Consider the following 115343-nt stretch of genomic DNA (forward strand, 5'->3'; position numbering starts at 1 on the left):
ATGGTTCACGTCCTCGTCGACCTCACCCGGCATGTGGGCCAGATCGACATTGTCCGGGAAGGCATCGACGGCGCCGCCGGACTCTCCGAGGCAGCTCCGAACCTGCCGGAGGACTTCGACCACGACACGTATCTCGAACGTCTGCGAACCATCGCCGACCGTTTCTGAGGCGCGGCGGGACGGGGCCGACCGTCGCGAGGGATGGTGACCGATGACACGACAGCGCCGTTGTCACCTATCATGACTGTGGACATGCTGAGACCGCTGCGCCGCCGAAATGCGGGAGAACCCGATGGAGGATCCCCGACCGCTCGGTGAGTCTGTGCGCGGCCGAAGATGAAAGCGAAAAACTCCATGAGTGAGCAGTCGAACGGTTCCGGCCCCGGCTACGGGGGCGACGCAGAGACCGTTTCCGGAATCGAAGAGGCCTCCGGCCCGGCCAAATGGAAGGTCATCGGTCCCGGCCTCGTCGTCGCGGCCACCGGCGTCGGTGCCGCGGATATGGTGGCGACCCTGGTGGCCGGCAGCCAGTTCGGCTACGGATTGCTGTGGGCAGTGATCGTCGGCGTCATCCTCAAGATCGTCCTCGTCGAAGGAGCCGGCAGGTTCAGCCTCGCGACCGGAAAGACGATCTTCGAGGGGTGGCGATCGCTCGGCCGCTGGACTACGTGGTACTTCGGGCCGTACATCATCATCTGGGGCTTCGTCTACGGAGCCACGGCGATGAGCTCGGCGGCGCTGCCGCTGGCCGCGCTCTTCCCCGGCCTCAACCTCACAGTGTGGTCGGTGCTCATGGGCCTGGCCGGCTTCGTCATGGTGTGGTTCGGCCGCTACGGCGTGTTCGAGAAGATCACCGCCGTTCTCGTCGGGATCATGTTCATCACCGTCGTGGGGCTGGCGATCATCGCCGCGCCGAACATTCCCGATATGCTCACCGGGCTGATCCCCATCATCCCCGAGGGCGGAGTGATCTACACGCTCGCGCTCGCCGGAGGAGTCGGCGGCACCATCACCCTGGCCGCCTACGGCTACTGGCTGCGCGAGAAGGGCTGGCACACTCCGAAGTGGATGCGGGTGATGCGCATCGACAACTCGATGGCGTACGTGATGACCGGCATCTTCGTCATCGCTATGCTCATCGTCGGCGCCGAGGTCGTCCGTGCCGCGGGAGTCTCGATCTCTGCCGAGGACAAGGGACTGCTCGACCTCGCCGACGTCCTCAAAGCCCGCTACGGCGAGGTCGTGGGCATCGGCTTCCTCGTCGGATTCTGGGCCGCTTCCTTCTCCTCGATCATCGGAGTCTGGAACGGAGTGTCCCTGATGTTCGCCGACTTCTGGGGTCATATGCGCAAGAAGCCGGGCGGACATCCCGACACCCTGACCGGCGGCAAGTACTTCAAGTTCTATGTGCTGTGGCTGACGTTCCCGCCGATGCTGCTGTTCATCCTCGGCAAACCGATCGGACTCATCCTCGCCTACGGCGTCCTCGGCTCGCTGTTCATGCCGTTCCTCGCAGTCACTCTGCTCGGCCTACTCAACGGCAAGAAGATCCCCAAGGAATGGGCCAACAAGCTGCACACGAACATCGCTCTGGCGATCACAGCACTGCTGTTCATCATCCTCGGCATCCAGCAGCTCTACTCGGCGCTCGCCCCACTCTGGGGCGGCGGGGAGTAACCCGCCTGGGCGGGGCCGAGTCTGGGCATTGCCGCTAAGCTGGGAGACGCAATGGCAGAAGAGAACCCGACCCCGTCGACCACCCCAGCGAACACGAATCCAGGACGGCCGCCTCGGCGCGGGAAGAACGGACGTGGGCGTTCGCAGCAGCGACGCAGAACCACGGCAGCGCACCATCAGCAGCGCCGAGCCCGGCTCAAGGACGCCCGCGCTGCCCATCCGGTCACCGTCACCTACCCCGAGGATCTGCCGGTCACCGCGGCGAAGGACGAGATCGCCGAGGCGATCCGGGACAACCAGGTCGTCATCATCGCCGGCGAGACGGGATCGGGAAAGACCACCCAGCTGCCGAAGATCTGCCTCGACCTCGGCCTCGGGGTCGACGGACTCATCGGCCACACCCAGCCTCGGCGCATCGCCGCCCGGACCGTGGCCGAGCGCATCGCCGACGAACTCGGCGAAGAACTCGGCATCACCATCGGCTACCAGGTGCGGTTCACCGCGCAGGTCGCCGATTCCACCCGGGTGAAGGTGATGACCGACGGCATTCTGCTGTCCGAACTCTCACGCGACAAACTGCTGCGCGACTATGAAGTCATCATCATCGACGAGGCGCACGAACGCAGCCTCAACATCGACTTCCTCCTCGGCTATCTCAAGGAAGTGCTCGACCGACGTCCCGACCTCAAGGTCATCATCACTTCGGCGACGATCGACCCCGAATCATTCTCCGCTCACTTCGCCGACGCTCCGATCATCTCCGTCGAAGGCCGCACCTTCCCCGTCGAGGTCCGGTACCGGCCACTCGGGGACGATCCTGCCGATGACGACGTCGACGGACCCGGCGAATCCGGGAACTACGAAACCGGAGTCGAGGAGCAGACCGACGGAATCATCGCCGCCGTCGATGAACTCGCAGCCGAGGCACCCGGCGACATCCTCGTCTTCCTCTCCGGCGAACGGGAGATCCGCGACACCGCCGACGCCTTGAGTGACCACCTGCGCAGACGTCCGCGGATGAGCAGCTGGGAGGTCGTGCCGCTGTTCGCCCGACTCTCGGCGGGGGAGCAGCAGAAGGTCTTCCAACCCCATTCACGACCTCGCATCGTCCTGGCCACGAACGTCGCCGAGACCTCGCTGACGGTGCCCGGAATCAAATACGTCATCGACGTCGGCACCGCCCGCATCTCCCGCTACTCCAACCGCACACGGGTGCAGCGACTGCCGATCGAGCGGATCTCCCAAGCCAGTGCGAACCAGCGCAAAGGCCGCTCCGGACGCACCAGTGACGGCATCTGCATCCGCCTGTACTCGGAAGACGACTTCGACTCGCGTCCCGAATTCACCGATCCGGAGATCCTGCGCACGAACCTCGCCAGCGTCATCCTGCAGATGGCCTCACTGGGATTCGCCGCAAGCGATCAGGAGATCCTCGACTTCCCGTTCCTCACCCCGCCAGAGGCCAGGGCCGTCCGTGACGGACGGACGATGCTCACCGAACTCGGGGCGCTGACCAGCGACTCGGCAGGGAAGATCCACGTCACCGAGATCGGTCGTAAACTCACCGTGCTGCCGATCGACCCACGCCTGGCTCGGATGGTCATCGCCGGGGCGGAGGCCGGCTGCGGGGGAGAGGTCACCGTCATCGTCGCCGCGCTGTCCATCCAGGACCCCCGGGAACGTCCGGCCGAGGTCCGAGCCGCCGCCGATGAGAAGCACGCCCGATTCACCCACCGAGGCAGTGACTTCCTGTCCTACCTCAACCTCTGGAACTACCTGCAGAGTCTGCAGGCGGACATGGGATCCTCGAAGTTCCGGCGCCGCTGCAAGGACGAGTTCCTCAACTTCGTGCGCATCCGCGAATGGCAGGACCTCGTCGGTCAGCTGCGTTCTCTGCTCGGCTCGGCCGGCATTCGCATCGAGAAATCCGTCTGGCAGCCGGGCGACGATGCCGACACGGCCGGATCCGCGCTCGATAGCGAGGGCGGCAAGACGAATGCTGCCGGGTCCGGTGACGGTTCCGACCGTGGTCAAGGCGGTCGCAACGGTCGAGGTCGTGAGGGGCAGAATGCTCCTGGCGGTCAGGGCACCCGCGGCGGTCGGGGCGAAGGAAGCGCTCAGGGCGGACGGGGTGCGAACGGCAAGATCGGATTCGCCGAACTCAGCGCCGCCAAACGCAGCGCGAAGAAGCAGGGCGCGACCGGTCCGGCCGGGGACACAGGAAAGCAGGTGGCGGCTGCCAAACTCGACCCGCATGCCGCCGCCATCCACCGGTCCCTGCTCACCGGTCTGCTGACGATGATCGGCTCACGGTCGGAGCGGCACAAGGACTATCAGGGAGCTCGCGGCACCCGATTCGCGATCTTCCCCGGATCCGGACTCTTCAAGGTCAACCCCGACTTCGTCATGGCCGCCGAACTCGTCGAGACCTCCCGCCTGTGGGCCCGCACCGTCGCCGCGATCGACCCGGACTGGGTCGTCGAAGCAGCCGGTGACCTGGTCACCCGCCAACATTCGGATCCGCACTGGTCGACGAAGGCCGGCGCATCGATGGTGTACGAGAAGATCTCCCTCTACGGGGTCACTCTGGTCAGCGACCGCCGCGTCGGCTACGGCACCATCGACGCCGAGGCCGCCCGGGACGCGTTCATCCGCAAGGGTCTCATCGAAGGCGACTGGCACGAACGCTTCGGCTTCCTCGAACACAATGCGGCCGTCATCGACGAGGCCGAGGAACTGGCTTCGCGGACACGGAACCGTCGCGTGCTCGACCAGGACGATGCCCTCTACGAATTCTTCGACGAACGGATTCCGGAGGGGATCACCTCGGCGGCGGATTTCCGGGGGTGGTGGAATAAGCAGAAGCGACGGGACGCGCACCTGCTCGACCTCACCACCTCGGTGCTGCTCAGCGACGACAGTGAGGAGCTGACCGCCTCGGTGGCCTCGGATTTCCCGATGGAATGGGAACTGGCCGATGGCACGCGGGCGAAGCTGCGCTACTCCTTCGACCCCGGCAGCACCGAGGACGGGGTGACCGTGGAGATCCCCGCCGAGGCGGTGCCCGCGGTCGACGCGGACGAATTCAGCTGGCAGGTCCCCGGCCTGCGCGAAGAACTCGTCGCCGCCTATATCCGGTCATTGCCGAAGAGCAAACGCCGCTACTTCGTTCCCGCTCCCGACGTCGCCCGCGAGATTCTGTCGGCGCTCACCCCATACCAGGGAAGCCTGCCGGAGGTGCTCGCCGCGTACTTGAGTGAACGCGCCGGCGGGGGAGGGCTGAACGACCTCGTGCCGATCACGGTCACCGCCGACGATTTCGACCGATCGCGGATCCCCGCCCATCTGCGGCTGACCTTTCGGGTCGTCGATGGGAAGAAGACCGTCGGTCTCGGCGAGGATCTGTCTGCTCTGAGAACGAAAGCCACACCCCAGGTGCGCAAGGCCCGCCAGAAGCAGAGCGCGTTCACCCCGAAGACCGGCCTGACGGACTGGTCGTTCGGTGAGCTGGCCGATCCCGATCAGGCCGCAGTCGGTGTCGTTCCGGGGCTCGCGGACCGTGCGAGCTCGGTCGACCTCGTCGCCTTCGACACAGCAGCGCAGGCACGCTTGGCCACGCGAGAAGCGATCATCACTCTGCTGGGCCAGCACACGTCTGATGCGCTGAAGTACCTGCAGGACGGGCTGACCACTCAGGAGAAGCTCATCCTCGCCGGTCATCAGAAGACCGCCGACGAGCTCCTGGGCGGGCTGATTCGAGTCGGGATCCGCGGTCTCGTCGTCGACCGGTTGGGGCCGGCCGAGACGTCGTGGGTGGCCAACGCCGATGAGTTCGCGCAGCTGCGCAAGGACGTCGACGCCGAGCTGCCGCTGACCTGTTCATCGCTGCTGCCGTCGCTGATGAAGGCTCTGCAGGCGGCGACCGAGCTCGACAAACTCGTGTCGAAGGCATCCTCGTTGGCGATCCTGTCCAACCTCGCCGATGTGCAGGCGTGGCGAGCCTCCCGGACGACCGCAGCCGCCATTGCGGCGATGACTCCGCAGATGCTGCGCGAGCTGCCCCGCTGGGTGCAGGCCGAAGTGGTGCGCATCGGCGGAATGCAGGACTCGCCGATCCGTGACAAGCAGCTCATGGATCGAGTCACCGGCTGCAGCAGCGATGTGGTCAAGAAGATCGGCAATCGATTCCCGGCACTGGCGAAGGCCGAGTGGCCGCAGCTGATCGTGTCGCTGCCTGCCGAATGGGTCGAAGTCGTTGTGATGCTCGAAGAGCTGCGGGTGTCGCTGTTCGCGAATTCGCTGGGCACGGCACATCCGGTGTCGGAGAAGCGCATCGCGAAGGCTCTCGCCCAGCTCTGACCCGAGCATCCCTCACCGGCAGCGGCACAACACCTCGTTGCAGAGGGGCGTTGTGTCACGAGGAGTGACCGACGCGCGAGTACCTGTAGGAGAAGTCGCCAGCGGGAGGTGTTGCCGCCAAACGTAGGAATTGCGAGGACCTGTGTGGGTCAGCGGCCGTCTCGGCAGCGGGTGAGGGTCAGACGTCGGCGAAGAAGCCGCTGCAGAGCCACCACAACGGCAGAGCTCCGGCGGCAAGAAGGGTGGCGACACTCCACCAGATGCGCCACTTCCACGTGCGACGGCGAGTGCCGATGAAGAGGAACGCGAGATAGAAGATGAGGCAGAAGGCCCCCGACAGGCTGAGCAGCACCATCCCGGCCGCCTCGGTGCCGGAGGTGCCGAGATCGAAGAGGTACTTCGTCGTCTGCGCTATCTGCCAGGAGAACCAGATCGCCGCGCACAGCAGCGGTACTCCCAGGACTCCCGCGACGATGAGCGGCAAGGCTTTGAGCCAGCGTTCCTTCGGCTCCGAACGGCCGGCGTATTCGACGAATTCCTCAGACATCGCACCCCAGCATATGGGCCGATTCCGACAGGACGCTGGATGCAACGCCCACGGGCCTCCTCGCGCATACGGTTCCGGCCGCCGGACGCCCGGCACAAGCCGGCCCCACACTGTGACTGAGCGGACACGCCGGATGGGCGCGAAGAACGATAGGATATTGCGGTGACTTCTGGCCAGTATTCCGTCAAGGACATCCGACACGAGGCGTCCCGCCGCCGCACGTTCGCTGTCATCTCCCACCCCGACGCGGGCAAATCGACGACCACCGAGGCGCTCGCCCTCCACGCCCGCGCCATCGGCCAGGCCGGAGCCACCCACGGCAAGGCCGGTCGCCGCGCCACCGTCTCCGACTGGATGCAGATGGAGCAGGATCGCGGAATCTCGATCTCTTCCGCTGCTCTGCAGTTCGAGTACCGCGACGCCGTGTTCAACCTCGTCGACACCCCGGGCCACGCTGACTTCTCCGAGGACACGTACCGTGTGCTCTCCGCCGTCGACTGCGCCGTCATGCTCATCGATGCCGCCAAAGGCCTCGAGGCGCAGACGATGAAGCTCTTCGAAGTCTGTGCCCATCGCAACATCCCGATCATCACGGTCGTCAACAAATGGGACCGTCCCGGCCTCGACGCGCTCGAACTCATGGACGAGGTTCAGCAGCGCACCGGCCTCCTGCCCACCCCGATCACCTGGCCAGTCGGGCAGTCCGGAGACTTCCGCGGAGTCCTCGACCGCATCAGCGGAGAGTACACGAAATACACCCGCACCGACGGAGGCGCCACGATCGCCGGTGAGGACACCTACACGTCCGAGGCGGCCGCCGACCTCGAAGGCGATGCGTGGACGACCGCTGTCGATGAGTCCGATCTGCTGGAGATGGAAGATCAGAACCACGACCAGGAGACCTTCCTCGCCGGCAAGTCGACCCCGGTGATGTTCGCCTCGGCCGTGCTCAACTTCGGCATCCACAAACTCCTCGACCTCCTCGTCGACCTCGCCCCGCCCGCCGAGGCCCGCCTGGACAAGGACGACCAGCCCCGCCCCGTCGACGATCCCTTCTCCGGATTCGTCTTCAAGGTGCAGGCCGGAATGGACTCCCACCATCGCGACCGACTCGCCTACATCCGAGTCTGTTCGGGAGTCTTCGAACGCGGAACCGTGCTTACCCATGCCAGCACCGGCAAACCCTTCGCCACGAAATACGCTCAGCAGGTCTTCGGCCGCGACCGCGATGTCGTCGACGAAGCGTTCCCGGGAGATGTCGTCGGATTGGTCAACGCCTCTGCCCTGCGCGTCGGTGACTCCCTCTACCTCGACAAGAAGGTCGAGTTCCCCGGCATCCCGACGTTCTCACCCGAACACTTCATGGTCATCCGCGCCAAGGACTCCTCGAAGTACAAACAGTTCCGACGCGGCATCGAACAGCTCGACCACGAAGGCGTCATCCAGGTGCTGCGCTCGGACCTGCGCGGCGATCAGGCACCCGTGCTCGGCGCCGTCGGCCCCATGCAGTTCGAAGTCGCCGAAGACCGGATGACCAACGAATTCAACGCTCCCTGCACCCTGGAGCGTCTCAACTTCTCCCTCGCTCGACGCACCACTCCCGAATGCGTGCCGACTCTGGCACGGGAACGCTCGGTCGAGGTCCTCCACCGTTCCGACGGAGAGCTGCTGGCGCTGTTCTCCGACCGGTGGCGGCTGCAGGGCGTGCAGAAGAACCACCCCGACCTGGTGCTCGAACCTCTGGTCGTCAGCTGAGACGACCACTGCCGCGTTCGAAGGCCGGTGTCCGGCATTTTGACGCGGAGATTATTATGGATAGCTGGGGCCGAAGCGAAGCCCTGCAGGGCCAACCGCCCGCGTGGGACATTCCCGCCGCTCGGTGAAACCCAAACAGACAAAGGAGAATTGTGGGAACGAAATCGATTCGAGTCGCGATTGCCGGACTGGGCAACTGCGCCTCGTCCCTGATCCAAGGCGTGGAGTACTACCGGAACGCGTCGCCCGGGACGAAGGTTCCCGGCCTTATGCACGTGGAGTTCGGGGACTATCACGTCGGTGACATCGATTTCGTTGCCGCCTTCGACGTCGACGGCAAGAAGGTCGGCGTCGACATCGCCGAGGCGATCACTGCCAGCGAGAACAACACCATCAAGCTCGCCGATGTGGAGCCGACCGGCATCGAGGTCCTGCGCGGACCCACCCTCGACGGACTCGGCGAGTACTACCGCGACACGATCGTCGAATCCGATCGCGAGGCCGTCGACGTGGTCAAGGCCCTCAAGGACGCCGAGGCGGATGTGCTCGTGTGCTATCTGCCCGTCGGTTCGCAGAAGGCCGTCGAGTTCTATGCTCAGGCTGCGATCGACGCGAAGGTCGCCTTCGTCAACGCCCTGCCCGTGTTCATCGCCGGCACCAAGGAATGGGACGAGAAGTTCCGTGCCGCCGGTGTCCCGATCGTCGGCGACGACATCAAGTCCCAGATCGGTGCGACCATCACCCACCGTGTGATGGCGAAGCTGTTCGAAGACCGCGGCGTCGTCCTCGACCGGACCTACCAGCTCAACGTCGGCGGCAACATGGACTTCAAGAACATGCTCGAGCGTCAGCGCCTCGAGTCGAAGAAGATCTCGAAGACTCAGGCCGTGACCTCGAACACCTCCGCCCAGCTGTCCGACCGCGACGTCCACATCGGACCCAGCGACTACGTCGAATGGCTCGACGACCGCAAGTGGGCCTTCGTCCGCCTCGAAGGCCGCAACTTCGGCGACGCTCCCGTATCCCTGGAGTACAAGCTCGAGGTGTGGGACTCGCCGAACTCCGCCGGCGTCATCATCGACGCGGTGCGTGCGGCGAAGATCGGCCTCGACCGCGGAATCGGCGGAGCCCTCATCTCCGCCTCCTCGTACTTCATGAAGTCGCCCCCGGAGCAGCAGGACGACGACGCCGCCCACGAAGCCGTCGAAGCGTTCATCCGCGGCGACCTCGAACGCTGATATCGCCGAGGCGGCCCACCCTGTTCTGAGGTGCTGAGTCGCCTGCCGGTCGAGAGGGCGCCGATCGCAGATACCTGCGGTCGGCGCCCCGGTCTATTCATCGACGTCGATGTGAACGGAACCGCACGACCGCCTCGGCGAGGTGCGGAGCGAATGTGCATCCGGTATTTGAGATTCCCGTGACACAACGCCGATTGTCCATGAGACTTGCACCTTGAGGTGATCGCTCTCACATGAGCTGCACCTGGCTCAACGCATTCGACTGCGCCGCCCTGACCGAGGAGAACCGATGTCGAGCACCACACCTGCGACCGCAGAGACGAGGAAAGACAGCTCCGAGCTGAGCTGGCTGATGCGGGTCCTCGTCATCATCGAGAAGGCCGGCAACAAGCTGCCTCACCCGTTCTGGCTGTTCCTCTCGCTGGCAGTCATCGTCATGATCCTCTCGGCGATCTTCGCGTCCACCGGGCTCAACGCCGTCAACCCGGCAACGGACGAGAAGGTGACGGTGACGAATCTCTTCTCCACCGAGTCGCTGCGTGAGATCGTCGCGGGAGCCACGAACAACTTCGTCACCTTCCCGCCTTTGGGACTCGTCCTCATCGTGCTCATCGGCGTAGCCGTGGCCGAGCAGTCCGGACTCATCCCGGCGATGCTGCGCGGAACCATCGCCGGAGCCTCGCCGAAGTGGATCACGTTCATCGTGGCCCTGGCCGGAACCGCCTCATCGATCGCCTCGGACGCGTCCTACATGATCATGATTCCTCTTGGCGGACTCGCGTTCAAAGCCGTCGGCCGCAATCCGCTGCTCGGCTGCCTCGTCGCCTATGCCGCGACCTCGGGAGGCTATTCGGCGGCTCCGATGGTCAACTCGCTCGACACGATCCTCGGCGGCCTGTCCACCTCGGCCGCCCAGATCATCGACGCCGACTACTCCGTCAGCCCGGTCGCGAACTTCTACTTCAACTTCATCTCCATGTTCGTCGTCGCTGCCGCGGTGACCCTGGTGACCGAGCTGGTTCTGTCCAAGCGAGCCGACCAGATCGAACTCGACGAGGAGACCGACGACGATCCTGACAACTTCGACGTCAAGATGGCCCTCGACGCCAACGAGAAGCGCGGAATCATCATCGCCGTTGTCGCCATCGTCATCTGCGCGGCGGTGCTGTTCGCCCTCGCCTGGCCCGCCGGGTCATTCCTCCGCGATGAAGCCGGAGGCTTCGGTCCCGATTCGGGTCTGATGGCCGGAATCGCCGCGATCATCGGCTTCGGCTTCTTCATCGTCGGCATCGTCTACGGCTACGCCACCGGATCGATCAAGCACACCGCCGATATCCCGGAGATGATGGGCAAGGGGCTGCTGCCGTTCGTACCGGTCATCGTCCTGTTCTTCGCCGCCAGCCAGTTCCTCGCGCTGTTCAAGATGTCCAACCTCGGCGAGATCATGGCGATCAAGGGTGCCGAGGTCTTCGGGGCGCTCAACACCGGACCGTTCGTCATCCTCCTCGGTGGATGGCTGCTCGTCGCAGTGGGTGCACTGTTCCTCACCTCCGGCTCGGGACTGTGGACGCTCATGGCACCGGTGCTCGTCCCGATGTTCATGCTGCTGTCGATCTCCCCGGAGACCACCCAGGCTCTCTACCGCATCGGTGACTCGACGACGAACATCATCTCCCCGATGAGCCCGTACTTCGTCGTCGTCCTCGGCTTCATCCAGCGATACAAGAAGGACGCCGGCATCGGCACGGTGCTCTCCTTCACGATCCCGCTGTCCTTCGCTATGTTCATCCTCTGGGGACTGCTGTTCTTCATCTGGTGGGCCACCGGAATTCCGTGGGGACCGGGCGCGGCCACTCACTATCAGATGGGCTGAGTCGGTCACCCGATGGGCCGATCCGGGAATTCTCGCGCACGATCGGGTGTTGTCCACCACAGCATCACGATCGTGCAACGTCGGACGCTGCAGGCGGGAATCCTCAGTTCCCGTCCAGACCGTCCGGTTAGACTGTGACCGTGAACGATCATCTGTGCGGCCTCCCGGCTGCGCATATTCTACTCAGATCGAAAGGATCTCGACCGTGAGTAACCCCATGATGAACCGGGCGATCAACCAGGGCGCCCAGGCCGGACGCAACCAGCCGGTCATGTCCGATCAGGAGCTCAACAACCTCTTCAACCAGCCTGCCGCGGAGAACCGCAATGCCGGGCCCCAGGTCGCCGACCGTGCGATGACCTATGACGATGTGATGATGAAGACCGGTGTGCTCTTCGCCATCCTCCTCGCCGGTGCCGTCGTCGGCTGGTTCGTGCCTGTCCTCGCCCTCCCGGCGATGCTCATCGGCCTCGTCCTCGGCCTCGTCAACGCCTTCAAGAAGGAACCGAACAAGGCCCTGATCATCAGCTATGCCGTGTTCGAGGGTGTGTTCCTCGGCGGCATCTCCGCGATCTTCGAGTCCTTGTACTCCGGCATCGTCGTCCAGGCCGTGCTCGCCACTCTCAGCGTCTTCGCGATCATGCTCGCCCTCTTCAAGTTCAAGGGCGTGCGCTACGGCTCGAAGATGATGAAGTTCATGGTGATCGCCGTCGGCGGCTACGCGATCTTCTCGATCGTCAACCTCGTCTTCGGGTTGGCCTTCGGAACCGGAGGGGTCCGCAGCATGGAGATCTTCGGCATCCCTCTGGGCATCGTCATCGGTCTTGTGGCCACCGTGCTCGCCGCGATGACCTTGATCATGGACTTCCAGATGATCGAAGAGGGCGTCAAGCACAAGATCCCGGAGAAGTACTCCTGGATGTGCGCGTTCTCCCTCATGGTCACCCTCATCTGGCTCTACATTGAGATTCTGCGCCTGATCTCCTACTTCAGAGACTGAGAGACGTGCTCGCCCCACGCAAGTGGGTCGCGGCCGAACGCTGAACGAAGGGCGGATCCCCGAGAAGGGGATCCGCCCTTCGTCGTGCTTTGCGAGCTGCCCATTGCTTGTGATCACTTTTCTGCCTATCGTCAGAGATACCGACGAGAAGCGTCGGCGGACCGTCTTCATCGATGAAGCGCGGACCAGAGACCTCATGGCCTGAGAGGACGATTCGATGACGAATCCGATGCGCGGTGTGTTCGCCGTTCCGACGACCCCCTACTCCGACGACGGAGACCAGAACCTCGACGCCCTGGGCAGTCGCGTCGAGGAGGTGCTCGCCTCAGGAGTGACCGGGCTTCTCGGCCTCGGCGCCACGGGGGAGGCGCTGGCACTCAGCGCCGCTGAGCGGGAAGCACAGATCAAGACCATCGTCTCCGCCGTCGACGGTCGGGCGCACGTGGTCATCGGCTGTATGGCCTACACCCCGGCAGAGATGTCGGCCCAGATCTCGGATGCCGCCAGCTGGGGCGCCGACGCCGTCATGGTCACCCCTCCCTTCTACGGCGGACTCGAACCAGACGCCGTCATCGCCGCCTTGCACCCGGTGCTGACCGCGTCCGAACTGCCGGTCATGGTCTACAACAATCCCCACTCCACCGGCACCGACCTGCTCCCGGACCACCTCGCCGCGCTCCAGCAAACCGGCCGACTCTGGAGCGTCAAAGAGACCTCCGGCGAAGCCACAAGGATCCGGGAGCTGCGCGACCGCCTCGGCGAGGACACCGAGATCTTTGTCGGGGCCGACGGAATCGCCCTCGTGGGCTTCGCCCAGGGCGCCAGCGGCTGGGTGGCAGCCTCGGCGTGGCTGCTGCCCGAGCACTGCCAGAGACTGTGGGAGCTCGCCGACAGAGGTGACTGGGCCGGGGCCGTCGACCTGTGGAGAAGCCTCGGGCATGCCCTCGGACTCATCGAGGGCGACTCCGCCTTCATCTCACTCATCAAACAGGCGCTCGGCCGAACCGGCCGCGAACAGGGACCGGTGCGTCCACCCCTGCCGACAGCCAGCCCTGACTCATTGGCGTCGCTGCTCGACGCGATCGCCGAACTGGAGAGGAAACACGCAGCATGAGCACCACGACTTCAGCAGACAACACCCTCATGGACCGCGGTCGAACCGCGCTTCGGGCCATCATCGACGGCAATTTCGGACAGTGGATCGGCGGCCGCGCCGTCACCGGCACCGGCGACGAGATCGGTCTCATCTCACCGAGCGACGGAACAGTGATCGGAAGCCTGTCCGCGGCCAGCGTTCAGCAGCTCGATGACACCGTCGCCACAGCGCGCACCGCCTTCAACGAGGCCGACTGGGCAGGAGACGCGAAGCTGCGGGCGCGGGTGCTGCGTCGCCTCGCCGACCTCGTCGAAGCCGATGCCGCAGAGATCGCCTACCTCGACGGCATCGAAGCCGGAAAGGTCGCCCTCGGCAGCGTCGAGGAAGACGTCCCCGATGTCGCCGCGAACCTCAGACTGAGCGCCGACCTCATCTCGCGCGACGACGGACGCTACCTGCAGAATCCTGACGGTTGGGGCTGGGTGACGAAGGTGCCCAGCGGGGTCGTCGGAGCGATCCTGCCGTGGAACTATCCCGTGGCCATGCTCGGCTGGAAGATCGCCCCGGCGCTGGCCGCCGGCAACGCGATGGTCGTCAAGACCTCTGAGGATTCGACGCTCAGCGCCCTCCACCTCGCCAGGCTCGCCACCGAGGCAGGGGTGCCCGACGGCATTCTCAACGTCCTCACCGGCACCGGCTCAGCGATCGGCGCCGCGATGGGTCTGCACAACGACATCGACGTGCTCACCTTCACCGGTTCGGGACCCGTCGGCAGGTCCTTCCTCGAGTCCTCGGCCCGTTCGAACCTCAAGAAGGTGTCCCTCGAACTCGGCGGACGGGCCGGTTATATCGTCGACTCCGCACACGCCACGGATTTCGAGGCGATCGCCGCCGACATCGCCGGTGCGTCCTTCGGCACCAGCGGCCAGAACTGCACCGCCGCCTCTCGGGTGATCTACGTCGGCGACGATGACGAGAGGTTCGCCGAGTTCCGCACCGCACTCATCACCGCGACCGAGGCACTCACCGTCGGCGATCCGTTCGACGCCGATACGGACGTCGGCCCGGTGATCAATGCTCGCGCCCGCGATCGCATCACCGCCTGGGTCGACGAAGCCGTGGAGAAGGGAGCGCGGATCCTCAACACCCGTGCCGACGTCCCCGACATCGGCACCTGGTATCCGCCGACCGTCATCGAAGGCGTGCCCGATGCCAGCGAACTCGGCCGTGGGGAGATCTTCGGCCCCGTGACCCAGCTGCTGCGACGCACCAATCGCGACGACGCTGTGGACCTCATCAACGGCGAACCCTATGGGCTGGCGTCGAGCGTGTGGTGCGAGGATATCGCCCAAGTGCGGTGGTGGGCGAGCCGGATCCGCGTGGGCACCCTCGCGATCAACGGCTACAGCGAAGGCAGCGAAGCCACGCCGTTCGGCGGACTGCGACAGTCCGGATTCTGGGGCCGCGACAACGGCCCGGAAGCCCTGGACACCTATCAGGAAACCATGACCGTCTGGGTGGCCGACACCTGATCATCGTCTGGGGTTCCGCCGCTGTTCCCATCGACGAGGACTATCATGAGTCCATGACCACGGCAGCGGCGGAACTCGAGACCGAGGTGCGCCGCCTGCGCATCCGGATCATCTCCCTGACCACTGCCCAACTCGACGAGGCGGCCCCACCGGCACCGAGCAGACGTGCTGTCATCCGTGAGGCCCTGGCCGAGTTCTCATGGATCGGATCCGATGCCCGGCCGGTCCCCGAACTCGGCGATCAGAACCTCGCGGACCAGGTCGTCGTGCTCCTCGAACACGGACTGCGTTCGGCTCGGACACTGCCCGAACCCGATCGCGAGAACCGCATCAGCGCCCTCACCGAGGCGGCCGTGCGCCTGCGTCGAAACCTGGCCTGAACATGAGGGAGAGGGAGGGCCTGGTGGGGAGCACTCAGCGCACGTGGCCGTCCGTACTCGCCGGGGTCGTCGCGACGCTCATCTATTTCGGCACGGCCGAACTCATCGCCCGCAGCCTGGACGTGGCGTCGGCTCCTGCTCTGCTCATCGGCCAGGCACTCATCCCGCTGATGCCGACCGTGCTCATCAAGTCCGCGATCGCGGTCTTCGGCACTCACGACAAACTCGCCCTCGTCATCACCATCGTGGCAGGCGGTGCCGGGTGCGGTGCGATCATCGGGTGGATCGGCGCTCGCCGTCGCGCTCTGGCGCTCGTCCTGCTCATCGGTTTCGGCCTGCTGCCTGCCGTCGTCGGCTTCAGCTCCGGTGCCGGGCTTGTGGCCACCCTGCCGAGTCTCGGCGGAATCGCCGCCGGGGCCGCAGCCTTCCTCGTCCTCCTCCACCTCGCGACTGTCCCGGCTCGCACCGGTGGAGGCACTGAGGCTCGCTCCGACACCGAGGAAGCCGGAGCCGACACGCAGCATCGAACTCCGGCCAGGCCGGGTCGACGGGCCTTCTTCGGGCTGGCCGCGGGACTGAGCGCGGTCGGCATCGCCGCCATCGCGGCCGGGCAGTCCGCGGCCACACTGACCCGCAGTGCGGCAGGCACGGTGACGAAGCTCGTCCTCCCACAACCGGCCGCCTCGGCGCCGGAGATTCCCACCGGAGCGGAACTCGACGTTCCCGGACTGACCCCGCTGGTCACCGAGACCCAGGATTTCTACCGCATCGACACAGCGCTCTTCCCGCCGTCGATCGACGCGGGAACATGGATGCTGCGCGTCCACGGCATGGTCGAGCACGAGTACACGATCACGATGGCCGAACTCCTCGACCTCCCGCTCCAGGAGCACTATGTGACCCTGGCCTGCGTCTCGAACGAGGTCGGCGGCGACCTGGTGGGCAATGCGAAATGGCTGGGCTATCCGATCCGGGACCTGCTGGCACGAGCGAAACCGCACTCCGGCGCGGACATGGTGCTCTCGGGCTCCGATGACGGATTCACCGCCTCCACCCCACTCGAAGTGCTCACCGACGATCGCGCGGCCCTGCTGGCCGTAGCCATGAACGGTCATGCTCTGCCACGCGACCACGGATACCCGGCACGCCTGGTCGTCCCCGGACTCTACGGCTACGTCTCGGCAACGAAATGGGTGACCGATCTCGAAATCACCCGGTTCGCGGACAAAGAGGCCTATTGGACGACGCGCGGCTGGGCCACGCACGGACCCGTGCTGGTGGCCTCGCGCATCGACGTGCCCCGCCCCGGTGCCACTGTCACGCCCAAGAGCGGCGACCGGGTCGTCACCGCAGGCATGGCCTGGGCGCAGCACACCGGCATCGAGAAGGTGCAGGTGCGCATCGACAACGGCGACTGGGCGGAAGCGGAACTCAGCGAAGAACTCACCGCCGACACCTGGCGCCAGTGGCGATGCGAGCACACGGGACTGAGCACCGGCACGCACACGGTCAGCGTGCGCGCGGTCGACCAGGACGGAAACGTGCAGACCTCGGAACGCCGGCCCGCCATTCCGGGTGCCGCGACGGGACTCCACGAGCGCCAGTTCACCGTTGAGTGAGCCCGCGCTGCGGAACGGACATGCGCATCGAACCGACAGGTCGGTCAGACAGTCGTGCCCCGCGTTCCCACCATGCGAACTCGGCGCTGCAGACTCAGGCTTCTCGCGATAACTTGTAATCTCACTCACATCATCTGTATTCCCGCATCACAACGAGGTGGTCAACGTGTTCGGTCTTCCGACGGCGACGGTCGTCATCATCGTCGGCATCCCCGCGATCTGGGTGATCTACACCCTCGTCTTCGTCTTCCTCTCCCGAGGTTGGAAGGCCGAGGACATGGCTGAGGATCAGGCCCTGGCGAGAACCGCGAACGGAGCCGACGGACGAGACGGCGGGGCCGCCTCGGCGAAAGGAAACGGGGGAGCGGCATGAACATCGAAACCTGGTTCCTCGTCATCTACTTCGTCGCCATGGCCGGGATCGGCGTGTGGACGCTCAAGATCGGGTCGAAGGGCAGCGAGGGATATCTGCTCGGCGGTCGCAGCCTGGGCGCTGCGGTCACGGCTCTGCGCCTGCAGTCGTCGTCGATGTCGGGGTACATGTTCCTCGGTGCGGGATCGCTGGCGTATACGAAGGGCTACTTCTCTCTGTGGTACGCGATGGGCGACATCGGCGGCGGTGTCCTCAACCTCTCGATCCTGGGCCGGCGGATGCGCAAGCTCTCCCAGATCCTCGGGTCACTCACCTCGATCGAATACCTCGAACATCGGTATCCGTCGAAGTGGATCCGCGCGATCGCCGCGCCGGTCGCCCTGTTCTGCATCTTCTTCTATGTGATGAGTCAGTTCATCGCCGGCGGGCGCGGACTCGAGATGGTCACCGGCATTCCATATGCCTGGGCGCTGCTCATCGCCGTCGGCGTAATCGTCTTCTACACCTTCCTCGGCGGCTACCTCGCCGTGGCCTACACCGACTTCGTGCAGGCGATCATCATGCTCATCGGCATGGTGTGGATCCTCATCGGATGTCTGCAGGCCGTGGGCGGGTGGACAGCCGGCAACGAGGCGGTCGGACAGATCAATCCGAACCTGCTGACCATGTGGGGACCGGACGGGATCGAATCCGTCCAATGGGGAGTCATCGTCGGCGCCGTCCTCGTCTTCTCCATCGGCTATATGGGCTGGCCGCATGTCAACGTCAGCCATATGGCGATGAAGCGGCCCTCGGTGGCCAGGCGCGCCAGCCTCTACGCCACCGGCTTCAACCTGCTGTTCATCCCCGCTCCCTACATCGTCGGCATCATGGCGCTCATCCTGCTGCCGACTCTGGACAATCCGGAGCTCGCGGTCTTCGAAGTCGCAGACACTGTGCTGCCGAACTTCGCCGTGGGCATCGTCATGGCCGGAATCATGGCTGCGATCATGTCCACAGCCGACGCTCTGCTGCTGCAGTCGGGCACGATCGCCAGCCAGGATCTGTTCCAACGCTTCTTCAAGAAGGACATGTCCGACCAGCAGTCCGTCTGGGTCTCCCGGTTCACCGTTCTTGTGCTGGCGATCATCGGTTACTTCGTCGCCGTGAACGATCCGCCGGCCGTCGCCGAGGTGGTCATCTTCTCGACCACGGTGCTCGGTGCCGCGTTCGTCCCCGTCTACATCGCCGCCGCCTGGTGGAAGAAGGCGAACGTGCCCGGAGCGATCTGGTCGATGATCGCCGGCACCGTGTCGTCCGTCGTCTGGCAGCTGACGGGACTCGTCGACGTCACAGGAGTCGACCCGATGGGAGTCGGTATCGTGTGCTCGACCCTGGCCCTCATCCTCGTCTCCCTGGCCACTCAACGTTCGCATCCGGTGCCTGCCCACGTCCTCGAGGCGATGAAGGAGACCGACAAGATCGGCGCGATCCCAGCACACATGCTCACCGGTCAGAACGATTCCCTGGCCGGTCAGGTTCCGAAGGACGTCTGAGATGAGTGCCGAGATCGGAACCGGGCGCCCGGTCGGCCCGGATCTGCAGACTGAGGGTCCGGTGCGGATGGACCCGCACGTCACCGCCGCCGAGGCGCTCGCCGTCTTCCAGCGCAAACTCCCTGACGCGCTCGCCGAGGTCCAAGCGGTGCATCATCCGTTCTGGTGGGCTGCCCTCGACGTGCGTACTCGCGGACTCCTCCGGCGGAGCGCAGCCGGGCCGGAGCAGCGCATGGATGTGCTCGTCAATGCAGTGTCGGGTAGGGGCATGATCGCCGACTTCACCCCTCGTGGCACCACGGTGGGATCATCGGAGTGGCCCCGTCTGATCGGCGAGCAGTCGGGACCGCTGCCGACTCGGGACGAGGCGGAGCGGACCGCGCGATCATTGGCGCGTGCGAAAGTCGTCAAGACGGTGAAGCTCGGAATGGGCATCGAGATCGCTCCGGCGGGCGGTCTGCGCGGAGTGCTCAAACCCAACTGGATCGTCTCCGGAGGGAATGCGAAGCATGTGGCCACGATCCTCGTCGATGGTCTCGATGGGTCTCACTACATTGTGCGGGTGGACAAGGTCGGGCGGAGCTGAGGGCTCGGCTGTCAGGTCTGCGGGGATGCTCAGCCCCAGTTCTCTGCGTCCGAGATGCAGAACGGATGACCGGCGGGATCGAGGAGCACGACCCAGGTCTCACCGGGCTGCGGTTCGGCCCGGGTGGCTCCGAGTTCGACGCAGCGATCGGCTGCCGCATGGATGTCGTCGGCGGCGAGGTCGAGGTGGAACTGCTTGTGTCCGTCGTCGGGCCAGCTCGGTCGCTGATAGTCCGGGATCGTGCCGATGCCCAGTGCATGGCTGGGACCAGTGAGCATGGCATAGTTCTCGTCCGAATAGGCGATGGGCCAGCCGAGGACGGAAGAGTAGAACTCTCCGAGAACGGCAGCGTTCGGGGCGTCAAGAGTGACCATCGCCAGTGTGGCGACGGGTGATGGGGCGGAGTTGTCGGCGGTGGTCGCGGCGGTGTCGGTCTTCTGTGTTTCGATCATGTCTGACATTCTTGTGCCATGGACGACGACGTCACTAGGAAAAATGCGTCACCGGGTGAAGAGATGCCGCAGCACTTCTTCGGACGTGTGCTCAAGCCGGGGGAGATGCTCGAGCATGCGCGTTATTCGTCCGTTCGTGTCGTCGCCGAGCGCCTGCGCCCCTTCGTCAAACGATATTGGGCCGTCGAATGGGATCTGCCGGAGGGCGAGAGCTATCAGACGGCTACCTTGTCCGAACCGACCATCCATCTGACCTTCGAGTTCGGCGACAGCCGGCGGGCGCACGTGGACGGGCCTGGGGCATGGGTGACCGGTCCGGTCACCAAACGGCGCTTCGATGTGGGAATCTTCGGACGCGGCGGAGTCTTCGGCGTGAACTTTCAGCCGGGTGCGACACTGGCGTTCTCCGAGGAGCAGCCGGCGAGCATCCGTGATTCGACCGTCCCTGCCGAACTGTGGTTTCCGAGGTTGGATGCCGACCTCGGACTCTCTGAGATGTTTGCGCAGTCGCAGAGTGCCGGGGCGCCCGACTTCAGCGAATTGGCCGCATCGGTGGAAAGCTGGCTGCTGTCCTGGCGGCCGCAGATGACTCCGTCGTTCGAACGGTTGAAGCGGGTGCTCGACATCCTGTCCGACCCCGAAGTCGTGAGCCTGAAGGTCCTCTCGGAGAGAGCCGATATCGGTGAGCGTACGCTGCAGCGGATATTCAGCAGCTTCTGCGGAGTCGGGGTGAAGAAGGTCTTGGCCAGGGCACGGATCATCGACGCGGTCGCAGCGATCGACCGCGGGTGGGACGGAACTCTGGCCGACCTCGGCGCGCACTTCGGATGGTTCGATCAATCGCACTTCAGCACGGATTTCGTTCGCGTCACCGGTTTCAGCCCTGCCGAGTACGCGCAGCGGAAGTCCGCGCGGGTCACGCGAGGCTGACCGGGTTCAGCGTGGCCTCTGATCGAATGTGCTTCTGACCAGCAGCTCGCCCCTGCTGATGGTCGGCCGGCCCAGTGCGAATCCGTGCTCGATTGAGTGCTCTGCGTCGACGAGCAGCAGATCGGCGTCACCGCCCGGACGGATTCGTCCCTTGCGGGGGAGCTTCAGGGCGTCTGCAGTGTTGGCGGTGACGAACGAAAGAACCTGCGACAGGGGCAGGCCGCTGGAATCAGCGCACGCCCACACCTGGTCGTACAGCGTCGTCTGGTTTGCCACCTGGAGTTCCGTCAGACGTCCGTGAGCATCGAACTTCGGCAGGCTGCCGTTGGCGTCCGAGGACAGGGTGAGTCGGTCGAGATGGCCGCCGAATTCAACGAACTTCTTCACCGCTTCGACGGTGGACGCTCCGGCGGTCATGTCGACGAAGGCGCCTTTGGCCGCGAGGTCGACCGCCTCGGCGATGAGCTCGTCATCACGGGTGATGTGGGTGGCATACACGGCGGGCGGGGCAATCGGATAATCGTCGAGGAGACGATGCAGGGGTGCGAGCCGAGTCGAATGCGATCCGACGTGGAAGTGGGTGACACCGGCCTTTCCGCTGAGCAGCCCGCCGACATGGCATTGGCTGACGATGTCGGCGAGTTCTTCGATCGTCGGTTGGAACGACCGCCTTTCGGAGATGGCGATCTCGCCGGCCCCGATCACTTTGTCGATGAGGACGATGTCGTCGGCGACGGAACCGGTGACAGTTCGTGCCGGAAGCTGGTAGCTGCCGGTGTAGACGAATGTCGTGATGCCCTCTTCCTCGAGGCCTCGTGCTTTGGCAAGGAGGCCGCGGTGAGAGCGGGTGATGGAGTCGGTGCCGAGACAGCCGACGACAGTGGTCACTCCTGCGCGGATGATGTCGCCGATGTCGATCTCGGGAGTGCGGGTCGCGTATCCGCCTTCGCCTCCGCCTCCGATGATGTGCACATGGGGGTCGATGAAACCGGGCACAGCAGTCAGGCCGTCGGCATCGATGACTGCCGAATCCGGCAACTGCGCGACTATGTCGCGATCCACCTGGCCGAGGTGGGCGATACGTGAGCCCTCCACGAGGATGTCGCGCACTCCGAGCGGCTCGGGGGCACAGATCTCCGCCCCGCGAATCAGGATGACCATGACTCTCGTGTCCTTTCGATGTCGCTCGGGACCGCCGGCTGCTTGGCAGATCAGTCGCCGCCGGGGATGATTCCCTTGCCGTCGACCTGGGGAATCGCGGCCAGGAGCTTCTTCGTATACGGGTGCTGCGGATCGTTCCAGATCTGGTCGGTCGGGGCGACTTCGACGATGCGTCCGGCTTCCATCACTGCGACCCTGTCTGCGATATCGCGAACGACTGAGAGATCGTGGCTGATGAAGATCATCGAGGCACCGGAGTCGATGGCGAGGTCGCGCATCATCCGAGCGATCCGCGCTTGGAGGAACGCATCGAGAGAGGCGATGGGTTCATCACCGACGAGCACTTTCGGACCCGCCGCCAGGGCACGAGCGATGGCGATGCGCTGCCTCTGTCCGCCGGAGAACGAATGCGAATAGCGCTGTGCGGAGTCGGCAGGCAGGTCGACGGCGTCCAACAGCGATTCCACGGTCCAACCGCCGTCAGGATTGAGGGCCAGCGCATCGTCGAGCTGGTCGCGGATCCGCCTGCGCGGATTGAGCGACGCGTAGGGGTTCTGGAAGACCATCTGAATGCCGAGCAGTTCCTTCGCTCTCTTCTTCAGCCCGAGCGCTCTGACCGGATGACCGTCGAAGGTGACGGTGCCGTCTGCCGGCTTCTCTAACCCGCAGATGAGTTTGGCCAGCGTCGATTTGCCGCAGCCGGATTCGCCGACGAGCCCGAGCACCTCCGAACGACCCAGTTGCAGAGACACTCCGTTGACGGCTCGGAAGCGGCCGCCGCCGTCGAGTTTGTATTCGCATGCCACGGAATCGAGTTCCAGGAGCGGAGCCCCTGCTGCGGGGGAGTGAGCGGTGGCGGCGGCCGGGGCCTGGTCGATCGATGTCATGGGGAGACCTCCGCTCCTGGCAGCGATTCGATGAGCGAACGCGTGTATTCGTGTTGAGGAGCAGTGATGACCGCCTCCCGTTCACCGGTTTCGACGACGACGCCGTTCTTCATGACCACGATGGTGTCCGCGACCGAGGAGAGCACTCCGAAGTCGTGGGTGACCAGCAGCACGGCGAGGTCGAGATCGTCGCAGAGTTCACGCAGCAGCCGAAGGATGCCTGCCTGCACTGTGACATCGAGTGCTGTGGTCGGTTCGTCGGCGATGAGCACCTTCGGATCGCAGATGATCGCCGAGGCGAAAGCGATTCGCTGCAGCTGTCCGCCGGAGAACTGGTGCGGGTACTTCTTCACCGCCTCCTTCGGGTGCGGCACCCTGGTTCGGCCGAGGATCTCGACGGCTTTGGCCAGGGCGTCTTTCTTCGACACTTTCTGGTGGTGTCGAAGGTGGTCGGTGATCTGGTCGCCGACCGTGAGCATGGGATGGAACGCCGAGGCCGGATCCTGAAAGACCATCGACAGCTGCACTCCGCGCAGGCGGTTGTGCTGCTTGGCGGGCATTCCCACCAGTTCGACTCCGTCGAAATCGATGCTTCCGCTCAGTTCCGCGCCCGCGGGCGAGAGCCCCATGACGGCCAGACCGGTCTGGGTCTTGCCGGATCCAGACGCACCTGCGACACCGGTGATGCGACCTGCTTCGAGGTCGAACGAGACGTCTTTGAGGATATGAGTGGTCTTCTTGCCTGCAGTGACCGACAGGTTGAGGTCTCTGATGCTGATCATGCTCATGAGGTCGTCTCACCGACTTCCTGGGCGGTATGGGGATCGAGGGTGTCGCGCAGACTGTCGCCGATGAAGTTGAACGCCATGACGATGGTGAGGATGCAGAGGCCGGGGAAGAAGGCGATCCACCAGGCAGCGAACTGAGAGACGCCTTCGCTGATCATTGCGCCCCAATCGGGGGTCGGCGGAACGGCACCGAGAGACAGAAACGACAGTCCTGCCATGGTGAGGATCGCCGAACCGACATCGAGGGTGGCGAGCACGACGACGGGAGAGATGACGTTCGGTGCGATTTCGCGGGCCAGTGATCTGCCCGCGCTGAATCCGAGCAGGCGTCCGGCGATGACGTACTCACTGCCCCGCGCTGTCATCACCAGCGATCTGGTGACACGCGCGTAGGACGGCCAGGAGACGAGCAGGATCGCGATTATCGCGTTCTTCAAGCCCGGACCGAGGGCGGCTGCGATGACCATGGCGAGGATGATCGTGGGGAAGGCGAACACCAGATCGGCGATGCGCATGATGATCTCGTCGACGGCTCGACCGAAGTATCCGGCAATGGCCCCGAGGACCGAGCCGAGCAGCGCAGAGCAGATGACGACGAACACCGCGGCGGGCAAGGTGGTGCGGGCAGCAACGAGGATGCGGGAGAGCACGTCTCGGCCCAGTGTGTCGGTACCGAGCAAATTCTCCCCGTTGGGAGCCGAGAGCCTCGGAAAGTTCTGCGCCAGAGCATCGAACGGCGCCAGCAGCGGTGCGAAGATCGCTGCGATCAGCCAGAGCACGAGGATTCCACCGCCCACGATCCCCAGCGGAGTGCGCAGGGCTTTCGGGAAGCGGATCTGCCACCTTTTGAGTCCGGGGTCGACGGGATCGCGGCGGGCCGCCTCGGTGATGGGGGCATTGGCGGGCTGTTTCGGGGTGCCGATGCTCATCTCACCCTCACTCTCGGATCCACGAAGCCGTAGATCAGGTCGACGATGAAGTTCACGAGGATATAGACGATGCCGATGACGAGGCCGACGCCCATGATGACGGGCAGGTCGAGCGTTGTCGCTCCCCGGTAGGCATATTGGCCGAGTCCGTTCCAGGCGAAGACGGTCTCAGTCAGCACAGCTCCGGAGAGCAGGGAGCCGAAGGCCAGACCGACGACGGTGATGATCGGGACCAGCGCGCCGCGGAAGATGTATTTGAAGACCACTGTCCGAGCCGGCAGCCCTTTCGCCTTGGCGGCGGTGACGTAGTCGAGCCTGATGATGTCGAGGACGCTCGAACGGCTGAAACGTGTGAGCAGGCCGATGGTGAAGAGGGCGAGAACGCACGACGGCAGAATGAGGTGGCCCAGCGCATTGGCGAAAGTCGCCATCTGACCCGCCAAGAGCGAGTCGAGCGTGTAGAGGCCGGTCACTTTCGGCGGTGGGGTGATCCAGGGGTCGAGCCGACCGGCGCCGGGGACGACTCGAAGTCTGAAGAAGAAGACGAAGTAGGCGACGGTGGCGATCCAGAAAGTCGGTGCCGAGATGCCGATGAGGCTGAGGGTGCGGATGGCGTGGTCGACGAGACTGTTCTGTTTGAGAGCACTGAGCAGACCGAGCAGCAGTCCGAGGATCACTGAGATGAGAATCGCTCCGATGCCAAGCTCGATCGATGCGGGGAAGACCTGTCCGACCGAGGCGAGCACGGGTGTGCGGGTCTGATTGGAGACACCCAGATCTCCCTGCAGCAGATTTCCCAGATACGTGAAGTACTGGACGAGGAGCGGTTGGTCGAGTCCGAGCTTCTCCCGTGTCTGCGCGACGATCTCGGGATCTGCCGCGGCCCGGTCACCGAGGATGGCGGCGACCGGATCGGTGGGCACGAGGTTGGTGAGCAGGAACGTCACCACGGTCACGCCCCAGATCAGAATGAGCGAAATCCCGATCCGAATGAGGATGAACCGGAGCAGTGGGTGGAGCTTCGGTGGTCTGACTCGTTGCGCCGCGTCCGCCTCACCAGAAGCGGACGCGACATCAGTATCGTGCGGCGCTGTGGTGGCTTCCGCCATCCTCACTCTGCCTTTGCGAAGTCGAACGAGATGTCGGCGTTGGAGACGAACTTCTCAATGCTCGAACCGACGGCGACGGTGCTGACCGGCTGGACGAGCGGGATCCACACCGCGGTGTCGGTGGTCGCCTTGAACAGCTTCGCGTAGGCGGCATCGCGCGCGTCACCCTTCGCCTTGGCAGCTTCGTCCGCAAGCTTCTTCAGCTTCGGGTCCTCGCTCCAGTTCACGCGATCGGCAACGTCGCCGCCGGGAATGAAGACGTTGTAGTTCGTCGGATCGGGGAAGTCCGCGCCCCAGGTTCCGATGCCCATCGGCTGTTTGGCAGAGCGGAAGCCGTCGAGCTGAGTCGAGCTCGGAGCAGGTTTGAGATCGAGGTTGATGCCGGCCTCCTTCAGCTGCGCCTGCAGGGTTTCGGCGAGCTGTGCGAGGTCGACTCCATTGACGGCCTGATCACTCGAATAGTGGAAGGGGACCTTCTCTCCGTCGTAGCCAGCCTCCTTCAGCAGCTTCTTCGCCTTCTCGAGGTCGCGTTCAGGAGCCTCGTCCTTCGGGACGGCACCGACGAACTCGTTCGGCACGAGACTGGCCATGCGCTGGGATCCCTTCCCTGCGAGGTCGATGAGTTTGTCGTAGTCGATCGCCGCCATGACGGCCTTGCGGAAGTTCGGGTCCGCTGCGGGGCCGCCGATCTTCTCATCGGCGTTGTTGAAGATGTAGAGGCTGCGAGTCGAGGGCAGGCTGGAGATCTTGCCCATCGACTCATCGATCTGCTTCGCCTGATCGGCGTTGAGGTCGTAGGCGACCTGCGCCTGACCCGACTGGATGTCGGTCAGCTGCGTCTCTGCGGAGACATTGCGCAGGACCACTCGCTTGTACTTCGGTTCCGGACCGTTGTAATGCTCGTTCGCGGTCAGCACGACCTGGCTGTCGGCGTCGTACTTCTCCACCTTGTACGGTCCCGAGCCCTGTGAGTTCTCATTGAGGAACTGTTCGGCGCCGTCCTTCTCATCTGTGGTTCCCTCGTTCTCCTTGACCACCTTCGAATTGACGATGCCGATCGAGGAGTTGGGGAGGATGTAGGGCAGTGCAGGGTTGGGCTCTGCGCTGGTGAGCGTGACCGTCTTGTCGTCGACCTTCTTCACCTTGACCCCGTCGAGGAAGAACGAGGGGTTGCCCTTGATGCCCTGAAGGCGTTCGAAGGAGAAGACGATGTCGTCGGCGGTGACGGGATCGCCGTTGGAGAATTTCGCATCCTCGTCTTTGAGGGTCAGCGTCATCTCCTTGCTGTCCTCGGACATTTCGAATGAGCAGAGGCCATCGGTGGGCTTGGTGAGGTCACCGTCCTCGAATTCGAGCGCCGTCTGGTAGATGGCGCTGTCGATCGTCGAACCGGTGAACTCGAATTGTCGATGCGGGTCGATCGTCTTGAGATTGAAGGCGGTCTCGGCCACGATCGTGTCGCCGGCGCCGCCGGCTTCGTCGGAGCCGCTGCCGCAGGCGGCGAGTCCGGCGGTCAGTGCGAGAGTGGAGCAGATTGCGACGAAATTGCGGGTCAGACGCCTCATGTGTGATCTCCCTAACAGTAAGTGTTGTGAGTCACATTAGAGTCGAAAGCCCTCCCATGCAATTCAACCTGCCACAAAGCTGTCGGATTTCCACTGTGCACTTCCGCCAACGGCACAAGCAGTGGAATGAGGTCTCTGATCTGCGGCTTATGTCGACAGGCGATTGCCTCGCCGTCCGCTGGCCGAGTACGCGCAGCGGAAGTCCGCGCGGGTCACGCGAAGTTGACCGGGGACAGGCCGAGCGCTCCATCGGTCGTGGCGTGGGAACGAGCGACCGCCTCGGCGGTCCAGTCGGTGCGATCGAGGTCGGGGACCGCCTCGGCGATCTGGGACCCCCAGCTGTCGTGCCATTGGGCGGGGAAGGCCTGCTTGAGCAGATCGACCATGATCGGCACCGCCGTCGATGCTCCGGGGGAGGCCCCGAGCAGACCCGCGATCGAGCCGTCGGCGGAGACGACGAGTTCGGTGCCCTGCTGCAGGACGCCGATCTTCTGCCGTTCCGGTTTGACCAGCTGGGCCCTCTGCCCGGCCGGCAACAGGGTCCACTCATTGCGTCGGGCCAGGGGCAGATAGCGTCGCAGCTGTGCGAATTTCCGGGACGGGCTGGCGGCGAGCTCCTTGACGAGGAACGACACGAGACTGAGGTTCTGCAGACCGGCGGCCGCGATGACATGCAGGTTGTCGGGCCGCACCGTCGTGAAGAAGTCGGAGAGGCGGCCGTGCTTGAGCAGCTTCGTGCTGAAGGTCGCGTAGGGGCCGAACAGCAGATGCTCCTTGCCGTCGACAACTCTGCGGTCCAGATGCGGGACCGACATCGGCGGGGCGCCCACATCGGCCTGACCGTAAACCTTCGCATCATGGCGGGAGACGACCGACGGAGTCGAGCACCGGTAGAAAGCGGCCCCGACCGGCAGGACGGCGCAGCCGCGGACTTCGGGGATCCTGGCTTTCTGCAGGAGTCGCAGCGCGAAGCCGCCGGCACCGACGAACACGGTTTTCGCGTGCACGGCGAACGGTCCCGCCGGTGTCGATCCGCTGACCGTCCAGCCCGATGTGCGCGATTCGAGCCCGGTCACTGTGTGCCCCGTGCGCACCTCGGTGGACCCGATGCTCAGCAGTGCCGAAGTCAGAGCGCCGAAATCGACATCGGTGCCGCGAGGGTGACGGGCCGCCGCCATGGGCTCGTCGCTGTCGGCTCGTCCCTCCATCGGCAGGGGAGCCCACCGGGCGATAGTGTCCGGATCCTCTGTGTACTCCATTGCGGAGAACAGCGGGTCAGCTTTCAGGGTGTCAACGCGTCGACGCAGGTAGGTGACGTCCGTGTCCCCGAAGACGAGGTTCATGTGTGGGGCCGAGTGGATGAATTCCGCTGGGTCGAGGAGCCCGAGTCGGACGAGATGGGCCCACCATTGGCGGGTGAGGTGGAATTGTCCGGCGATCTCTGCCGGTTTCGCGCCATCGGCGGGGTCAGGCATGTAGTTGAGTTCGCAGTACCCCGAATGCCCGGTGCCGGCATTGTTCCACGGGTCGCTGCTCTCTCCGGCGATGTCTTCGGCCTTCTCCAGAACGAGGATCCGCAGATCGGGATCGAGCAGAGTCAGCATCGAACCGAGAGTCGCGGACATGATGCCCGCGCCGATGAGGACGACATCGGCATCGGGCAGCTGGTCGGTGTGCTTGGGGTTCGCAGTCATATTCTCACCATGCGCCCCCATGAATCATCCGTCCAATGCGCGATCGGAACTGTATGATCCGAATATGGAACGATCATCCGAGTCCCGCGCGGCGCCGCTGACGGCGCTGCGGGAACTCGTCGAGCTTGCCGATCAGGACGGGCATCTGACCGAGGCCGCCGCCGCCCTCGGCATACCCCAATCCACGATGAGCCGACGTATCCGCGCCCTCGAAAGCCACCTCGGGGTGCCATTGACCGTTCCGCGCGGACGCGCCATCGGTCTGACGACGGCAGCGCTGGATCTCGTGGCTGCGGTGCGTGCCCCGCTGACGGAGATCGATGCGGCGCTGGCCGATCTCGCCGAGGTGGCCGATCCCGAGCACGGCACGATTCGGTTCGGATTTCCGCTGACGATGGGCGCCGGTGAGGTGCCCGACCTGCTCGCGGCTTTCAACCGGGCTCATCCTGGCATCCGCCTCGATCTCAAACAAGCCCACGGTGCCGAGCTCGTCGCTGATCTGCAGCGGGGCACTCTCGATCTGGCGATCATCATTCCGCCGCCGCCCGAGGTCAGCCACGAGGTGCTCGCACGACAGACGATCATCGCGGCGCTGCCCGATGTGCACCCGCTGGCAGGTGTCCGCAGCATCACCCTGGATCGGTTGGCGTCCGAGGAATTCATCGCCACCCCTGCGAGTTACAACCTCCGGGTGCTGACCGACCGCTGGTGTCAGGCCAGCGGATTCGATCCGGAGGTGAAGATCGAGGTCACCGAGTTCTCGACGATCCGCGAATTCGTCGGCCGTGGAATGGGTGTGGCATTGATCCCGCCGGCGGTGCGTCCGGTCGACGGAATCACCGAGGTGGCTCTGGACGGATCCGATTATGTGCGTGAGATCGCGCTGTGTTCGGCCGTGCGCCGGCCCGGCCGCGTCGTCGAGCGCCTCCGCGACTTCATCCGCGAGCACGCGGCCGCGTGGGCAATCGGGGGCTGAAGCGAAAGTGCGTACATCGTTGAGGCCGTCGCTTGTGAGGAAGCTCGGTCCTGGAGTCGGAGGGAGCTGCTAGGTCCGCCATTCCTTCGCGCTGGCGATCTTGCGGAATGCGCGAACCAGAGACAGCACGGCCGGTGATGGCACTCGTTCGGGCAGTTGGGAAAGGACGATGCGTCTCGGCGCTGGATTTCCTCTGATGGAGACGACCTTCACGTCGGGGCTATGAAAATGGACTGCAAGGCGAGGGGCGATGGCCACCCCCAGTCCGGCGGCGACCATGCCCAGAAGCTCTTGGTAGTCATTGGCCTCGAAGACGATGCGCGGCGCGAACCCGGCATCACTGCATATCCGTCCGAGCACCGAGGCCACGGGGTGGGAAGAGCGAGTGATCCATGGATTGTCCGCCACCTCTTTGAGCTCCACGACTCTGCGTCGTGCCAAGGCGTGAGTTGATGGCAGAAGCAGCATCGTGGGCTCTTTGAGCAGCGTCGTCACGGGGATCTGGTCGTCGATCGGTGCCCAGGGGTAGTCCCACACTGTCGCGAGATCGACTTCGCGGCGTTCGAGCGCCTCTTGGATGCGGTCGAGACGGTAACTCTTGACCGTCACATCGAGGTCTGGATGCAGTTCATGGAAATGCTGAAGGATCTTCGGCATCACCGACGCGGCGAAGGTCGGAAATGTGGCAATCCGAACTTCGCCTCGGTCGAGCTGAGCAAACGCGGACATGTCGTTCCTTGCGGCCGTGAGCGCATTGTCGATGGTCGCCGCATAAGACGAGAGCTTGACTCCGGCATCTGTCAGGCGCATGCCCTTCGGGTGACGGACGACAAGCGGAAGGCCTACTTCGCGTTCCAGTTTGCTGATCTGCTGCGACACAGCCGAGGTCGATAACGCGAGTTCATCGGCGGCGGCGGAGAGGCTGCCTGTCCGAAAGACGAGAAGCAGCAGGAGGAGGCGGTCGACGTTGTAGGGCGCTGAACTCATAGTTTAAGCGTAGCTTATAGAGAGGTTACCAAGTGTTGATTGAACTTAACTAGACGATGTGAAAACTTGATGTTCGTCGTCGCAGACAGCGGCGATGGACCAAGGAGAAGCGAGTGGAAAGTCAGCTCCACGGACAGTGGTACAGAGGCGGAACGTCCAAGTGCTGGTTGTTCGCCAATGACGAGATGCCGGCGGACAGAGCTGGGATCGCGCAAGCCTTGTCTGCGGCCTTCGGGTCGGGAGATGACCGTCAGCTCAACGGAGTCGGTGGGGCTTCCTCGACGACCTCCAAGGCTGCCGTCATTTCGCCGTCGGCGATCCCCGGCATCGACGTCAGCTACCTGTTCGCGCAGGTCGGAATCGGCCGGTCGGCGGTCGAGTTCACGTCGAACTGCGGCAATTGCGCTTCGGCTGTCGCGCTCTACGCGGTCCAAAACGGATTGGTCCGACCTGGCGGCGAAGTCACTCCGGTGAGGATGGTGAATGAGAATACTCGTTCCGTCGTGGTCGCTCATGTAGCTACACCCGGAAAGAAGATTCCATCGAACGGCTCCGAAACGATACCGGGAAGCTCGATGCCGGGCATTCCGGTCAACGTCTTCTTCGAAAACGTCGACGGTGCTTCAACCGGCGAGCTGCTGCCGACCGGAGAGGCAGCCACCGAGGTGAGTTGCGACGGAGTTTCGATCACCGTCAGCTGCATCGACGCCGGTGCTCCGGCTTGCTTCGTCAGTGCCGCTGAGCTCGGACTGTCCGGGGCCGAGCCGACCGCGGAGATCCGTCTGAGACTCAATGAGCTCGTCGAGATTCGATCGGCCGCATCGAGGTCAATGGGACTGAGCGCCGAAGGCGAGGAGCCGAGCCCCGCCGTACCCAAGGTGGGCCTCATCGCGCCGCCGTCCGACTACACCAGCATCTCCGGAGAGAGGATCTCCGCCGGAGATTACGACATCTCTGCGCGGATGGTTTCGATGTTCGATCTGCATCCCGCAATCGGAATCACTTCGGCGATCGCCCTGGCACGGGCTTCATTCGTGGAAGGAAGTCTTGTCAATGACGTCATCGACAAGCGGGCTCTTCAGCACACCGACGCCGACGACGAGGTGGCTATCCGAATCGGCACCCCCGTCGGAGTCATCGTCTGTCGAGTTCAGCTCACCGGGTCGGGGCAAGTCGCTCGTCTCGGAGTCAGACGGGTGGCGCGGCGGATTGCCCACGCAGACATAGATCTGCCCCTGGCCTCATGAACGACCGTCCCTAGGAATACCTGAATCTTTTCAAGGAAGATCAGCTGACAATGAAGTTGGAGGAACACCCATGTCCCTAGTTCAGATACTCATGCTCGTGGTGCTGGTGGTGATGTTCATCGCCGCCACCAAATGGCCCATCAATATCGGGATCATGGGCCTCGTCGGGGCTTTCGTCTTCGGCACCTTCGTCTTCGGCATGGATGACAAGGAGATCCTTGAGGAGTTTCCCGCGAGCATCGTGCTGACGATCGTCGGCGTGACTTTCTTCTTCAGCATCGCCCAGAAGAACGGGACCATCAGGGTCCTCGTGGATCTGGCTATCCGCGCAGTCCGGGGTCGTATCAATATCGTGCCGTGGATCTTCTTCGTCGTCTCCTCGCTGCTGACGGCGATGGGCACATTCTCTCCCGCCGCAGTTGCTCTGCTGGCACCGGCAGCCATGGGCTTCTGTGCCTCGACCGGCTACAGCGGAGTAGTCATGGGAGCGATGGTCATCAACGGCGCACACGCCGGTGGGTTCTCACCGATCTCCGTGTCCGGAAACATTGTTCGTGACATTGCCGAGGCCAATGGCTTCGAGATCAACGGCGGGGCTCTCTTCCTCGCAGCCTATGTCATCAACTTGTTGGTCACTATTCTCACTGTCGTCGTGATGAAGGCCCTCGGGCGACTGCGTACAGTGCCCGACCCGGACAACCTTGAGAGTTGGGGAGCTTATGGAGACTCCGGTGTGGGAAGCAAAGGGCCCGACTCTGACGGTAGGTTGCCTCGGCAGGGAAGCGGTTCTGGAACGGCAGTCGCAGTAGAGACCGAGGTGCGCACAGCGACATCGCCGATGACTCGTCAGGTGTGGCTGACCATAGGCCTCATCGTCGTCATGGTTGTCGGCGCGGTCGGATTCGAGCTGCCGATCGGCTTCCTCGGACTGGCGTGCGGACTCGTGCTGGCGTTCACCTCCTTGAAGAGCTCCGAGAACCTCGTCTCAGGAATCTCGTGGTCGACCGTCCTTCTGGTGTCGGGCATGATCGTCTATGTCAGCCTGCTCACCCACGCCGGCGTCATCGATTCGCTCTCGAAGATGGCGGTGGCAATTGGTGCTCCACTCATCGTCGCGATCGTCCTCTGCTACGTCATCGGAGTGAGTTCTGCCTTCGCATCCTCGACTGCGCTGCTCACCGCCCTGATTCCGATGTCCATCCCTCTGCTCGAGCAGAGTGCCCTCAGCGCGACAGCCGTCATGTCGGCGCTCGCGGTATCGGCGACGATCGTCGATGTCTCTCCGTTCTCGACAGACGGTGCGCTCATCATTGCCAACACACAGGGCGGCGAAGCCAAAACAATCTGGCGCGACCTCATGATCTACGCCGGGTTCGTCGTCCTCATCGCCCCGCTTCTTGCGTGGGCTCTGCTGGTGCCGACGGGAATCATCTGACAACCGAACGATACACAGGTCGCCGCCGAATGCCATCGTGACTCGGCGGCGACCTTTCATCTGCTGATCGTTACTCGGATCGGCTGGAGAGTGCACATCGAATTGCAAGGCGACCGGGCAGGCGAGGAGCAGCGCGGGACCTTGCGAGTCTCACGCAATGTCAGGCGCGGGTGCGTGCCAGCAGGTAGACGAAGTACGGGGCGCCGATGAGGGCGACGATGAGACCGGCCGGTATCTGCGCCGGAGCGATGACCGTGCGCCCCACGGCGTCGGCGACGACGAGACCCACGGCTCCGAGCAGCATCGCCGTGGGCACGACCCGGATATGACGGGCGCCGACCAGAGCGCGCGCAGCGTGCGGGGCGACGAGGCCGATGAATCCGACGACGCCGACAGCCGATACGCTCACCGCAGCGAGCACGGCGGCAGTGATGAGCACCGCCAGACGCACCGGTTCACGCGGAACCCCGACCAGTCGTGGGGTGTCATCATCAAGGGCGAGCAGGTCGAGCTCGCGCGTCCACACGAACGCCAGCGGTACGGCGACGAGCAGGGCGAGGGCGACCGGTGCGATATCCGCCCACGCCCTTCCGTACGTCGATCCGGACAGCCACGTGAAGAGGGCAGGCGTGTCCCAGGGATTCGCGCGGACGAGGAACAGCGTGGTCAGCGCGGTGAACCCGAACCACAGCCCGATGCCGATGAGGACGAGACGATCGGTATTCATTCCGCCGCGCCACGAGAGCCCGTAGACGATGGCGAAGGCGACCAGGGCGCCCACGATGCCGACCGCAGAGACGAGCCCGACCCCGGCGCCGGGGATGAGGGTGACGACGATGACGGCACCCAGCCCGGCTCCACCCGTGATGCCGAGCAGGCCGGGTTCGGCCAGAGGGTTGCGCGCACTGGCCTGGACGAGAGTGCCGGAGAGCCCGAGCGCGGCACCGGCAGCCAGGGCAGCGGCGACGCGGGGCGCCCGAGAATCGAAGGCGAAGTCGATGACGGGTGCCGCCCGGTCCTGGAACCACAGCAGCACATCGCCGAGGAGGTAGAACCGTTCCCCGGTGAGCAGACCGGTCACGGCGACGAGGATGAGGACCATGACGCCGATGCCGATGACGAGCCCGGCACGTCGCGGACCGACCACAGCCGAGTTCGCCGCCGAGGTGGCCGCGGCCGGTGATGCCGTGCGCATCGATCGCGCCAGAAGAACGAGCACGATCGCCCCGATCACAGTCGTCGTCACTCCCGAAGGGAGGGTGATCGCCTCGGTGGCGCCGACGATCGCGCGCAGGAGGGCATCGGCGACGATGACGATGATCGCACCGATGAGACCGGCGGCGGGAAAGAGCACGGCATGACGGCCGAGGCTCGGTACGACGCGGGCGAGGAGCCGGGCGATGACCGGGGCACAGAGGCCGACGAAGCCGATCGGACCGGCCAGGGTCACCGCAGTGGCGGTGAGCATGACGGCGAGGAGGATCCCGATGGCCCGCGTCGACCTGACCGGAACCCCGAGCACCGAGGCGGCGTCGTCGCCGAGACCGAGCAGGTCCAGACGCCTCGACAGCAGGATCGCACCGCCGGCGATGACAGCGATGACGGGAATGCTGCGCAGGGCCGCGGTCCCGTCGAGCTGATTGAGAGTGCCCGAACCCCAGGAGAAGAGACTCGTCGTCTCTTCGGCGAAGAGGATGAGCAGAGTCGATGTCGCCGCCTGCAGCGCCATCGCCGTGGCCGTGCCCGCCAGCACGAGCCGAGTCGTCGAGGCTCCTGCGCCTCCGGCCAGGCCGAGGACCAGGGCTGCGGCAAGCAGGCCGCCGAGGAAGGCGACCCCTCCCGAGGCCCAGATCGGAATCGCAATGCCGAAGGCAGTGACCACGGTGACGGCGAAGTACGCACCGCCGGTGACCGCCAGCGTGTCCGGCGATGCCAAGGGGTTGCGCGCCAGCGATTGGAACAGGGCGCCGGCCACACCCAAGGCGAGGCCGACGAGGATGCCCGCCCCCACGCGCGGCAGCCGGGATCCGAGGAGGATGTCACGGGCACTGGGGCCATCCTCGGCGGGGGAGAGCGTGCCGGTCACGGCCGTGAACAGTTCCCTGATGCCGATGCCCGAGGTGCCCTGCGTGATATGCCAGGCGGAGGCGATGACGAGGACGGCAATGAGGCCGAGCAGTGCGGCGGCGGTCGACAGGGCACCGACGATTCCGCGGCCGCGGACCGGAACCATGGTCGGTTCCGGTGCCGCAGCCGTCTGCTGGGAGGTGTTCGGACGGGTCAGGGGAGAGGCCACGGTCTACTTGGTCAGTGCGTCGACGTAGGCGTCGAGGGCCTGCTCGGACGACTTGGGTCCGCCGAAGGTCCAAATGCCTGCCGGGAAGGCCGTGGTGCGGTCGTCCTTCACTGCGGGGATGTTCGCCCAGATGTCGTTCTTCTTCAGCAGCTCCACATAGTCCTCGGACTCAGGGTCCTCGGTCCCGGTGTAGAAGAAGTTCGCGTCACCGACCTTCGAGATGCCTTCGATATCGGTCTGGCCGAGTCCGTACGCGGGGTCGACCTCACCGGTCCACGCGTTCTTCAGGCCCAGTTCCTCGCCGAGTTCGCCGATGAGTGAACCCTGGCCGAAGGGACGCAGCGCCACATTCGAACCGTTGACCCAGCCGTCGAAGTAGACGAATTCGGTGGTGGCCGGGTCCGCCTCGGCGATGGCCTTCTTCGATTCTTCGAGCTTCGCATCGAAATCGCCGAGCACGGTGTCGGCGCGCTCGGTGCGACCGGTCGCCTCGGCGACGGTGGTGAACGTGTCCTTCATGTACTTGACGGGATCCTTGCCGTCGGCGCCGGCCATCGCCATCACAGGGATTCCCTGCTTCTCGAGCTGACCGACGATCTTGTCCTTGCGGTTCGTCGTTTCGATGATGACGAGATCCGGATCGGCCGACAGGATCGATTCGACGTTGGGTTCCTGGCGAGTGCCGACGTCGGTGGTGGAGTCGGGCAGCTTCTCTGCCGTGTCCCAGGTGGTGAAGCCCTTCGCATCGGCGACGGCGGCGGGATCGACGCAGAGCGAGAGAAGATCCTCGGTGTACTGCCATTCGAGAGAGACGACCTTCGCTGCCGGCTTGTCCAGTTCGATCTCGTGGCCGGTGTCGTCGGTGACAGTGACCGGATCCGCCGAGGTGGTGCTCGAGTCGTCCGCGCACGATGCGGAGGTCTGTCCCTTCGCATCAGCAGGGGCGTCGGTATCGGTGGTGCCGCACCCGGTCAGGGCCAGTGCGCAGACCGCCGTTGCCGAGGCGAAGGCGGCGAACGAGGTGCGTGACAGAGGTGTTCTGGTCATGGTGTTCTTTCTGTGAACCGATCGGCGATCGGAGATGAGGTGGTGCGATTTCTGGGTGTGACTGTCAGAAGGTGCGGTGGGGTGCTCAGAGAGCTGCGGCCGGGCGACGAGTCCGTCGGTGGAGGGCTTCGACCCGGACCAGGCCGGTGTCGGCATCGATCCGGGTCGAGATGGGCAGCCCGTAGACCTCGCTCAGCGTCTCGGCGGTGAAGACGTCTTCGCAGGTGCCGACCGAGCGGATGCGGCCCTGTTCGAGCAGGACCACGTGATCGGCGACGGTGGCGGCATGTTCGAGGTCATGGAGGACGACGCCGACGGCGATGGAGTGGTCGTCGGCGAGTTCGCGCATGAGGTCGAGGATCTCCGACTGGTAGCGCAGGTCGAGATGGTTCGTCGGTTCGTCGAGCAGGAGGACTCCGGTGTCCTGGGCCAGACAGGTCGCCAACCAGACGCGTTGGAGCTCGCCGCCGGAGAGCTGGTCGACCGGACGGTCGGCCATCGCCATGGTGCCGGTGAGGGAGAGGCCGCGATCGATGGCAGCGCGATCGACGTCGGTGAGCCCGGCGAAGCGCTTACGGTGCGGGTGGCGGCCGAAGGTGACGATCTCACGGACACTGAGGCCCGACGGGTGCGGGCGCGACTGGGACAGCAGGGTGACGAACCGGGCGAACTCTCTGGCCGTCAGAGTGCTTGATGGAGTGTCTGCGTCGGCCTCGGTGATGACGACGTCGCCCGAGGTGATCGGGTGCAGCCGGGCCAGTGAGCGCAGGACGGTGGACTTGCCCGACCCATTGGGTCCGAGCAGGGCGGTGACCCGTCCGGGGACGATCGTCAGGCTCACGTCATGGACGACCTCGGTGCGGTCGTAGCCCAGATTGAGGCCGGTGGCAGTCAGTGCAATCGCATTCACAAATGTTTAGCCTAACCTAAGTCAGCGGTTGAGGGTATCTGTGTGGTGCAGAACACCCGCGTCAGTGCCTGCCGATAGTGTGGGCCTGCGACCGTAGGATGGGACCGATTGAGGAGGAGCAGATGAGATTCATCGCCACGGGGGACTGGCAGCTCGGCATGACCGCGCACTACCTCAGCGACGAGGCCCGGCCCAGGTTCCACCGCGCCCGCCTCGACGCCGTTGCCCGCATCGGAGCGCTCGCCGCCGAGACGGGCGCGGAGTTCGTCCTCGTCTGCGGGGACGTGTTCGAAACCAACCAGCTCGACCGCGCGATCATCGCCCGGACTTTCGAAGTCCTCAACGCTTTCACCGTGCCGGTCGTGCTGCTTCCCGGCAACCATGACCCCTTGGACGCCGCATCGATCTATGACTCCCCGGCCTTCTCCTCACGGGTGCCCTCGCATGTGCATGTCCTGCGCGGCAGCGACCCGTTCACCGTCGTTTCCGGGGTCGAGATCATCGGCGCCCCCTGGTCTTCCAAACATCCTCAAGGGGATCTCGTCGCCACAGCGACGAAAGACCTCGCCGAGGTGGCTGCCGGTGATATCCGGATCATCGCCGGCCACGGAGCCGTGAGCGTCCTCGACCCGGATCGGGAATCGCTGGCCACCATCGACACCGACCATCTGCAGGCACTGCTGCGCGACGACCGGGCCCAGTTCGTCGCGCTCGGCGACCGGCACGCGACCTTCGAGGTCGCCGACCGCATCTGGTATCCGGGAGCACCGGAAGTGACCTCTCGGCGGGAGACCGATCCGGGCAACGTGCTCCTCGTCGACATCGATGCCGACACCCACCGGGCCGAGGTCGAGAAGGTCCACGTCGGCACATGGGCCTTTACCGTCATCGAAGCCGACCTCAACTCCGCCGAGGATGTCGCCGATTTCGAAGAGCGGATGAATGCCGTTCCCGACAAGGACCGCACGGCGGTGTGGCTGATCCTGCGCGGCACTCTGCCGACGGCGGCGAAGGCCCGACTCGACGAACAGCTCGACCACTTCTCCGACCTGTTCGCGCTCGTCTCACTCTGGGAGCGTCACATGGACCTGGCCGTCGTCGCTGCGGACGACGACTTCGCCGATCTCGGACTGAGCGGATACCTGCAGGAGACTCTTGACGAACTCTCCGCACGTGCCACCGCAGACGACGACTCAGCAGTCACGGCCCAAGACGCACTCGGTCTGCTCTACCGATTCGCCAGGAGCGGCTCATGAGACTCCATTCCATCCGCCTCATCGACTACCGCGCGATCAGCGACGCCACCGTCGACTTCAGCTCCGGGGTGACGATCGTCGAAGGCCCGAACGAGGTCGGGAAGTCCTCGATCCATCAGGCCATCACGCAGCTGCGCGAGGACAAGGACAGCTCCCGCAAGGCCAGCGTCAAAGACACCCAACCGGTCGGTTCCGACGTCGGTCCGCAAGTCGAACTGCACCTGAGCACCGGGGACTACGAACTCCGATACAGCAAACGCTGGATCAAACAGCCCTTCACCGAGCTGAGCATTCTCAACCCCGTCCCCCAACAGCTCAGCGGCAGCGAAGCGCATGAGCGGTTCTTGGCGATCCTCGACGAAACCGTCGATGTCGACCTGCTCGACGCTCTCGACGTCGCTCAGGGCCGGAGCCTCGACCAGGCTTCCCTGGCCGAGATCAAGGCACTGCACGGTGCTCTGGGCGAGGCCGGGGAGGAACCGGCTGACCACGATGCCTTCCTCGACAGAGTCGAAACCGAATACCTGAGGTTCTTCACGGCAAAGGGCAAGGAGACGGGTGAGCTGCGAAGGCTCACCGAAGAACTCCCCGGCGCCGAAGAGCAGCATCGTGAACTGAAGGCTCGCAGCGCCGATATGGACGGGCTCGTCGACCGGCATGCTCGAGCAGCCGAGCGGCTGACGAATGGGCGTACTCAGCTGGCATCGGCCGTGACCGAACGCGAAGAGGCTGAACAGGCTGTGCAGTCCGTGTCCGGGCTCAAGACCGAACTCGATCGAGCTCTCGAACGCGCGGGCGTCGCACAGAGAGAACGTCAGCGTGCCGAGGAGGCGCGAGACCGACGTCAGGCACTCATCACCGAGGTCACCGCGGCCGAAGAGTCGGTGAAGACTGCCGACGATGCACTCAAGACGGTCACGACCGCACAGCAGGAAGAGGACTCGTCTCTCGCCGAGGCGCAGAAGGGCCTCGAGGCCAAACAGGCCGCACTCCTCACCGCTCAGGTTGAAGCGAAGACCGCAGCCGCCGATCTCGCTCGGGCCCGCGCACGCAGAGAGGTCGAGACTCTGCGGAAGAGGCTGGCCGACATCCGCGACCAGGAACGCAGAGCAGCCGAGGCGAAAGCGACGATCGGGTCGATCACCGTGACCGCGAAAGACGTGGAGAAACTCGGAGGACTGTTCACCGAGCTGCGCATTGCGCAGAACGCGAAGACCGCGGCCGCCGCACAGATCGTCGCCCGCCGCCTCGGCGATACCGCCGTGAGCATCGACGGAACCGATGTGCCCAAGGGGTCCGCCGAGGAATTCGCCGTCACCTCGGACCTGCAGATCCTCGTCGACTCCGTCGTCGACATCACTGTGCGACCGGGACAGTCACCAGCCGAACTCGACCGGGCCCTCGACTCCGCGCAGACCTTTCTCGACGCGGAACTCGACCGGCTCGGCGTGACCTCCCTAGAACAGGCACGCGAACGCAGCGAGGTGCGCACCGATGCCGAGTCCGTGCTGGCCGAAGCCTCATCGACTCTGCGGGTGCTCATCGGCGACGACGACCGCGACGGACTCGATGCCGCGCTCACCCGAGCCGAACACGTGGCGGGGGACCCCGCTGATACGAGCGGAACCGCCGCATCGATCGACGACCTCGAAGCACTGGTCGAATCGACGTCAGCAGCCGTCGACGATGCGACCGCGCAGGTCGAGACGGCCAGAACCACGCTCGAACGCATTCGCACCGACCGGGATGAGGCACGTGTGGCAGCCGTGCGTGCACAGTCGACGCGCGAACAGGCGGCGACGACGCTGCAGAACCTCAGCACCCGCCTGAGCATGGACAGGGAAGCGAACTCCGATGAGTCCCTCGACGAAGCACTGACCGCTGCCACGGCGACACTGACACAGGCTGAGGACGAAGCCGCTGCCGCACGCTCCGCATACGAGGCCGCCGACCCCGAGACTCTTGAGATGCGACTGCAGAACGCTCTCCAGCTCGTCGACAGCAAACAGAAGCAGCAGGAGAAGGACCGGCAGGAGGTCGATCAGCTCGCGGCTCTCATCGATGACCGTGCGGCCGAGGGCATCTACGACAAGCTCAAAGCTGCAGAGCAGAACGTGGAATCCATTCGGTCGAAGCAGGCTCGCATGCAGCGGCAGGCAAATGCGATCCGACTGCTGCGCGACACCGTGCTCGCACACAAGGAAGCGGCTCAGCGGAGGTACGTCGCCCCATTCAAGGAGGCGATCGAGAAGCTGGGTCGGGTGATCTTCGGCCAGGGACTGTCGGTGGAGATCTCCGAGAACCTCGAAATCGTCTCTCGCACGCTCGACGGACGCACCGTGGCCTTCGACGCGCTCTCGGGTGGGACGAAGGAACAGCTGGCGCTCATCGGCAGACTCGCCGTCGCCACCCTCGTCGATGCGGAAGCCGGAGCACCGGTCATCCTCGACGATGCCTTCGGCTTCTCCGATGAGCAGCGCCTGGCCGCCCTCAACGTCATCCTCGGCAATGTCGGCCGCACGGCCCAGGTCATTCTGCTCACCTGTCAGCCCAACCGCTTCGCCTCCATCGGCGGCGCCGAAACCGTCAGCCTGGGCTGAATCTCGGCGTCCAGTCTCGACGTCGTTAAGGGGCCTTGCGTTAACCTGGGGGTCATGAGCGAGAAGACATATGCCGATGAAGTCATCGTCCGCTGCTCCGGCGGCGGGTACTACCGCACTCGCTGGATTCCGCTGATGTCATTCAAATCCATCCGCTTCGGCGCGTATCGCTTTCAGCGTTGCCCGGTCCATGGCCGATGGGAGATGGCAGGCATCGTCGAGGACGACGAGCAGACTCCGGAGATCATCAGCGAAGCAGACAAGTATCCGGCATCCCGCGTCCCCTGAACGACGCCGACGCCGCGGAAGCCGGAATCGCGCAAGACACCCCCGACCTCAGCCTCAGTCGGCAGACCCCGCTGCCGCTTTGGCTGCCTGGGCGGCTTCGACGGCATCGGCGCGGATGGTCCGCCGCAGGATCTTGCCCGAACTCGTCTTCGGCAGCTGATCGATGAACGTCACCTGGTGCGGAGCCTTATAGGAAGCGAGCTTCTGCCGGCAGAATGACATGATCTCGTCAGCGGTCGCCTCGGCGCCGGGCTGCAGGGTGACGAAGGCCGACACATCCTCGCCGCGGTAGTCATCGGGGATGCCCACGACAGCTGCCTCCTGGATGGCCGGGTGCATGTAGAGCACATCCTCGACTTCCCGCGGCCAGACCTTGAAGCCGGAGGCATTGATCATGTCCTTCTTCCGGTCGACGATGAACAGCCACCCGTCTTCATTCATGAACCCGACATCGCCGGTGTGCAGCTCGCCGTTGGGGATCTGCTCCGCGGTGGCCTGCGGGTTGTTGAGGTAACTGGAGACCACCTGCGGTCCGGAGATCGCAACCTCTCCGACCTCCCCGGGGCCCACGGGCTGACCGTCGTCATCGAGGATGCGGATCATCACATCCGGCTGCGGCAGACCGCAGGCGAGGTTCCCGCTGTCCGGGTCGACCGGGGCTTGGAATCCATGCGGCACGGTGGCGACCTGGGCGCAGGTCTCCGACAGGCCGTAGCCCTGACCGACATAGATCTCGGCACGCTCTTCGAACTTGTTGACCAGTCCTTCGGGCAGCGGTGCACCGCCGGACATGAGGGATTTGAAGGATGCGAACTTCTCGGCGCTGAAGTCGGGGTGCGCCATCATCGCCGTATATATCGTGGCCGGGCCGGCCATGTACGCAGGCCTCTGCCGATCACATAGAGCGATGAGCGAACCGGGTTCGAAACGATAGTTCAGGATGAGCCGGGCACCGCCGGCCACGGCCGCAAGGAACTGGCAGATGAATCCGGTGATGTGGAACAAGGGAGCCAGTGAGACGTAGCCGTCGCCGGGACCCAGGATCGGGTTGCGCAGGCAGTAGCGCGAGTTGCTCGAGATATTCGCATGAGTCGCTGCCGCTCCCTTCGACCGTCCCGAGGTGCCGGACGTGTAGGCGATGAGACCGAGGTCCGACGGAGCAGGGGCGTACGGGGTGAAGTCGGTATCGAGGTTGTCCTCCACCGCCTCTGCGAACGCAAAACGTCCTTCGGCCGGCGGCAGGTCCTCGAAGCGCGGCAGCTTGTCGAACATCGCATAGATCGCATCAGGGCCATCCGTCTGGAAGCTCCGGTCATCACTGAGCACAACCAGCGGCAGGTCCGAGGTATAGTCCTTGACGCGGTCGAGATAGGCAGCCTGAGAGACGATGAGTCCCTTGACCTCGGAGTCGGCGAAGATGTGCTCGAGCTCGCCGCGGTACATGGGGTTGAGGGGGACGACGGTGCCTCCGGCTTTCCAGACCCCATAGGTGGAGATTACGAACGCGGGGGTGTTCTGATCATAGATGCCGACACGGTCGCCGGGCTTGATCCCGTGGGCCGAGAGGAAGGCAGCGAAAGCTGTCGACCACCGGTCGAACTCCGCCCAGGTCAGGGTGAATCCGTAGTAGTTGATGCCTTCCTCGTCGCCACGGGCGTCGACTGTTGCAGCCAGGTCGGCCAAGGGCGTGGAATCCGGCAGCACATAGGGCTCCTGAGCGAGATCGCCCAAAGTGGTGATCCATGGGCGATCCTCAAACCAATTGTTCGTCATTGAACATCCTTTCGCAGGCGGTGCCGGGCCCGTGCACAATGCTGCGGGCCCGGTGGGGTCTCACTGTATCGCGGAAGAGCCGACCTCAGCCGCGGTATTTCCTGATCTCATTGCGGGCGATGGAGCGCTTGTGCACTTCATCCGGTCCATCGGCCAGACGCAGGGTGCGCATATGCGCCCACATCCGGGCCAGTGGGAAGTCCTCGGTGACTCCGCCGCCGCCGTGGACCTGAACCGCCCGATCGATGACCTTCAGCGCCATCGTCGGTGCGACGACCTTGATCTCAGCGATCTCGTTCTTCGCCACCTTGTTGCCGTACTTGTCCATCATGTCCGCGGCGTGCAGGGTCAGCAACCGAGCCTGATCGATCTCGATCCGGGACTCGGCGATCCAGTCTTGGATGTTCGCCCGGTTCGACAGCTTCTCACCGAAAGTCACGCGAGATTCTGCGCGCTTGACCATGAGTTCGAGCGCCCGCTCGGCGGCCCCGATGGCACGCATGCAGTGGTGGATCCGGCCCGGACCCAGGCGCGCCTGACTGATGGCGAAGCCTTCGCCCTCACCCTTGAGAATGTCCTTGAACGGCACGAGCACGTTCTCGAAGATGATCTCGGCATGGCCCTCCCGGTCGGCGTAGCCGTATACGGGCAGGTTGCGCACCACGGTGACTCCGGCGGCATCGATCGGCACGACGAGCATCGACTGCTGACGGTGCACCTCGGCGGTGGGATCGGTCTTGCCCATGACGATGAGCACCCGGCAGTTCGGGTGCATCGCGTTCGACGCAAACCACTTGCGGCCGTTGAGCACGAATCCGTCGTCGGTGCGCTCCATGCTCATCTCGACGTTCGTCGCATCGGAGCTGGCCACGGCCGGCTCGGTCATGGCGAAGGCCGAAGCGATCTCACCCTCGAGCAGGGGCCCCAGGTACTTCTCCTTGTGCTCATCCGTGCCGAAGACCGTGAAGACCTCCATATTGCCGGTGTCCGGTGCATTGCAGTTGATCGCTTCGGGGGCGATCTCCAGGCTGCGCCCGGTGATCTCGGCCAATGGAGCGTATTCGAGGTTCGTCAGCCCGGGTCCCCATTCCGGGTGCGGGTGGAAGAGGTTCCACAGGCCCTGCTTCTTCGCTTCGGCTTTGAGGTCTTCGAGGATCTGCGGCTGTGTGTGGGGGCTGGCCGCCGCGGCCATCTGCTCGGCGTAGACCGGCTCGGCCGGGTAGACGAATTCGTCCATGAAGGCGTTCAGACGCTCCTGATACTCGCGTCCGCGTTCGCTGATTTCCAACACGTGGGCTCCTTGCTTCTCGGTGGGTCTCACACTGCTGTGAGGTCTGGTCTCGGGTGAGTCTCACTCGGTGGTGGGCTCGGTGTCACTGTTCGCTGAGTCGGGCTTGGTATCGGGACATTCCGCGCAGCCAGCGGTCGTAGTCGCTGCCTTTCATCCGGTACATCTCGAGGACTTCGGGGTGCGGCAGGATGAGGAACTGCTCGTTCTCGACGGCGTCGAGGACGATGGCGGCCACCTCGGCGGGTTCCAGGACGGTTCCGGCTGAAGTCACGGCCTTCTGGGCGGCGCCGCCGGCGGATCCGGCGTCGTCGAGCAGATTCGTGTTCACTCCCATCGGGCAGACCACCGAGGCGCGGATTCCGTCGTCGCGATAGGTCATGGCCAACCATTCCGCGAATCCGACTGACGCATGCTTGGTCACCGAATACGCGGCCGAGCCGATCTGCGTGAGCAGTCCTGCCGCCGAGGCGGTGGCGACGAAATACCCGGAACCGGCCTCCTGCCAGCGGGGGACGAGTGCCTGCGCGGCGCGGACATGGGCGCGCATGTTGACGTCGATGATCGCGTCCCAGTCGGCGTCGGAGTCTCCGAGCATCGCCGGACCGATGATTCCGGCATTGGCGAAGTACAGATCGATCCCGCCGATGCGGTCGTCGGCAGAATCGATGAGCGCACCGATTCCTTCGACCGATGACACGTCCCCCGTCCACGCGAATGCCGAGGTGCCGAGTTCGGCGGCGGTGTCGACGACCGTGGGGGAGAGGTCCGCGAGAACGACTGACGCACCGCGTTCGATGAGCTCGGTGGCCAAGGCGGCGCCGATTCCACCGGCGGCCCCGGTGACCACTGCACGTTTGCCAGCCAGGGATGAGGTCATGATCTCTCCAACAGGTCGAGGGCTTGGCGAGCGAGGTCTTCGACCCCGGCTCCGGCCTCTTCCGGGTCGAGATCGAGGTCGCCCATCTTGCCAGTCGCCAGTCGTGCGTAGACGCCTTCACGGATACAGGCCAGTTTCCACATCGCGAACGCCGAGTAGTAGCTGACATCGTGGACTTCGTGCCCGCTGACTTCCTGATAGCGGTCGATGAGTTCGTCTGTGGTGGGGAAACCGTCGTCGGCTCGGGGCACCCAGATGCTGGTGTACTGTTCGGGCACCGTGAGCATGGCGACGAAATAGCCGAGGTCGGTGAGCACCTCGCCGATGGCTGTCAGCTCCCAGTCGACGACGGCGTTGACCGACCCCGAAGGGGCGAAGATCATATTGTTCGGTTTGAAGTCCCCGTGTGCGATTCCCACGGGCGAGCCCGCAGGGTCGGGCATGGCCCCGCGGAGGACATCGTGGACCTCGTGGATTGTCGGAGTCTCGCGCATCGCGATCTTCTCGACCTGCCCGATCCAACGACGCAGCTGCCGGTCGATGAGTCCGCCGGGTCTACGCAGATCGGACAATCCGACAGCATCGACGTCGACGGAATGGATCGCCGCCAGCGCGTCGACCATGCCGAATGCACAGTCGCGGCGGTTCTCAGGTGGGATGGACTCCCACTCGGTGGGAGTGTTGATCGGGAATCCCGGGCAGTGGTCCATGAACACGAAGGGCACGTCGAGGACCTCGGGGTCGTCGACGATGTCGAGGACGGTCGGCACCGGAACGTCACTGTCATTGAGCGCTGCCATGATCCGGCCCTCGCGGGCGACATTGTGAGCGCTGCCGCCCTCGTGGCCCAGGGGAGGGCGGCGCAGGACCCAGCGTGGGTTGCCGTCGACGAGGATGGTGAACGTCAGATTCGACCGACCGACTGACATCACTTCGACGTCGAAATCGCTGATCCCGAATCTCCGCTCGATCCATCTGCCGATGCTGTCCGCATCGAACCCTGCCGGTGATTGTGTCATCCTTGACCTTCCCGAGTGAACAGTCGTTCAGTAGAGTTCACAGTATTCATCCCGAGCGGGGGAGTCAAGCCGTGAAAGTGATCACGGTCATAGCCGCTCGGTGTGATAGAGGTGAGAAGACCGCCGACACCGGAGCTCGAGTGTTCCGTGTGCGTCACAACGATAGCGAGGAAACAATGAAAGCCATTCGCGTCACCGCTCTGACCGGCCCCGATGATGTGGAGCATCTCGATGTGGAGCGCCCGTCGCCGGGGCCGGGCCAGGTGCTCATCAAGGTCGCATATGCCGGCGTGACGTTCCCCGAAGTCCTGCAGACTCGCGGAATGTACCAGGTCAAGCACGACCTGCCCTTCACTCTGGGTTCCGAGGCCTCCGGCGTCGTCGCCGAGGTGGGTCCGGACTCCCGCTACTCCGTCGGGGACCGCGTTGCTGCGATCACCGGAAAGGGTACCTTCGCCGAATACCTCGTCGCCGGTGACGAGGCCACCGTGAAGGTTCCGGATTCGGTTTCCTTGGCCGATGCCGCAGGCATGCCGATGAACGTGCTCACCGCTGACTTCGCACTGCGGGTGCGCGCGAATGCCCAGCCTGGCCAGAGCCTCCTCGTCCACGGAGCCGCAGGCGGTCTCGGTTCGGCCGCAGTGCAGCTGGGTCTGGCGATGGGCCTCGAAGTCATCGCCGTCGTCTCGACCCAGGCGAAGGCTGAAGCGGTTCGCGAGATCGGCGCCACGCATGTCGTCCTCGCCGACGGCTTCAAGGACGCGGCGAAGGAGATCTGTCCGGGCGGCGTCGATTTCGTCTTCGACCCCGTCGGCGGCGACCGATTCACCGATTCGACACGAGTGCTCGCTCCGTTCGGTCGGCTTCTCGTTCTCGGCTTCACTGCCGGTGAAATCCCCTCGATCAAGGTCAATCGCCTGTTGCTGAAGAACATCTCTGTCGACGGCGTCGCTTGGGGCGCGGCGGCCTGGGGTCACCCGAACTTCATCCACGAGCAGTGGGACGTCGTCCTCGGGCACGTTGCCGCAGGTGACCTCAACCCGCGCATCCACGCGAACTACCCGCTGACCGAGGCTGCCTCGGCGATCAAGGAGCTCGACGGCCGTTCCGTGATGGGAAAGGTCGTTCTCGAAGTCGCGGGAGAGTAGCCGCGGGCGTTATCACCTCTTGCGGTTGCGCTTGGCGATATCGCGTCCGATGAGTTCCTTCATCACCTCGTTCGCTCCGCCGAAGATTGCCTGGATGCGGTTGTCCTTGTAGGCGCGAGCGATGGGGAACTCGAGCATATAGCCGTAGCCGCCGAAGAGCTGCAGGCAGCGATTGACGACCTCGATCTCGAGGTCCGAGCCCAAGTACTTCGCCTTGGCGGCGTCGACCGCGGTGAGTTCGCCTTCGTTGAGAGCCAGGGCACAGCGGTCGACGAACGCCTCCAGGGCGTCTACGCGGGTTTCGAGCTCGGCGAGTTCGAAACGAGTGTTCTGGAAGTCGCCGATGGTCTGACCGAAAGCGGGGCGGTCGAAGACGTATTCGGCCGTCCATGCCAGCGCTGCCCGCGCCGATGCCAGGGTTCCCGATCCGATGAGGAGGCGTTCGGTGGGGAGGTTGACCATGAGGTGGATGAACCCCTGATCGAGTTCGCCGAGGAGGGCATCGGCCGGCACCCGGACATCGGTGAACGAGAGTTCGGCGGTGTCCTGGGCGTCCAGGCCGAGCTTTTTCAGTTTGCGGCCCTTGTCGAACCCAGGTGTGCCTGCCTCGACGATGAACAGCGAAGTGCCTTGAGACGCCTTCGCCTCCGGGTTCGTGCGGGCGACGACGATGACGAAATCACAGTGGATGCCGTTGGTGATGAAGGTCTTGGCACCGTTGATGATCCAATCGTCGCCGTCGCGTACAGCCTTCGTGGTGATGCCCTGCAGATCCGAACCGGCATCCGGTTCGGTCATGGCGATCGCCCCGATCATCGCGCCCGAGGTCAGTCCAGTCAGATACTTCTGTTTCTGCGCCCGAGTGCCCAACTCCATGAGATAGCCGGGGACGATTCCGTCTGAGACGCCCCAGCCGCTCGTGGCCGCACCGACGCCACGGCGGGCGATCTCTTCGGCTCGCACCATCTCGAACCGGAAGTCGGAGACGCCGCCACCGCCGAACTCCTCGGGGATGGCCAGGCCGATGATGCCCGACTGCGCTGCCTTGCGCCACATCTCCCGATCGACGAGGTGGTTCTCCTCCCAATCCTCGAAGTGGGGGACGACTTCGCGGTCGAGGAACGCAGCGACCGATCCTCGGAATGCCTCGTGATCCTCGTTGTACAGATTCCTCTTCATCGATTGCGTCCTCTTCTCAAGCAGTGGTTGTCGCTGGGCGGGCAGACAGGCCGGTCTTCGGGCCGAGGCGATGATGTGTGCCCGGTCACTGAGCGTGCGTTCAGTCTGGCATCCGCCTGAAAAACAGTCAATACAGACTGGATCTGTGAGATAGTCGGAAGCAGCCCGTTTCGACCGCAGTTCTGCGGTGTCGAACAGCTCCAGAACGGAACACGGCAGAAGGGGATGCGATGGATGCCGGCAACCAGGCCGAACGCACTGCGCGCTCACGCGACCTCATCCTCGATGCCACGATCGAATGCCTGCTGCGCGAAGGATATGCGGCGACGACGACGGTGAGAGTCCAATCGATCGCGGGGGTGACTAGGGGGCGTCTGCTCCACCACTTTCCCTCAAAGCAGGATCTGCTCACGGCCGCAGTCAGCCGCCTCGGCGAACAGAGACTCAGCCGACGGCTGGAGGACCAGGACGACGAATTCGGTCGGATACTGGAAACGGAACGACCCGACGCCGCCGACGCCGAGGCCAGAAGCGATTGGGCGATTCGGACCCTGTGGACGGGGCTGATGCACGGCAGCTTCTTCTCTGCCCTCGAACTGTGGACGGCTTCGCGCACCGACGACGAACTGGCCGGGAACGTCCGTGAGCACGAGAGGATCGTCCTCGACCGCGTCAGGGACAATGCCCGCGAGCTCTTCGGACCGGCGGTCACGCGGAACCCGGAGTTCGATGAGGTCTTCACGATGATCTTCGCGAGCATGCGCGGAATGGCCGTGACCTACATGTTTTCCCGACGTGACCCGCATCGGGAGCCGATGCTCACCACCTGGCAGCGGACCGCGCGAACCCTGCTCTTGGGTGCGGCGCCGGACTGACATCGCAGACCCACCGACGAAACCCGGTGAGAACCTGAGCGATCAGTTCCCGTAGATCTCGTCGAAGATGGTCAGGTCACCGACGACGATGAGCTTCGTCGTCGCTCTCGACATACCGACGTAGAGCATGTCGATGGCTCGCTGGGGGTCTCTGAACCCGTTGAGGCAGAGCACCACGGCGGGCCTTTCGAGTCCTTTGAAACCGAGCACATGCCCGTAGAAGACGTCCTCTTCAGCGAAGAACTGATCCCAGTAGGCTGCGATCCCTTCGCTCTCCACGATGTTCTTCTGCTCCGGATGCCTGGATCCGGTGGTCAGCAGCGCGACCTGGCCGGCGTTCCACCCGGCATCCATGAGTGCTTCGACCTGCCCATCCGCTTCGGCTACGGCATCCTCGAGGCCGACGTCGATCCACTCGATTTCGTCGCCGGGTCCGTTGCGTGCGATCGGCGGTTCCAACGCGAGGTCGGCGATTCCGGCGACGATCTGGGATGAGTTGCGCAGATTCTCGTCGAGCTGGATGGGGTTCATCGTGATCGGTGATGCGCCGTGACGGTCGAAGATCCGTTGGCGCTCATCGGTGAAGACGTAGAGGGTGTCGGCAAGCTGATTGCGCAGGCAGGATTGGACGGCTTCCCACCACAGCAGGCTGAAGTCCTGGCCTTCGTCGATGACGATGGCGTCGAAGAGGCTCTTGCGCGGACGCTCGTCGGCGAGTTCCTTGAGCATCGTGGGCAGTCGCTGTTCCCAGTACTCCGAGTCGTCGTCGCTGCCGGTGGGCGCACCCCAGCTGATGGGCAGGTCGTGGAAGAGCCCAACGAACGCGGGCCGGTCGACTTCGGGCCATTGTGCGGTGAAGAGCTGGAGGAAGCGGCCGAGCCCGCGGGAATAGCACATGAGGGCGACCTTCTTCCCCTCCTGCGTCAACGCTCTGGCCTTGAGCAGGGCCAGATAGGTCTTGCCCGATCCTGCACCGCCGCTGATCTCGGCACGATTCTGGTGGCGGAGGATGCGGATGAGCTTCGCCTGCTCACGGCTGAGGGCATCGGCTCGGTCAGAGATTTCGGAGGCTCTGAGCTTGAGATTCTCCACCGCCTGGTTTGTCCTGCGGAGGTTCTTCAGCACGAACTCGTGGCCGGCCGTGAGGTCGTGGCGTTCGGGGTCGAAGTCGAAGCGCAGCTGAGTGGCGATCTTCGATGCCAGGGAACCGATCTCGGTGCCGTCGACGAGCTGACGCCTCGGCGCGTCCGGCTGGTCCCAGTCGCTCGGCAGTTCCGTGTAGGGGAGGACCGCAAGGTGGCTGATCGGTCCGGGGAGGCGGGAGAGCCGCGGGCGCAGATAGTCCACGAGGGTGTGCTTGGCGATCATCGCCTGCTCGAGGGGAGAGGTGGGCAGTCGGTTTCGCTTTCCCTGGGCGCCGGAGGTGAACCAAGCGCCGTCGACGACGTCGACGCGTCCGCCTTTGACCTCGACGACGGCGATGCCGGCGCCCGGCCACAGGATGAGGAAATCGATCTCGACATCCTTGTCATCGCCGGTCAGTCGTTGACCATGGATGATAGCCGCTGCATCGGGCAGCTGCCGGCACAGAGCATTCCACACGAGCTCCTCGGCCGTGGACCCATTGAAATCTGGCTGTTCGGGAATCAACGTGACCATGATCCGAGACTAACCCAGACTCGGTCGCAGAAGACCGGCGACACTGCAACGGAAGTTCCGTTGCGGTGCCGCCGGTCTGCTCCGTCGGAGGTGACGCGTCACTCAGCCCCGGTCACGAGAGGCCGGGACGATCATTTCGCGTCGTTGACGAGCTCCGATTCGTCGAGGATGACGTCCGCGCCGGTCTCAGGGAGGCCGCAGCCGCGCAACGAGGCACCGTTCGTCTCCTTCATGAAGATCGTGGCAATCAGACCGATCGCGCATGCAGCCATGACGAGGTAGGCGGGAATGATGGTGTTTCCCGTTGCGCCGATGAGTCCATCGCTGATCGAGGGCGCGGTGCCGCCGAACAGTGCGGTGGAGACGTTGTAGGCGATCGCGAAGCCTGCGAAGCGCACAGGTCCGGGGAACATCGCTGGGAAGGTCGCCGAGATGGTCGAGATCTGCGGGATGTAGAGGACACCGAGGACGGCCAGTCCGATGAGTGCCCACACGAAGCCGTTGGCCATGAGCATGAACATCGGAATCGCCGCGACGAAGAGTCCGATGAGAGAGAAGTACCAGACCGGCTTGCGCCCGACCTTGTCCGAAAGCATTCCTCCGAACGGGATGAGGATCATCATGAACGCCTGCGCAAGGAACATCACGGTCAGCGAGGCGTTCGCGCTCATGCCGACGGGATCCTGCAGGTACGTGGGCATGTAGGACAGCAGCGTGTAATTGACCACGTTGACCGCGACGACCATGCCACCGAGGACGAGCAGCTGCTTCTTGTAATTCGCGAACAGGGTCGCGAAGACTTCCTTGACCGTCTTGTCGTTGTCGCCACTATCAAGTTCCTCATAGACGGGCGACTCGTCGAGCTGCGAGCGCAGGTACAGGCCGACGACGCCTAGAACACCGGCGAAGACGAACGGAATCCGCCATGCCCAGTCCGTCATCGTCTGTTCGCCGAGTCCGAGCTGCAGAAGGAGGACGAACAGCGAACCGGCCGCCATTCCGGCCAGAGTGCCGAATTCGAGGAAGCTGCCGAAGAATCCGCGCCGGTTGTCCGGGGCGTATTCGGCCATGAAAGTGGCGGCACCACCATACTCACCGCCTGAGGAGAAGCCCTGGATGACGCGGAGCAGAACGAGGATGATGGGTGCGGCGACGCCGATCGTGGCGTAGGACGGCAGCAGCGCGATGCAGAAGGTGGAACCGGCCATGAGCAGAATCGTCAGCGCCAGTACGCGTTTGCGGCCGAGGCGATCACCCATCGGGCCCCAGATGATTCCGCCGAGAGGGCGGAAGATGAAGGACACGGCGAATGTCAGCAGCGCCATCAGCTGAGCATGCTCGCCGGGGAAGAAGTGCTGAGCGAGATAGGTGACTGAGACGGCGTAAAGACCGTAGTCGAACCACTCCGTCGCATTGCCCAGGGCGGAGGCGGCGACGGCCTTGCGGACCGTCTTGAGATCGGGTTCGGGCGGGGAAGCAGGTGATGCGGATCCTGAGGTATCGGGGATGCTCATGAATTCCTCCAGTCATTCGGATCACAGTCGAAGTGATCCTTCTTTCGAACCGAAGCCACGTTACGAGCCTGTGCTCAGCTTCTCAATCGAAGAATCCTGTCAAATCATCGGCGTGTCATTAGGAGAATATTCGGTTTTGGTGCACCTGACCTGGAGGAACGTTCTGCGTCGCCAATATCGGCGCGGCAAGTCGTCTTCACAGGGAACAGTGAAGTTATCGTTATGGCAATCGGGTTGACAGAAAACTCAATCAATGACCGAATTTGTCTGTGCAAGCGAAAAGAGTAGTCTTCTCTTTCGAGCTATCCGAACCATTTCTTCTCGGCCCCGGCATAGGTGCCGTCGTGCTGGGTGATGCGCAGCCAAGTGTTGAGGTATTCAAGCATCTGGTCGTCGCCTGAACGTATTGCATAGCCCTGTTCGCTGAAGTTCAAGGGTTTGTCCGGGTTGACGGCGCAGAGTTCCGGTTCTTCATGGGCTACCCACTTGGTCTCTGGTGCGTCGGTCACCATGACATCGGCCTTGCCTTTGATGATCTGGTCGAAGATCGTATTGTTGTCGTCCCATTTGATGACCTTGGCCTCGGGAAAGTGCTCCGCGGCGAACTCTTCGTTGGTGCCACCTTTTGGCGTGATGACTTCAACATCGTCATCGTTGATCTTGTCAATCGAGTCGTACTTGTCCACCTTCCCACACTGGGTGATGGGAGTCTTACCGTCCTGCGTGGTCGGATCCGACATATACAGTTGTGCGGCCCGCTCTGTGGTGATAGAGAGCCCTCCCATGCCTATGTCGCACGCGCCTTTTCGAATCTTAGATGGGAATTCGTCCCAGTCGATTCTGACGAATTCTGGTTTCGCGTCGAGGTCGTCGGCGAAAGTGCGACCCATGTCGACGTCAATGCCCGACCATTCCTTTGCCTTCGGGTCGAAATAGGTGAAAGGACGGTAGTCCCCGGTAGTACAGATCTTCACGACTCCCGACGATTCGATTCGGCTCAATGTCGGGGAAGATCCGTGCGACTCTGTCGGCTTCGGACCTTCGGCAGCATTCTGATCGGAATCGCCGGTTGACGTACACCCGGCAAGTGCAAGAGAGATCGCACAGACTCCAGCGATGGTGGGAGCGAATTTGCTTGTGAACTGCATGACTTCGATGTCCTAGGTGAGGCGGGCGCGTCGGTTCGCAGGATCGTGCGTGATTAGAGTCTAGCTCGATGCATCGGGGAGACGGGTTAGTCTATCTGCGGTCAGGAAGGCGACCGATCTCATCCGCATGGCAGTTCCCACCTCCGCCGATGCCGGTGCCCATAGCCGACGGCCGACGGCACCTGCACCGGCTCATCCGGTGGACGATACCCTCGTTCTTGCGCCGAGCGCCGTAGATCGGATCGAAAACGTCGAGATCAGATGAATGAGTGGAGGGACCGCGCATATGCACGGTCCCTCCGCTCAATCGGCTCTGGCCGAGCGACTCAGATGTCCGAGCCGGGGTGCTGGATCAGGACGCCGCAGATTCCTTCGCCGCGGCTGCTGCACGCTGATCCATCGCCGGAGACGTATCGATCCCGCGAGCGTTGAGACGCCGCTTGACCAACGGCCACACGGCGAAGAGCACCGCAGTGGCGACGAGACTCGTCCACACCTGCGCGCGGCCGTCTTCGCTGAGGAGCATGATGACGACGACGCCGATGACGACGATGATGAGGAAGATGTTGAGGATCGGCGTCAGCCACGACTTCAAGGTCAGAGCTTCTCGCTCGGCTGGGCTGAGTTTGAGACGCATGCGCCACTGGGCGAGGGCGATGAAGACATAGACGAAGAGGGCTACGAGACCGCCGGAGTTCATGATGAAGTCGAAGATCCCTGATGCCGGGACGGTGAAGTTGGCGACAACTGCCGCCAGTGCACCGAGGCTCGAAGCGATGAGAGCGGCCACTGGGACGTTCGTCTTCGAGCGCTTGCGGATGAGCGCGGGCGCATACCCTTTGTCGGCCAGGGAAGCGAACATGCGGGAGGCCGAATAGAGGCCGGAGTTGAGCACCGAGATGACGGCGGTGAAGAGGACGATCGTCATGATCGCCGAGGCGCCCGGCAGACCGAAGAGACCGTAGACATGAGCGAACGGAGCGATCGTATCGGGATCGGGCAGCTCATCCCAGGGAACCGCGGTGACGATGATGAGCACGCCGCCGACGAAGAACAACATGATCCGCCAGATGACGGTCCGAGTGGCCTGGTTGATGCCGCGAGCCGGATCGACCGACTCGGCCGATGCCATGACAGCGATCTCGGTGCCGAAGTAGCTGAAGATGACGGTGGCCACGCCGATCATCACGGCACTGAAGCCCATGGGCATGAAACCGCCGTGGTCCCACAGGTTGGATACGGAATTCGTCGCGTTGGGCCAGGCGCCGAACACGAAGAGTGCACCGACGATGAGGAAGACGACGATCGTGATGACCTTGATGCTCGCGAGCCAGAACTCGACCTCACCGAAGACGCGGACCGAGAGGACGTTCGTGCCGATGAAGACGATGACGAGGAGGAGGGACCAGAGCCAGGTGGGAATCGCGGGGAACCAGCCTGACATGATTCCGCCGCCGACGACCGCTTCATAGGCGATGACGCCGACCCAGAAGTACCAATACAGCCAGCCGACGAGGTAGGCGGCCCACCCGCCCAAGGACTCGTTCGCGTACTCCATAAAGGAGCCGACGGCAGGTCGTCGCGCCGACATCTCACCGAGCATCCGCATGGCGAGGAAGACGAGAAGTCCGCCGATGAGATAGGAGAGGATGGCAGCCGGTCCAGTCGAGCGGATGACGTTTCCGGATCCGACGAAGAGGCTTGCACCGATGATGCCGCCGAGCGTGATCATGGTGATGTGCCGGTTGCGCAGCTTGCCGCCCCCAGCGGCGTTGTCAGTGTCAGCACCCGAGTTGTGGGGTTCGCTCATAGAGCTTTCTCCTTGTGAGACCAGGGCTCGGATTTCGCACGAATGCCGAGCCTCCAGGCAGTCACTGTTGAAACTGCCTCCGGGATTCTACACAGAAGTCGCGAGAATCAGATGTCGTCGATCACACGGTGGTCGGCGAATGGAGTTGTCAGCGCAGTATTGTCAATCGTGCCGGTGGGACGCGTGCTCGTCGATCCACGTCCAGCCGGGCGGCATCGGTGCCCATGCGGCGACATCGCGGCCGGCTTTCGAGCTGTCGGCGAGGACGACGACTGCTCCGGCCCGCTCGGCGATGAGCTCTTTCGTGCGTGCTTCGTCGAGACTCGGTTCGCCGAGGCCCTGTGCCGGATCCACGGCATCGGCACCGAGGAATGCAATGTCGACATGGATGCGCGACAGCGCATGATCGGACAGCGCGCCGGTGGTGCCGTGCGACAGTGTCGAGACCTCGCCGCCGACCATGATCACTGTGGGGCCGGCGGGATGAGCCAAGGCCAGCGCGATCTCGAGACCGCGAGTGAACACGGTGAGCTCTTTGCGGTCCCTGATCCGCTCGGCCAAACGCACGGTCGTCGAACCCGCGTCGAGGAAGACGGTGCGCACTCGGGCGTCGTCGAGTCGTTCGAGCGCTCGTGCGGCGATCGTGTCCTTCGCCTCCGCCTGCTGCTCCATGCGCTCGCCCAAAGGCGGTTCGACATAGCCGGCGGCTGCGGCTCCGCCGATGGTGCGGATGATCTCGCCGTCTGCGGCCAACTCACGCAGGTCGCGGCGGATCGTCGATTCCGAGGTCTCGAGAGCCTCGGCCAGGCGAGGTATGCTCCACGAGCCGGTTTTGAGCAGGCCGAGAATGGCTTCGCGGCGGCGCTGAGTCCCTGAGCGGATCGCCATCTGTTCTCCCTCTCATTCGGCAGTGATCCGGCCGCAGCGACGCCGCGGCCGGAGATACGACTCAGCCTACTGCGGCAGGTACTCCGCGCGGATGCCGTCGACGAACGGAGCGTAGCCGATGGCCGCGCGGTAGGCCGAGCGCATGGTGCCCGCATCGGCGATTCCTTGACCGGCGATGTCGAAGGCGGTTCCGTGATCGACCGACGTGCGCAGGATCGGCAATCCGACGGTGACCGAGATGGTGCCGTCGAAGTCGAAGGTCTTCGATGCGATGTGCCCCTGATCGTGGTACTGAGAGAGGATTCCGTCATAGCGGCCGGTCAGCCCCTGGTGGAAGACAGAATCGGCCGGGATCGGTCCGGCGACTTCGAAGGCGCCACCTGCGTTGACCTTCTCCACGGCCGGGCGGAGGATCTCGATCTCCTCGTCGCCGAAGGCGCCGTTCTCGCCACCGTGGGGGTTGAGAGCAGCGACGGCCAGTCTCGGCGAGGTGACGCCGTAGAGCTGGAGGGCACGATGGGCGCGTTCGATGGAGTCGACCTGAGTGTCCACGGTCAGAGCGTCGAGAGCCTTGCGCAGGGACATGTGGCGGGTGGCGAAGAAGATCTGGAGTTTGTGGTCGGGGACCTTCGTGTTCTCCACGACGAACATCGTGTCCTGCTTCGTCACTCCGGTCAGCTCACCGAGCATCTCGGTGTGCCCGAGGTGCTGCGAACCGGACTTCCATACGGCTTCCTTGTTGATGGGGCCGGTGACGATGCCGGCGATCTGCTGATCCATGGCCGCCTTGGTGGCGAGCTCGATCGCGGCCACCGAAGCCTTGCCGGCGCGGGCATCGACGATTCCCCAGTCGGGAAGGTCATCGCCGAGGACGCCGATATCGAAGACGTCGATGACGCCTTCACCGGCTGACGGGGTCGACCAGTCGGAGATGGAGCGCAGTTCGACGTCGAGTCCGAGGACGTCGACGGCACGTTTCATCACGGCCAGATCCGCCACAGCGATTCCATGCTGATCGTCTCTGCCGGCGAACTCCGCAAGCACCGTGGCGGTGATCTCCGGTCCGATTCCGACCGGGTCACCCACGGTCACGGCGAGTGCTGGTGCTGTCATTTCTGTCTCCTCAGGTGGTTCGGATGAATGTCGGTGGGTGGGGCGTTGGGGTCGTCGTGCACGATTCAGTCTCGCCTGACGCGGGCAGTCGTCGACAGGAATTCGAGGCAGTCGACGGCGGTGCCGGGGTCACCGATGAGCCCGCCCTTCGTGACGATCGGCAGTCCGTCGGCGCTTCCGCCGACGAGGCGACCGCCCACGGCCAGAGGCACGATCTCCTTGTCGATCTCCATCCCCATTGCACCGAGCTCGCGCATCACCGTGGCAGTGACGTCCCCGCCGGTGGTGTAGAGGCCGGAGACCGGGATGGCGGACATGACCGCCGAGGCGATCAGTGCCAGCCGCCGTGTCGTCTCTTCGGATTCAGCGTCGGTGAGTTCGCGCAGGTCGCTGGTCTCGAGGACGGTGGCGATGATGATCGCCCGCGCCGAGGCGGTCCGATCGATGAGGCCGAGTGCGGCCTCGACATCGGGCAGTCCCGCGTCGTCCAAAGGTGCACGCAGGACCGTGATCGTGGGGTCCTCGGCCACTGCTGCAAGCTGTGCACGGGTGACCTCAGTGGCCGATCCCGAAATGCCGAGCAGAATGCCGTCGGCGCGAGTCGGCAGCCGAGACTGAGCCAGGGCGAGGCTGCCGGGCCCGGGGTCGATGGTCACCCAGTCCAACCGCTCACCGTCGGCCAGACCTGCCCGGTCGCGGATGTCGGGGGAAGCCGCCTCGGCGAGCTCGTGGCTGATCTCAGCCATGACGGACCCGACGAGGTCGATGTGGTCGGTGGTCAGGGCATCGGCGATGAGCACGTCCGTTCCTTCGCCGATGGCGTCGAGTACGGCGGTGCGTACGGCATCCCGACCGGCCAGCACCGTGGCGATATCGATGAGGCGGCTGTTGAGATCCGTGCCGGCGGCAAGGATGTCCTCGATGACGGAGGTGCGCATGGGGGAGCGGACGTCATGGGCGAGCTCGGTGTGTTCGAGCAGTCGGCCGCCCAGCAGCTGTCGCCCCTGCACGGTGGTTCTGCCTGCGGCAGGGAACGCCGGCACGCACAGGCCCAGTACGCGGTGGCGTGGCCCGTGGGTCGCGGCGAGAGATCGTCTGCGGGCCGAGATGGCGGCGGCCGCGGCGGGTCCGACGTTGCCGCGCAGGGTGGTGTCGATTCGGCATGCTACGAGGTCGACAGCCCCGGCGGTTTCGATGAGCTCGGTGTAGAGCTCACTTGCCTGCCGTGCGGGCAGGTGCCGGGAGTCGGTGTTGACGACGACCGCGTCGAAGTCATCGAGCAGTCCGCTGATGTCGAGGTTGCCGGCCGGCCTGGTATCGGTGACGGTGATCGTCCGCAGCCCCGCCTCGGCGAACAGGGCTCCGCACGCATTTCCGCCGGTGAGGTCGTCGGCGACGATGAGGATGCGCGGACTCGCCTGGGCCGAGGCGGCTGCGGTCGTTTCGGAGTCGGACATTCGGGAGGCGCTCATACGACCAAGTCGAGCACGAACAGCAGCGGAAGGGAACAGATCCACACGGCGGTGGTGATTCCCGACCAGCCCTTGATGGCATTGATTCCGTCGAGGCCGGTGAACCGGGTGACGACCCAGAAGTAGGAGTCGTTGAAGTAGGAGAAGACCATCGAACCGGCGGTGCAGGCCATCACGGCCACCAGCGGGTCGAGTCCCAGCGGGGCGATGAGCGGAGCCGTCACCGAGGCGGCGGTGATCATCGCGACCGTGCCCGATCCCTGAGCCAGACGCACGAGCGAGGCGATGAGGAACGGGACGAGGAGGGCCGGCAGGCTGATCGAGGCGATCGCCTCGGCGAGGGCATCACCGACGCCCGACTCGCGCAGCACCAGTCCGAAGCTTCCCCCGGCGCCGGTGATGAGCAGGATGAGTCCGGCTGAGGCGGCGCCGTCGGCCAGCCAACTCTGCACCTGGTTGCGTGGGGTTACGCGGGGCAGCAACGTGTAGACGGCGAGGACGAGGCCGATGATCAGAGCGACGACGGGGTTACCGAGGAAGGCCAGAGGTGCGACCCAGGCGGAGGGCTCGTAGGCGTCTCCGGCAAGTTCGCCCTGAGCGTTCTTGTCGATCGCGGTGCTCACGGTGTTGGCGACGATGAGCAGGAGCGGGACGATGAGCGGAAGGAAACCGAGGAAGGCGCCCGGCTTCTTCGACGAATCGGGAGCGGAATCGGGTCCCGTCGCGTCTCCGCCTTCGGCGGTGAGGACGGTGCCTCCGGCGGAACCTGATGCGGTTTCGGCGACCGCCTCGGCGTAGACATCATGCTTGACCTGGGCGTTGAGGACGGGTTCGAGCTTCGGTCCGATCCAGCGAGCGTAGACGACGACTACGGGCAGAAGGACGACGGTGAACACGAGACCGGCGAGGATGACTGCACCGATATCGGCGCCGAGGATGCCGGTGGCTGCCAGCGGACCGGGCGTCGGCGGCACCATATGGTGGGTCAGCGTCATTCCGCAGCCGAGAGCCAGGGCGAGGGTGACATAGCCGCCCTTCTTCACGCGGGCGATCGAGCGGGCCAGCGGGTTCATGATGACGTATCCGGAGTCGCAGAAGACGGGGATGGAGACGAGGGAGCCGACGGTGCCCATTGCCCAGGGCTCACGGCCTTTGCCGAAGGCGCGCAGGAAGGCGCGGGCAAGGGAGTCGGCGGCACCGGAGACTTCGAGGATCTTGCCGATGCCGACACCGAGTCCGATGACGATGCCGATGCTGGCCAGGGTGTCGCCGAAGCCCGTGGTGATGGAGTCGACGATCGAGAGCAGGTCCTGGCCGGCGACGATGCCGGTGACGACCGCTGCCAGGAGCAGGGCGATGAAGGCGTCGAGCCGGGTCGCGAGCACGATGACGACGATCGTCGCGATTCCGGCGACCAGCGCCAGGATGAGTTGCAGGTCCATATGGTCCTCCGCAGTGAGGCCGGCTCAGGGAGCCAGGGCGTGTGGTTCTCATTGGCTTCGACCTGATGTGCGATGCCCGTTGGGCAGTCGACGATCAGCATCGAAGTTGAACAGTATGAGCAAGTATGTGTCATAACTGCGCATTTATGCAATGTATGCGGAGTGGCCCAACGAGACTGCGTCGGGTTCGTGGGATTGGACCTTGCTGATTGGGCAATCAGCCACGGGGGTCGACGATGATCTTCACGTGTTGCTCGTTGTTGTTGATGAGTTCGTCGAAGCCGCCCGAGATGAGCTCATCAAGGCCGATGCGTGCGGTGATGAATGCCGAAAGATCGATGGTTCCGCTGGAGGCGAGTCTGATCGTCTCGGGATGGTCACCGGAGTAGCCGATCGTCCCCCTTAGGTCGATCTCCTTGAGGACCAGTTTCGGCATGTCGACTTCGGGCTTATGTCCCCAGATGGAGACGTTGACGATGACTCCGCCGGGACGGACGGCGTCGATGAGCATGTCCAGAACCGCGGGAACGGACGAGCATTCGAATCCCACGTCGGCTCCTCGCCCATCCGTGCGCTCGCGAACGGTCTCTGCGACATTGGAATCTCGCGGATCGAGAACTTCATCGGCAACGCCAGTCGACAGTGCCATCTCCTTCCGCGCCTCAGAGAGTTCGGAAATGTAGACGGTCAGCCCCTTGGCCTTGAGGACGGCGGCGGTGAGGAGGCCGATCGGGCCCGCGCCGCCGACGACGGCGATCTGGCCTGCTCCAGCATCAGATCGCACAACTGCGTGGTGCGCGACTGACAACGGTTCGATCAGTGCAGCTTGATCGAGTGGAATGTCGCCAATGGGGTGGACCCAGCGACGCTGGACGACGATCTTCTCCGATAGCCCGCCACCGCGGCCGCCGAGACCGATGAAGTTCATATTCTCGGACAGCTGATAGCTCTGGCCGGGGCCGGTGTCGACGTCGTCGGCGATGATGTAGGGCTCGACGACGACGTTCTGGCCGACCTCCAGATCGCTGACTCCGTCACCGAGTTCGGTGATCGTGCCGGAGAACTCATGTCCCATAGTCACCGGCGCGGATTCGCCGGAGATCGGGTGGGGGTGGCCCGCCGGTGGGACGAAGATCGGCCCTTCGAGGTATTCGTGGAGATCGGTTCCGCAGATCCCGCACCATGCCACGTCGATGGCGACTGTGCCCGGTAGCAGTTCGGGCTCTGGAATATCGTCGATCCGGATGTCTTTGCGTGCGTGGAACCGTGCTGCTCTCATGTTGAGTCCTTTCGTGAGGCCTATATGGGCCGTTCGGCGTTCTTCGACGCTAGAGCGCCTGCGACATGAGAGCCAGGGTTGCATGGGATTGCACGTGAGGGGATTCACCGTTGATTTATACCCCTAGGGGGTATATCTTCGGGGTATGGACAACCAGCAGAATCATCGGCATATGCGGCCCGATGAACCGGGACATTCTGGTCACGAGGGACATTCCGGACATTCGGGCCACGGCGGGCACGCAGGGCATGCGGGTCACGGCGATCACGTCGCGCAGTTCCGCCGCCTGTTCTGGATCATGCTCGTCATCGCCGTGCCCGTCGTCGCATTCAGTCCAATGTTCGGCCACCTCGTCGGCTATGAGGTTCCCGAAACCGGCATCCTCGGTGCACTCCGATGGCTCGCGCCGATTCTCGGCACCGTCATGTACGTCTGGGGCGGCAAACCCTTCCTGACCGGCGGGCTCGACGAGATCAAGGGGCGCAGCCCCGGCATGATGCTGCTCATCGCTTTGGCGATCACGGTCGCCTTCATCTCCTCCTGGGGCTCGTCGTTGGGTCTGCTCGACCCGCAGCTCGACTTCTGGTGGGAGCTGGCCCTGTTGGTCGTGATCATGCTCGCCGGTCACTGGATGGAGATGCGCTCACTGGCACAGACCACCTCGGCGCTGGACAGTCTCGCCGCACTGCTGCCCGATGAGGCGGAGAAGATCGTCGATGGGGAGACGGTGGCCATCGCTCCGGGCGAGCTTGTCGTCGGTGACATCGTCCTCATCCGTCCCGGTTCCTCGGTTCCCGCCGACGGTCGGATCATCGACGGATCGGCCCATATGGACGAATCCATGGTCACCGGAGAGTCCGCCACGGTCCGACGGGGCGAAGGCGCTGCCGTTGTGGCTGGCACCGTCGCCACGGATTCCGGGCTCCGGGTCGAGATCACCGCGATCGGTGATGACACAACGCTGGCGGGAATCCAGAAGCTGGTCTCCGATGCTCAGAACTCTTCGTCGCGTGCGCAGCGCATCGCCGACAAGGCCTCGGCTTGGCTGTTCTGGTTCGCTCTCGGCGCTGCCGTGATCACCGCGGTCGTCTGGTCGCTCATCGGTATGCCTGACTCGGCGGTCGTGCGCACGATCACCGTGCTCGTCATCGCCTGTCCTCACGCCCTGGGCCTGGCCATTCCTCTGGTCGTCTCCATCGCCACCGAGCGCGCGGCCCGTGCCGGTGTCCTCGTCAAGGACCGGCTCGCACTCGAGACGATGCGCACGGTCGATTCCGTGCTCTTCGACAAGACCGGCACACTGACGAAAGGTGAGCCGACAGTCACCGGCATCGAGGCTGTGCCGAGCGCCGGGACCAAACGGACCGAGGATGAATTGCTCGGTCTGGCCGCCGCGGCCGAAGCCGACAGCGAACACCCGTTGGCCACCGCCATCGTCAAGGCAGCCGCTGAGCGAAGGATCGAGGTGCCGAAAGCATCCGACTTCTCCTCATCACCTGCGGTCGGTGTCAGAGCCGTCATCGCAGGCGAGACGGTCGAGGTCGGTGGGCCCAGGCTGCTCGAGGCACACGATGCCCCCGAGGCGAAGGCCGCGGAAGCGTGGAGGGCCGAAGGCGCCATCATCCTCCATGTGCTCGTCGACGGTGCCGTTGTCGGTGCCCTGCGGTTGGCCGATGAGATCCGCCCGGAATCGCGCGATGCCGTCGATGCGCTCCATGCCATCGGTGCGCAGGTCGTGATGATCACCGGAGACGCCGAGGCCGTCGCGCAATCCGTTGCCTCCGAGCTCGGCATCGACCGTGTCTTTGCCGGAGTCCATCCCGCTGACAAGGCGGCGAAGGTCTCCGAACTGCAGGGGGAGGGGCGTCGCGTGGCGATGGTCGGTGACGGGGTCAACGATGCGCCCGCTCTGGCGCAGGCCGATGTCGGCATCGCCATCGGCGCGGGAACCGACGTGGCCATCGCTTCTGCCGGAGTCATCCTCGCCTCCGACGATCCGCGTTCAGTGCTCTCGATCGTCGAGCTCTCTCGCGCTGCTTACCGGAAGATGAAGCAGAACCTGTGGTGGGCGGCCGGATACAACCTGCTGTCGGTGCCGTTGGCGGCAGGAATCCTCGCTCCCATCGGGTTCGTTCTGCCGATGAGCGTGGGCGCGATCCTGATGTCGATCTCGACGATCGTCGTCGCCCTCAACGCTCAGCTGCTGCGTCGACTCGACCTTCATCCGCAGGCGGCTGTCGAGCGAGTGCATTTCAAGAGCTGATCTCGGCGGAGACGACTGAGGCGGGTGATGCCGTTGAGCATCACCCGCCTCAGCGTGTTCTGACCGGCGGAGCTCTTCGCACCGGCGGAGTGTCAGCGTGCCAGCGTCTCGTCGATGGAGCTGGTTCCGGTGGCCAGAGTGACCTGCGTGCCCCACGGGTCGACGACTCGCACCGAACGTCCGTCATCGGCGAAATCGAGGCTGTGCGCACGCAGACGCGCGACCAGGGCATCGAGATCCTCGCGCCCGGGAACGGTGATCGCCACATCCCCGAGGCCGAGGCTGGCCGCCCGGGGGCCGGCACCGCGGCTGTTCCAGGTGTTCATGGCCACGTGGTGGTGGTAGCCGCCGGCCGCTGCGAAGAGGACTCCGGGCATCGACGACAGTGAGGGTTCGAAGCCGAGGGCGTCGACGTAGAACTCGCGGGCCTGCGGGATATTGCCGACCTGCAGGTGGACGTGGCCGACGATGCCGGGTTCGGCGGCAGTGTTCGCGAGGACGTCATGGTTGAGGTGGCGTTCGAGGAAGCGGTTCGGATCGAGGTAGAGCGTATCCATCTGGACCTCACCGTCGAGTGAGTGAGTCCATTCCGAGCGGGCTCGGTCGATGTAGAGCTCGATGCCGTTGCCTTCGGGGTCGGTGAAGTAGAAGGCCTGGCTAACCAGGTGATCGCTGGAGCCGACGAAGGTGCTGTTGGTGTTCTGCGCGGCGTGGGCGACCGTGGCTGCCAGGGCTTCCTTGGTGTCGAACAGGAACGCGGTGTGGAACAAGCCGGCCTGCTTGGGGTCGACGCCGGGCAGGCCCGGGGTTGCGACGAGCTTGACCAGGGGAGTGGTGCCGCGGCCGAGCACGCGGTGGACCTCACCGTCGCGGGAGGTCTCCTCGAGGGGCTCCATGGCGAGGGCGTTCGAGTAGTAGTTCGACATCTTCTCGAGATCGCCGACGCGCAAAGTCACAGCGTCCATTCCGGTGGCAGCGCTGAGTGTGGTGTCATTGGCGGCCGGTGAGGCGGTCGTAGCAGTGGGGGTGTCGGTGACGGTCATGCGGTTCTCCTGAACACGGTGTGCTGATAGATCCAGTGTAGATCTATTTAGTTGAACATTCAACAATAATGCCGTAGTTCTTATTCCGGGAGGTCGGAGCGGGCTAGTTTCCCGGTAGTTCTGGGAGGCCGTGGCCGATGGAGATTGCCGCCTGTCGAACCTGACGGCCCAGCGATTGAGTCTTCTCTTCGGGGAAGTCGTCGATTGTTCCGGTGACCTGGATGGCGGCAAGGATTCCATAGTCGCCCGGAATTGCGGCGGCGACGCTGGCGACCCCGGGCTCGCGTTCTTCCCGCGAGATCGAATAGCCGCGATCTCGGATTCCGGCAACGTCGAGCATCAGAGCGTCGAGCTCAGGAACTTGCTTGCGGTTCGATTCCTGCTCCTGATGCAGGCTTTTGATGTCGCCATCCTTGAGCTGGGCCAGGATGGCTTTGCCGCCGCCCGAGGTGAGAGGGAGCCGGGAGCCGACGACGAGCTCGTATCCGAAGTTGCGGGCAATGCCTGCGCGGGAGAGTGCGACTCTCTGCCCATTGTGCTCGCGATACAGCGTTGAGGTCAGGCCGGTGATTGAGGCGAGCTCGATAAGCACGGGGCGGGCAGCGCGGATCAATGGGTTTGTCGTTGAGAATGCATGTGCGCCGAACGTGAGGGCGATGCCCGGGCGGTACCCGTTGCTGTCTCGCTCCACTCTGTCGCGGGCTTCGAGCACGGCGAGGATTCGCTGAGTCGTTGCCACCGGGAGTCCGGCGCGCCGGGCGATTTCGTTCAGGCGCAGCGGTCCTCGTGAACTGTCGAGGATCTCGAGGACGTCGATGGCTCTCTCGAGTGACCTCATCGGAGATTTCTGGGCGGGCATTCGATTCCTTCGGTCGGCCGTTGGGTGCGTCAGACTCCCATGCAGTGAGATTCTACCTTCCGGAAATGATATTCCGTTTTCATTTGATGAGTTCCGGGTGTTGACAATCACTCTCGCGCCCTGCAGTATTTCGTACTGCGATATAGATTCTCATAGAATGGGTGCAAGGATGCATATAGCGGTAATTGGTTTGGGTGAGGCAGGAGCGCTCTACACTCAGGGGCTTGTGGCCCTCGGTTGGGATGTGACCGGTTACGACCCGGCGGACGTCCCGACTCCACTCGGAGTCGTGCGAGCTGAGACATCTGCAGCGCTGGTGGAGACCGCTGATGCGGTGTTGTGCATGGTCGGAGGACGGGCCGCCGTGCCCGCCGCGCAATCTGTGGCGGAGTTCCTGCCCGAGAATTCGATCTTCATCGACATGAACTCGGCCGCTGCCGCCGTCAAGAACGAAGTCGCCGAGAGCGTCGGGGCGCACCGCTACGCAGACGTTGCGGTCGTCGGCTCAGTACCCGAACACGGGGCAGGGACCCCGCTGGTCATCAGTGGTCAGGCCTCAGCGCCAGCGGCGAAGATCTTCTCCCAGCTCGGCGCGCCTGTTGAAGATATCAGCGGCGAACCAGGCGATGCGGCCAAGCGCAAACTGCTTCGCAGCACATTCATGAAAGGCCTCGGCGCACTCATCGTCGAAACCCTGCGCGCCGGTGAAGCCATGGGAGCCCGGGATTGGGCGCTCAACCAGATCTCAGCTGAGCATTCGGGCGGATTCGAAGCCGTTGAACGGCTCTTCTCGGGCACTGTCAAGCACGCCGACAGGCGCGGTCACGAAGCGGCGGAAGCAGCGGAGATGATCGACTCTCTCGGCGTTCAGTCAACGATGTCCCACGCTGCCGCTCGTTCGCACCGGCTCATTGCTGCCTCGTCGAAGATGCCGGCGGACGAGATCCTGGCTGCCTATGCAAATGTTCCAGCTGCCAATATCGGTGATGCCCGCGAGCGGATGGGGCTGGTCGACGGTGGAATCAAGGCACTATGGCCTGGAGCAAGGGCAGTGGGACGAGCCAAGACTGTGATCGTGCCTGCTGGAGACAACCTGCTTCTGCGTCAAGCCCTCGAAGAGGTCGAACCCGGAGAAATCCTCATGGTCAACGGCCAGGGGCATGCCGACCGCGCTCTGCTCGGAGAACTGATGGCCGAGCGCGCCCGCAAGCGAGGCGCAGTCGGAATCGTGGCCGACGGAGCTCTGCGCGATGTTCGCGACCTCGAAGAGATGGGCTTTCCCGCGTGGGCCAGGGCGGTGAATCCGGCAGGGCCGTATAAGAATGGTCCAGGGCAGATCGATGTGCCCGTGGCTATCGGGCGCGTAGTCGTCGAACCCGGTGACCTCGTTGTCGCCGATGACGACGGTGTCGTCGTCGTGCCGTGGGGTGAGGTCGTCGAGACTCTCGGCCTCGCGCTGGCCGTCCAGGAGGACGAAGCCGGTCGGCGGCAGAAGATCATCGGAGGTGACCTGACATGATGGCCGTTCTCGCGCTCGTCGTCTTCATCGCCGTCATCATCGTCTGGAATGCCGTCGTCGGTCGCAACATCGGCGAGGCGATGACTCTGGGTTTCCTCTCCATCTGCGTTTTCGCCTTCATCGCCGGTCCCTCCGGCGAGGACTCGGTGCTGACGATGATCTGGGCATCCGTCTCCGACGCTCTGACGGAAGAGATCATGTTCGCCGCGCTCGCCTTCGTCTTCGTGTCCTATGTGCTCGAGCGAACTCCCGTGCTCACCAAGCTCGTCGATCTGCTCAATTCCCTGCTAGGGCGATTCCGCGGAGGCCACCTCTACACCACCACGGTGGCCGGAGCGATCTTCGGCGCCATCGCACATATCGGCGCTGCCATCACCGCTGCAGTCGGATCGATCACGATTCCCTGGATGAAGAAGTCCGGGGTCAAACCGGAGATCGCCGCTACGGTGGCATCGGGACTTGCCGGCTTCGGTGTCAGCTTTCCATTTTCGGGAACGATGTTCATCCTCGTCGGCGGCCTTGTTGCGCAAGGAGCGATGGAGTCCCATGAGATTGTCATGCCCTTGTTCTTCGCCGGGCTGTGGGCGCTCGTCTACCGCCTGATCGTGGCGTTCTGGATAGTTCGGAAATACAAGATTCCGGCAGTGCCGTCTGAAGATCGACTGCCCATCCGCACGAGTCTGTCCCAGGGATGGACGACGATTCTGCTCCTGGTTCCCATTTTCGTTCCCCTGGTCCTGTCGTTCGGTCCGCTCGCGGATTTCCTCGCGGACTTCACTGGCGTCAGTGCAGAATCCGAACCGGGCAAGACTCTTGCTGACGGCACAGTTCTTGATCCGACACCGCTGGCGATGCCGGACGTCGTCAGTCTGCTCACCTGGATTCCGGTGCTGATGATCGTCTTCGTGCTCATCCTCGGGCGCAAGTCACTGCCGAGATCGGCCTCGGGGTGGTGGAAGCTCATTGAGGGATCTGCCTCATCGTTCGGCGTCATCGGCATCACGATCTTCGCGGCATTCTCCGCATCGAATCTCCTCGGGGAGATCGGTCTGGCTGCCGAACTCGAGGCGCTGCTGTCCTATCTCGATGTGCCGAAGTGGCTGATGGCGATCGCAATCGGAGTGATCATCATTCTCATTGCTGTGCCGCTGACCGCCAGCGCGACCATGGCTGCGATCGGGCCCGTCGCGGTGATGACGATGGCGAGTACGGGCATTCCCGTGCCGGTTGCAGCGGCGGCAGCCCTGATCTTCGCCTCGACGGAGGGAGCCTCTCCGCCTTCAGGGGCTCCGATCTACGTGGCGGCGGGCATCGCTGAGGTCAATCCCGGCAAGACATTCGTCCCGCTGCTCAAGTACTACTGCGTCCCGTTGCTGGGCGTCGGCACGCTTATCGCCCTGGGGTTCCTCCCGATCTGAGCCTCGAGTAGTCAAGAAAGGAATCGGACAATGAATGTTTCGACGAATCAGAGTCGCGGCCGCTTCGAGGCGGTGTGCTCTCATCTGTTCGCCGCCTCGACAGTGCTCTTCCTCCTCGGCGGGGCTGTGATTGTCATCTGCCAGATCGTCCTCATGGTCGCGGGGAAGGGCTTGATGGCTATGGACGTCGCCGAGGCGGTCGGACCGTATGCCTTCGGTGTGTCCTCGATCGCGGGGCTCCTGGCCTTCTTCCTCACCTATTTCCACAAAGGAGCATCGAGAGATGGAGAAGACTGAATACCCGACCTACGCCCAACTGGAGGCGAACACTCCGCCCGGATCATCGTGGGGAGTCTTCGCCGACGCGGATCGGGGCACGGCGAATTTCGCCGGCCATGCAGAAGTCCGTGAGGCAGCATCGTCGGTGACCCGGGGAGAGGTATTCAACCTCGACTACTCACTCAATGCGTTCGACCCGCCGATGGCTCGAGCCAGGCGCGCACCGGAGCACGAGATCCTCTCGACGCACTCGGAGTCCCGCGACGATGTACTCCATGAGTTCTTCCTGCAGGCGACCTCACAGGTCGATGGTCTTCGACATCGACGTGCCTCCGGTTACGGGTTCTACAACGGTGTCGCCGACGGATCGATCCGCGCCGGCGTTCCCGACCTCGGTGTCCAGTCCTGGGCGGAACGGCCGATCGTCGGGCGGGGACTCCTTCTCGACATCGCAGGCCTCCTCGCCGATGAGGGCACACCGCTGGAGCACCGAGGCGGCCCCGTCCTTGAGATCGACCACCTGGAGCGAGCCTGTGCGCGGCAAGGTGTGAGCGTTCGTTCTGGCGACATCGTCATGGTGCACACCGGTTGGTCCTCATGGTTCATCGGATCCACCAACGAGGTCCGCGACGAGGTGCGGTCTGGGCGAAGGGCCACGGGGTTCCGGCAGTCGAAGGACCTGGCTCGATGGATCTGGGATCACCAGGTGGCGACCTTCGCAACCGACACCTTCGCCGTTGAGGTCCTTCCGGTCGTCGCCGACAGCGACTTCCTAGAATCGGCGCCCGAGGACAAGGGGATGATGCATCAGGAGCTCATCGCCAAGCTCGGAGTGCCGCTCGGGGAATTGTGGAACCTGGAGTCGTTGCTAAAGGACTCCGAACGGACGGGCCGCTGGGATGCGATGTGCATCATCAAGCCGCTCAACCTCGTCGGAGGAGTCGGATCGCCTCCGAACGCCACTGCGATCCGGTGATTCGGGCGACCCGCCATCCGTGATCTTCTCGATGGCATCGTTGACAGATCGGATAGATTCTCGGTCATGGAGCACAATCAGCGTCCAGAGGTGCCGAAGGACGGCCGCACCGTCCGGTCAATGAGCTCGTTGAGCGGGGTTTTTCTCCCGCGCTCTGCAGGGGCGTTATCAGCAGGGCCTGTGGTTGTGGGAGATGGGGCAGAACGTCGGCAGGCATCTGCGAGAGACGGCTCGGCCATTCATCCTGGATCTCTACTCATTCGCGAGTGAGACTTCTCAGCCCGTGAGCCGCGACTGTAGTGGGGTGCTCTCCGTCGACGGAATCGACGGCACAGAGAGGACCCCGCGTTTCGGGGGTCGGCGGGCGTCATGACTCCGGCCTCGGCGTCGAATACGGCGTCGAAGGGCTCAGTCAGTACATCACGTACAAATCGATCCACCGGAAGCGGTGAGACCGAGCACGGTGCGACTGTGCCTTGTGCGACCAGACGCGGTGCGACCTAGGCGATGCGGTACCAGCACGCGTCCGCCGATAGGCTGGTGCCATGAGGTTCGAATCGAAGTCCGCCCCTGCTCTCGCCGGGCTCCTGGCCGCCGCACTCATCGCCCTCAGCGGCTGCGGCTCCGATTCCGGCTCATCGTCGGAACCCGAAACGACGCCGACGGCGACTCTGGATGTCGTGGAGCAGGGCTTCGATTCCCTCGACGAGCTCTCGGATTATGTGGCGCAGTCCTTGGACGGCGTCGAGGTGAGTCTCGAATCCGAGACGAACCCCGACTTCAACCAGGAGACCGAACCCGAACGCCTTCATGTCCACTTCGCCTCGACCGAGGACAGAGTCAAAGACTTGGAAGCCACGGCGTTCATCGTCCAGGCGACGTCACGGGCGGGTTTCGACTATGACATCCTCGTGGTCACCGGAGTCGTGTCGGCAGGGGAGTGGGCGTACCTCTACGACCGGTCGACTGTCGAAGAGCTCACCGCTGATGGTCAGATCGCTGTTGCCGATATCTGGGACTCAGCCGAACAGAGCTTCGACACCATTCATCGCTGAGTCTCTGCCGCCCTACTTCTCGACTGCAACGCCGTCGGCGTCGGCGAAGACCATCGCTCCCGGGCGGATCGTCGCGCCGCCGATCTCCACGGTCACGTCGATCTCACCGGCACTGTCTTTCGCGCTCTTGCGCGGGTTGCTGGCCAGAGCCTTGATGCCGAACTCCATCTCGGCCAGCGCCTCACGGTCACGGACGGCACCGTTGATGACGACGCCGTTCCAGCCGTTTCGAACTCCTGCCTCGGCGATCATGTCACCCATGAGGGCGGTGGCGATCGATCCGTCACCGTCGATGACGAGCACGGCGCCGTCGCCGGGCTGGTTGAGGGTCTGCTTGACCAGTCCGTTGTCCTGGTAGCAGCGGATGGTGCGGGCCGGTCCGGAGAATGACGTTTTGGCTCCGAAATCGCCGAAGTTCAGAGCGATCGAATAGAGCTCGTCGCCGCGTTCGTCCCACAGGTCTGCTGTCGAAACTGTCATCTGGGTGCCTTCCGTCGGTGGTGGGAGCTGAGTGGTGCTCAGGCAAACGCCTGGGTACGGGCGTAGAGTCCGGGGAGTCCGCCGGAGTGGATGAAGGTGACCTCGTCCTCGGAAGAGAAACGGCCGGATCTGATGAGGCCGACGAGGCCGGCCGCTGCCTTGCCGGTGTAGACCGGGTCGAGGACGATGCCCTCGGTGCGGGCAAAGAGACGCACGGCCTCGACCATCTCGGGAGTCGGCAGAGCGTATCCCGTCCCGACATAGTCGCCGAGTCCCACTGTGGCGTCGCGAGGGACCGGGGGCAGATCGAGGAAGTGCGCCGTGGAATCGACGAGGTCGACGATCTTCGGCTCCTGCTCCGCCTGTGTCCGGCTGACGTTGATGCCGATGACCGGAGCATCGCTTCCTGCTCTGTGGAGGCCGACGACGAGTCCGGCCTGCATTCCGGCCGAACCGCTGGGCGTGACGATCGTGGGCGAATCCAGCCCCGCCTCGGCGAATTGGTCGAGCATCTCAACGGCACAGTCGACGTACCCGAGCGCACCGATCGGATTCGACCCGCCCACCGGGATGACGTAAGGCTTCCTGCCCTCGCCGCGCAGCTTCTCAGCCAGAACCTCAGCCTCGCCGAGGAGGTCGGCCCCGTGGCCGAGCACCGTGACGGAATCCGCGCCGAGAAGATCGAAGAGCAGGAAGTTTCCCATGTACTCCGGCGGGTTCGACCCGGCCGGGCCGAGGGAAGTGCCGTCGGGTCCGAGGTCCTCTTCGACGATGAGGTGACAGTCGAGACCCTCGACGCGTGCAGCCGACAAGGTCAGTCGACAGTGATTGGACTGCACCCCGCCGACGGTGATGAGCGTGTCCGCGCCCTGTTCCTGGGCGTCGGCGATGAGGAATTCGAGCTTGCGCGTCTTGTTCCCGCCCTGAGTCAGGCCCAGTTGGTCATCGCGTTTGATCCAGATCCGCGGTCCGCCGAGCTCGGCTGACAGGCGCCGCAGATGTTGGAGAGGCGTCGGCCCCGCGGTGTAGCGGCGGCGTGGGACTTCATTCAGGGCGACCATGGTTCCCGAGTCTACCGAGCTGCTCAGTCCTGCTGGCAAGACGCCGACCAGAATCTGGTCAACGGGATGTCATCAGGTCGTCCTCAGCCGACGAACTCGACCTCTCGGACGGCGTCGCCGCCCTTGTCCGCGGCGATCGCGTTTCTCACTGTCAGATTCATGACCTCATGTGTGTCCAGGTTCGTGTAGGACACCCAGGTGTATCCCTTGCCGGAATCGGCTGACGTGCGATGCCAACGTTTGGCGTGCCCGTCGTTGTGCTCGGCGAGGGCAGCGACGACGTTCTTCGTGGCGAGCTGATCCACGACCACTGCATCACCGATGCCGTAGGCGGTGATCAGTCTGTCCGCGTACTTGACAGCACCCTTCGGGTGTCCCGAACTCTGGGGTGCCTGAGCGGCACTGGATGCGGGCGCGGAATCGGCGGAGGCGGCTGCCGGACCGACTGCGAGACCCAGGGAAGCGAGGCCGGCTAATGCGGCGACGCCCCACTTTGCGGCGTGAGTGCTGATGAAGGCGGGCATGGTGACATCTCCTCTTGCAGATCAGGAACATTGCTGGAATTGAGTATCGTCAGCCCAGGTGAGAGCCGTTTGCCTGAATCTGAACAGAAGCTGAGACGCTGAGTCGCAAATGCGGAAGTTCTATTGCGTTCCTATGACATCTCCGAGACATTCGGCCAGAAGGAGCCTTGATCGAATCTGCGAGCTCGGGAGTGTGACAGATTCACTGAGCTTACGGAACCGAATCGTGATCATCCTCGTCGGCCTTGTCCATCCAGTCCTTACCGTCGAGGATACGGGCGACCATCATCGAACTCGCCTGATCGCCGACGGAGTTGACGGTGGTGGCCGGGGGATCGATGACGGTTCCGATGATCTGGATGATCGGCAGTGCTGCGGCCGGGAAGCCGTAGAGGGTGATGATCATGAGCTCGCCGATGAAGCCGCCGGAGGGGATTCCTGCCATGACCATTCCGGCCAGCAGCGCCACGGCGATAGCAATGAGGATGTTCTCCAGGGTGAAGAAGTCGCGCTGGAACACGGCAAAGAGGAAGGCGATCTTGAGGATCGCGGACAGGCTCGATCCTTCCATGTGGATCGTGGCACCGATCGGCATGATCGTCTCCCGGATGTCGCGGGGGACTCCGATCTTCTCTCCGGCACGCAGGTTCGCCGGGATCGCCGCCACCGAGGAGGATGTGCCCAAGGAGATCGCCGTGGGCTCGAGGATATTGCCCCAGAACCGAGACACGCCTCGGCGGCCACCGGCGAGGAAGGAGTAGAACGTGAACGCGAGGATGAAGTAGGCGATCGCCACCGGGTAGTAAACGAGGAAAGCGCGAACATAGTCCCCGACGAGCTGGGAGCCGAGGTCACCGATGAGAGCGGCGAAGTAGGCACCGAGGCCGATCGGGGCGTAGTACATCACGATCGAGGTGAACTTGAGGAACACCTCGGTGCCGGAGTTGAGGAACTGGGCGAACGGCTTGCCCGCGTCGCCGATCCTGCTGGTGGCGAAGCCGACGATGACGGCGAAGACGATGAGTGCGAGCATGTGCTCGGCGGAGAGGATCTTCGAGAAGTCGTCGACGACGACGGTCTGGACGAGCTGGTCGCCGATGGACCCGACGTCCTCGACGTTCTCCGGCTCCTGCATCTCCACCTGGACGTCGTCCGTGGCGTTGAAGATGCGCAGCGCGGCGACCATGACGATGGAGGCGATGATGCCGGTGACGGCGAAGACTCCGAGCATGCTGCCCATGATCTTGCCCAGTCGCGCGGCCGAGGACATTCCCGCGACCGCGGAGGCGATGGAGAAGAACACGAGCGGCACGACGAGAGTGAACATCATGTTGATGAACAGCGTGCCGAACGGTTTGATGACGGTGGCACGTTCCCCGAAGACGAGGCCGATGATCGCGCCGATGACCACCCCTGTGAGGATGAAGAGCGGAAAGCGGTAGTTGCGGAGGATCCGCAGGAAACCCGATGGCTGCGGCTTCGAATCAGACGTCTGCGCCGGCGAGGCAGTGGGGGAGGGCATAGGCTCTGCCTTTCATTTCAGCATCGTTGTTCCGCCGACTTGTCGGCGTGGCATCAGGGCCCTGGCGATCCTACCTGGGGCACAGCAGAACCCGGCACGCGGATGGCCGTGTACCGGGCTGCTGATGTTCGCTCGAGCCGACGAATCAGCTCTCAGGCTGATCGATGATCAGTCGTCGTAACTCGAGTGGGATTCGTCGACAGCGAGATGAGAACCGTCGGGATTGCGGTAGAGCTTCACTCCTTCGTGTTCAGCCGTGGCTTGCAGCCGTTCTTCGGAGCTGTCCTCTCGGTAGCCGACCTTCTGCCCCTGGCCGATGTTGGCGCTCTTGAACGCCTTCGAGAACCTTTCGATCGTCTCGGCCAACTTCGATGATCGATGCGTTTCTGCGGTCATGATCCTTCGCCCCATTCCCACGCAGATTGTAGGGAGAATTATAGCTCTCGCGGGGGCCTAAACCCAGGGATGAGGAGCGTTTGGCGGACCTCACAACTGATCAATAGCCAAACCTTTGCACTGTGAGAGGGCGAATCGCTTTACTTAACGAACGTTTAGCTCTAGTTTGGTCTCGTGACTGAACAGAGCAAAGGCAATGGCGTCTTGACGACTGCGACAGAATCCATCCTCTCCGCCAAGGACATCGAGTTCCAACTCTACGACTGGCTCAAGGTCGACGAACTCTGCGACCGACCTCGCTTCTCCGACCATTCGCGTGAAGTCTTCGACTCCGTGCTCGAAGCCAGCGAGGAGCTTGCCAAGGAGCGGTTCGCGACCCATGCACGGAAGTCCGACCTCAATGAACCGACTTTCGACGGCACTGCGGTGACGCTGATTCCTGAGATCAAGTCTGCGCTCGACCAGTTCGCCGGCATCGGCCTGCTGTCGGCGACGATGGATGAGAGCGTCGGCGGAATTCAGCTGCCGCAGACGGTCGCGAAGGCCTGCTTCGCCTGGTTCCAGGCGGCTAATATCGGCACCGCCAGCTACCCGATGCTGACCATGGCCAACGCCAATCTGCTGCTCGAGTACGGCACTGAAGAACTGATCGAGAAGTACGTAGTGCCTGAGCTCGACGGCCGCTTCTTCGGCACCATGTGTCTGTCCGAACCCGAGGTCGGATCCTCCCTGGGAGATGTCACGACGAAAGCCCTTCCGGATCCCCAGGGCGGCGACGATGCGTTCCGCGTCCACGGCACGAAGATGTGGATCTCCGGCGGCGACCACGAACTCTCGGAGAACATCGTCCACCTCGTCCTGGCCCGTGCCGAGGGTGACCAGCCAGGTGTCAAAGGTCTGAGTCTGTTCCTCGTTCCGAAGTACCTCGTCAACGACGATGGCAGCCTCGGAGAACGCAATGATGTCGTTCTGTCCGGGCTCAATCACAAGATGGGGTGGCGCGGAACGACGAACACTCTGCTCAACTTCGGTGAGGGCACGCACACTCCGGCCGGTTCCGCTGGTGCTGTGGGCTACCTCGTGGGGGAGCGGGGCAAGGGTCTTGCCTGTATGTTCCACATGATGAACGAGGCTCGCATCGGTGTCGGAGCAGGTGCGGTCGGACTGGGGTACCACGGGTACCTCGATGCCCTCCGCTATGCCCGCGACCGCCGCCAGGGTCGTCCCGACGGTGCGAAGGGATCCGCTGGTGAGCCGATCCCGATCGCGGAACACTCCGATGTCCGGCGCATGCTGCTGTCGTCGAAGAGCTACGTCGAGGGCGGGCTCGGACTCATCCTCTATGCCGCGCGTCTGCTCGACGAATCCGAAACTGCTGATTCCGAGGCCGAGCGTGACCGTGCGGCACTGCTGCTCGATGTGCTCACCCCGATCGTCAAGACCTGGCCGAGCGTGTGGTGCCTGAAAGCCAACGACCACGCCATTCAGGTGCTCGGCGGAGCGGGATACACTCGCGATCATGATGTGGAGCAGCTCTACCGCGACAATCGGCTCAACCCGATCCACGAGGGCACGCACGGCATCCAGGCCAAGGATCTGCTCGGCCGTAAGGTCATCATGAAGGGTGGGGCCGGTCTGCAGGTGCTGCTGGAGCAGATGCGGGAGACCCTCGCCGAGGCGGCCGACCGATCCGAATGGTCAGGTGAGACCGCGGCACTGACGTCAGCCGTCGATCGCATCGAATCCGTGACTGCCGCAGTGTGGTCGAGCGGGGATCCAACGGTGGCCCTCGACAATGCGTGGACCTATTTGGAAGCAGTGGGCCATACGGTGATGGCGTGGCTGTGGCTGCAGCAGGGAATGGCTGCCGAGGCGACCGTCGGTGAACGTGGCGACTCTGTTTTCCTCAGGGGAAAGATCGCCGCGGCGCGGTATTTCTTCGCCCACGAACTGCCGCAGACCGGCCCATGGTTCGATCTCGTGGAGAGCAGGGCGACGACATTCATGGACCTCGACGATTCCTGGCTGTGAGTGCCGTCAGGTTCTGGGGTCAGGTATTCGCCGATCGGCGATGATGAGCAGTCGCAGGAAGAATCCGCCGATCAGCAGACCTCCGATGAGGTCGGTGGCCCAGTGCCAGCCGAGGGCGAAGGACACGACCACGGAGTTCACGCTGACCGCTGCGACGCCCCAGCACAATAGGCGCACGGTTCTGGTGGAGACCTTGCCGTAAGTGGCAATGAGGTAGGCGACCGCGCCGTAGATGAGCACGGCTTCGGCCGCGTGCCCGGACGGATAGCTGATTCCGCGGCCGCCGATTTCGATGAGACCGCCTTGGAAGAACCGCGGATCGTGCAGGGTGGTCGCCGGTCGAGCGAGGAGGACCTTGAGTGAACCGATGCCGAGGTAGAAGGCCGCTTCGACAGCGATCGCGAAGACGATCGGTCGCCAGGACCGACGTTTGCGCGACAGCACGATCGCGGTGATCGCCAAGACGGGAAGACAGACTGCCTGGCCTGCGATGGGGTCGAGGATGTGCTGAACGAACCAGACGAGATCGGGTTCGAAGAGATAGAGCCACCGTCGATTGAGCTTGTAGTCCCAGACTCGCAGCGGGCCGGCTGCGGCGAATGTGACGACGATGAAAGCGATCGCCAAGACCCAGATTGAGGTTGCCCAGGACAGCAACCCCTGTGCTCGTTCTGTCCACTGACTGCGATCTGAGGGGTTGCTGATCAGCTTCTCGGATTCGACATAGGGTTCAGCAACCATCAGAGTCGATTTTAGACGGAGTCGACAATCACTTCTGCTGTGGGGGATAAAGAAACGGTGAATTCTTGCGAGGATTCTCTGAAAGTCGCGCCGGTCGATCTATCGGAATCAGTGCCCGCGGGCGCGAACGACCATCGTGGCGATGCGCACGCGATTGTTCGTGTCCAGCTTGACGTTGATTCGATTGAGGTGAGTCTTGACCGTAGCCAGGCTCATGAACGTCTCCTCGGCGATCTCCTGATTCGACAGACCGTCGGCCACGAGCTCGGCGATCTGCCGCTCGCGATCGGTGAGTCCGGCCAGCAACTCAAGGGCCTCCCTCTGTAGCCGATGGTCGGAGTTCGACCTGACCTTGGCGATGACCTGCCGCATCGACTGCGGGGCGAGAATGGGCTCACCTGCGTGGACCTTGCGGACCGCAGCAGCGAGATCCACAGGGCCGATGTCCTTGAGGAGGTATCCGGCGGCTCCCGCCTCGAGCGCCCTGAAGAGGTGATCGTCGCTGCTCATGCTCGTCAGAGACACCACCTTCGGCGGTCGTACACTGTTGAGCAGACGCTGAGTAGCTTCGATCCCGCCGATTCCGGGCATCCGTATGTCCATGAGCACGACATCGGGAAAATGCAGACCTGCCTGCTCGACGGACTCTTCCCCGCTCAACGCCGAGGCGACGACGTCGATGCCGTCGGCCGCCTGGAGTATCCCCCTGATCCCGGTGATGACCATGGGATCGTCATCGACGACCATGACTCGGATCGGGGCGGCTTGGTTCATGAATGTCACAATACCTGAGGCTGCTGTCACAGCTTGTCGCAGCGCTGAAGTCGCTGTTCCACATGGCTCTTTCGGCCGTTATCGGCAGACGTTCCGGCAGAATGCGAAACAGTCCGGACAGGCTGCGAACTAGTTCGGAGGAGAGAAGGACCGGAAGCTCACCTGGACGTGGAACTCATTGCCGATCACCCCGATCGACGCGTCTCCGCCGAACATCTCGGCGCGCTCCCGGATGCCGACGATCCCGGATCCCGACCCGGTCGACGCCAAGTGCGCTCCGTGCGGCACCGGACTCGTCCCGGGCAGCCCCCACTTCTGAGCGGGCGCACCGGCGCCGGGTTCTCGCGCCGAACCCGGTGCGTATCGGGGGCGAGGCGGAACATCGACCGGGGCTGAACCACGCGGAAGCGGATTGCTCACCGAGATCTGGATTCCGCGAGCTGCCGAGACGGCGACGTCCACCGTCACGGGCACGTTCGGTGCATGCTTCATCGCGTTGGTCAGAGCCTCCTGAACAATGCGAAAGGCCGCACGGTCGAGCGCAGGCGGGCACGAGTCCACGTCCTGGATGACGACGAGGGGGCGGATGACCGTACCGGTGGAGGCCACAGAGGAGATGAGCTCGGGAATCGCTGACATCGTCGCACGGCTCGGAGGCGACGAGATGCCATGGCCAGGCCGCGGACGGGCCAGATCTCCGCTCCTCACACCACCCACCAGATGACGCAGATCCTCCATGGACGCACGGGCCTCCTCCCGCAGGGCAGACGCCGTCGCAGCGACCTCGGGGTCGGTGCGTGCCCCGACCTCAAGGGCACCGGTATGCAGAGATATCACCGACAGTCGGTGGGAGAGCGTGTCGTGAAGCTCGCGTGCCAAGAGCTCTCGTTCCGACTGCCGCGCGATCTCGGCCGTGAGCGACTCATTGCGCAGAGCTTCGCGTTCGGCGATCGACTCGACCGCCCTCATCTTCCGAGTCCGACGCAGAAGCGCACCGACTCCCAGCGCCGTACACAGTCCGATGACTCCGGCAGCGACCGTGATGATACTGATCGCCAGGTGCGCATCCTCCGGCGGAATGGTCGCCTCGAGCCCGGTGACCTGAGCCGGATCGGGCAGGAAGAAGATGCTGAAGGGATTGTGCTCAGCCGGTGCCAGACACATCCTCACCGTGGAGAACGCGATCAGTCCGGTGCCCACCGCCGAGGCGGTGATCGCCTGCCGCCGGGGTGCTCGGACGACGAGGTGGAAGACCGCAATGAGCAGCATCAGCGCATCGCCCCAACCCGCGGTGAGCAGTCCTCCGGCGACGAAGGGCACCCACGGCCATCGGTGACGGAGGAAGACGAGTCCCCATACGAGGAACAGCAGCAGGACGGCAACGAGTCCGGTGTCGTTGAGTTCCCCGTCGGAGAAGGCCCAGGCATGGGCCGTCACCGCCATTGACGAGGTGAAGAACCCGAAGAGGTAGAGAATGACGCCGACGAGGATGCTGCCGGCGATGCGCACGCCGCGCGGGATTCTGCGGCGAGGGGCGGATTGTACTGACACAAGAGAATCGTAACCGCGGGGGCTGACACACGTAGTCCACCTTTCAGCTGGACGGGATCAACCGATCGGCTGGTGCGGTCCAGCCCGATTGCGGACGCGCCGGGGCGCGGACGGGACGAAGCTGGAGCAGTCAGCCAGAACCAGCTTCGAAGGAGCGTCATGTCCCATTCGCGGAATCCCCAGAACACCCCGCAGCAGCCGCAGTCACCACAGCCTCAGCACCAATGGTCCCCGCAGCACCAGCCCCCTCACAGCAACCACCAGCAGCCAGCTCATAACTTCGACCCCCAACAGTGGGCACCAGCACAGAACGCACCTGCCTACGGAGCCGGCGGCTACCCGCAGCAGCCCTACGGCCAGAAGCCGCCGAAGCGGAAGAAGCCGTTGCTGAAGCGCTGGTGGTTCTGGCTGCTCGTCGTCATCGTCATCATCGCCATTGCCAGCGCGATCGGAGGCGGGGGAGATGACACCAACACTGCGGAGGGCGGCTCGTCCGACGCTCAGCAGTCGGGGGAGTCCACGAAGAAGAAGGAGGCCGCCGACAAACCCGCCGAGGAGGCTTCGTACGGTATCGGAGACACCGTGGCCGCCGATGACTGGGAGATCACCGTCGCAGAGGTCGAGGATGGTGTCTCACAGGTCGGCGACGAATTCCTCAACGCCAAGGCACAGGGACAGTTCGTCCAGATCGAACTGTCGGTGAAGAACACCGGATCGGATCCGAACTTCTTCTTCGAAGACGACATCAAACTCGGTGATGAGTCCGGCAACACCTACTCTGCGGACTCAGAAGCCGGTATCTATGCGGCCGAGAACAACATCCTCTTCCTCGAAGAGATCAACCCCGGAAACACCGCCGAGGGTGTCCTCGTCTTCGACGTGCCCGAAGACGCCGACCCGAACAAGCTGACCTTCGCCGGCGGACTGTTCTCCGACCCGGTGGAGATTTCCTTGAAGTGACCTCACCGGTGCAGCTGTTCCGCCCGGGCGATGATCGACCGGGCGGCGCTGACCGCCTGCCCGAGGAATCCGCGCCCGAACAGACGGATATGAGCGAGCAGAGCGAAGAAGCTGTGCGCCGGCAGGTCCTCCTGCCAACCGTCCGGCATCGGGTGGGCCTGTTCGTAGCCGGAGAAGATCTCCCCGAGAAACGGGGCACCGAAAAGGGCGAGCAGCGCGAGGTCTTCCAGTCGGTGACCGCCGTGGGCGGCCGGATCGATGAGCGTCACCCCGGTCGGTGACCACATAAGATTCCCCGCCCACAGATCGCCGTGGACGCGGGCCGGCGTCTCCGCACCCTCACCGCAGATGCCGGCGAAGGCGCCAGACGCGATGGCATCGATCGCCGAGGCGACCGTCGCCCGGTCCTCACCTCTGAGATCCCCGGCAACCGCAGAGGTCAGGGGTCGTAAGCGCTGCCCGACCCAATAGTCGGTGAAGTCGTCGACGGGCTCGGCAGGCACCTCGAAGGGACTGTCGAGGGGGCCGAAGAATGACTGCGGGGCCGGTGACCAACCGAAACCGGGAGCACCCGCATCGTGGAGCCCGGCGAGGGCACGACCGAAGGCAGCGGCCGCCTCGGCGTTGGGACCGGTTTCCCGGAGACGGCGCAGCCGCAGAAAATCCGGCCCGTGCTCGAGCACTTCGACGACCGGGACCACATCTGGTTCGGCCAGCCACCTCAGCCCGGCGGCCTCGGCGGCGAAGAAGCCGTCCGGGGCGGACTTCCGCAGTTTGAGGAAATCAGTCATGGCCACAGGTTAGTCGGGGGAGCCGTTGTCCGTCAGACCTCGGGTCAGTTCCCGAGCTCGGCGAGGAGACCGGCGGCAACCGCAACGAGGTTGCCATTGCCGGTTGCCCGAGTGCCGTCGATGAGGACCGGAGTGTCCTCCAAACCGGTGCGGATGCCGTGGCCGCGCCTGATGGCTCGGGCATTGACGACCCAGGAGGCGATGCCCTCCCCATGGTGGACCTGCGGCAGTTCGATGCCCGCATCGGCAAGGACCCGCTCGATCGCGGCGGCCTCAGCCAGGGCACGATCCGGATCGGTCTCAGTGGGTTCGACGAGCACGCGTGCGCATCGGTCGGCCAGCCCGGAATCGACGAATGACTCTGCATCGTCGAGGCTGAGCAGACCTGCCTCGACTCGAACACCGCGCTCGAAGAGCAGTTCGCAGACTTCGCGAATTCCCGACTCGCCTTGATTGGCACTGACGAAGTCAGGCAGCTCGGTCCATTCGGAGATGAGCGTGAGACGGACCTGCGGATCGGGTTCGATTTCGGCCGCGGTGCTCAAAGAGATCGGAATGCCCGGGCACGCGGCACGCACCTCACGAATCGTGGCCGAGACCGGTTCGGCATGAAAGGTCTGCCGGCCTGTCGCATCGAAGGGGTGGAGGTGGATGACCTGAGCACCTGCTGCCACGGCGGCGGCCGCCTCGGCGGCGATGGACTGCGGTGTCCGCGGAGTCGCCGGGTGGTCGCGATCACCGTTGAGGGCGGCATGCAACAGCGGTTCGTGCGAAGCTGATCCGTTCATCTGCTCACTGTCTCGCATTCGCGACGGCGAGTACAGGTTCTCACGGCAAGACCGTGGAAGTCAGCCTCGAATCACCGCGGAGACACCGCGCAGGCACGCCGCGATCATGATGGGGTTCGGCGCGGCGTGTTGTTCGGAATGAGCCCGAATGACGGCAGATGCCGTGCAAGGATGAACCATCCTCGACCGAGGTGTCTCACATGGAAATAGGAGCTCAAATGGCTTTCGTTCTCTGGATCATCGCCGCGATCCTCGTCATCTCCGGCATCTTCGCGATCTTCCGCAAGCAGCTGCTGTGGGGAATCGTCCTCATCGTCGTCGGCTGCCTCGTGGGGCCGGGCGGAGTCAGCCTCTTCGCCTGACCGGCAGGTCCCGGACTGTCCCCTGCCCTGGCCGAGGTCATAGGGTGATCCCAGAGTCCGCCCAGCATCGAGGCGGACCCGGAGAGAAAAGGGGCGCCCACACGTGACGGAGACCGGAGACCTGAGTAATGCCGGGGCGCAGAACGGCCATTCGTGCTGCGCCCCGGCGACCAGCCGCGCCGAGGCAGTGGACAGTCATGCCTCGCACCTTGCCGTTGATCCAGCCGTGAATTCGGTTTCGAAGCCCGAGTTCAGCTTCGACTTCGTCACCGCCGGCGGCGCCTTCGACATGGGCGATCCCTTCGGCGACGGGCATCCCGCCGACGGTGAGGGACCACGTCACCGCGTGAATCTCACGGAATTCGAGATCGCGACGACAAGCGTGACGAATGATGATTTCGCCCGGTTCGTCGCCGATACGGGGTTCGTCACCACCGCCGAGCGTCTGGGGACCTCAGCGGTCTTCGCCATGCTCTTGGAGACCAATCCGGGAGCAGAAGCTCACATTCTTGGTCAGGCTCCAGGCGTGCCCTGGTGGGTCGAAGTCTCCGGGGCGAACTGGGCTGCCCCCGAAGGTCCGGGATCGAGCATCGACAATCGAAAAGACCATCCTGTCGTCCACATCAGCTGGGACGACGCCCATGCCTATTGCACGTGGTCCGGGACGCGGCTGCCGAGCGAAGCCGAATGGGAGCTCGCCGCTCGCGGGGGCCTCAAGGGCCGCCGCTATCCGTGGGGCAATCGGCTGCTGACCGACGGGGGATGGAACTGCAATATCTGGCAGGGCGAGTTCCCGCGTATGAACACCCTCGACGACGGCTTCATCGGCACCGCACCGGCCCGACACTTCGCGCCCAATGGGCTGGGCCTGTTCAACACCGTCGGCAATGTATGGGAATGGTGCGCCGACTGGTTCACCCGCGACTACTACCAGCATTCCCCGCAATCCGATCCCCAGGGCCCCGACATCGGAGACAAGCGGATCATGCGCGGAGGATCGTTCCTGTGCCATGACTCCTACTGCAATCGCTACCGGGTGGCTGCCCGCTCCTCGAACACTCCGGACTCATCGGCGTCGAACATCGGATTCCGAGTCGTCCGAAAAGCACACTGAGCTCAGTCCCGGAGCTCCGCACCGAGGCGGCTCATCAGGTGCTCCGTCTCGACCGACAACGTCTTGAGAGCGAACGCCACAGTCTCACGGGCATCCGCTCCGGTCCGGGTCACGGCCGTGATGTGCCGTGACGGGGCATTGTCACCGCTGATGGGGATTCGGCGCACCGGGTGAAGATCCTGCGAGCGCGACATCCTTGACGCCACACATACTCCGAAGCCGCCGTGGACGAGAGCGGTTCCCGTGTTCCAGTCATCGGCGAAATGCCCGATGCGGGGTGCGAACCCGGCCGCCGCGCAGCTGGCCATGACGAGCTGGTGGTAGCCGGTGCCCGGCCTGCCCAGAATCCATATCTCATCGATGGTATCGGCGATTGTGACCGTTGCGCGGTCCGCCAAGGGGTGGTCGAGGGGAACCATGAGGTCGAGCGGGTCGTCGATGAGGAAGTGGTGGCTGAACCGATCATCACCGCCGGCGGGGATGTCGGGAGCCGCGACGACGATGCCGATATCGGCATCTCCGGAGAGCAGGTAGTCGTAGCTTTCGCCGGGTTCGGCTTCGATCGTCTGAGTCTGCATATGCGGGAACTGCCGGTTGAGAGCCCGCATCGTCGGCGGCAGCAGCAGACTGGCGGCGGTGGAGAAACCGCACAGTCCCAACGAGCCGGACACAGTCTCGGAGTAGCGACCGAGATCGGCCAGCGCCATCTCCCACTCTGCCGACATGACATCGACATGGCGCAGCAGTGCCTCGGCAGCCGGGGTGAGCCTGACATTGCGCCCGTGCTGTTCGAGCAGTGCCACTCCGAGCTCGGCAGCGAGCTGTTTGACCTGGTGGGACACCGTCGACGGCGAGTAGCGCAGTGAGTGTGCCGCGGCAGTGACCGTGCCGTGTCGCTGGATCATGCTCAACATGGTGAGCCGACGGTCGATCATGTGATCCTATCGAATGGTTTCGTGGGGTTTCTTACGATAGACAACAATACTCTCGTGGCTCCATCATGGAATCGACAGGGCGATGCGAATAATCACCAGGAGGTCGCAGAGCAGACTCGGAGACGCAGCCGCAGTCACCGAGGGAACAGATGACGACGCGAAGAGACGGAGGTTCCGTTTGGCCGAGAACGCACGTATCAGAGGGACGAGGCGACAGCTGTGGTTCGGTGCGTTGGTTCTGCTCACTCTCTCGGCAGCCGCGAACATGGCCAGCCCTCTGTATCCGCTGCTGCAAGAGGCCCACGGGATGTCGGAGTCCATGATGACTTCGCTCTATGCGACCTATGTCTTCAGCTGTCTGCCGTCGCTGCTGCTGTTCGGCTCGGCTGCTGATGCGTTCGGCCGCAAGCCGGTGCTGCTGGCGGCGATCGCTCTGGTCGGCTTCGGCACTGCGATCTTCGGGATCGACACGGCGGGAGTCGCCGGTCTGTTCATCGGCAGAGCCCTGGTCGGCATCGGACTCGGGTTGGGCACCGGCGCCGGAATCGCTCTCATGGTCGAGGCCTCGCCGGCGAGGAGAGTATGGTTGGGGTCGACTCTGGCGACGATTTCATTCGTCTTGGGGTCGGGCCTCGGCCCGATGCTTGCAGGCGTCGTGTCATCGCTGTCGACGGCGCCGCTCGCTCTGCCGTTCCTCGTCATGGTGGTCCTGATCGTCATCGTCATGGTTCTCATCGCGATGATGCCGCTGCAGCGGCCGATCACTCGGCAGCGGTGGAGGCCGACCTGGCCGTCAGTGCCCGGCGCCATGCGCACAAGCTTCAACATCGCCGCTCTGACCGGGTTCATCGGCTGGACGGCGCTCGGCCTCTTCCTTGCTCTGCTGCCTTCGATGGCGCAGTCGATCATTCCGAGCTCGGGCACTCTGACCTCCGGCCTCATCGTCGGCTCGGTGCTCGTCGTCTCGGCCGCGAGCCAACTGATAGCCCCGAAGCTCCAACCTCGGGCGGCTCAGACCCTGGGGCTGACGCTCATGGGACTCGGGGCGGCACTCCTGCTGTCATCGAATCTGCCCGAGATCAGTCCCGCGGCGGTGAAGGTCATCATGGTTTTCGCGGCCGTGGCCACTGGCATCGGGCACGGGCTGAGTTACTGGGGAGCGAATCGGGAGATCGACGTGCTCACTCCCCCGAAGAATCGAGCCGGCATCTCCGCGGCACTCTATCTCGCCTTCTATGCCGGGGCCGGTGCTCCGGCTGTCGTCGTCGGAGTGCTGGCGCTGAGTATGCCGCTGGTCATCGGCACGATGATCTTCACCTTGGCCCTGCTGCTGGCGACGATCGTCACGATTCCGGTTCCGAGTCTGTCGCAGACGGTGATTCGGCAGTCGAAGGCTGCGGTTGCGGTACCGGATGCCGAACCCGCATCTGCTCTCGGCGACGTCGACGCCGAACGTTTCGACAGCGGATACGGCGGCTCCGGCCGCGACAGCGGGACCGCCTCGGCCGGGCACTCGGCCGCCCGATAGACTGCGAGTCATGTCGAGAATCACCTGCCCCGAACTGAGCACGAAGACTGTCACCGCTGAGGAAGCAGCCCGCCATATCGACAATGGCCAACGCGTGGCGATGAGCGGTTTCACCGGTTCCGGGTACCCGAAGGCAGTGCCGGGGGCGGTCGCCGCACGCGCTCAGGCCGCCCATGATCGGGGTGAGGACTTCCGGATCGAACTGTGGACGGGAGCATCGACGGCGCCGGAACTCGACGGGGTACTCGCCGAGGCGAACGCGGTGAGCAAACGGCTGCCGTTCCAATCCGATCCGGCGATGCGGGCCTCGATCAATTCGGGTGACACCGCGTATGTCGACACTCACCTCAGCCATTCGGCTCAGCAGGCGTGGTTCGGGTTCTACGGCAACCTCGACGTCGCCGTCGTCGAAGTCGCGGCGATCCTGCCCAACGGTCTGCTCGTTCCCGGCAGCTCGGTCGGGAACTCGAAGACATGGCTCGACCTGGCCGATAAGGTCATCCTCGAGGTCAATGACTGGCATCCGCGCGGCTACGAAGGCTTCCACGATGTCTACTACGGAACCCGGCGTCCGCCCGAGCGGCTGCCGATTCAGCTGCTTGAGCCGATGCAGCGCATCGGTGACCCCTATCTGCGTGTCGACCCGGCGAAGGTCGTCGCCGTGGTGGAGACGAACGCTCCGGACCGGAACCTGCCGTTCAAACCTGCCGACGAGGACTCGAAGGAGATCGCCGGCCACCTCGTTGATTTCCTCCGTCATGAGATCGCCGCAGATCGGCTGCCGCCGGAGCTGCTGCCGCTGCAGTCGGGAGTCGGCAATGTCGCCAATGCGGTGATGGGCAATCTCGCCGACAGCGAGTTCGCGGGACTGACGGCCTATACGGAAGTCATCCAGGACGGAATGCTCGACCTCATCGACAGCGGAAAGCTCACCGCGGTGTCGGCGACGGCGTTCTCGCTCTCGGCCGAACGGGCAGCGGACTTCAATGACCGGATCGAGTCGTACAAGGGCAGGATCCTGCTGCGCACCCAGGAGATGTCGAACCACCCGGAAGCCATCCGTCGCCTCGGCATCATCGCCATCAACGGGATGGTCGAGGCCGATATCTACGGCAACGTCAACTCCACGCATGTGACCGGTTCGTCGATCATCAACGGCATCGGCGGCTCCGGTGACTTCGCCCGCAACGCCTACCTCAACTTCTTCGTGTCGAATTCGCAGGCCAAAGCGGGAGCGATCTCTGCGATCGTGCCGTTCGCCAGCCATATCGACCACACCGAACACGACACTCAGATCCTGGTCACCGAACAGGGCCTGGCCGATCTGCGCGGACTGCCGCCGGTGGCCAGGGCACGGAAGATCATCGACAACTGCGCACACCCGGACTACCGCGATCGTCTCAACGACTACCTCGAGCGTGCGATCGCCGCGAATCCGACCGGTCGGCATACCCCGCACATCCTCGCCGAGGCCCTGTCCTGGCACGAGACGTTCCTGTCGACGGGGCATATGTGAGCGGCAGCGACAGCCGCTCGGCCCTGCCGCAGTGGCTGCTCAGCCGCTGACCACGGTCGGCACTGCGGCGACCACCCAGGCGAGTCCTGGCCCGATGAGGCACATGAGGCCGGCGTAGCCGATCATCTGTCGGTAGTAGCGGTCGCGGATGCTCGGATGGACATTGGCCAGGAGCATCGCGCCGTTGGTCGAGAACGGACTGATATCGACGATGGTCGCGGCGATCGCCAGCGCCGCGACGAACCCTCCGACATGCACGTCACCCGACTCGAGGAACGGCACCGCCAGGGCGATGACGACTCCGATGATCGCCAAGGACGACGCCAGCGCGGAGATCAGGCCGGACATGTAGAACAGCAGCAGCGCTGCCAGCAGGGGGACGCCGATCGCTGAGATGCCGGCCGAGACCCATTCGACGGTTCCGGCCTCCTGCAGCACGGCGATGTAGGTGAGCACTCCGCAGATGAGGATGACGATCGACCATGAGACCTTCGACAGCGCGGCCTTGCCTGCGGCCGGGTCGATGGCGGCGAGCACTACCGAGATCGTGATGGTCACCAGGCCCACATCCCAGCTGAAGATGATCACGGACAGCGCCATCGCGATGAGCCCGATCAGGGTCGGGATCTGAGAGCGTGTGAGACGGATGGTCGTTCCGCCGTCGGATTCGGACCCTGGGTGGGGGTGAGCCTCATCTGCCTCCGCGCGCAGTCCTGGCCGGCGACAGAGGACGAACCAGACAACGACCGCGAAGACGGTATTGAAGATGAACGGGGCGAGGAACAAGGTCAGCGGCGCAGGGGTGAGGCCGTTCTTCGTCAGATAGTCGTTGATGAAGATGCCGTAGACGCTGATGGGCGAGAACGCGCCGGCCAGGGCGCCGTGGACGACGAGCAGACCGACCATGAACTGATTGATCCTATGACGCCGCGCGAACGACAGCGCCAGCGGCGCGATGATGGCCACGGCGAAGAGCGCCCCGAGCGAGATGAGGACAGCTGTCAGCGCGAAGAAGATCCAGGGCATGAGTCCAATGCGCCCGCCGACGAGCTTCACGCACCAGCGGACGATCACTTCGATCGCGCCGTTGTTCTGGGCGAAGCCGAAGAGATAGGTCAGGCCGACGAGCGTAAGGAAGAGGTCGACGGGAAATCCTGCGAGGAACTCTTCGGGCGCCTGGTGCAGGACGAGGCCGCCGACGCCCGCGGCCGCGATGAAGCCGAGCAGGCCCATATTGATGTCCCGCCAGGTTCCGATGACGAACATCAGTCCGAGGACGATTACGCAGATCAGTTCTGCACTCATGGGTTCAGCTTCTCCTTCGAACGTCAGCCGCGGAATGTCCGGCGGCACATGGGCATGCGACTCAAATTAATGCATGTCACCTGGTGCGATCAGGTCCATTCGGCATATGAACTCACAGCGACGCTCAGCGGAAGGACTCAGGAGCCGATTCGCCGCTTCGTATAACTGAGGGCAGAATTCGTCCATCGCGGATAGTGCGGACGATCACAGACTCGTTAGTGTGTCATTCAGCTTCATCGGGCCGCACGAGAGTCGTTTGGACTCAGCGCGGCATCCTCCTTCTCTCAGTCTGCGAAAGGTCGCCGTCGATCATGAACGAATCCACACCGGAACCCAGCGAATCCGATGTGCTCACGGCCGCCTCGGCGATCGTCGATGCCTTCGCCGCCACGGACACTCAGTCGTATTTCTCCCGATTCGCCGAGGACGCCTCGTTCGTCTTCCACCCCGAAGCGCGACGCCTGAACACTCGTGCGGAATATGAAAGGGAGTGGGCTTCGTGGTTGGCCGACGGCTGGTCAGTGGCCGCCTGCGCGTCATCGGACCAGCTCGTCCAGACCTTCCCCGGTGGAGCCGTGTTCTCCCACACCGTCGATACGACCGTGAACACCGCAGACGGGCGGGAATCGTACCGGGAACGCGAATCGATCGTCTTCCGCCGCCTCGGTGACGGTGGACTCATCGCCATCCACGAACACCTCTCCACGGTCCCGGACCCTGCCGACAGCTCGTCGGCGGCTGGTCCCAGTGCCGCCGAAAGCAAGCCCAGCGCCGAGGAGGTCGCGCAGTGAACTGGTACCGCCGTTTGGAACAGCGATTGGAATCCGGCCACGATTCCGGAGTCATCCGCGGAACCCTGAGCGGGGGACGGATGTTCATGATCTGGCTGGCCGCGAACCTCGTCGTCACGACCCTGTTGACCGGAACCCTGTTCGTCCCCGGCGTCGACTTCACCACAGCGGTCATCGTCATCATCGTCGGCACGCTCATCGGCACCGTCGTGCTCACGCTCATCGGCAACATCGGCACCCGCACGGGCCTGGCCACCATGGCCATCACCCGCGGTGCCTTCGGCGCCAAGGGCAGCTTCCTGCCGGTCGCCGCCAACGTCATCATCCTCATGGGCTGGAGCTGGGTGCAGGCCATGTTGGCGGGAATCAGCGTCAACTACGTCGTCGCACAGACGACGGGATTCTCCAACCCGATCCTCTTCTCAGTGCTCTGCCAGGCGCTCGTCGTCGGACTGGCGATCCTCGGCCACGAAGGGATCGAGAAGGCCGAACCCTGGTTCGCTCTTCTCATCCTGCTGGTCATGGCCTATGTATTCGTCATCGCGTTCACGGGACACTCACCCGGCGAATACGCAGGAATCGAGAGCCTGCCGGAGCTCGAGTTCACTCCGGTCCTCGCACTCGATATCGTCATCTCCACAGCCATCTCCTGGACCGTGCTCTCCGGCGACCTCAACCGTTTGGCCGGGACTCAGAAGGCCGGAATCGTCGGATCGGGTCTGGGCTACCTGACCTCGACCGTGCTGGCGATGCTGCTGGGTCTCACTGCGTTCAGCTTCATCCTGCTCGACGGGGGAGACCCGGCCGAATTCGACCCGACGGCCCTAGCCGCGGAATTCGGATGGGCGCTGGCCATCGTCATCTTCCTCTCCGTCATGGCCACGAACACGATGGTCGTCTACGGAATGGTCAACTCCGTCGTCGGCGCACAGAGCAGGACGAAGCTGAAGTTCCTGCCGACGGCCCTCATCCTCGGCGCGATCTCGATCATCGGTTCGACCTGGCTGGCCCTGCTCGACCAGTACACCGACTTCCTCACGATGATCGGGGCGTTCTTCGTCCCCGTCTTCGCCATCCTCATCGTCGACTACTACATCATCAAACGCGGTGCCTACTCACCCGACATCCTCAAGGACTCCGGCGGCCTCTACTCCTACACCCGCGGAGTCAACTGGGTGGCCGTCGGGGTGTGGGTCCTCGGGGCGTTGGCGTCCTATGTGCTCACCTACGCCTATCCCAGCCCGATCGGCGCGACGATCCCGTCTTTCGCCATCTCCTTCGTGCTCTACCTCGTGCTGTCCTGGGGCAGCCGAGCGAAGTTCGCGGGAACTCGGCATGCGCACCTGGCCGACGGGATCCGCGGAAGCTGAACGGGGAGTTCTCGGTTCCGGGCCGCGAACTGACCACTATGTGCCGTTCACAGGTGATGAAGCAGCACAGGCGCTATGATCGCAACGGTCGGCCGGAATCACAGAAGGGAACCGGGTGTCTGTGATGGTAGTATTCGACAGGTTCATGCCCCCGAACCGTCGACTCAACCCCGAGGCGCTGGCCTGGGTCGCGGTGATCGTGCTTGCCATCGTCATGCTCGCGGTGGAATCGTCGATCGCCGTCTCGGTCAATGAGGCCCCCGTCGCATTGGCCTTCGTCGTCACCATCGTCCACGTCGGGTCCATGCCGCTGTCCATGCTGCGCCCGCTCTTCGGCACGATCATGTCGATCGCCGCCTGCACTGTGCTGCCGCTGCTGGGGCCGCTCGTGTCGGGTGTGCCGTGGCCGTGGATGGTTCCGATGATGATCACTCAGATCGTCATCATCCTCGTCATCGGCCTCCGCGCCCACTGGGGAGTGGCCCTGGCTGCACTGCTCGGCAGCATCGCAAGTTCGGCGGCCGCGGTGCTCATCACTCATCTGCTCGTCGCAGACACCCGCACCGACGGTGCCATTGTCAACATCCTCATCTACTCCTGCATCGCCGGCGGCGTCTACCTCGCCGCGGTCATCATCCAGCAATGGCAGCTCATCCGCTCCCAACTGGTCCAGGAGAAGGAGAACACCGCGGAGGAGCACTCCAAACGCGTGACCATCGAGGAGAAGGCCCGCATCGCCAGGGAACTCCACGACATCGTCGCCCACAGCATGTCGATCATCAACATCCAGGCCTCCAGCGCACCGTTCCGCCATGCCGGGATCGACTCAGAAGTGGCCAAAGAGTTCGAAGACATCTCCAGCTCCGCCCGCACAGCGCTGACCGAGATGCGCGGACTGCTCAGCGTCCTGCGCAACGATGAAGGCGGAGGCGAACTGGCGCCGCAGCCGAAGTTCTCCGAGATCGACCCGCTCATCGAGAAGGCCCGACAGGCCGGAGTGCAGGTCACCGTCGAACGCAGCGGCGAACCGATCGACCACCTCATGCGCGACAGCACCGGACTCGCCGGCTACCGCATCATCCAAGAAGCCCTGAGCAACGCGATCCGCCACGCCCGCAACTCCGCCATCGCCATTAGCATCCGCGGTGGCAGCTCAGCCGTCTGGATCAGCGTCACCAATGACCACGGCGACGGTCCCGGCGAGGCCGCGAAACACGAGAAGCACAGCCGGCAGGGACTGATCGGCATGCGCGAACGGGCAGCCTCCGTCGGTGGGGAGATCCGCAGCGGAGCCACTGCCGACGGAGGCTTCGAAGTCGAAGCAGTGCTGCCGCTTTCGCCCCGCGAACGCTCGACCGACGACGGTGAACCGAGCGCCGACACACCGGTCACGGACACTTCGGCCACGGACAAGGAGACCCCATGATCAGGATCGTCATCGCCGATGACCAAGCGATGGTCCGCGCCGGCTTCGCCGCGCTGCTGAGCGCTCATGCAGATATCGAGGTCATCGGACAGGCCGAAGACGGTGCACACTGCGTCGAGCTCGTCGCCGACCTTGGCCCCGATATCGTCCTCATGGACGTCCGAATGCCGCTGATGGACGGAATCGAAGCAACCCGCACGATCGTCGCCGCGAATGCCGAGACCCGGATCATCATGCTCACCACCTTCGACATCGACGACTATGTCTTCGATGCCATCCGCGCCGGGGCCAGCGGTTTCCTCCTCAAGGATGCCCCGCCCAGTGAACTCGCCGAGGCGGTCCGCATCGTCGCCGGAGGCGAAGCGCTCCTAGCGCCGAGCGTGACGAAACGAGTCATCGAACACTTCGCCACCGGAGGACAGAAGCCCAACCGCACAGCGCTGCCCGAACTCACCGACCGAGAACGCGAGATCCTCATCCAAGTCGCCCGCGGAGCGTCCAACACGGAAATCGCGGCGAGTCTGCACATCGCAGTGCAGACCGTGAAGACCCACGTCTCCCGGATCCTGTACAAACTCGATGCCCGAGATCGCGCCCAAGCAGTCATCGCCGCCTACGAATCAGGTCTCATCGTCCCCAACAGCTGAGTTCTGCACCTGTCCTCACCTCGGACCCCCTACCCGAGTAGGGGGTGAAGAACGGCTCCCAGGGGTGACGAAAAACGGCGCGGGCATCCATACGGTGGGAACCATGAACCCGTCTGACCTCATGACTTCCGAACCGTCTTCCCCAACTGCGACCGAACTGTCGACTCCGGCACCGGATCGGGCCACGCGGGCCGCAGTGCTCGAACGCAGGCGAGCGAAGAGGGGAACCGCCGAACAGGAATTCACCAGCGACTTCAGCGCGCTGATGGCGCAGGTCAAAGAAGCGGGCCTGCTGGCCAGACGGCCGGGCTGGAACACCCTGCGCTTCGTCCTCCTCGGGCTCGGCTACGTCGCATCCTTCGCCATGCTCTTCCTCATCGGTGAGAGCTGGTGGCAGATGGCGACCGCAGTTGTCTTCGGTGCACTGTTCACCCAGACCGCCTATGTCGCCCATGACGCAGCACACCGGCAGATCTTCACCAGCGGAAAGGTGGGGGAGTGGGTGTCGACGATCATCGGCAACCTCTTCATCGGACTGAGCTACGGATGGTGGCTGAAGAAGCACAATGCACTTCACCACGCCAATCCGAACAAGGCCGGAGTCGACGGAGACATCGCTCCTGGCGCCCTCGTCTTCACTCCCGAGGATGCACGTGAACGCACAGGCCTGGCCAAATGGTTCGCCGCACGTCAGGGCTGGTTCTTCCTGCCGCTGCTGACCCTGGCCGGCCTCCAGCTGCACGTCGAATCCGTCAAAGCCATCGTCCGGGGACAGTCGTCGATCAAACGCCGTTGGATCGAAGGCGTCTTCATCGGAATCCGCCTCATCGGGTTCCCTGCGCTCGCCATCTGGGCGGCAGGTCCTCTCATCGGCAGCGTCTTCTTCCTCGTCCAGCTCGCCGTCTTCGGCGTGCATATGGGCGGATCATTCGCCCCCAACCACAAAGGACAGCCGATCGTACCCAAAGATGTGAAGATCGACTTCCTGCGCCGTCAGACGCTGATGTCACGCAATATCTCCGGCGGTCGCTTCATGGGATTCCTCATGGGCGGTCTGAACTATCAGATCGAACACCACCTGTTCCCCAGCATGCCGAGCGTCAACCTGCACCGGGTGCAGCCGATGGTCCGCGAATACTGCCGCCAGAAGGACATCACCTACACCGAGACGACTCTGCTCGAGTCCTACAAGATCATCATCGCCTACCTCAACCGGGTGGGCCTCGGCGAAGCAGACCCCTTCGATTGTCCCGTCACCGCGCAGTTCCGGTCGCGCTGACCGGCGGGCCTTATTCGGTTCGCACCGAGGGACCGTCGGGGGAAACTCAGGTGAGGTGATCGTGGTCGCCGGAGACCCATTCGGCATAGCGTTCTGCTGAGGTCTGCACTGCAGAGTGTGCCCCGGAACCGATCGACTGACCGAAGTTGCCGTACATGCGGTCGAAGTCGAGATCGATCACCGAGGCGGCGATGCGCCTGACGACCGTGGCCGATAACGGCAGATAATTCGGGAAGCTGCGCATGAACGTCACCCACCCCGATCGCGCCACCGGACCGATCGAATCGCCGCTGAGCATGACCCCGGCGCCGTCGGCGCCCGTCCAGACTGCCACCGCACTGCCGGGGAAATGACCTCCCGTCCTCCGGAGCCTCACCCCAGGCACCGGCTCCGCCTCGTGGAAATAGGGGCAGACGGCCCGGCCGGTCCGCTGCACCCATTCGAGGTCGGCCCGGCACACGAAGACGGGAGCTCCATCGAATGCGGCACTCCATTCCAACTGGGTGCCGAACATGTGCGGGTGGCTGGCGGCGATCGCCGCAACTCCGCCGAGGTCCCGGATCGCCGCGACCGCCTCGGCGTCGATATAGGCGGGAACATCGAAGAGCACATTGCCGGAATCGGTGCACACGAGATAGCAGGTCTGCCCGATCCCGAGCTTCGGTTCGACGCGGATGGCGAAGAGACCGGGTTCCCTCTCCGTGGTGGCGATGCGGTGGCCCTCGGATTCGAGGTCTGCCCGAGTCGTCCACTGTTGGCCGGAGGCAGGAACCCATTGCCGATCGTCCTCGCAGATCGGACACAGCTGTGGTGGAGGCGTCGTCGTCTCCACCCCGCAGGTGCGGCAGATCGTCACATCGGAAAATGCCACCATGTCATCCTCTCGGTTCCACAGAGGAAACCACAGACTCCCACCGAGCCTAGTCCTCACATGAAGTGAAGACCAGGATCGATGGGAGTCCAACGACGCGGCAGCTTGTCAGTGGGCGGCCGTGTGCGCCTTCCTGTGGGCGAGGACGTGGCCGACGAGGATGAGCGCGATGCCGACGACGAGCCAGGCGCTGAGCACCCACCACTGGAGAGCCGACGGCGCGTCAGGGAAGTAGGAGAGATCGCGCAGCAGCGTGCCCGCCGCTCCGGGCACGAAGAACTGACCGATATCGCCCCAGGAGCCGGCGAGGAACTCCTTCGGCTGATTGAGCGAGGCGATCGGATTGCCGATGAGCATGGTGAGCACTGCACCGAACGCGATGCCGGCAGGTCCGATGAGGGAGACGAAGCCGTTGATCAGGCCGACCGTGGCCGCGATCGACAAGCCGATCGCCAGGGCATTGATCGCGAAGTTCCCCTGCAGGATCCCGAACCAGGTCTGCATGATCAGGGCCAGTGCCAGTCCTCCGACGACTCCGTAGACGATGGTGCCGACCAGGCGCATCCGTCGTGAACGGATGCCCATGCTGGTGAGCACACCGCCGACGATGCCGCCAAGGGTCAACGGCAGACCCGCGATGGCCAGTCCCGCACCGGAGGGATCGTCGTCGGAGAGCGGCACGACGTCGGTGATCTTCACCTGCGGAACCTCCGTCGCCGAGGCGGCCGGATCGGCGCCGTCTCCGGCCGGGTTGCCCTGCGGCGGGGCCTGACTGGAGGCAGCGGCCTCGAGAGCCTTCTGCATCTGCTCCTGCATCTTCTTCGTGCCTTCCTGGAGGCCCGAGATCGCCTGTTGGTCGATGTTGTGCTGCATCTGGGTACCGATTCCGCTGAGCTGCTGCGCGACAGCAGGGGAGGCGGCCTTGGCGATGAGGATCTCCGGTTCGTCCTCGAGGACGAAGGCGCCGTAGACCTCTCGCTGTTCGATGAGGTTCACCGCCTCGGCGCGTGAGTCGACGGTCTTGAGATCGAGCATGCCGTCCGGGGCGTTCTCAGCGATCTGGTCGATCTGCTCTTCGTCTCCGACCGCTGCGATCGGCAGGTCTTTGGGGTCCGAGGTCACGGTCGGCCAGCTGAAGGCGAGCATGACGAGGCTGACGACGGCGGCGGCGAGGACGGCGACGAGGATCGCGCGTCCGAACTGTGGGGGAGCGGCCTGCGCCGCCTTCTCCGGTGTCTCGCTCACCGCCGAGTGGTCGGCCTTGTCTTCTCTGCTGAGTATCTGGGTCGGCATGTCTGTCCAATCATCGAAAACGAATACTCGTTCATTATGAATCCATCCGCTAGGATATATCAAGAATGGTCATTCGTTTTTTGGGGGAGATGTGCCGAAGGTCACCGAGGAGCACAGGAGTGCGATGCGTGCCAGGATTCAGGATGCGGCGCTGGCCTGTTTCGCGCGCAGGGGGTTCGCCGGTGCGTCGATGGCCGACATCGTCAAGGAAGCGGGGCTGTCGGCCGGAGCGGTCTATGTCTACTATGCGTCGAAGGCCGACCTGATGATCGACGTCGCCCGCCGGGTGATGGAGCCGCGCATGGCGGTGCTCGAGGCGGCCAAGTCCGGAAGTGAGGTGACAGCTCCTGCCGAGGTGTTCGTCGAGCTCATCGATTCCCTGCTCATCGACAATCCGTTCGCCTCGGTCATGGTTCAGGTCTGGGGGGAGTCTTCCTACGACAAGGAGTTCGCGAGTTTCGCCGGTGGGGTCTTCGAGACGCTCATCGAAGAATTCACCGTTTATCTTGCTGCCTATCTGCAGGATCAGCGGGGAGCGGACGCTGAAGGCGCGCGGGCTCGTGCCGCGGCAATGGTGCCCGGGCTGCTGGCAATGATCCAGGGGGCCGTCGTCCAGTCGACCGTCTTCGGCGAATCCTCCCGGCTGCGGGTCCGGGCCGGAATCGAAGCAGTGATCTCCAGCGTCGATTTCTGAGCTCGTCGGCTGCTCATACGGAATCGCCGTCGTCATCGACCGAGTGGACGCGGTCTTCGCGCATGCTCACCGTATCGACGCCGCTCAGTTCCATGAGCGGGGCGACGAGCAGGTGCAGAGGCCGCTTTCCGTCGAACCTCACATCGACCTGCACCATCCGTGTCTCGTCGGGGGACTCGAAGCGGCGCGAATCGACGATGGTATTCGCAAAACCCATTCGGCCGGCCAGAGCGAGGATCTCGCGGAGGACACCGGCCCCGTCGTGGTAGGTGATGCGCAGGAGTTTGCGATGGTCGCTGTTGGGGATCTTGCGGATGAGAGGCGCGATGACGAACAGCGTGAACAGGTGCAGAGCAGTGAGCATGGCGGCCAAGGGCAGCATTCCCGCACCGCAGGCCATTCCGACGGCCGCGGTGACCCAGATCGTTGCGGCGGTGGTGAGTCCGCGGACCATGTTGCGTCCTTTGAAGATGACTCCGGCGCCGAGGAAACCGATTCCGGAGACGATCTGCGCGGAGATTCGTGAAGGGTCGAGGCGGACGTCGTTCTCGAGCACTCCGGCGAATCCATACGCGGAGATCAGAGTGAAAGCGCAGGTGCCGATGCCCACGAGCACGTGGGTGCGGTACCCGGCGGCCTTCTGCCTGAACTGCCGCTCGAAGCCGATGAGGGAACACAGGACGAAGCTGGCCAGCAGCAGGCCGGCTTCCAGCAGGCCGGTGCTGCTCATGATGTTCTCAAGCGACGCGGAGTTGACCATAGTGCCTTCACCATAGCCCCACACCCAACGAACAACCCCCAATTACTACCTGACGGCGGCCCAGCAACCTCGCGCGAGGTTGCTGGGCCGCCGTCAGGTAGCAGGTCAGACTGTGGAGGGGATCGATTCCTCGTGAGGTCTGCGGCTGCGGGCCTGGCCGTCGCCGGCGGTCGGGGGCCGGCGATCAGACTCCTGTGCGTCGGTGCCGTCGTCGACGATGGATCCTTGAACGGTCTGGTACGACTCCTGGCCGGGCGCGGAGTCTTGATCGGCCGCCTCGGCGTCGGATTTCGCATGATCCGGGGACATGCCCAACGCCAATGCCTGCTTCCGCTGTTCCTTGGCGATCTCTCGCTCGCGTTCGAGGTGGAGATTGCCGAAATCATGGGCCGTGCGCGGCGGTTTGATGCCATCGATGAGGAAGACGAGAGCCAGCGACACCAGTCCCCACAGGCCGAGGACCTGCAGATGTTCGGTCACGACATCGCCGTCGAAATACAGGATCGAGCGGATGGTCTCGACCGAGGCGGCCATCGGCAGAAAATCGTGCAATGTGGCGAAGAACTTCGGCACCATATACTGCGAGAGGGCTCCGTTCGACGACGGCACGCCGGCGAACATGAGCGTGCCGATGACCGGGATGATCGCGAACATGCCCAAGAGCCTTTCGAAGACCATGGCGAACATGGAGATGCAGGCGATGGCGATGATGCCGGCACCCCACAGCGCCGCGAAATGCCCGTCGACGGCTCCTGTGATCGGACCGGCGATGGTCGCGACGACCAGCGACATAAACGGTGCGTAGACGACGATGATCGGCAGCATCCGCTTCAGCGGCCTGGTCCACGGGTTGGCGTTAGCGGCAACGATGACGACCATGAAGCCGGCGAGGATCCATCCCATCGCCACGTACATCACAACCACGCCGTTCTTGTCCCGATCGGGCAAGGGCTTCAGGTCGTCGACCGTGAGATCGGAGTCCTGCGCCTGAGCCACCTGTTCGAAGACCTGTACGGCCACACGGTAGGAAGCGTTGTTGCCGGCCTGGTTGGCCAAGAGCTCGAAATCCGGATTCTTCTCGCTGGGTAGGACGAGCGCGGCGACCTCATCGCGGTTCTCCACGAGCCGACGGGCTTCGCCCTTGTCATCGAGCGCGGTGAACTCGAACTTTCCGTCCATCTGCTCATCGAGCTGCTTGATCGTGTCTTCGGCCTGTTCGACCGAGGACCCGACGACCGCGACCGGCATGTCCTTCGGCGTCGGCGAATGCATCGCTCCGAGCATGAACGTGATCATCATGGTCACCATCGCCAGCGGGAAGAGGGTCAGCGAGATGTAGCGCATGAGCTTCGTATCCGGCCTCCGGCCGCCGTGGATCGCTGCCACATTGACATCCAGCGGCACAGGGTGTTCATTGCGCTTGGCGTAGAAGTGGTCGTAGACCTTCGTCAGCAGCAGGCCGGCCACCGCGCCGAGGGCGAGGACGAACAGGTGTCCGGTGACTCCGTCGCCGTCGAAGTAGAGCACGGAGCGCAGGGACTCGCCGATCGCCGGCATCGGCAGGAACTCGTGGGTGAAGCGGAAGAACTTCGGCATGCTGTACACCGGCATCGCCATATTCGACGACGGCATGCCGAGGACCATGAGGAAGAGGATCCCGAGAATCACACCCAGTGCCCCGACGAGGCGGGTGATGAAGAGCTGGACGGAGGAGATGGCGAAAACGCCCAGCCAGGCGATGCCGAGGACGGCCGCCGTGTCCTTGACATCGACGACATCGAGGATCGGGCAGGCCACGGTCCACACGAGGCCGGCGATGGCAGCCGACCACCCGGCGAGGATCGGCACGATGCGTTTGAACTTCAGCAGTTCAGGCGAATTCGACCGCAGAACGCTGAAGGGCATGTAGCCGGCCATGACGATGGAAGTCATGAGGAACATCGCCGCCATCCCGGACGGATCGTTGTCCGGCAACGGGACGATGTCGTCGGTCTTGACCGTGAAACCGTCTTCAGCGAGCGCGGGACGCACGAGCTGCTCGACGGTGGTCGACTGTTGGACCCCGGCTCCGCTGGCGGTGACGATCGTCGCGGTATCGCCCTTGACGATGATCGCCGCCGAGGCCTCCCTGTCATAGACGTCCTGGCGGGCGTCGTAGACATCATCGGTCGTCTCGATTTCGAAGGCGTCGGGTTCGGCGCCGTTGATCGCAAATGTCACATCATCGGCCTTGGCCGATGACCCCGCCACCACGATGGGCATGTCGTTGGCTTCGGGGGAGTGCATCGTCCCCAGGTAGCTCGTGATCATCATGCCCACGAAGATGAGCGGCATGAGGAAGATCGCAACGGTGCGGCCGATGAATTCGGCCTTCGCGCGTTTGGCCGCTGCTTGGTCCTCGGTGGTCGCAGTCGAGCCGGCCTCGGAGTCGGATGCCGGGTGCGATGTCGGGTGCTCGGACTCGAGGGCCTCTTTTCTCGTTCGCGGTTGGCTATCGGACATTGTCGTCCCCTTCAAGGATCGGAAATCGTGTGATCCTCGTCGACCACGGTGAACTTCGCCAGTTTAAGACACGTGACTTAAAATTGTGAAATCGAGAACTTGTGATTTCGAGAGCGAATGGAAAGATGAGGGAATGACCATCCAGAGTGACCGGGCGCGGGATGCCCTGCTCGACGCCGCCGAAGAGCTGTTCGCGCGCAATGGGATCGATGCGGTATCGAACAGGCGCATCGTCGAACACGCGGGGGCTGCGAATCACTCGGCGATCGCTTACCATTTCGGCGGCCGCGAGGGGCTGCTGCGCGCACTCGTCGAGCGCCACCATGACGAAATGGCTCGGCGCAGGCGTGAGCTGACGGAGCAGCTGGGCGAGACGCCGAACATCCACGAGCTCGTCACGACTCGTCTGCGCCCGCTCATCGAGCTGCTCGACAGTCTTCCGAAGCCGAGCTGGCGGGCGCAGTTCATGTCTCAGATCTCGGCTGTCCCCTCCGCCGTCGAGGTGGCCAAAGAGGTGATCGGGGACGCGGACCTGCCCGATGATTTGCGATTCATCAACGGAGCGGTCGACGGGATCCCCGAAGGGGTTCTGCGCGGTCGCGCCTATCTGCTGGGGAGCATGGTCGTCGGCGTCTGCGCCGACCAGGAGGCGAAGATGAATGAAGACGCCAATAAGGGCAGCTGGGAACAGGTCGGCCGCTTCCTCATCGATGCGGCGGCGGGAATGCTCGGGGCACCGGTGACCGACCCGGACGGTGCCGTGCGCTACCCGAGCGTTCCCCTGCTCTGATCAGCTGACAGCCCCGCCCGGACCTCTTGCTATTACTACCTGACGGCGGCCCAGCAACCTCGCGCGAGGTTGCTGGGCCGCCGTCAGGTAGCAATAACAGGTGTTTTGGTCAGTTGCAGCCGTCGGGGCCGCAGGCGGCGCCGACGGCGAAGTCCTTGCCCGCTGACTGCGGAGTGCCGCCGAGCACCGTGAGCTTCTGCCCTTCGTCCCAGGCCGTCTCGAGTGCCTGAGAGAAGACCTCCGCCGGTTGGGCTCCGGAGATCCCGTACTTGCGGTCGATGACGAAGAACGGGACTCCATTGGCGCCGAGCGCGCGGGCCTCACTGATATCGGCCCGCACCTCGTCCGAGTACTCATCGGTTGCGAGGATCCGGCGGACCTCGTCGGGATCGAGGCCGATCTCACGTCCCACCTCGGCGAGGTAGTCGACGTCACCGATGTCGCGACCCTTCTCGAAGTGGCCCGAGAGCAGCATCTCCTTGGCCTCGGACATGAGTCCGTGGGTCTTGGCGAAGTGGAGGAAGCGGTGGGCGGTGAAGCTGTTGGCCACGACGATCGAGTCGAAGTCGTAGTTCAGGCCGACTCCGGCAGCCTGCTCTGTGACATGGTCGAACATCTGCCGCACCTGAGCGGCGGGCATGCCCTTCATCTGACTGAGGTATTCGGTCTCGGTGCCGTCGAAGTGATCGGGCAGGCTCGGATCGAGCTGGAAACTGCGCCATTGGACGTCGACGTCGTCCCTGTGAGCGAAGCCGTCGAGGGCATCCTCGAAGCGACGTTTTCCGATATAGCACCAGGGGCAGGCGATGTCCGACCAGATCTCAATCTTCATATCATTGCCAACCGTGTCCATCTCATGGTTATTCCGCAGGTCCGGCTCAGAACAGAGCCTGCTGCGATGGGGCGGTGAGCTGCTGCGTCGGAGCCGCTGGCACGCCCACCGTCTGCCGGTTTCGGCTCGACTCTGGGCGACCGCGCATCCGCGAGGTCGCAGGGTAGTCGTCATCGCTGCGTCCGCGCAGGTCATATCGGTCGATAAGGGGGTTGATGCGCTCACTGAGCCACCGACGATACTCCTTCGATGCGTAGGATGAGCCGGCGTACATCCTGCGATAGCGGGGGAGCAGCTCGGGGCGGTTGTGTTCGAGCCATTCGAAGAACCATTCGCGGGCGCCGGGGCGCAGGTGCAGCGCCCCGTAGACGACTCGCGCGGCTCCGGCGTCCTTGATCGCCCGTAGAGCGGATTCGAGGTGGTCACGGGAGTCGGTGAGCTTCGGCATGATCGGCATCATGAAAACGGTGACATCGAACCCGAGTTCTGCGGCCGCGCGCACGGTGGCCAGCCTGGCCTTCGTCGTCGGCGTGCCGGGTTCGAGTCTCTGCTGCAGAGCGTCGTCGTGAACGGCGATCGACATGCTGATCTCAACAGGAGCGTCTTCGGCGACGCGGGCCAGCAGAGGCAGATCCCGTCGCAGCAGCGTGCCCTTGGTCAGAATCGACATCGGAGTCGACTGTTCGGCCAGTGCGCTGATGATGCCCGGCATGAGGGAGTAGCGGCCTTCGGCGCGCTGATAGGGGTCGGTGTTCGTGCCGAGTGCGACATGGTCTCGCTTCCATGTCGGACGCGCCACCTCGGCGGCGAGGACATCGGCGATATTGATCTTGACTACGACCTGGCGATCGAAGTCGGTCCCGGAATCGAGATCGAGGTAACGGTGAGTGTTCCTGGCGAAGCAGTACACGCAGGCGTGTGAGCAGCCGCGGTAGGGGTTGACGGTCCAGGAGAAGGGCATCGAGCTGGACTGGGGAACCCTGTTCAGCGCCGACTTCGCCAGCACCTCGTGGAAGGTGATTCCTGAGAATTCCGGCGTCTGCACCGACCGGACCAGTCCCTTCGTCCCGAAGAGGACAGGTGTGCTGGGGTCGGTGCTGGCGCTCGCTTCGTTCCACCGCATGACATCATTCGAACATGAGTTCGAATGTGAGTCAAGGGTGGGGCGTGACACTCAGGCGAGGTCAGGAAACGCGCAGTCCCTTGAACTCGCTGCGGTGGAAGACCAGGGCCTCGGGTCCGTCGTCATTGCGAGTGCCGAGGATCTCGAGCAGGGCCACGGTGTGGTCGCCGGCCGCGACCTCATCGTAGAGCCGGGTCCAGAGGAACGCTGAGCTGCCGGGGATCGTCAGTGCGCCTCCGGCAGTGATCTCAGGGCTGACGCCGGTGAATCGTCGACTGCGGTCCTTGGCTGCCAGCTGCCTGGCCAGGTGCTCCTGGTCAGTGCCCAGCAGTGAGATCCCCAGCTCGGGGGCTCGCCGCAGGGTGGGCCAAGTGGTCGATGTGTTCTGGACGGCGACGCTGACCAATGGTGGGTCGAGGGAAACGCCGACGGTGAGGGTGGAGGCGACGAGGCCCAGTGGCGCCGCATCGATTTCGGCGCCGATGAAGGCGACCCCCTGGGGAAAATGGGAGAAGGTCTCGCGGAGAGCCTCAGGTGTTGCGGGGGTCACCGGGGCCGGTGACTGTGCGGTGCGGTCTGCCAAGAGTGTCATTCCTTCACCTCTGCGTTCGTGTGGTCGTCGGTGTCTCAGATGCCAGTTGATGCGATGACGCTCACCGATCCGTTGAGCAATCCAAGAGTGTGGGTTCGTCTGTCGGAGTCGTTGAGGTCGATCATTGCAAAGCGGAGGCGCCGGTGTCGTGGCCGAGGTCATATGAAGACGACTTATGACCGCATATGACGCTGAGAGTCGGGGCGTGACGGAAACGTGCGGCCGGTGACGGGGTTCGGGCATAGATTGCTCAGCGAATCATGCGCTCGTCAGGCAGCGAGCCTCCCGAACCCCGCCGCAGAGGAGAACCCTATGACGCAGACGCCGGTCACCGCACCGAGCACCCAGGACCCGCCGCAGCGGTTCCTGTCCGGAAAGAAGCGGGTGCTGGCCTCGGCCTTCGCCGGGACGACGATCGAGTGGTACGACTTCTACCTCTACGGCACCGCCGCGGCCCTGATCTTCAACGTCCAGTTCTTCCCCTCCGACAGTGAGCTCGGCAGCCGACTCGCGTCCTTCGCTACTCTCGCCGTCGGATTCTTCGCTCGGCCCTTGGGCGGAATCGTCGCCGGCCACCTCGGCGACCGTGTAGGTCGCAAGGCTCTGCTCGTCGTCTCCCTTCTGTCCATGGGGACGGCGTCGACGCTCATCGGCCTGGTCCCGAACTTCGACGCCATCGGCTGGTGGGCCGCTGTCTCCCTCGTCGTTCTGCGTATCGTCCAGGGCCTGTCGGCAGGTGCCGAATGGGGCGGATCGGCTCTGCTGTCCGTCGAACATGCACCCGCCCGCAAACGCGGTCTCTTCGGATCCTTCACCCAGATCGGATCTGCGGCGGGAATGCTGTTGGCCACCAGCTCCTTCTTCCTCGTCCAGAACCTGATGAGTGATGAAGCGTTCGAGGCCTTCGGCTGGCGCATCCCCTTCCTCGCCTCCGCGCTGCTCGTGGCACTGGGACTGTGGATCCGCCTCGGCGTCTCCGATGCGCCTGAGTTCCAGGAGCTCAAGGATTCCGGAAAGGTCGCCAAAGCACCGCTGCGGGAGGTGCTGACCGCTCATCCGCGGGTCCTGCTCGTCACCATCGGACTGCGCCTGGCACAGAACAGCGTCTTCTACCTCATCACCGTCTACATGCTCAGCTACCTGGCGGAGAATCGCGGCGATTCGACCTCGGGAGTCACAGCCGTCATGATCGCCTCGGCGGTCGGACTGGTGACCGGACCGGCCTGGGGGTGGGCCTCGGACCGGATCGGTCGCAAGCCCGTGACGATCTTCGGACTCATCGGCATCGCAGTATTCGGCTGGTTCTTCTTCGCCTTCCTCGACGCAGGTCCGCTGGGACTGCTACCCCTGGTCGTCATCCTCGGCATGAATCTCGCCCACGATGCCGTCTATGGTCCCCAGGCGGCCTGGTTCGCCGAACAGTTCCCCATCGAAGTCCGCTACTCGGGTGTGAACATGGGCTACCAGCTGGGCACCGTCATCGGCGGCGGAATCATGCCGATGGTCGCGGCCCTGCTCTACGTCGCCGGCGGCCACTCGCCGTGGCTCATCTGCGGCTACCTCACCCTGCTGTGCGTCCTCTCGCTCATCGCCGCCATCGGCGCCAAAGATCCTGCCCGAGCGCTCGCGCGCACCGCGGCCTGAACACACCCGCCGGTACGTCGGCCCGCACCCATCGCACCACCATGATTAGGAGACTCCTATGACGAAACCGATTCTGCTCAACGCCTTCGACATGATGACCCCGGTCCACCAGTCACCCGGACTGTGGCGCCACCCGGAATCGAGAGTCGACGAATTCACCCAACTGTCCTTCTGGACGGACCTGGCCAAGAACCTCGAGGACGGCGGATTCTCCTCCCTCTTCCTCGCCGACATCCTCGGCGTCTATGACGTGTACGGCGGCAACGCGGATGTCACGAACCGTGGAGGAGTGCAGTTCCCACTGCTCGACCCCCTCGTCGCCGTCCCCGCCATGGCCGCAGCCACGACGACGCTGGGATTCGGCGTGACCGCCTCGGTGACCTATGAGAAGCCCTACCTGCTCGCCCGCACCCTGACCACCCTCGATCACTTCACGAACGGACGTGTGGCCTGGAACATCGTCACCAGCTATGTCGACTCCGCTGCCCGCAACCTCGGGCTCAAGGGCCAGATCCCGCACGATGAGCGCTACGACCGGGCCGATGAGTTCATGGAGGTCATGTACAAGCTGTTCGAGGGCTCGATCACTCCGGACGCACTCAAAGCCGATGCCGACGCCAACGTCTTCGTCGACCCGAACGAGGTCCACGACATCGGCCACGACGGCAAGTTCTTCACCGTCCCCGGTCAGGCGCTCGCCGTCCCCGGACCGCAGGGCACCCCGCTGCTCTTCCAGGCCGGCGCATCCAAACGCGGCCAGGAATTCGCGCTCGACCACGCCGAGTCGATCTTCTTCTCCGGACCGACCCCGGAGATCCTGCGCAGCTGGGTCGACAAGGTCCGTGACGGACTCGAAGAGCGCGGACGCGCCCGTGACGCGGTGAAGATCTTCGCTCTGGCCACCGTCATCGTCGACGACACTGACGAAGCCGCCGAGGCTCGCCTGGCCGACTATCGCCGCTACGTCGACACCGAATCCGCGCTGTCCCTGTTCGGCGGATGGACCGGAGTCGACCTCTCGGGAGCTGACCCCGAAGACACCCTCGAATACGTCTCGACCGAAGCCAACCAATCCGCGCTCGCCTCCTTCACCACCATGGCCGGAGACAAACCCTGGACGATTCGGGACCTCGCGGAGTTCGTCGCCCTCGGCGGACGCGGACCGGTCATCACTGGATCGCCGGAGACCATCGTCGACGAGTTCGAACGGTGGATGACCGAAGCCGATATCGACGGATTCAACATCGCCGCGGCCGTGCGCCCGGCCGATGCCGAACGCTTCACGAAGTACGTCTCGCCCGAACTGCGCCGCCGCGGACTCCTGCCCGAACCGACCGCAGGTGCCACGGTGCGCGAGCAGCTCACCGGGGCCGGCCCCCGCCTGGCCGAGGACCACACGGGTGCCCGGTTCCGCCTCGGCGAGGGTGCCCGCGTCTGATCACACGGGGTCCGACGAATCGGGGAACGGCCGTGGGGCATAATGGTCTGCGGCCGTTTTCCGATCCGTGAACCGAACTGAGACCGCGAATGAGTGCATCGACTCCGCTGACCACCACTGATGATTCGGGCGATCGCGGATACCGGCGCAGAGCTCTCGTCGCCGCGGCTGTCGGCTACGGACTCGACGGCTTCGACCTCCTCATTCTCAGCTTCGCCCTATCGGGCATCATCGCCTCATTCGGGCTCAGCGACATCGCAGCCGGGTCCCTGTCGACGATCACTCTGCTTGGCGCAGTGGTCGGCGGAATCGTCTTCGGTGCCCTCGCTGACCGTCACGGCCGGGTACGGGTGCTCACCTGGACGGTCCTCATCTTCGCGGTGTTCACCGGACTGTCGGCGCTGGCGCAGGGGTATTGGGATCTCGCAGCCTACCGGTTCATCGCCGGAATCGGAATCGGCGGTGAGTTCGGCATCGGCATGGCCCTGGCCGCCGAGGCGGTGCGTGCCGACCAGCGAGCGCGGGCCACATCATGGGTGGGAGTGGGGTTCCAACTCGGCGTATTCGCCGCAGCCGTCGTCTCGGCTCCCGTCATCGCCCTGTGGGGTTGGCGGGCACTGTTCGTCATCGGACTCGTCCCCGCTGTCTTCGCTTTCGTCATCCGTCGCGGAGTCGAGGAGCCGGAGACCTTCGTCCGGGCCCGGGAACACGAGGAGACGGAGGCCGAAGTCGCCCGTGGGAACCTCGATACGGACGGAGTGCCGACCTCCTTCGGTGCGAAGATCGCCGCGCTGTTCAAGGATCGGGACACGGTGAAGATCACCCTGGCCCTGACGATTCTCACCAGCGTGCAGAACTTCGGCTACTTCGGCATCATCACCTGGCTGCCGAACTACCTGTCCGAGCAGATGGATCTGGGAGTCACCAAGGGTTCGCTGTGGACAGCGGTGACGGTCATGGGAATGCTCGCCGGGATCCTCATCTTCGGCCAGGTCGCCGACCGCCTCGGTCGACGTCCTGCCTTCTGGATCTTCCAGGCCGGAGCCATCGTCACCATCCTCGCCTACAGCCAGCTCACCGATCCGAGTGCTCTGCTGGCCGGCGGATTCTTCATGGGCGCCTTCGCCAACGGAATGCTGGGAGGCCATGGGGCGCTGCTTGCCGAGCTCTATCCCACGGCGATCAGGGCGACGGCGCAGAACGTCATCTTCAACATCGGCCGTGCCCTCGGGGGGCTGGCACCGGTCGTCATCGCCCTTCTTGCGGGGCATCTCGGCTTCGGCTTCGCTCTGGCGCTGCTGCCGATCATCTACCTCATCCAATTCCTCGCTATGTTCCTCATTCCGGAGCGCCGCGGCCACCGCCTCGACTGAGCTGTGAGTCCGGTTGCAGCGTTTCCGGGTGCGCTGTGCCTGCACCGGCGTTCGTGACGAACTGTGACGGCAGGTGACAGCGCGCGGCCGCCGCGACACCATACTTGTCAACTGTGACTTCGACAGATCCCGCCGCGAACGCGGCACAGACACCCTCCGCGGCCGCTCAGAACAGGCAGGCCGGAACGCAGACTCCGCGCATCGTCTCCTCGGCGGCCGATATCCATTCGATCCTCGCTGAATTCGGCTCTCAGGGGACGAAGACGACGGCGGTGATCATCCTCGCGCTCGGCGGGATCTTCATGGACGCCTACGACTTCTCGTCCCTGGCCTTCGGCATCACCGCCATCCAGGAGCAGTTCGGCCTCAACGGCTTCATGACCGGACTCGTCAACGCCTCGATCATGGTCGGTGCCGTCATCGGCGCTCTCTTCGGCGGATACCTCGTCGACCGGTTCGGGCGGTACCGACTCTTCATGGCCGATATGGTCTTCTTCGTCGTCGCAGCCATCGGCTGCGCCGTGGCACCGAACGAATGGGTCCTCATCGCCTTCCGCTTCGTCATGGGCATCGGCGTCGGTCTCGACCTGCCGGTGGCGATGGCCTTCCTCGCCGAATTCTCCAAGCTCAAAGGCAAGGGGAACCGCTCGCAGCGGGTCAACGCCTGGTCGCCGGCCTGGTACTTCGCCACCGGTATGGGCTACGTCATCGTGCTCATCATCTTCATCACCCTGCCCTACGACCAACATGCCATTCTGTGGCGCATCGTCGTCGGCTTCGGTGCCGTGCCCGCCCTCATCGTCCTCCTCGTTCGTCGCCGCTACCTTGCCGAATCACCCGAATGGCTGGCCAACCAGGGCGATCTGCGCGGCGCCGTCGAAGTCATGCGCAGCCATCACAACCTCAATGTCGAACTCGCTCCCGAGGGGGAACGCGAGACCGCGAACGCCTCGGACAGTTCGGCCAAGGGCGGACGGTGGGCCGGGTTCGCCGAACTCTTCTCCCCGCGCTACCGGGTCCGTACGATCGTCGCTCTCTGCGTCTCCGTGTTCTCGACTTTCGGCTACAACGCCGTCGCCTACGGCACCCCGCTCATCATCACCACGCTCTTCCACCAGACTCCGCTGATCACGATCATCGCCTCACTGGTCATCAATCTGGGCTTCGGCACGCTCGGGGGACTCCTGGGCATGAGCATCGTCAACCGCTTCGGGACCCGGAGGATCACCCTGTTCGGATTCGTGATCCAAGCCCTGGCGCTGGGAACGCTGGCGATCGTGGGCATCCCGAACGGGGCTCTCGTCCTCGTCGCGGTGGCCATGCTCGCTGCGTTCGTCTTCGCTCAAGCCGGGGGACCGGGAGCGAACCTCATGAACTATGCGACCCTGTCGTATCCGACCCGTCTGCGCGGTATCGGCATCGGTTTCAACCAGTCGGTCCTGCGTGCCTTCTCGATCGTCTCACTCATCATGTTCCCGATCCTTGCGGCCTCGCTGGGCACCGGTGTGTTCTGGATCGTCGCCTGCGCACCGTTGGCGGGTGCGATCGCCGTCGGCATCGTCGCCTGGGATCCGACGGCCAAGGACGTCGAGCACGAAGACTGAGGCCCGCGACCGGCGGTGACTGCCCAGAGCAGTGCACTTCAGATGGGACGTGCCCGAGCGGCCATGACCAGCGGGAACGGTCACATTGAGAATGAATGGTATGCCATCGAGTGAAATGCTCGTTCGGCCGTTCCCCTGCCGCGTTCCCGCGTGACCCGGATGCGGTTGCGAGTCGCATATGTAAGGCTGCAGCGAAATCGCCCGGCCTGACTCATTGCCAGTGGGGTGTGAGCTGGGTTACTCTGAATCGGTCAGATGAACGGTGTCACAGAGCTGTGTTTACTTTTTTGGTATCCCAGTTTGGGCGCTGACCGGATCCAAGGAGTGGACTGCATGAGGAAGACCGAATCGGCGGAGGCGCCAGCGCCCACACGCCTGGGGCCCAGCCCCGAACAGTTGGCGGCTCATCGCATCAGTCCGCGCTTCTACAACGCCGATCTCGCCCCATCCCGCAAGGAGGGGCGCAGTTGGACGGCCTACAGCGTCTTCACCCTGTGGGCCAACGACGTGCACTCTCTGGGCAACTACGGCTTCGCACTCGGACTCTTCGCACTCGGCCTCGGGGCCTGGCAGATCCTCGTCGCCCTCCTCGTCGGTGCGGCCCTGCTGTTCTTCCTGCTCACCCTCTCCGGTTTCATGGGCTACAAGACAGGCGTGCCCTATCCGGTGATGAGCCGGATCTCCTTCGGCATCCACGGGGCCCAGCTGGCCGCCTCGGTGCGGGGCATCGTCGCCATCGCCTGGTTCGGCATCCAGACCTACCTGGCCTCGAGCGTCCTCAACGTCATGCTGCTGACGATGTTCCCCGGACTGCAGTCATGGGCCGATGCCGAATTCCTCGGACTCTCCGGGCTCGGCTGGTTCTCCTTCACCCTGCTGTGGGTCATCCAAGTCATCATCGTCAGCTACGGGATGGAGATGATCCGCCGCTACGAAGCCATCGCCGGACCGATCATCCTCGTGACCTTCCTCGCCCTGGCCGTCTGGATGCTCATCCGCGTCGACTTCTCCATCGCGTGGTCGACCGACGACGCGCTCAGCGGCTGGGAGATGTGGGCGCACATCTTCGGCGGAGGCGCATTATGGGTGTCCATCTACGGCACCTTCGTGCTCAACTTCTCCGACTTCACGAGGGCCGCGAAGAAGCGCGGCTCGATCGTCGTCGGCAACTTCTGGGGCATCCCGGTGAACATGCTCGTCTTCGGACTCGTCGTCATCTCGCTGGCCGGCGCCCAGTACAAGATCGACGGCACCGTCATCACCTCACCGGCCGATATCGTCCAGTCGATCGGCAGTCCTGTCCTGCTCGTGCTGGCTTCCCTGTCTCTTCTCCTGCTCACCGTCGCAGTCAACCTCATGGCGAACTTCGTCGCCCCGACCTATGCGCTGACGAACTTGTTCCCGCGCCACCTGAACTTCCGCAGCGCCGCCATCATCTCCGCCGTCATCGGCTTCGTCATCCTGCCCTGGAACCTGTATGACTCACCAGTGGTCATCGTCTACTTCCTCGGTGGACTCGGCGCCCTGCTCGGACCCCTGTTCGGCGTGATCATGGTCGACTACTGGGTGGTGCGCAGAACGAAGGTCAATGTGCCTCAGCTCTACACCGAAGCCGGCGACGGTGAGTACTTCTACCACCGCGGAGTCAACTGGCGAGCCATCGGAGCCTTCATCCCCGCCTCGGCGATCTCACTGGTCTTCGCGCTCGTACCCGCGTTCTCCGGCATCTCCGAGTTCTCCTGGTTCTCCGGGGCCGCGATCGCCGCGCTCGTCTACTTCGTCATCGCCCGCCGCGACTTCACCTTCCGTGAGGTCGACGGTGAGGAGATCGCCGTCCCGACCCATCACTGATCGGAGCCGAATCGTGAGAATCCTCGTCGTCAACGTCAATACGACCGAGTCCATGACCGAGGGCATCGCCCGCGTGGCACGGCAGGCCGCCTCGGCGGGAACCGAGATCATCGGTCTGACCCCCGAATTCGGAGCCGAATCCTGCGAAGGCAACGTCGAAAGCCATCTCGCGGCGCTCGGCGTCATGGACGCCGTCCTGAAATATCCCGGCGAATTCGACGCCGTGATCCAGGCCGGGTACGGAGAGCACGGCCGCGAGGGCCTGCAGGAGCTGTTGGACGTGCCCGTCGTCGACATCACCGAGGCGGGGGCCGCCCTGGCGATGTTCCTCGGCCGCCGCTATTCCGTCGTCACTACCCTCGACCGGACCCTCCCGCTCATCGAGGACAGACTGCTGTTGGCCGGTCTCGACTCCCATTGCGTGTCCGTGCGGGCTTCGGGAATGGCCGTGCTCGAGCTCGAGGAGAATCCGCAGGCTGCGATCGAAGCGATCACCGATCAGGCCGCCGAGGCGGTCGACCGTGACCGTGCCGAGGCCATCGTGCTCGGCTGCGGTGGCATGGCCGAGCTCGGGGCGACGATCACGGAGCGCTGTGCCGTGCCCGTCGTCGACGGGGTCGCGGCCGCCGTGCGCCTGGCCGAATCTCTCGTCGGGCTGGGGCTGAGCACGTCGAAGGTGCGCACCTATGCGCCCGCCCGTGAGAAGAAGCTCAGCGGCTGGCCGCTCGGTCAGTCGACGTCGGCCGGATCCGCTGCGATGGGCTCTGCATCCTCGGCGGCAGGCACCGCGACTGACTCTGCGACGGACTCGGTCGCAGCAGGTTCGGCCTGAGCTTCTTCGGGTCCGGTCTCGGCCAACCGCTTCGAATGCTTGTCGTGCTGCTCCTGACTCGTTCCCAGATGACGACCGGCCAGCGACCCGGCCAGCGTCTGATCCCGGCGGGCGATGGCGTCGAAGAGCTCGGCATGCTCGGTGGCGACGACGGCAAGGTCATCATGCTGACTCAGCTGCCACCGCATCCGTGAATCCAGCAGGGCACCGATCTCACCGAGGAGCTCATTGCCCGAGAGCTCGGTGACGATGGCATGGAATTCCGCGGCACAGCGATGGGCACCGGCGACGTCCCCGGCATCGGCGAGCTCTCGGCCCTTGAGCATCGTGGCCTCCAGTCGAGCCAGGCCCTCGCGGGTATGGCGCTGAGCGGCGAGCTCGAACGAGAGGACGTCGAAGACTGTGCGCACCTCGTTGAGGTCGGCGATGTCGCTGGGGGAGAACTCCCTGACCGTCGACCAGGTGTTGGGCCGGTTCGTCACCAGCCCTTCCGAGGCGAGTTTCTTCAGCGCCTCGCGGATGGGCACCCGTGAGACGCCGAGCTCGGTGGCGAGGTTGCGTTCGACGAGCCGTGAACCCGGTCGGCGGTGGCCTTCGATGATCTCATTGCGCAGCGCCTCGGTGACTCGCATGGTCTCCGACTGGGGACTCTCGGCAGACTTCATCCGGTCCCTCACCTCACTGTGAGCGCTTCATGGCACGGCCCAGAGTATCGAGCCCGACCGAGCCGAGGCCCAGCGCCCGAGTGTGGAAGTCCTTGAGGTCGAAATCGGCACCCGCCGCAGCCTTCGCCTCGTCACGGTACTGCTCCCACAGTCTCTGACCGATCTTGTAGCTCGGTGCCTGCCCGGGCCAGCCGAGGTAGCGGTCGAGCTCGAAGGCCAGGAACGACCGGTCCATGGCCACATTGTCGGTGAGGAACTGCCATGCCTTCTCCCGGTTCCAGATCCCGCCGCCGAGGCTCTCAGGTGCCTCGAGGCCGAGGTGGAAGCCGATGTCGAGGACGACACGGGCGGCACGCAGCCGCTGCGAATCGAGCATGCCGAGATAGTCGCCGGGATCGTCGAGGAACCCGAGATCGGCCATGAGCTTCTCCGCGTACAGCGCCCACCCCTCACCGTGGCCGGATACCCAGCACATGAGGCGGCGCCAGCGGTTGAGGGTGTCGGAGACGTAGGTGGCCTGACCGACTTGGAGATGGTGGCCGGGCACACCCTCGTGGTAGA

At 64.1% G+C, this 115343-nt stretch carries 98 protein-coding genes (2 of these 98 running past the window's edge); 48 read left to right on the forward strand and 50 right to left on the reverse strand.

The features are described from left to right. From KTJ89_RS00280 to hrpA, 3 genes are all read left to right on the forward strand, one after another. Positions 1-208, forward strand: partial view of a mycothiol transferase gene (locus KTJ89_RS00280; protein WP_310650265.1) — the end only. Its footprint begins 419 nt before the window's first position; 208 of the gene's 627 nt are visible here — the last part of the coding sequence; its start codon lies beyond the left edge, outside the window; it ends in the stop codon at positions 206-208. A gap of 146 nt (positions 209-354) precedes the next feature. Then, on the forward strand, positions 355-1677 hold the full coding sequence (locus KTJ89_RS00285) for an Nramp family divalent metal transporter (RefSeq protein WP_218973669.1): 1323 nt from the start codon (positions 355-357) through the stop codon (positions 1675-1677). Between the two features lie 51 nt (positions 1678-1728). Continuing rightward, positions 1729-6036, forward strand: a complete 4308-nt coding sequence (hrpA, locus tag KTJ89_RS00290) for an ATP-dependent RNA helicase HrpA (protein ID WP_259356556.1) — start codon at positions 1729-1731, stop codon at positions 6034-6036. Positions 6037-6214: 178 nt separating this feature from the next. Here hrpA and KTJ89_RS00295 read toward each other — a convergent pair whose 3' ends face one another. After that, complete coding sequence (locus tag KTJ89_RS00295; RefSeq protein ID WP_139907390.1) at positions 6215-6583, reverse strand: hypothetical protein; 369 nt, start codon at positions 6581-6583, stop codon at positions 6215-6217. 162 nt (positions 6584-6745) lie between these two features. On the opposite strand from KTJ89_RS00295, the gene KTJ89_RS00300 reads away from it, so the two are divergent. From KTJ89_RS00300 to KTJ89_RS00350, 11 genes are all read left to right on the forward strand, one after another. Next, complete coding sequence (locus KTJ89_RS00300) at positions 6746-8338, forward strand: peptide chain release factor 3 (protein ID WP_101545124.1); 1593 nt, start codon at positions 6746-6748, stop codon at positions 8336-8338. A 152-nt stretch (positions 8339-8490) separates the two neighbouring features. Beyond that, a complete protein-coding gene (locus KTJ89_RS00305) occupies positions 8491-9576 on the forward strand; it encodes an inositol-3-phosphate synthase (RefSeq protein WP_101545123.1) in 1086 nt (361 codons plus the stop codon). A 289-nt stretch (positions 9577-9865) separates the two neighbouring features. Further along, on the forward strand, positions 9866-11449 hold the full coding sequence (locus KTJ89_RS00310) for an AbgT family transporter (RefSeq protein ID WP_259356557.1): 1584 nt from the start codon (positions 9866-9868) through the stop codon (positions 11447-11449). A gap of 217 nt (positions 11450-11666) precedes the next feature. Then, positions 11667-12449: a Bax inhibitor-1/YccA family protein gene (locus KTJ89_RS00315; RefSeq protein ID WP_259356861.1), complete on the forward strand. Its 783-nt coding sequence runs from the start codon at positions 11667-11669 to the stop codon at positions 12447-12449. A 217-nt stretch (positions 12450-12666) separates the two neighbouring features. Beyond that, positions 12667-13563, forward strand: coding sequence for a dihydrodipicolinate synthase family protein (locus tag KTJ89_RS00320; RefSeq protein WP_259356558.1), 897 nt, complete (start codon positions 12667-12669; stop codon positions 13561-13563). After that, positions 13560-15077: an aldehyde dehydrogenase family protein gene (locus KTJ89_RS00325; protein WP_259356559.1), complete on the forward strand. Its 1518-nt coding sequence runs from the start codon at positions 13560-13562 to the stop codon at positions 15075-15077. The genes KTJ89_RS00320 and KTJ89_RS00325 overlap by 4 nt, the downstream gene beginning before the upstream one ends. A 53-nt stretch (positions 15078-15130) precedes the next feature. Beyond that, positions 15131-15457, forward strand: coding sequence for a hypothetical protein (locus KTJ89_RS00330; RefSeq protein ID WP_172168675.1), 327 nt, complete (start codon positions 15131-15133; stop codon positions 15455-15457). A gap of 23 nt (positions 15458-15480) precedes the next feature. Further along, on the forward strand, positions 15481-17076 hold the full coding sequence (locus KTJ89_RS00335; RefSeq protein WP_259356560.1) for a molybdopterin-dependent oxidoreductase: 1596 nt from the start codon (positions 15481-15483) through the stop codon (positions 17074-17076). 166 nt (positions 17077-17242) lie between these two features. Then, positions 17243-17449, forward strand: a complete 207-nt coding sequence (locus KTJ89_RS00340; RefSeq protein ID WP_139469641.1) for a hypothetical protein — start codon at positions 17243-17245, stop codon at positions 17447-17449. Continuing rightward, positions 17446-18984 carry a sodium/proline symporter gene (locus KTJ89_RS00345; RefSeq protein WP_139907398.1) on the forward strand — a complete coding sequence of 513 codons (1539 nt, stop codon included), beginning with the start codon at positions 17446-17448 and terminating at the stop codon, positions 18982-18984. The genes KTJ89_RS00340 and KTJ89_RS00345 overlap by 4 nt, the downstream gene beginning before the upstream one ends. A gap of 1 nt (position 18985) precedes the next feature. Further along, positions 18986-19570: a hypothetical protein gene (locus tag KTJ89_RS00350; protein WP_259356561.1), complete on the forward strand. Its 585-nt coding sequence runs from the start codon at positions 18986-18988 to the stop codon at positions 19568-19570. A 29-nt stretch (positions 19571-19599) separates the two neighbouring features. On the opposite strand, the gene KTJ89_RS00355 is transcribed toward KTJ89_RS00350, so the two are convergent. Further along, complete coding sequence (locus tag KTJ89_RS00355) at positions 19600-20022, reverse strand: VOC family protein (protein ID WP_259356562.1); 423 nt, start codon at positions 20020-20022, stop codon at positions 19600-19602. A gap of 18 nt (positions 20023-20040) precedes the next feature. On the opposite strand from KTJ89_RS00355, the gene KTJ89_RS00360 reads away from it, so the two are divergent. After that, on the forward strand, positions 20041-20952 hold the full coding sequence (locus KTJ89_RS00360) for a helix-turn-helix domain-containing protein (RefSeq protein ID WP_259356563.1): 912 nt from the start codon (positions 20041-20043) through the stop codon (positions 20950-20952). Positions 20953-20958: 6 nt separating this feature from the next. Here the strand turns inward: KTJ89_RS00360 and iadA are convergent, their stop codons facing one another. From iadA to KTJ89_RS00395, 7 genes are all read right to left on the reverse strand, one after another. Next, entirely contained in the window at positions 20959-22113 is a 1155-nt protein-coding gene (gene iadA, locus KTJ89_RS00365; RefSeq protein WP_259356564.1) for a beta-aspartyl-peptidase, read from the reverse strand. A 50-nt stretch (positions 22114-22163) separates the two neighbouring features. Beyond that, positions 22164-23000: an ABC transporter ATP-binding protein gene (locus KTJ89_RS00370; protein WP_259356565.1), complete on the reverse strand. Its 837-nt coding sequence runs from the start codon at positions 22998-23000 to the stop codon at positions 22164-22166. Continuing rightward, on the reverse strand, positions 22997-23788 hold the full coding sequence (locus KTJ89_RS00375) for an ABC transporter ATP-binding protein (protein ID WP_139469634.1): 792 nt from the start codon (positions 23786-23788) through the stop codon (positions 22997-22999). The genes KTJ89_RS00370 and KTJ89_RS00375 overlap by 4 nt, the downstream gene beginning before the upstream one ends. Then, entirely contained in the window at positions 23785-24717 is a 933-nt protein-coding gene (locus tag KTJ89_RS00380; RefSeq protein WP_259356566.1) for an ABC transporter permease, read from the reverse strand. Before KTJ89_RS00380 ends, KTJ89_RS00375 begins: the two co-directional genes overlap by 4 nt. Further along, a complete protein-coding gene (locus KTJ89_RS00385; RefSeq protein ID WP_259356862.1) occupies positions 24714-25727 on the reverse strand; it encodes an ABC transporter permease in 1014 nt (337 codons plus the stop codon). The genes KTJ89_RS00380 and KTJ89_RS00385 overlap by 4 nt, the downstream gene beginning before the upstream one ends. A 101-nt stretch (positions 25728-25828) precedes the next feature. Beyond that, on the reverse strand, positions 25829-27391 hold the full coding sequence (locus tag KTJ89_RS00390) for an ABC transporter substrate-binding protein (RefSeq protein ID WP_139469632.1): 1563 nt from the start codon (positions 27389-27391) through the stop codon (positions 25829-25831). 212 nt (positions 27392-27603) lie between these two features. Then, positions 27604-29085: a malate:quinone oxidoreductase gene (locus KTJ89_RS00395; RefSeq protein WP_259356567.1), complete on the reverse strand. Its 1482-nt coding sequence runs from the start codon at positions 29083-29085 to the stop codon at positions 27604-27606. A gap of 64 nt (positions 29086-29149) precedes the next feature. Here KTJ89_RS00395 and KTJ89_RS00400 point away from each other — a divergent pair, with 64 nt between their 5' ends. After that, complete coding sequence (locus tag KTJ89_RS00400; RefSeq protein WP_139907403.1) at positions 29150-30061, forward strand: LysR family transcriptional regulator; 912 nt, start codon at positions 29150-29152, stop codon at positions 30059-30061. 69 nt (positions 30062-30130) lie between these two features. On the opposite strand, the gene KTJ89_RS00405 is transcribed toward KTJ89_RS00400, so the two are convergent. Beyond that, positions 30131-31048, reverse strand: a complete 918-nt coding sequence (locus tag KTJ89_RS00405; RefSeq protein WP_259356568.1) for a LysR family transcriptional regulator — start codon at positions 31046-31048, stop codon at positions 30131-30133. 113 nt (positions 31049-31161) lie between these two features. Between KTJ89_RS00405 and KTJ89_RS00410 the strand changes: the two genes are divergently transcribed. Then, complete coding sequence (locus KTJ89_RS00410) at positions 31162-32295, forward strand: PrpF domain-containing protein (protein ID WP_259356569.1); 1134 nt, start codon at positions 31162-31164, stop codon at positions 32293-32295. Between the two features lie 70 nt (positions 32296-32365). After that, positions 32366-33730 (forward strand): SLC13 family permease, encoded by a 1365-nt coding sequence (locus KTJ89_RS00415; protein WP_259356570.1) that lies wholly within the window; start codon positions 32366-32368, stop codon positions 33728-33730. Positions 33731-33890: 160 nt separating this feature from the next. On the opposite strand, the gene KTJ89_RS00420 is transcribed toward KTJ89_RS00415, so the two are convergent. From KTJ89_RS00420 to KTJ89_RS00430, 3 genes are all read right to left on the reverse strand, one after another. Beyond that, positions 33891-36026 (reverse strand): iron ABC transporter permease, encoded by a 2136-nt coding sequence (locus KTJ89_RS00420; protein WP_259356571.1) that lies wholly within the window; start codon positions 36024-36026, stop codon positions 33891-33893. A gap of 3 nt (positions 36027-36029) precedes the next feature. Then, entirely contained in the window at positions 36030-37073 is a 1044-nt protein-coding gene (locus KTJ89_RS00425) for an ABC transporter substrate-binding protein (protein WP_139469626.1), read from the reverse strand. Positions 37074-37158: 85 nt separating this feature from the next. Beyond that, positions 37159-37983, reverse strand: coding sequence for an ABC transporter ATP-binding protein (locus KTJ89_RS00430; RefSeq protein ID WP_139469625.1), 825 nt, complete (start codon positions 37981-37983; stop codon positions 37159-37161). A gap of 122 nt (positions 37984-38105) precedes the next feature. Here KTJ89_RS00430 and KTJ89_RS00435 point away from each other — a divergent pair, with 122 nt between their 5' ends. From KTJ89_RS00435 to KTJ89_RS00445, 3 genes are read left to right on the forward strand one after another with little or no spacing between them, the layout of a single operon-like run. After that, positions 38106-39239, forward strand: a complete 1134-nt coding sequence (locus tag KTJ89_RS00435) for a metallophosphoesterase family protein (RefSeq protein WP_139469624.1) — start codon at positions 38106-38108, stop codon at positions 39237-39239. Further along, a complete protein-coding gene (locus tag KTJ89_RS00440) occupies positions 39236-41839 on the forward strand; it encodes an AAA family ATPase (protein ID WP_259356572.1) in 2604 nt (867 codons plus the stop codon). The genes KTJ89_RS00435 and KTJ89_RS00440 overlap by 4 nt, the downstream gene beginning before the upstream one ends. 54 nt (positions 41840-41893) lie before the next feature. Further along, positions 41894-42127 (forward strand): hypothetical protein, encoded by a 234-nt coding sequence (locus tag KTJ89_RS00445; protein ID WP_139469622.1) that lies wholly within the window; start codon positions 41894-41896, stop codon positions 42125-42127. Between the two features lie 54 nt (positions 42128-42181). On the opposite strand, the gene KTJ89_RS00450 is transcribed toward KTJ89_RS00445, so the two are convergent. The 4 genes from KTJ89_RS00450 to KTJ89_RS00465 all read right to left on the reverse strand — a co-directional run bounded on the left by KTJ89_RS00450 (position 42182) and on the right by KTJ89_RS00465 (position 47087). Continuing rightward, positions 42182-43900, reverse strand: coding sequence for a class I adenylate-forming enzyme family protein (locus KTJ89_RS00450; protein WP_259356573.1), 1719 nt, complete (start codon positions 43898-43900; stop codon positions 42182-42184). 85 nt (positions 43901-43985) lie between these two features. Beyond that, positions 43986-45191, reverse strand: coding sequence for an acyl-CoA dehydrogenase family protein (locus KTJ89_RS00455; RefSeq protein WP_172168705.1), 1206 nt, complete (start codon positions 45189-45191; stop codon positions 43986-43988). A gap of 82 nt (positions 45192-45273) precedes the next feature. Then, positions 45274-46068, reverse strand: a complete 795-nt coding sequence (locus KTJ89_RS00460) for an SDR family oxidoreductase (protein WP_259356574.1) — start codon at positions 46066-46068, stop codon at positions 45274-45276. Then, complete coding sequence (locus tag KTJ89_RS00465; RefSeq protein ID WP_259356575.1) at positions 46065-47087, reverse strand: phosphotransferase family protein; 1023 nt, start codon at positions 47085-47087, stop codon at positions 46065-46067. Before KTJ89_RS00465 ends, KTJ89_RS00460 begins: the two co-directional genes overlap by 4 nt. A 176-nt stretch (positions 47088-47263) precedes the next feature. On the opposite strand from KTJ89_RS00465, the gene KTJ89_RS00470 reads away from it, so the two are divergent. Then, on the forward strand, positions 47264-48235 hold the full coding sequence (locus KTJ89_RS00470; RefSeq protein ID WP_139469617.1) for an NADPH:quinone oxidoreductase family protein: 972 nt from the start codon (positions 47264-47266) through the stop codon (positions 48233-48235). 12 nt (positions 48236-48247) lie between these two features. Here KTJ89_RS00470 and KTJ89_RS00475 read toward each other — a convergent pair whose 3' ends face one another. Next, the gene (locus KTJ89_RS00475) at positions 48248-49414 is read right to left on the reverse strand and encodes an acyl-CoA dehydrogenase family protein (RefSeq protein ID WP_259356576.1); all 1167 of its coding nucleotides are present in this window, start codon (positions 49412-49414) and stop codon (positions 48248-48250) included. A 230-nt stretch (positions 49415-49644) separates the two neighbouring features. Here KTJ89_RS00475 and KTJ89_RS00480 point away from each other — a divergent pair, with 230 nt between their 5' ends. Further along, positions 49645-50289, forward strand: a complete 645-nt coding sequence (locus KTJ89_RS00480) for a TetR/AcrR family transcriptional regulator (RefSeq protein ID WP_139469615.1) — start codon at positions 49645-49647, stop codon at positions 50287-50289. A 42-nt stretch (positions 50290-50331) separates the two neighbouring features. Here KTJ89_RS00480 and KTJ89_RS00485 read toward each other — a convergent pair whose 3' ends face one another. From KTJ89_RS00485 to KTJ89_RS00525, 9 genes are all read right to left on the reverse strand, one after another. Continuing rightward, positions 50332-51948 (reverse strand): nuclease-related domain-containing DEAD/DEAH box helicase, encoded by a 1617-nt coding sequence (locus KTJ89_RS00485; RefSeq protein WP_259356577.1) that lies wholly within the window; start codon positions 51946-51948, stop codon positions 50332-50334. A gap of 131 nt (positions 51949-52079) precedes the next feature. Then, the gene (locus tag KTJ89_RS00490) at positions 52080-53462 is read right to left on the reverse strand and encodes an MFS transporter (protein ID WP_139469613.1); all 1383 of its coding nucleotides are present in this window, start codon (positions 53460-53462) and stop codon (positions 52080-52082) included. A 302-nt stretch (positions 53463-53764) separates the two neighbouring features. Then, on the reverse strand, positions 53765-54610 hold the full coding sequence (locus KTJ89_RS00495) for a transporter substrate-binding domain-containing protein (protein WP_139469612.1): 846 nt from the start codon (positions 54608-54610) through the stop codon (positions 53765-53767). A gap of 352 nt (positions 54611-54962) precedes the next feature. Continuing rightward, positions 54963-56420 carry an amino acid permease gene (locus KTJ89_RS00500; RefSeq protein WP_229663875.1) on the reverse strand — a complete coding sequence of 486 codons (1458 nt, stop codon included), beginning with the start codon at positions 56418-56420 and terminating at the stop codon, positions 54963-54965. A gap of 162 nt (positions 56421-56582) precedes the next feature. Continuing rightward, the gene (locus KTJ89_RS00505) at positions 56583-57308 is read right to left on the reverse strand and encodes a DeoR/GlpR family DNA-binding transcription regulator (RefSeq protein ID WP_139469611.1); all 726 of its coding nucleotides are present in this window, start codon (positions 57306-57308) and stop codon (positions 56583-56585) included. 66 nt (positions 57309-57374) lie between these two features. Then, positions 57375-58421: a 4-hydroxythreonine-4-phosphate dehydrogenase PdxA gene (gene pdxA / locus KTJ89_RS00510; RefSeq protein ID WP_259356578.1), complete on the reverse strand. Its 1047-nt coding sequence runs from the start codon at positions 58419-58421 to the stop codon at positions 57375-57377. A gap of 65 nt (positions 58422-58486) precedes the next feature. Then, positions 58487-59893 (reverse strand): four-carbon acid sugar kinase family protein, encoded by a 1407-nt coding sequence (locus KTJ89_RS00515; protein WP_259356579.1) that lies wholly within the window; start codon positions 59891-59893, stop codon positions 58487-58489. Next, a complete protein-coding gene (locus KTJ89_RS00520; protein ID WP_172168718.1) occupies positions 59890-61335 on the reverse strand; it encodes a GntP family permease in 1446 nt (481 codons plus the stop codon). The genes KTJ89_RS00515 and KTJ89_RS00520 overlap by 4 nt, the downstream gene beginning before the upstream one ends. A gap of 217 nt (positions 61336-61552) precedes the next feature. Further along, positions 61553-62614: a 2,3-butanediol dehydrogenase gene (locus KTJ89_RS00525; protein ID WP_259356580.1), complete on the reverse strand. Its 1062-nt coding sequence runs from the start codon at positions 62612-62614 to the stop codon at positions 61553-61555. A gap of 145 nt (positions 62615-62759) precedes the next feature. Here KTJ89_RS00525 and KTJ89_RS00530 point away from each other — a divergent pair, with 145 nt between their 5' ends. Further along, on the forward strand, positions 62760-64877 hold the full coding sequence (locus tag KTJ89_RS00530) for a heavy metal translocating P-type ATPase (RefSeq protein ID WP_374990242.1): 2118 nt from the start codon (positions 62760-62762) through the stop codon (positions 64875-64877). Positions 64878-64969: 92 nt separating this feature from the next. Here KTJ89_RS00530 and KTJ89_RS00535 read toward each other — a convergent pair whose 3' ends face one another. Next, on the reverse strand, positions 64970-65920 hold the full coding sequence (locus KTJ89_RS00535) for a VOC family protein (protein WP_259356581.1): 951 nt from the start codon (positions 65918-65920) through the stop codon (positions 64970-64972). 103 nt (positions 65921-66023) lie between these two features. Next, the gene (locus tag KTJ89_RS00540) at positions 66024-66758 is read right to left on the reverse strand and encodes an IclR family transcriptional regulator (protein ID WP_259356582.1); all 735 of its coding nucleotides are present in this window, start codon (positions 66756-66758) and stop codon (positions 66024-66026) included. Between the two features lie 190 nt (positions 66759-66948). Here KTJ89_RS00540 and KTJ89_RS00545 point away from each other — a divergent pair, with 190 nt between their 5' ends. From KTJ89_RS00545 to KTJ89_RS00565, 5 genes are all read left to right on the forward strand, one after another. Next, positions 66949-68298 carry an RraA family protein gene (locus KTJ89_RS00545; RefSeq protein WP_259356864.1) on the forward strand — a complete coding sequence of 450 codons (1350 nt, stop codon included), beginning with the start codon at positions 66949-66951 and terminating at the stop codon, positions 68296-68298. Continuing rightward, positions 68295-69716, forward strand: coding sequence for a TRAP transporter large permease subunit (locus KTJ89_RS00550; RefSeq protein WP_139469605.1), 1422 nt, complete (start codon positions 68295-68297; stop codon positions 69714-69716). The genes KTJ89_RS00545 and KTJ89_RS00550 overlap by 4 nt, the downstream gene beginning before the upstream one ends. A 30-nt stretch (positions 69717-69746) precedes the next feature. Beyond that, on the forward strand, positions 69747-70013 hold the full coding sequence (locus tag KTJ89_RS00555; RefSeq protein WP_259356583.1) for a hypothetical protein: 267 nt from the start codon (positions 69747-69749) through the stop codon (positions 70011-70013). Next, positions 70000-70971, forward strand: a complete 972-nt coding sequence (locus KTJ89_RS00560) for a cyclase family protein (protein WP_259356584.1) — start codon at positions 70000-70002, stop codon at positions 70969-70971. Before KTJ89_RS00555 ends, KTJ89_RS00560 begins: the two co-directional genes overlap by 14 nt. A gap of 545 nt (positions 70972-71516) precedes the next feature. Continuing rightward, positions 71517-72026, forward strand: a complete 510-nt coding sequence (locus tag KTJ89_RS00565) for a hypothetical protein (protein ID WP_259356585.1) — start codon at positions 71517-71519, stop codon at positions 72024-72026. 12 nt (positions 72027-72038) lie between these two features. On the opposite strand, the gene rraA is transcribed toward KTJ89_RS00565, so the two are convergent. From rraA to KTJ89_RS00590, 5 genes are all read right to left on the reverse strand, one after another. Beyond that, positions 72039-72506, reverse strand: coding sequence for a ribonuclease E activity regulator RraA (rraA, locus tag KTJ89_RS00570; protein ID WP_139907421.1), 468 nt, complete (start codon positions 72504-72506; stop codon positions 72039-72041). A gap of 38 nt (positions 72507-72544) precedes the next feature. Continuing rightward, positions 72545-73567, reverse strand: a complete 1023-nt coding sequence (locus KTJ89_RS00575; protein ID WP_259356586.1) for a D-cysteine desulfhydrase family protein — start codon at positions 73565-73567, stop codon at positions 72545-72547. 83 nt (positions 73568-73650) lie between these two features. Next, entirely contained in the window at positions 73651-74091 is a 441-nt protein-coding gene (locus KTJ89_RS00580; RefSeq protein WP_139907423.1) for a hypothetical protein, read from the reverse strand. A gap of 211 nt (positions 74092-74302) precedes the next feature. After that, entirely contained in the window at positions 74303-75613 is a 1311-nt protein-coding gene (locus KTJ89_RS00585; protein WP_259356587.1) for a dicarboxylate/amino acid:cation symporter, read from the reverse strand. Positions 75614-75781: 168 nt separating this feature from the next. Further along, a complete protein-coding gene (locus KTJ89_RS00590) occupies positions 75782-76009 on the reverse strand; it encodes a hypothetical protein (RefSeq protein ID WP_139907425.1) in 228 nt (75 codons plus the stop codon). Between the two features lie 174 nt (positions 76010-76183). Between KTJ89_RS00590 and KTJ89_RS00595 the strand changes: the two genes are divergently transcribed. Next, positions 76184-78040: an acyl-CoA dehydrogenase gene (locus KTJ89_RS00595; RefSeq protein ID WP_259356588.1), complete on the forward strand. Its 1857-nt coding sequence runs from the start codon at positions 76184-76186 to the stop codon at positions 78038-78040. Positions 78041-78046: 6 nt separating this feature from the next. On the opposite strand, the gene KTJ89_RS00600 is transcribed toward KTJ89_RS00595, so the two are convergent. From KTJ89_RS00600 to KTJ89_RS00610, 3 genes are all read right to left on the reverse strand, one after another. Next, positions 78047-78781, reverse strand: coding sequence for a phosphatase PAP2 family protein (locus KTJ89_RS00600; protein ID WP_248284046.1), 735 nt, complete (start codon positions 78779-78781; stop codon positions 78047-78049). 108 nt (positions 78782-78889) lie between these two features. Next, positions 78890-79555, reverse strand: coding sequence for a response regulator (locus KTJ89_RS00605; RefSeq protein ID WP_139469587.1), 666 nt, complete (start codon positions 79553-79555; stop codon positions 78890-78892). A 129-nt stretch (positions 79556-79684) separates the two neighbouring features. Further along, positions 79685-81106: a sensor histidine kinase gene (locus KTJ89_RS00610; RefSeq protein ID WP_259356589.1), complete on the reverse strand. Its 1422-nt coding sequence runs from the start codon at positions 81104-81106 to the stop codon at positions 79685-79687. A gap of 159 nt (positions 81107-81265) precedes the next feature. Between KTJ89_RS00610 and KTJ89_RS00615 the strand changes: the two genes are divergently transcribed. After that, positions 81266-82066, forward strand: a complete 801-nt coding sequence (locus KTJ89_RS00615) for a DUF4352 domain-containing protein (RefSeq protein ID WP_259356590.1) — start codon at positions 81266-81268, stop codon at positions 82064-82066. Between the two features lie 2 nt (positions 82067-82068). On the opposite strand, the gene KTJ89_RS00620 is transcribed toward KTJ89_RS00615, so the two are convergent. Then, positions 82069-82857: a fructosamine kinase family protein gene (locus tag KTJ89_RS00620; protein ID WP_259356591.1), complete on the reverse strand. Its 789-nt coding sequence runs from the start codon at positions 82855-82857 to the stop codon at positions 82069-82071. 44 nt (positions 82858-82901) lie between these two features. Beyond that, positions 82902-83645 (reverse strand): 3-keto-5-aminohexanoate cleavage protein, encoded by a 744-nt coding sequence (locus KTJ89_RS00625; RefSeq protein WP_259356592.1) that lies wholly within the window; start codon positions 83643-83645, stop codon positions 82902-82904. Between the two features lie 218 nt (positions 83646-83863). Here KTJ89_RS00625 and KTJ89_RS00630 point away from each other — a divergent pair, with 218 nt between their 5' ends. Both KTJ89_RS00630 and KTJ89_RS00635 read left to right on the forward strand, forming a co-directional pair. Beyond that, entirely contained in the window at positions 83864-84007 is a 144-nt protein-coding gene (locus tag KTJ89_RS00630; RefSeq protein ID WP_172168774.1) for a GPGG-motif small membrane protein, read from the forward strand. Between the two features lie 121 nt (positions 84008-84128). After that, complete coding sequence (locus tag KTJ89_RS00635; protein WP_445607643.1) at positions 84129-85121, forward strand: formylglycine-generating enzyme family protein; 993 nt, start codon at positions 84129-84131, stop codon at positions 85119-85121. 2 nt (positions 85122-85123) lie between these two features. Here the strand turns inward: KTJ89_RS00635 and KTJ89_RS00640 are convergent, their stop codons facing one another. After that, a complete protein-coding gene (locus tag KTJ89_RS00640; protein WP_259356594.1) occupies positions 85124-86056 on the reverse strand; it encodes a LysR family transcriptional regulator in 933 nt (310 codons plus the stop codon). A gap of 178 nt (positions 86057-86234) precedes the next feature. On the opposite strand from KTJ89_RS00640, the gene KTJ89_RS00645 reads away from it, so the two are divergent. Together KTJ89_RS00645 and scpC are read left to right on the forward strand one after the other, a co-directional pair. Then, entirely contained in the window at positions 86235-87584 is a 1350-nt protein-coding gene (locus KTJ89_RS00645; protein ID WP_259356595.1) for an MFS transporter, read from the forward strand. Between the two features lie 10 nt (positions 87585-87594). Continuing rightward, entirely contained in the window at positions 87595-89100 is a 1506-nt protein-coding gene (gene scpC, locus KTJ89_RS00650) for a succinyl-CoA:acetate CoA-transferase ScpC (RefSeq protein ID WP_259356596.1), read from the forward strand. Between the two features lie 39 nt (positions 89101-89139). Here scpC and KTJ89_RS00655 read toward each other — a convergent pair whose 3' ends face one another. Further along, on the reverse strand, positions 89140-90405 hold the full coding sequence (locus tag KTJ89_RS00655; RefSeq protein WP_259356597.1) for an SLC13 family permease: 1266 nt from the start codon (positions 90403-90405) through the stop codon (positions 89140-89142). Between the two features lie 311 nt (positions 90406-90716). Between KTJ89_RS00655 and KTJ89_RS00660 the strand changes: the two genes are divergently transcribed. The 5 genes from KTJ89_RS00660 (at position 90717) to KTJ89_RS00680 (ending at position 95918) form a co-directional block, all read left to right on the forward strand. Continuing rightward, on the forward strand, positions 90717-91196 hold the full coding sequence (locus KTJ89_RS00660; protein ID WP_259356598.1) for a YybH family protein: 480 nt from the start codon (positions 90717-90719) through the stop codon (positions 91194-91196). Next, positions 91193-92566: a purine-cytosine permease family protein gene (locus KTJ89_RS00665; protein WP_248284042.1), complete on the forward strand. Its 1374-nt coding sequence runs from the start codon at positions 91193-91195 to the stop codon at positions 92564-92566. Before KTJ89_RS00660 ends, KTJ89_RS00665 begins: the two co-directional genes overlap by 4 nt. A gap of 145 nt (positions 92567-92711) precedes the next feature. Beyond that, entirely contained in the window at positions 92712-93992 is a 1281-nt protein-coding gene (locus KTJ89_RS00670) for a sensor histidine kinase (protein ID WP_259356599.1), read from the forward strand. Next, positions 93989-94639, forward strand: a complete 651-nt coding sequence (locus KTJ89_RS00675; protein ID WP_139469577.1) for a response regulator — start codon at positions 93989-93991, stop codon at positions 94637-94639. Before KTJ89_RS00670 ends, KTJ89_RS00675 begins: the two co-directional genes overlap by 4 nt. A gap of 103 nt (positions 94640-94742) precedes the next feature. Next, a complete protein-coding gene (locus KTJ89_RS00680) occupies positions 94743-95918 on the forward strand; it encodes a fatty acid desaturase family protein (protein WP_229663882.1) in 1176 nt (391 codons plus the stop codon). Positions 95919-95964: 46 nt separating this feature from the next. On the opposite strand, the gene KTJ89_RS00685 is transcribed toward KTJ89_RS00680, so the two are convergent. After that, positions 95965-96792, reverse strand: a complete 828-nt coding sequence (locus KTJ89_RS00685; RefSeq protein WP_139469576.1) for an MBL fold metallo-hydrolase — start codon at positions 96790-96792, stop codon at positions 95965-95967. A 105-nt stretch (positions 96793-96897) separates the two neighbouring features. Beyond that, positions 96898-98082 carry an ABC transporter permease gene (locus tag KTJ89_RS00690; protein WP_259356600.1) on the reverse strand — a complete coding sequence of 395 codons (1185 nt, stop codon included), beginning with the start codon at positions 98080-98082 and terminating at the stop codon, positions 96898-96900. Between the two features lie 124 nt (positions 98083-98206). On the opposite strand from KTJ89_RS00690, the gene KTJ89_RS00695 reads away from it, so the two are divergent. After that, positions 98207-98776: a TetR/AcrR family transcriptional regulator gene (locus KTJ89_RS00695; protein WP_139469574.1), complete on the forward strand. Its 570-nt coding sequence runs from the start codon at positions 98207-98209 to the stop codon at positions 98774-98776. Between the two features lie 13 nt (positions 98777-98789). Here KTJ89_RS00695 and KTJ89_RS00700 read toward each other — a convergent pair whose 3' ends face one another. Both KTJ89_RS00700 and KTJ89_RS00705 read right to left on the reverse strand, forming a co-directional pair. After that, positions 98790-99536: an MgtC/SapB family protein gene (locus tag KTJ89_RS00700; RefSeq protein WP_259356601.1), complete on the reverse strand. Its 747-nt coding sequence runs from the start codon at positions 99534-99536 to the stop codon at positions 98790-98792. A gap of 105 nt (positions 99537-99641) precedes the next feature. Beyond that, positions 99642-102038 carry an ABC transporter permease gene (locus KTJ89_RS00705; RefSeq protein WP_259356602.1) on the reverse strand — a complete coding sequence of 799 codons (2397 nt, stop codon included), beginning with the start codon at positions 102036-102038 and terminating at the stop codon, positions 99642-99644. A gap of 133 nt (positions 102039-102171) precedes the next feature. On the opposite strand from KTJ89_RS00705, the gene KTJ89_RS00710 reads away from it, so the two are divergent. Then, positions 102172-102828, forward strand: coding sequence for a TetR/AcrR family transcriptional regulator (locus KTJ89_RS00710; RefSeq protein ID WP_139469571.1), 657 nt, complete (start codon positions 102172-102174; stop codon positions 102826-102828). Between the two features lie 109 nt (positions 102829-102937). Here KTJ89_RS00710 and KTJ89_RS00715 read toward each other — a convergent pair whose 3' ends face one another. From KTJ89_RS00715 to KTJ89_RS00725, 3 genes are all read right to left on the reverse strand, one after another. Then, positions 102938-103660, reverse strand: coding sequence for a DsbA family oxidoreductase (locus KTJ89_RS00715; RefSeq protein ID WP_259356603.1), 723 nt, complete (start codon positions 103658-103660; stop codon positions 102938-102940). 46 nt (positions 103661-103706) lie between these two features. Beyond that, positions 103707-104783 carry an Rv2578c family radical SAM protein gene (locus KTJ89_RS00720; protein WP_259356604.1) on the reverse strand — a complete coding sequence of 359 codons (1077 nt, stop codon included), beginning with the start codon at positions 104781-104783 and terminating at the stop codon, positions 103707-103709. A gap of 61 nt (positions 104784-104844) precedes the next feature. Next, the gene (locus KTJ89_RS00725; RefSeq protein WP_181270361.1) at positions 104845-105375 is read right to left on the reverse strand and encodes a flavin reductase family protein; all 531 of its coding nucleotides are present in this window, start codon (positions 105373-105375) and stop codon (positions 104845-104847) included. 312 nt (positions 105376-105687) lie between these two features. Here KTJ89_RS00725 and KTJ89_RS00730 point away from each other — a divergent pair, with 312 nt between their 5' ends. The 6 genes from KTJ89_RS00730 (at position 105688) to KTJ89_RS00755 (ending at position 114117) form a co-directional block, all read left to right on the forward strand. Further along, positions 105688-107019 carry an MFS transporter gene (locus tag KTJ89_RS00730; protein ID WP_139469567.1) on the forward strand — a complete coding sequence of 444 codons (1332 nt, stop codon included), beginning with the start codon at positions 105688-105690 and terminating at the stop codon, positions 107017-107019. A 58-nt stretch (positions 107020-107077) separates the two neighbouring features. Continuing rightward, a complete protein-coding gene (locus tag KTJ89_RS00735) occupies positions 107078-108457 on the forward strand; it encodes an LLM class flavin-dependent oxidoreductase (RefSeq protein ID WP_259356606.1) in 1380 nt (459 codons plus the stop codon). Between the two features lie 89 nt (positions 108458-108546). Further along, positions 108547-109830: an MFS transporter gene (locus tag KTJ89_RS00740; RefSeq protein WP_259356607.1), complete on the forward strand. Its 1284-nt coding sequence runs from the start codon at positions 108547-108549 to the stop codon at positions 109828-109830. Positions 109831-109943: 113 nt separating this feature from the next. After that, a complete protein-coding gene (locus tag KTJ89_RS00745; RefSeq protein WP_139469564.1) occupies positions 109944-111434 on the forward strand; it encodes an MFS transporter in 1491 nt (496 codons plus the stop codon). A 333-nt stretch (positions 111435-111767) separates the two neighbouring features. Continuing rightward, positions 111768-113285 carry an NCS1 family nucleobase:cation symporter-1 gene (locus KTJ89_RS00750; RefSeq protein WP_259356608.1) on the forward strand — a complete coding sequence of 506 codons (1518 nt, stop codon included), beginning with the start codon at positions 111768-111770 and terminating at the stop codon, positions 113283-113285. Between the two features lie 13 nt (positions 113286-113298). Next, the gene (locus KTJ89_RS00755) at positions 113299-114117 is read left to right on the forward strand and encodes an aspartate/glutamate racemase family protein (protein ID WP_259356609.1); all 819 of its coding nucleotides are present in this window, start codon (positions 113299-113301) and stop codon (positions 114115-114117) included. On the opposite strand, the gene KTJ89_RS00760 is transcribed toward KTJ89_RS00755, so the two are convergent. Next, positions 114015-114782, reverse strand: a complete 768-nt coding sequence (locus tag KTJ89_RS00760; RefSeq protein ID WP_259356610.1) for a GntR family transcriptional regulator — start codon at positions 114780-114782, stop codon at positions 114015-114017. The genes KTJ89_RS00755 and KTJ89_RS00760 overlap by 103 nt on opposite strands. Before the next feature lie 13 nt (positions 114783-114795). Then, positions 114796-115343, reverse strand: the final stretch of a protein-coding gene (locus KTJ89_RS00765; RefSeq protein ID WP_259356611.1) for a DUF885 domain-containing protein. Its footprint extends 1126 nt past the window's final position; the window shows 548 of its 1674 coding nt (coding positions 1127-1674); its start codon lies off the right edge, out of view; its stop codon occupies positions 114796-114798.

Source organism: Brevibacterium sediminis (genome assembly GCF_024895295.1).
GTDB lineage: Bacteria > Actinomycetota > Actinomycetes > Actinomycetales > Brevibacteriaceae > Brevibacterium > Brevibacterium sediminis.

Excerpts from the sequence above, each read along its gene's own strand:
- KTJ89_RS00285 (WP_218973669.1), top strand. The coding sequence starts at position 355 with ATGAGTGAGCAGTCGAACGGTTCCGGCCCCGGCTACGGGGGCGACGCA.
- hrpA (WP_259356556.1), top strand. The coding sequence starts at position 1,729 with ATGGCAGAAGAGAACCCGACCCCGTCGACCACCCCAGCGAACACGAAT.
- KTJ89_RS00295 (WP_139907390.1), bottom strand. The coding sequence starts at position 6,583 with ATGTCTGAGGAATTCGTCGAATACGCCGGCCGTTCGGAGCCGAAGGAA.
- KTJ89_RS00310 (WP_259356557.1), top strand. The coding sequence starts at position 9,866 with ATGTCGAGCACCACACCTGCGACCGCAGAGACGAGGAAAGACAGCTCC.
- KTJ89_RS00315 (WP_259356861.1), top strand. The coding sequence starts at position 11,667 with ATGATGAACCGGGCGATCAACCAGGGCGCCCAGGCCGGACGCAACCAG.
- KTJ89_RS00320 (WP_259356558.1), top strand. The coding sequence starts at position 12,667 with ATGACGAATCCGATGCGCGGTGTGTTCGCCGTTCCGACGACCCCCTAC.
- KTJ89_RS00325 (WP_259356559.1), top strand. The coding sequence starts at position 13,560 with ATGAGCACCACGACTTCAGCAGACAACACCCTCATGGACCGCGGTCGA.
- KTJ89_RS00330 (WP_172168675.1), top strand. The coding sequence starts at position 15,131 with ATGACCACGGCAGCGGCGGAACTCGAGACCGAGGTGCGCCGCCTGCGC.
- KTJ89_RS00345 (WP_139907398.1), top strand. The coding sequence starts at position 17,446 with ATGAACATCGAAACCTGGTTCCTCGTCATCTACTTCGTCGCCATGGCC.
- KTJ89_RS00350 (WP_259356561.1), top strand. The coding sequence starts at position 18,986 with ATGAGTGCCGAGATCGGAACCGGGCGCCCGGTCGGCCCGGATCTGCAG.
- KTJ89_RS00355 (WP_259356562.1), bottom strand. The coding sequence starts at position 20,022 with ATGATCGAAACACAGAAGACCGACACCGCCGCGACCACCGCCGACAAC.
- KTJ89_RS00360 (WP_259356563.1), top strand. The coding sequence starts at position 20,041 with ATGGACGACGACGTCACTAGGAAAAATGCGTCACCGGGTGAAGAGATG.
- iadA (WP_259356564.1), bottom strand. The coding sequence starts at position 22,113 with ATGGTCATCCTGATTCGCGGGGCGGAGATCTGTGCCCCCGAGCCGCTC.
- KTJ89_RS00370 (WP_259356565.1), bottom strand. The coding sequence starts at position 23,000 with ATGACATCGATCGACCAGGCCCCGGCCGCCGCCACCGCTCACTCCCCC.
- KTJ89_RS00375 (WP_139469634.1), bottom strand. The coding sequence starts at position 23,788 with ATGAGCATGATCAGCATCAGAGACCTCAACCTGTCGGTCACTGCAGGC.
- KTJ89_RS00380 (WP_259356566.1), bottom strand. The coding sequence starts at position 24,717 with ATGAGCATCGGCACCCCGAAACAGCCCGCCAATGCCCCCATCACCGAG.
- KTJ89_RS00390 (WP_139469632.1), bottom strand. The coding sequence starts at position 27,391 with ATGAGGCGTCTGACCCGCAATTTCGTCGCAATCTGCTCCACTCTCGCA.
- KTJ89_RS00395 (WP_259356567.1), bottom strand. The coding sequence starts at position 29,085 with ATGACTGCGAACCCCAAGCACACCGACCAGCTGCCCGATGCCGATGTC.
- KTJ89_RS00400 (WP_139907403.1), top strand. The coding sequence starts at position 29,150 with ATGGAACGATCATCCGAGTCCCGCGCGGCGCCGCTGACGGCGCTGCGG.
- KTJ89_RS00405 (WP_259356568.1), bottom strand. The coding sequence starts at position 31,048 with ATGAGTTCAGCGCCCTACAACGTCGACCGCCTCCTCCTGCTGCTTCTC.
- KTJ89_RS00415 (WP_259356570.1), top strand. The coding sequence starts at position 32,366 with ATGTCCCTAGTTCAGATACTCATGCTCGTGGTGCTGGTGGTGATGTTC.
- KTJ89_RS00425 (WP_139469626.1), bottom strand. The coding sequence starts at position 37,073 with ATGACCAGAACACCTCTGTCACGCACCTCGTTCGCCGCCTTCGCCTCG.
- KTJ89_RS00435 (WP_139469624.1), top strand. The coding sequence starts at position 38,106 with ATGAGATTCATCGCCACGGGGGACTGGCAGCTCGGCATGACCGCGCAC.
- KTJ89_RS00440 (WP_259356572.1), top strand. The coding sequence starts at position 39,236 with ATGAGACTCCATTCCATCCGCCTCATCGACTACCGCGCGATCAGCGAC.
- KTJ89_RS00445 (WP_139469622.1), top strand. The coding sequence starts at position 41,894 with ATGAGCGAGAAGACATATGCCGATGAAGTCATCGTCCGCTGCTCCGGC.
- KTJ89_RS00450 (WP_259356573.1), bottom strand. The coding sequence starts at position 43,900 with ATGACGAACAATTGGTTTGAGGATCGCCCATGGATCACCACTTTGGGC.
- KTJ89_RS00460 (WP_259356574.1), bottom strand. The coding sequence starts at position 46,068 with ATGACCTCATCCCTGGCTGGCAAACGTGCAGTGGTCACCGGGGCCGCC.
- KTJ89_RS00465 (WP_259356575.1), bottom strand. The coding sequence starts at position 47,087 with ATGACACAATCACCGGCAGGGTTCGATGCGGACAGCATCGGCAGATGG.
- KTJ89_RS00470 (WP_139469617.1), top strand. The coding sequence starts at position 47,264 with ATGAAAGCCATTCGCGTCACCGCTCTGACCGGCCCCGATGATGTGGAG.
- KTJ89_RS00475 (WP_259356576.1), bottom strand. The coding sequence starts at position 49,414 with ATGAAGAGGAATCTGTACAACGAGGATCACGAGGCATTCCGAGGATCG.
- KTJ89_RS00480 (WP_139469615.1), top strand. The coding sequence starts at position 49,645 with ATGGATGCCGGCAACCAGGCCGAACGCACTGCGCGCTCACGCGACCTC.
- KTJ89_RS00485 (WP_259356577.1), bottom strand. The coding sequence starts at position 51,948 with ATGGTCACGTTGATTCCCGAACAGCCAGATTTCAATGGGTCCACGGCC.
- KTJ89_RS00490 (WP_139469613.1), bottom strand. The coding sequence starts at position 53,462 with ATGAGCATCCCCGATACCTCAGGATCCGCATCACCTGCTTCCCCGCCC.
- KTJ89_RS00495 (WP_139469612.1), bottom strand. The coding sequence starts at position 54,610 with ATGCAGTTCACAAGCAAATTCGCTCCCACCATCGCTGGAGTCTGTGCG.
- KTJ89_RS00500 (WP_229663875.1), bottom strand. The coding sequence starts at position 56,420 with ATGAGCGAACCCCACAACTCGGGTGCTGACACTGACAACGCCGCTGGG.
- KTJ89_RS00505 (WP_139469611.1), bottom strand. The coding sequence starts at position 57,308 with ATGGCGATCCGCTCAGGGACTCAGCGCCGCCGCGAAGCCATTCTCGGC.
- pdxA (WP_259356578.1), bottom strand. The coding sequence starts at position 58,421 with ATGACAGCACCAGCACTCGCCGTGACCGTGGGTGACCCGGTCGGAATC.
- KTJ89_RS00515 (WP_259356579.1), bottom strand. The coding sequence starts at position 59,893 with ATGAGCGCCTCCCGAATGTCCGACTCCGAAACGACCGCAGCCGCCTCG.
- KTJ89_RS00520 (WP_172168718.1), bottom strand. The coding sequence starts at position 61,335 with ATGGACCTGCAACTCATCCTGGCGCTGGTCGCCGGAATCGCGACGATC.
- KTJ89_RS00525 (WP_259356580.1), bottom strand. The coding sequence starts at position 62,614 with ATGAGAGCAGCACGGTTCCACGCACGCAAAGACATCCGGATCGACGAT.
- KTJ89_RS00530 (WP_374990242.1), top strand. The coding sequence starts at position 62,760 with ATGGACAACCAGCAGAATCATCGGCATATGCGGCCCGATGAACCGGGA.
- KTJ89_RS00535 (WP_259356581.1), bottom strand. The coding sequence starts at position 65,920 with ATGACCGTCACCGACACCCCCACTGCTACGACCGCCTCACCGGCCGCC.
- KTJ89_RS00540 (WP_259356582.1), bottom strand. The coding sequence starts at position 66,758 with ATGAGGTCACTCGAGAGAGCCATCGACGTCCTCGAGATCCTCGACAGT.
- KTJ89_RS00545 (WP_259356864.1), top strand. The coding sequence starts at position 66,949 with ATGCATATAGCGGTAATTGGTTTGGGTGAGGCAGGAGCGCTCTACACT.
- KTJ89_RS00550 (WP_139469605.1), top strand. The coding sequence starts at position 68,295 with ATGATGGCCGTTCTCGCGCTCGTCGTCTTCATCGCCGTCATCATCGTC.
- KTJ89_RS00555 (WP_259356583.1), top strand. The coding sequence starts at position 69,747 with ATGAATGTTTCGACGAATCAGAGTCGCGGCCGCTTCGAGGCGGTGTGC.
- KTJ89_RS00560 (WP_259356584.1), top strand. The coding sequence starts at position 70,000 with ATGGAGAAGACTGAATACCCGACCTACGCCCAACTGGAGGCGAACACT.
- KTJ89_RS00565 (WP_259356585.1), top strand. The coding sequence starts at position 71,517 with ATGAGGTTCGAATCGAAGTCCGCCCCTGCTCTCGCCGGGCTCCTGGCC.
- rraA (WP_139907421.1), bottom strand. The coding sequence starts at position 72,506 with ATGACAGTTTCGACAGCAGACCTGTGGGACGAACGCGGCGACGAGCTC.
- KTJ89_RS00575 (WP_259356586.1), bottom strand. The coding sequence starts at position 73,567 with ATGGTCGCCCTGAATGAAGTCCCACGCCGCCGCTACACCGCGGGGCCG.
- KTJ89_RS00580 (WP_139907423.1), bottom strand. The coding sequence starts at position 74,091 with ATGCCCGCCTTCATCAGCACTCACGCCGCAAAGTGGGGCGTCGCCGCA.
- KTJ89_RS00585 (WP_259356587.1), bottom strand. The coding sequence starts at position 75,613 with ATGCCCTCCCCCACTGCCTCGCCGGCGCAGACGTCTGATTCGAAGCCG.
- KTJ89_RS00590 (WP_139907425.1), bottom strand. The coding sequence starts at position 76,009 with ATGACCGCAGAAACGCATCGATCATCGAAGTTGGCCGAGACGATCGAA.
- KTJ89_RS00600 (WP_248284046.1), bottom strand. The coding sequence starts at position 78,781 with ATGGTTGCTGAACCCTATGTCGAATCCGAGAAGCTGATCAGCAACCCC.
- KTJ89_RS00605 (WP_139469587.1), bottom strand. The coding sequence starts at position 79,555 with ATGAACCAAGCCGCCCCGATCCGAGTCATGGTCGTCGATGACGATCCC.
- KTJ89_RS00615 (WP_259356590.1), top strand. The coding sequence starts at position 81,266 with ATGTCCCATTCGCGGAATCCCCAGAACACCCCGCAGCAGCCGCAGTCA.
- KTJ89_RS00620 (WP_259356591.1), bottom strand. The coding sequence starts at position 82,857 with ATGACTGATTTCCTCAAACTGCGGAAGTCCGCCCCGGACGGCTTCTTC.
- KTJ89_RS00625 (WP_259356592.1), bottom strand. The coding sequence starts at position 83,645 with ATGAACGGATCAGCTTCGCACGAACCGCTGTTGCATGCCGCCCTCAAC.
- KTJ89_RS00630 (WP_172168774.1), top strand. The coding sequence starts at position 83,864 with ATGGCTTTCGTTCTCTGGATCATCGCCGCGATCCTCGTCATCTCCGGC.
- KTJ89_RS00640 (WP_259356594.1), bottom strand. The coding sequence starts at position 86,056 with ATGATCGACCGTCGGCTCACCATGTTGAGCATGATCCAGCGACACGGC.
- scpC (WP_259356596.1), top strand. The coding sequence starts at position 87,595 with ATGTCGAGAATCACCTGCCCCGAACTGAGCACGAAGACTGTCACCGCT.
- KTJ89_RS00655 (WP_259356597.1), bottom strand. The coding sequence starts at position 90,405 with ATGAGTGCAGAACTGATCTGCGTAATCGTCCTCGGACTGATGTTCGTC.
- KTJ89_RS00660 (WP_259356598.1), top strand. The coding sequence starts at position 90,717 with ATGAACGAATCCACACCGGAACCCAGCGAATCCGATGTGCTCACGGCC.
- KTJ89_RS00670 (WP_259356599.1), top strand. The coding sequence starts at position 92,712 with ATGCCCCCGAACCGTCGACTCAACCCCGAGGCGCTGGCCTGGGTCGCG.
- KTJ89_RS00675 (WP_139469577.1), top strand. The coding sequence starts at position 93,989 with ATGATCAGGATCGTCATCGCCGATGACCAAGCGATGGTCCGCGCCGGC.
- KTJ89_RS00680 (WP_229663882.1), top strand. The coding sequence starts at position 94,743 with ATGAACCCGTCTGACCTCATGACTTCCGAACCGTCTTCCCCAACTGCG.
- KTJ89_RS00685 (WP_139469576.1), bottom strand. The coding sequence starts at position 96,792 with ATGGTGGCATTTTCCGATGTGACGATCTGCCGCACCTGCGGGGTGGAG.
- KTJ89_RS00690 (WP_259356600.1), bottom strand. The coding sequence starts at position 98,082 with ATGCCGACCCAGATACTCAGCAGAGAAGACAAGGCCGACCACTCGGCG.
- KTJ89_RS00695 (WP_139469574.1), top strand. The coding sequence starts at position 98,207 with ATGCGTGCCAGGATTCAGGATGCGGCGCTGGCCTGTTTCGCGCGCAGG.
- KTJ89_RS00700 (WP_259356601.1), bottom strand. The coding sequence starts at position 99,536 with ATGGTCAACTCCGCGTCGCTTGAGAACATCATGAGCAGCACCGGCCTG.
- KTJ89_RS00705 (WP_259356602.1), bottom strand. The coding sequence starts at position 102,038 with ATGTCCGATAGCCAACCGCGAACGAGAAAAGAGGCCCTCGAGTCCGAG.
- KTJ89_RS00710 (WP_139469571.1), top strand. The coding sequence starts at position 102,172 with ATGACCATCCAGAGTGACCGGGCGCGGGATGCCCTGCTCGACGCCGCC.
- KTJ89_RS00715 (WP_259356603.1), bottom strand. The coding sequence starts at position 103,660 with ATGAAGATTGAGATCTGGTCGGACATCGCCTGCCCCTGGTGCTATATC.
- KTJ89_RS00720 (WP_259356604.1), bottom strand. The coding sequence starts at position 104,783 with ATGCGGTGGAACGAAGCGAGCGCCAGCACCGACCCCAGCACACCTGTC.
- KTJ89_RS00725 (WP_181270361.1), bottom strand. The coding sequence starts at position 105,375 with ATGACACTCTTGGCAGACCGCACCGCACAGTCACCGGCCCCGGTGACC.
- KTJ89_RS00730 (WP_139469567.1), top strand. The coding sequence starts at position 105,688 with ATGACGCAGACGCCGGTCACCGCACCGAGCACCCAGGACCCGCCGCAG.
- KTJ89_RS00735 (WP_259356606.1), top strand. The coding sequence starts at position 107,078 with ATGACGAAACCGATTCTGCTCAACGCCTTCGACATGATGACCCCGGTC.
- KTJ89_RS00740 (WP_259356607.1), top strand. The coding sequence starts at position 108,547 with ATGAGTGCATCGACTCCGCTGACCACCACTGATGATTCGGGCGATCGC.
- KTJ89_RS00750 (WP_259356608.1), top strand. The coding sequence starts at position 111,768 with ATGAGGAAGACCGAATCGGCGGAGGCGCCAGCGCCCACACGCCTGGGG.
- KTJ89_RS00760 (WP_259356610.1), bottom strand. The coding sequence starts at position 114,782 with ATGAAGTCTGCCGAGAGTCCCCAGTCGGAGACCATGCGAGTCACCGAG.